The sequence below is a fragment of the Aquimixticola soesokkakensis genome, assembly GCF_900172375.1.
Lineage (GTDB): Bacteria > Pseudomonadota > Alphaproteobacteria > Rhodobacterales > Rhodobacteraceae > Aquimixticola > Aquimixticola soesokkakensis.
Genome location: NZ_FWFS01000011.1, coordinates 1 through 113781 on the forward strand (window position 1 = coordinate 1; position 113781 = coordinate 113781).

Sequence of the window (113781 nt, forward strand, 5' to 3'; positions counted from 1 at the left end):
CACAACCGCGACGTCACCACTCTCAAGTGCGCATCAGCCCATGTGCCACGTTTTTTAACGGGGTCCAGCCCACCAATAAGCCATCGGCAACTGCCCTTCGGCGTCAGTGTAGCACAGGCTGTTTCTACCGCGCACAGGCGGGCGTCGGCCCAGAATGGTTTTTTAGGATGTCGCGCTCCGCCTTCAGCTTTGCGACCTCTCGTCTAAGGCTGCGAACCTCTTCGTCCTCGGGCTTCAGTTGACCTTTGCCGGGGAAGGCATCCTGTCCGCTTGATCCAAACTCTCGGACCCACCGGCGCAGCACTGTCGCATGCTCATCCAAATCCCTTGATGCTTGTGCCACGCTTACACCCCGCGCGACAACAAGCTGTGACGCCTCACGCTTAAACTCAGGACTGTAAACGCTTCTCGCCATTGCTGATCTCCAATCTCATAAACACCTTATCTCGGTGGCCACGAAACAGGCAGCAGCTCAGTTGTCGTCGCCCTCGCCCGAGTTCGGCTGAACCAGCAGCGCGTGGCCGAGATTATGGGCCTCAAAGACACGGGTGATCTGTGCGGCGGTCGCAATTTCCTGCCCGGTCGGGTGAAACGGAGACGCGGGGTTGTAGGCAAATCTTTTCGGATCGAAAATATGGCAGTGGCAATCGATCCTGCGCTCTGCCTGCACGACGCTTTGTGTCATCATCCCGCGATCCTGGCGACCTCGCGCAGCTCATCGGGGGTGGTGGTGGGGAACCCGAAAAATTCCAGATAGGCCGGAATTTGTTCGAACAACATGTCGGTGCCGACCTGAAATGCGCAGCCCTTTTCACGCACCGCTGCAAGAAAGGGGGTGATTTCCTGTTTCATCACCACTTCGCCCACAAAGGTCTCCGGCGCGATACGGCTCACATCCATCGGCAGCGGATCACCCTCTTTCATCCCAAGCGGGGTCGCATTGACCACCACGTCAAAACCCGCAGGATCTTTCGACCCCGTGGTCACGGTCAAATCGGGACAATGCTGTTCCAGACGCATGGCGAGAGCGTTCATCATCGGTTCAAAGCTGTCGAACACTGCCATGCTGGCAACGCCGGCCTTGGCCAGCGAGGCGGCAATCGCCGAGCCCACGCCGCCCGATCCCACGACCAGTACCCGCGCACCCGCCAGGGTTACCCCCTTGCGCAGCGCCCCGCGCACAAAACCCTCGCCGTCGAACTGGTCGCCGACCAACGCCCCGTCCGCACCCAGACGGATCGCGTTGCATGACCCTGCCACGCGCGCGGTCGTCAGGGTTTCATCGAGCAGCGCCATGGTCGTGATCTTGTGCGGCATCGTCACCAGCGCGCCGTGGATGTTCGACAGGCGGAACACCAGCTTTAGAAACTCCGGGTAGTCCTCGGATTTACAGCCCATCGGCATTACCACAGCATCGATGTCGTGCTTGGTGAAATAGGGGTTGTAGATCATCGGCGCCCGAAAGGATTCGGTCGGATAGCCAAGGTGGGCGATCAGTTTTGTCTTGCCAGAAATCATCGAAAGTACCTTTGTCGCAAGTCGTTATCCGTCATAGCCAAACAGACGGGGGAGGAAGAGAACGATGCCGGGGAAAAAGATGAGGGCGAGCAGGGCCGCCACCAGCACAGCGAGAAACGGCAGAACCTCGCGGATGATGTCGCGCAGGGAAATCCCCGTCACCGCGTTGATGACGAACAGTAGAATGCCGTAGGGGGGCGTGATCAGACCGATCATGCAGTTCACCACGATGACCACCCCGAAATGCACCAGATCAATGCCAAGCAGGTTACAGGTCGGAATGAACAGCGGGATGATGACGAGGATGATCGTCGTCGCATCCAGCAAACATCCCAGCACCAGCACCAACAGGTTCACCGCCAGAAAGAAGGTCAGGGGCGAGACATCGACCTCGACCAGATAGGCGGCCAGAAGCGCGGGAATGTTCTCGGAGGCGACGATATAGTTGAGGATCAGCGCGCTGCCGATCACGATCCCGACGGCCGCCGAGGAGCGCGCACTATCGACCAGAATGGTGTAGAGCGTGCGCAGCTTCAACGCGCGGTAAAAGAACACCGACAGGATCAGCGCATAGGCGGCGGCCACGGCGGCGGCTTCGGTCGGCGTGGTGACGCCCCCGTAAATCCCGTAGAGCAGGATCACCGGCATCATCAGCGCCGGAAAGGCCCGCGCCGTTACCTTGGGCAGCTCGCGCAGCGGCACCGCTTCTTCGGTGGCAAACCCGCGCCGATGGGAAATCCAGTAGTTCATGGCCATCAACACCCCGCCCATCAACAGGCCCGGACCGATGCCGCCCAGAAACAGCGCCCCGATCGAGGCGTTGGACACCAGCGCATAAAGCACCATGGGGATCGAGGGGGGAATGATCGGGCCGATGGTGGCCGAGGCGGCAGTGATGGCGGCGGCATAGCCCGGCGGGAACCGGCCGTCCTTGCGCATCATGTCGATGATGATTTTGCCGATACCGGCCGCATCAGCAACCGCAGAGCCGGACATGCCCGAAAAAATCAGCGAAGCCATGACGTTGACGTGGCCAAGCCCGCCCTTGAAACGGCCCACCGTGGCAATACAGAAATTCAGCAACCGGTCGGAAATCGAGCCGGCATTCATGATGTTGGAGGCGACGATAAACAGCGGCACCGCCAGGAGAAGGAAGCTTTGGTAGATCCCGTCGACCAGCGTTTTGCCAACCAGCCCCACGGAGGTGCCGCTCGACATCATATAGACCATGGCGGCCAGAATGATGGCATAGGCAATGGGCATGCCGATCCCGGCAAGCAGGAACAACGACCCGATCATTAGCGTGAGTTCAAAGGTCATCTGTCGGCCTCGTCAGTCGTGAAATCATCATAGGGAAGCACGTGCATCTCGCGGTCGGCCCCGTGGCGCAACAAATCGATGACGCGCCACAGATAGCGGGCGCCCACAACGGCAAGGAACAGGAAATAGATCGAATAGATCGGCAACATCTTGACCGGCAGCGTCGCGGAAGATTTGATCCGCAGCAGCTTCATCTTGGCGTAGGTCGGATCGATCGACCCCCACAGCGCGACGATGATCACCACGGCACCAAAAAGCGCGAACACGGTGCGGGTACGCGGACCGGCAAGGTTGTACACGATGTCAAAGGTGACGTGGTCGCGTTCACGCACGATAAAGGCGTTGCCCCAGAAAATCGTCCAGAGCCAGAGCACCAGAATGAACTCGACCGTCCAGCCGAATTGCGAGGCATTGACCGTCGTGCCGAAAATCGACACGAAAAGCGGCGTGCCCACGGCATAGCGCACAAAAATCTGGAGGATAAAGGTGCAAAAAACCACCGCCATCATGGCTGCGGCCACCCCTTCGGTCAGATGCCTGTATAGCGTTGAAATCGTCTTCATGGGGCCCCCTCCCGAACTGTCAAACAACCGGCTGTACCGGCAAGGGGCGACACGGCAACCGCACCGCCCCCCATCTCGCTCCGTCTCGTTCGGTCTTAGTTGCTGCCAAGCGCGTTGATGGCTTCCAAGGTGCCCTCGGGCCAGTCGGCGGCATAGTCACTGCCCAGATAGGCCGCCTGCACCGTCTCGCGGAACGCCGCTACATCCGGCTCGTACAGCTCCATCCCCTGCTCTTCCAGAAAGGACACAAGCTCGCTTTCTTTGGAAAGCTGCGCCTCGCGCTCGCTATCCCCGGCTGCCACGGCTGCGGCGGTAATCGCTTCCTGCTGCTCGGCGCTCAGACCGTTGAACAGCTCGGAAGAAATCGCGATGAAGTTCCAGTCGACCAGATGGGAGGTCAACGCGATCTGCTTGGTCACCTCGAAGAGCTTGGAATCGACCACCGTAGGCAGCGGGTTGTCCTGACCATCCACAGCGCCGGTTTGCAGCGCGGTATAGACTTCGGCAAAGGCCATCGGCGTCGGGTTTGCCCCCAGCGCACGGCCAAGGAATTGCCAGGCATCCGAGCCGGGCATGCGCAGGTTGATCCCCGACAGATCCGCGGGGGTCTTCACATCAACCTCGGCGCGGGTCTGGCGCAGGTTGACGTGACGGCGACCCAGATACATCGGGGCAAGCAGACGCACCCCCAGCTCGTCCTCGACCTTTTGCTTGAACGGGTCCATCAGCGAATTGTTGAACACGGCAACCTGATGGTCGGCGTCCTGCATCACGTAGCCGGCGGCGAAAATCGACCATTCGGGAAAGAAGGTCGCAAGCTCCTGCGCCGAGGTGATCGACATCTCCAGATCGCCCGTGGCAATCGCTTCCAGTTCACTCCCCTGCGCAAAGAGCGTGGCATTCCAATGCGGCTCGAAAGTCGCAAATTCGGAAACTGCCGGGCCAAAAACCTCCACCATGGCCACAGCGCGCTGATCAGTATCCGAGTTTACGGCCGACAGGCGCAGGTTGATCTTGTCTTGCGCAAAAGCAGCGCCCGAGGTCAGCGCCAAGGCGGCGCTTGCCGCCAAAAGCGTCCGGCGGGTCAAATTCGTCATCATAGTATCATCCTCCCTTTATGACTGACGGCCCTTTTCGTGTGGTCCGCACAAATCGTGATGCCTGTTCTAAGCAACAAAATCCACACCGTCCAGTAAAATCGATTTCTTAACGTTCAATCTATTTTGCTGGTTTACATCGGATCTCAAGATCACCTATGGTTGCGGACATTAGAGGAAGTGAACCAATGGCCGAGCTACATGACATCCCCAAGCCCGAGGGCAAGCCGACCATCGCCGGTCAAACCGAGGCCAAGTTACGCCATGACATTTTGCACGGCACCCTTGCGCCGGGCACCAAACTGAACCTCGACAAGCTTCGCGAAACCATGGGGGTCGGACTGTCGCCCCTGCGCGAGGCGGTGACGCGGCTGGTCTCGGACGGGCTTCTGGAAGTGGCTGCGCAGCGCGGCTATTCGGTGACGCCCGTTTCTGTTGCCAACCTCGACGAGGTCGGTGCGCTGCGGATCGAGTTGGAACCCTACGCCCTGCGCCAAGCCATCGCCAATGGCGGGCTGGAATGGGAAACCGCCGTCATGGGCGCGCTTTACCGCCTCAACAAAACCGACCGTATTGCCGGCAATAGTGACAGCCTTGCCCAATGGGAAGCCGCCAACGAAGCCTTCCACTACACGCTGATTGCGCGCTGCGACATGCCGCTGCTGCTCAAGATGTACCGCTCTCTGGTCAGCCTTAGCGGGCGCTACCGCCATATCTACCTCAAAACCGCCACCGTCCAGCGCGACGTGCAGGCCGAGCATACGGCCATCGCCCAAGCCGCCGTCGAGCGGCGCGCCGACGAGGCCGCGGCCCTGTTGTCACAGCATATCCGCAATTCGACCAGCAACCTGCGCCGCCTGATTGTTGCCGACCTGCCCGCGCAACCACCGCACGCAACATCCGAGACGGCGCCGCAGGACGACATCTGATGCAAAGCCTCGGCCTTGGGCATTTTACCTTTCTCGATCACTCTCCCGTGGAACTGGTCCGCCTTGCCCGCGGGGCGGGGTTTGCCTTCGTCGGTTTGCGGTTCCATCCCGTGGCACGCGACCAGCTCAACTGGCTGCCCGACGCCGCAGGGCTGCGCGAACTGCAAAAGGTGATGCAGGGCGAGGGCGTGACGCTCTACGACATCGAAACCGTGGTGATCGATGCAGCCCTCGATCCCCGCGACCTCCTTGGCGCGCTTGAGGCCGCTGCAACGCTTGGGGCGCGCCGCCTCAACACCTGCGCCGATCTGTTTGACGGGCTGCCCGACACTTTTGCCCGCATTTGCGCTCTGGCCGAAAGCTTTGGCATGGGGGTCGACCTCGAATGTATGGCGTGGCGCGGCCTGAACACTCCGGCGGCCTGCCTAGATCTGATCGAGCGCGCCGGCGCATCGAATGCCGCCTATCTGGTTGATGCGCTGCATCATTTCCGCTGTGGCGGCACCGTGCGCGACCTGCCCGCCGCGCGGATCGCCTCCGCCCAGCTTTGCGATGCGCCGCTGACGCCGCCGCAGGGCACCGATGGCCTTTTGGCCGAGGCGCGGGGCGGGCGGCTTTTGCCCGATGCGGGGGGCTTATCCCTGCGCGAACTTGTGGCCGCCCTGCCCGCCGATACCGTCATCTCGGTCGAATTGCCCAATGCCACCGATCTCCGCCCGCCGCTGGAACGCGCCCGCGCCATCCACGCCGCCACCTTTCCGCTTCTCAACAAGGCAGCGCCATGCCCCTGATTTACGTTCTCAACGGACCAAACCTGAACCTTCTGGGCAAACGCCAGCCTGCCATCTACGGCCATGAAACACTGGCCGATGTCGCCGCCCTGTGCACCGCCGCCTGCGCTGCCGGTTTCGAGACAAAGCTGTTGCAGTCCAATCACGAGGGCGAACTCATCGATTGGGTTCATGAGGCCCGCGACACAGCCGCCGGCATCGTGATCAACCCCGGCGCCCTCACCCATACCTCCATCGCCTTGATGGATGCGCTCAATACCTTCGAGCCGCCGGTGATCGAAGTGCACATCAGCCAGGTCCACAAACGCGAGGCCTTTCGCCACCATTCCTATGTCTCGCTGCGCGCCGATGGCGTGATCGCCGGACTGGGCACCGAAGGATACGCCGCCGCGGTACGCCGCATTTGCCAGCTCGCGCGCGCCTGACGACGGCAGTTTTAGGGAAACAACCATGACACTCATTGCCAGCCAACAAGATGTGACCCCTGCGGTTCTCAAGGTCATGCAACAGACCAACGATCCGCGTCTGCGCGAGATCATGACCAGCCTCATCACCCATCTGCACGCCTTTGTGCGCGATGTGCGTCTGAGCGAAAAAGAGTTCCAGCAGGCCACGCGCATTCTCAACACCATGGGCCAGCAAACCAGCGACACGCACAATGAATTCGTGCTGATGGCCGGATCGCTGGGCGTCTCCTCGCTGGTCTGCCTGCTCAACAACGGCGACAATGGCACCACCGAAACCACCCAGTCCCTGCTCGGCCCGTTCTGGCGCCTGAACCAGCCGCTGACCGAAAACGGCGGCTCGATCCTGCGCTCGGACACGCCCGGCCCGCGGCTCTATGGCACCTTCCATTTTCGCGACCCCGAGGGCGCGCCGATCGAGGGGCTCGAAGTCGATATCTGGCATGCCTCGCCCATCGGCCTGTACGAAAATCAGGACGAAAGTCAGGCCGATTACAACCTGCGCGGCAAGTTCCTCACCGATGCCCAGGGCATTGTCCGGTTCAAATCCGTCAAACCCATCGGCTATCCCATTCCGACGAATACCACTGTCGGCACCCTGCTCGAGGCCCAGAACCGGCATCCCTACCGCCCCGCGCATGTCCATGTTCTGGCCCATAAAGAAGGGTTCAAGACGTTGATAAACCAGACATATGTCGATGAAACCGACTATCTGACCTCGGATGTCCAATTCGGGGTGACCAAGGCGCTGGTGGGCGCGTTGATCCATCACACCGGCCCGCATCCCGAGGACGGCGATGTCGGCGAATGGTTCACGCTGGAACATACCCTGACCCTTGAGCCGGGCGTCTCCACCCTTCCTATTCCTCCGATCAAGTGAGCTGACATGCTAACCGACCAACAACGCCAAGACGCCGCCGACGCCATTCTGGCCGCCGAAAAAAGCCGCATTGTCTGCCCGCAGCTTTCCCAGACCTGGCCCGAGATGACGCTTGAAGACGCCTATGACGTCCAGCGCCGCTGGGCCGACGCGCGCATTGCCGCCGGGGCCAAGATCGTGGGTCGCAAGATCGGTCTGACGAGCCGTGCGATGCAGCAGGCCTCCAAAATGACCGAACCCGACTACGGGGTCATTCTCGATGATGCGCTGTTTTATGACGGTGCGCGGATTTCTGCGGGCACCTTCATCAAACCGCGCCTTGAGGTCGAACTGGCCTTTGTCATGGGCGAGGATCTGTCGGGCGCCGGCTGTCAGGTGCATGACGTGCTGCGCGCCACCGAATTTGTCCAGCCCGCGCTCGAAATCATCGACTACCGCACCAAAGTGCCGCGCCAGATCGTCGATACCATCGCCGATAACGCCGCTTTCGGGGCCATCGTCCTTGGCGGTCGGGTGATCGAACCCTTCGAGGTCGATCTGCGCTGGGTCGGGGCCACCCTGTCGCAAAACGGTGTGATCGAGGAAACCGGTCTTTCGGCAGGCGTGATGGGCCATCCGGCCGCGGGTCTGGCCTGGCTCGTCCGCAAGCTTGCACCCTTGGGCGGCGGGCTGAAAAAGGGCGACATCGTGCTGGGCGGCTCCTTTACCCGCCCCGTCGATATTACCTCGGGCGACGTGATCTTTGCCGATTACGGCCCGCTCGGCGCGATCGGCGTCAGCTTCGAATAACGCGGCACAAAAGGATCTCTCCCATGGATATGCCCAAAAACCTGTTCAAAGCGGCCCTGCGCGCGGGGGACACCCAGATCGGCATCTGGAGTGCGCTTTCGGACCCCACCGTGTCGGAAATTCTGGCGGGCTGCGGCTATGACTGGATGATGATCGACACCGAACATTCGCCCATCGGCGCGCCCGAGGTCATCAGCTTTCTGCGCACCCTCGCCCCCTACCCCGTCAGCCCCGTGGTCCGCCCCGGCTGGAACAACCCGGTCGAGATCAAAAAGCTGCTCGACGCGGGCGCGCAAACCCTGCTGATCCCCTATGTCCAGAACGCCGACGAGGCGCGCGCCGCCGTTGCCGCCGTCACCTATCCGTCCAGCGGCATCCGCGGCGTGTCCGGCATCACCCGCGCCTCGCGCTACGGGGCCGTCAGCGGCTATCCCCTGAAGGCGCGCGACGAAATCTGCCTGCTGGTGCAGGTCGAAACCCGCGAAGCGCTCGACAACCTCGACGAGATCGCACAGGTCCCAGGCGTCGACGGGGTGTTCTTTGGCCCTGCCGATCTGGCGGCCAGTTTCGGCTACCTCGGCCAACCCTCCCACCCGGAGGTCAAAGCGGCCATCCTTGACGGCATCGCAAAGCTCAAATCCCTTGGCGTGCCCGCAGGCATCCTGTCGCTGGACCAGGCGTTCCTGCGCGAGACCAAACAGGCCGGCGCCCAGTTCATCGCGGTGGATGTGGACAGTGGCCTGCTGCGCCGCGCGGCCCTTGCCCGTCGCGCCGATTGGTCCTGAGCATGACCGGCATTGCACCGGCATTGCGCGTCGGCTTCAACCTCAACAACACCGCCCTCGTCCAGAAAACGGCGACCGGCTACACCGGGGTGGCACCGGACCTTGCGCGGCGGATCGCCGAGGCGGCGGGGCGTGCGCTTGTGCCGGTGGACTATCCCAACGCGCGCAGCGCCGTCGAGGCAGTGGGCGATGGCTGGGACATCGCCTTTCTCGCGCTTGACCCCGCGCGGGCGGACCGGATGTGTTTCAGCACGCCCTATCACAGCGTCTCGGCCAGCTTCGCAGTGCCCAACGCCCATCCCGCACAAAGCTGCACCGATGTCCTGCACAGCGCGACCCCGATCGCCAGCCCCAAAGGCGCGGCCTTTCACACAAAACTCGTCGCCCTGACCCCGCAGGGCCCGCTGCATACCGCCCCCACGCCTGCCGAGGCCCGCGCCCTGTTCGAGGCCGATAGCACCACCGCGCTGGCCGGCATCCGCGACACCCTGCTTGCCGCCAATCTGGTCGGCTGCCGCGTGCTGAGCGACGAGTTCGCCCGCATCGAACAAGCCATCGCCCTCCCCAAAGGCGCCGACGCGCTGCTGGCGCTGGTCAACGAGATCGTCGAAAGCTTTCTGCACGCACGGGCCACAGACCCCTAGGGGCGACATCGCCTGCGCGCGCCCTGGTGTCGCGCCGAAGAGAAAAGGGCGGCGCATTCGCACGTGCGACCGCCGCCCTGATGGCAGATCACCCTGGTGACAAGGCCCGCTATCTCGCTTTCAGGAGAGCTTTGAGGTTCAGGGCCGGATCGACCAGAACAGCGGGATCAACCGACATCTCGCGCTCGATCAGTTTTTCGAGAACCCGCAGATCCTTGGCGGTGGCGTTTCCCGGACCAATTCCCGCGGCGGCCGACAAGCGCCCGTCGCGGTCGCATTGGACCACGATACATGTGCCGCTCTGCGTTTCGCGTCGATGGATTGGTCGCGTCAGGTCGAATACGCCTGCCACCTGCAAGGTCAGGTCGTATTGATCCGACCAGAACCACGGCACTTTTGCGTAGGATGCATCGCCGCCCATCAGGACAGCGGCGGCATGTGCGCCCTGATCTTGTGCAATCTTCCAGCTTTCAAACCGCATACGGGTTGCGCGCCAGTCGATATTGCAGCAATCGCCAGCCGCGAAGATGTCGCGGGCAGAGGTGCGTAAACCGGCATCGACAACGATGCCGTTCTCGACATGTAACCCTGCCTCTTGGGCAATCTCGGTATTGGGCACTGCACCGACGCCCGCAATCACGGCGTCGAAGTCAAGTTCTGTGCCGTCCCCGAGGGTAATTTGCGTGGCGTTGGCCTGCACGACATCGGTCGAGGTCAGAAGGCGCACACCCTTTTGCGCGTGCAAACCATGCACCACCGAGGCAATTTCCGCGGGGATGGCGCGGCCCAAAAGACGCGGCGCGGCTTCGATCACGCTCACCTCTGCGCCGGCCGCGCGCGCCGTCGCCGCAAGTTCCAGACCAATGAAGCCGCCACCGATGATCCCGATGCGCGCGCCGGGGATCAGGTGCTGCGCGATCCGCCGCATATCGGCGTCGCTGCGCAGGGTCAGGCAGCCCTCCATACCGGGGAAAAGCCGCGCCCGCGCCCCTGTGGCCAACAGCAGTTGGTCAAAGGAAATCACCGTGCCATCGTCAAGCTGCACCTGATGCGCCACCGCATCCAGGGCCACAACACGTAAACCAAGCCGCAAGTCGATTCCCGCATCGGCGTAATCGCTCAGGCTTCGGATCAGCTTTGGCGGCGCTTGTATGTCCTTGGAAAGAGGAGGCCGTTCATAGGGCAGCACGGTTTCTGCCCCGATCAGCGTGACCGAGCCTTCAAAGCCGGCCTCGCGCAGCGCAAAGGCCGCCCGAACCCCGCATTCTCCTGCACCGACGATAACAATCGACTGCATGGATCAGATCTCGATCAGAACGCGACCGCCCTCGACCTTGGTCGGGTAGGTTGCAAGGTTTTCACAGGCGGGGGGCGTTTCGACCTCGCCATCGGCAAAGTTGAAAATCGACGCATGTTTGGGGCACTCGATGGTGTTCTCGACCACAAGCCCGTCGCACAAATGGATTTCCTCATGGGTGCACAGACCATCGGTGCAGAAATAGGCATCCTCATGATTGCGATAGATCGCAAAAGTGCGACCCTCGTGATCAAAGCGGATCACATCCTCGGCGTCGATATCATCGGTGGAACAAGCGTTTATCCAAGGCATGTCAGTCTCGTTTCGTTGAAGTTTCGCAAACGGCTTTTGCGGGGCAAAGGTGGCCAGAACCGCAAGAGCCGGAATAATTCGGGGAGACAGCACCCGGACAGGGCGCGCTGTGGGAGTCGGTCAGCGTGCAGCCGCCCCCCCGATCCGTCGCTAGAGGGTTGCAGGCGACGGATGCCCGTCAGCGGTGGCAAGGTCGCTGCTGATCTGTGCTTCGAGATCGGCCATGGTTTCGCCCCCCGCCATGAGATCGGTGATCTCTTCGCGTGATTTTTGACCTTTGACAAAATCGGCCGCAACCGCACCGCGGATCAGCACCGCAAAATGGTCCCCCACGGCCATGGCGTGCATCACCTGGTGGGTGATGAAAATCACGGCCAGGCCGCGCCGCTGTGCTTCTTTGACGATGCGCAGAACATGGGCGGCCTGTTTGACCCCGAGGGCGGCTGTCGGTTCGTCAAGGATCAGAACGCGGGCGCCAAAATGCACGGCACGCGCAATGGCAAGCGATTGACGCTCGCCGCCCGACAGCCCGCCAATCAGGCGGTCGCCGTCGTCGACGCGGGTGATGCCGAAATCCTGCACCGCTTTGACGGCGATTTCATTCGCCTTTTTACGGTCGTAAATCTTGAACGGCCCCCAGCCTTTGGTCGGCTCGGCCCCGACGAAAAAGCTGCGCCCGATCGACATCAGCGGAAAGGTGCCGCCAAATTGGTGGACGGTGGCGATCCCCATGTCCTGGGCATCGCGCGGCCGGTCAAAGGAGACCTCCTTGCCATCCATCAGGATCTGGCCACGGGTCGGTTTATGCACGCCTGCGAGGGTTTTGATCAGTGTCGATTTACCGGCACCGTTATCGCCCAGCAGACAAAGCACCTCGCCGGCGCGGACCTTGAGAGAAATCTTGTGCAGCACATCGATCGGACCAAAGGATTTATCGACGCTGCGCAGTTCCAGAACGGGAGTGGTCATGATGTGGCCCTCACTTCTTTTTGGGCGCGTAGTTGAGCGCCATATGCCGGAAGGTGTTGTTCATCAAAACGGCTGCCAAAAGCATCACGCCGATGATGAGGCTGGACCAGTTGCGATCAAAGCCGGTGAAATAGATGCCTTGGTTGACCACGGCAAAGGTGATGGTGCCAAACACGATGCCGACCACCGAACCAAAGCCGCCCGTCAGGACCACACCGCCGACCACCACCGAGATGATGACGTTAAAGATGTAGGACATGCCGGCCGAAACCTGCGCGGAGTTGAACAGGATCGCTTGGCACATGCCGACAAAGGACGCGCTGCAGGCGGACAGGATAAAGAGGGTGATGGTGACGCGGGTGGTCGGGATACCGGCGTTGCGCGCGCTTTCACGGTCGCCGCCAAGGGCAAAAATCCAGTTCCCGTATTTGGTGTAGTGGACGTAAAACACCGACACCACACTCACCGCGACCCACCACAGGATGAGGACCTGATAGGTGCCGCCGATGAACTGGCCAAAGATGGCCTTGTACAGGGCGGGGGCCTTGATCGCGACACTCGTCGTGCCGGTGATGAGCACAGACAGGCCAAGGACCATGCCCGCGACCGCAAACAGCGTGCCAAGGGTGACGATCAACGACGGCACCGCGGTGCGGACGACGAGTAACCCGTTGATGGTGCCGATGATGGCGCCAAATCCAAGCACGGCGAGGATGGAGATCCACATGGGCAGCTCGTAGTGACCCGACAGGATGGCCACGATCATCGAGCCTGCGGGGATCATCGAGCCGATGGAAATATCGAGCTCGCCTGCAATCATCAGCAGGCCAACGGGGATCGCGATGATGCCAATGTTGGCCGCGACGTTGAGCCAGCTCGCGATACCGGCGGGTTTGAGGAAGTTCACCCCCCCGAACACCAGAAAGAAGAGGATAACCGCAAGCATTCCCAGAAATGCGCCAGCTTCCGGGCGGCGCAGGAGGTTGCCAATGGATAGGTTTGTCATAGAATTTTTCCCGATTGCGTCCCGATGCGCGCGCCGTTGTCGCGGCCTGCGCCTCTGGGGAGGGGAAGGCCCGCAGCACGCCGCGGGCCAATCCGGTAATGGCTTAACGGTAGCCTTGTTCGCCGCCCGCAAGGGTCGCGTCGATATTGGTCAGGTCAACGATCCCGGGGCCGGTCAGCAGCGGTGAGGTCGCCATGGCAAGCCCGTAGTTGACATAGCCATCCGCCAGGGTGACCGCGAGGAACCCTTGCAGCCACGGCTGTTGGTCGATGGCAAACAGCTGTTCGCTGTCGCGGATACGCTCAAGCCCGGCGACGTTCATGTCAAAGGACCCCAGCTGCACGCTGTCAAGTTTGCCGGCTTGTTGCATGGCGGTATAGGCACTGTCGGCATCGGCCGAGGAAATCGCGAAAACCCCGTCAATCGTGTCATCGCCCAGCAAGGTGGCTTTGATCGCTTCGGCCACGGCTGTCGGATCGCCAAAGGAGCTGGCGGGCAGCGGCAATTGCTCGGCGGTGACCCCCGCCTCTGCCATACCGTCTGCCAGACCGCGGCAGCGATCCTCGATATTGCCCGAACCGGGCACGGTATTGACGCAGATGACATGTTTCGCGCCGTGCTCGGCAAAATATTTGCCGCCCGCAAACCCTGCGGGATATTCTTCGTTGCCGATGTAGTTGATCGCGCCCAGTTCGGCCGCCTTCTCGCCACCGCCTGCGTTATAGAGGATCACCGCAATGCCTGCGTTCATCGCCGCCTTGATGGCTTCGTCCTGAGTATCGGGCACCCAGTTGGGCACGGCAATGATATCGACATTCTGGCTCATCGCAGTGCGCACAAGGTTGGCCGCATCGCCGCCGATGTTGTCATAGGTTTGCAGCTGCAGGTAGTTCACCGTGCCACCATGCGCTTCGACCACCAGGGTCGCATCGGTGATCCCCTTTGCGATTTTGGCAAAGAAGGCATCATCCGATTTACCGCCAATGATGGCGATGTCTGCGGCAGATGCGGTGGTCACGCAAACTGCGGCGACGGCGGCACCCGCCATGAGGGTTCTGAGTTTAGACATTTAGGTTCCTCCCTGTTTTTGTTTCTCAATAACGATCGGTACACCGGTTTGGGCACCTTCGGATTTGCCCCGCTTTGGCGCTATGTGGCGCGGTGTGATCGCGATCTCTCGCCTGCGCCAAACCGGTCTCCTCAGCTCGGTTTGCGCGCAGTCGATCCCTTTCGCGGGCCTACTCGGCCGGCGTTGTTCCCTTGGCCGCATTTGCCCGGGCCTTCTTGCGGCGAAAGCGCTCCTTCATGATCTGGTCGCCCTCAGGGGTGCCATCGTGCCAAGTGCCCATCCAGCGGTCCAGTGGCATCATCCCGTCTGCGTAGTTCACCTCGAAATATTTGTGGTGCAGGTAATGCGCATAGGCATGTGTGGTCACCGCGCTGTCTTCGCCTGCCTCGAGCTTGTCAAAGCCGACATGCCCCACGACAGCGCCCGTCCCTGACAGCTGCAAATGGTACAGCAGCAACAGCGGATGCGAGGGGACGATGAGGTGGATCAGCGTGCCCGACCAGTAGAGCAGATGCTCGACAGGATGCATCGACAACGAGGACCACGGCGAGGGGTTGATCGAATTGTGGTGAACCGAATGCACCCACTTGTAGAGCAGAGGGGTGTGGATCAGACGGTGGATGCAGTAAAAGTGAAATTCGTGAAAGATCGGCAGGATCAGCCCGACAAAGATCAGCCAGACCGGATGGAGCGAAAACACCGCCCAAGGCCCGACATCATTTGACCACGCCCAGAGCAATAGCACTTCGTAGGCGGTCCAGATCGGCAGACCGGTGCCAAAGGTGCGGATGATGTTATCGATGTTCTGGCTTTTGAACATGAACACATCCGAAGGGTGTTCGGCGGGAAATTTCGCGTTGTATTTGAAACTCGTTCCCTGACGGCGCTTGATATACAGCCGCGTTTCGAGAAAGCCGTAGAACGCGATGACGAGGGCGGCGTTGCGCGCCAGAAGATACAGCGGCCAGCCCCATGTCAGATCCTGCATGGTCTCGCGCGCGGGTGTCATGAAAAACCAGAACACCGCCGCAATGGCGAAAAACAGCGCGTTCCACGGCAGAAAATACCCCGGCAACCAGCGTATGAATTTGCTGATGCTCCACGGCCAGACAAACAGCGGCGCGCTGCCCAAGGCCTCATTGGGACGCCAGTTCCCGCGTTTGTCACGTGTGCCGAATTTCAAGTCATCCATGCGGTCCTCCCAAGACAGGCTCTGCTCCTGTCTTTTTCTTGCCGTCTAAAGTGCTGCTAAAATCCCTGATCGAAAGCCGGATGCCGGTCCCGATTCCTCCGTTAGCCAGTGTGAAAACCTTAACTTCCGCCTGCGGCAATCTCACGCAGACAACTGATTGATTTACATCAGTCGTCGTGCGAAAGTGAAATCAGTTTCCAAAAAGTATAGTGAAAACAATGGCCCCAACCGAAAAGCCGCGCCCTAAACTAAAGGATGTCGCCCGTCTGGCGGGCGTCGGTTCCGCGACAGTGGACCGCGTGCTCAACGAGCGCGGCAATGTGAGCGAGGAGGTGCGGCGCAAGGTGATCGAGGCCGCGCGTGAAATCGGCCTGCGCCGTCAATTGCCGCCCTCCTATATGCCGCTCGTCCGCATCAATCTGGTGCTTGCGCGCCCCGACCTGCCGCTGTTGCAACGCATGGCGACGGAATTTCGCGACCTTGCCAAAACCATAGATCGCCGGGTGCGGCTGCAAATCACCAAGCTGCCCGACGAGGATCCGCACACCATCGGAGAGGCTCTGCGCGCAACACAGTGCAACGCAGTTGTGGTTTATGCGCAGGACAGCGCCGTGATCCGCACGGCGATTGCCGATCTTGAGGCGCGCGGCATCCCGGTCATCACCATCATTTCCGATCTGCCTGCCTCCAAACGGCTGGCCTATGCGGGCACCGATCACCATGCGGCGGGGCGCACCACGGGCTTTTTCTTGTCGCGCATGATTCCTGCGGGCGGGCCGGTCGTCGTACTGTGCAATCAGCTTGGCTTTAGTTCCCACGCCGAACGGGTAGAAGGGCTGCGGGCCTATTTTGCCGAGCGCGCGCCGCATCTGATGATCGAACGGGTGATCGAGGGGCTCGATGACAGGGTCCGCACAAGGGCGCGGCTTGAAACCGCCTTTCACGAATGCCCCGATACCGTGGCCGTGTATAACGTGGGGGCGGCAAACCTTGGGGTGCGCGCGGCGATCGAGGCCGATATCCTGCCGCGCCGGCCGCTATTTGTCGGGCATGAATTGACTGTCCACACAACGCGGATGCTGCGCGAGGGGTTGATGACGCTGACGCTGGATCAAAACCCCCGCCTGCAAGCGCGCTTTACGCTGGATGTGCTACTTGACCACTTCGGATACGAGGGGATGAGCGTCACGCGGCCCTACCAGTCGAACGTGCCGATTGTGCTTTATAGCCCCGAAAACATACCGACCGGCCCGGACGGACTGTTGATCGCGCCCTGACGCAGTCGCCAAATCCCGCGTTTTGCTCGCTTTGATTGTTTCACATCAGTGTCGGGCGTAACCCCCGAGCCGCAGTTTCGATAGCCTGTGCCCAATGAAAACGAACCGCCCTCTTGTCGGGGACGGACAGGGAGGGGCAGCAGATGCAGTATCGCGATTTTGGACGGACCGGATGGAAAGTGTCGGAAATCGGCTTTGGGGGATGGCAGATCGGGGGCGCTTGGGGCGCGGTGGACGATGACGCCTCGGTGCGCACGCTGTTGCATGCCTTCGAGCGCGGGATCAATTTTGTCGATACGGCTGAACTATACGGCGCAGGCCATTCGGAAACGGTCATCGGACGGGCGCTCAAGCAATGGCGCGGTCCCAAAATCTATGTGGCGACCAAGGCCCAGCCCACAGTCTGGCCGAACCCCTCTGACAATGCGCCCGCGTTTCGCGCCAGATTTCCCGCATGGCATCTGCGCGAGAACGTCGAAAACTCGCTTAAACGTCTTGGCGTCGAGCGGCTCGACCTGTTCCAACTTCATACTTGGGGGCCGACAGGGCATCTCGAACTCGACTGGCTGGAAACGCTCAACGCCCTGCGCGCGGAGGGCAAGATCGACCAGATCGGCGTGTCCTTGCGCGACAACCAGGCCGATGAAGGGGTGGATTTGGCCCGGCTCGGACTTGTCGCCTCCGAGCAGGTGATCTTCAACATGTTCGAACAACATCCGCGAGAGCGCCTTTTCCCCGCGGCGCAAAGCACGAATACAGCGATCATCGCGCGGGTTCCCCTCGATAGTGGCGCCTTGGTGGGCCATTGGACGCCCGACAGTTACGCGCACTGGCAAGAGGGCTCTCAGCAGCATCAGATGTTTCGCGGCGAGCGCTTTGGCGAAACCCTGAAGCGGGTCGAAGCGCTCAAAGCCGAAGTCGGCGCGCAGTACGCAACACTCGCCGAAGCAGCGATGCGGTATGTTCTGTCGCATCAGGCTGTGAGCGTCTTGATTCCGGGAATGAAAACGCCCCAGGAGGTCGATATGAACATCGCCTACTCCGATGGAGGCCTGTTGCCCGAGGCCCTCATCGAGCGGCTGAAAAACCACGCATGGACACGGAATTTTTACGTATGACGAGACAGTTGGAACGACTTCGGCCGCATGAAATTCGCGCTGAACTGGCGCAACACTCTCTTATCTGGCTTCCGCTGGGCACGATCGAATGGCACTGCGAACATCTGCCGGTCGGACTGGATGCGCTGACAGCCCACGGCCTTTGCCTGGCGGCGGCCCATCGCGCCGGCGGGTTGGTTATGCCGCCGCTCTACTTTGGAACCGGCGGAGGTCACGGCGCCTATCCCTGGACCATCATGATGCCCGGGCCAGAGCAGATCGACGTGCTTCTGGCCCGCACCGCCGAACGGTTACAAGCGATGAAGGTCGAGCGTCTGGTCATTTTCAGCGGTCATTTCGCAGAGGAACAGCTGCAGATGATTGACCGTTTCTCAGAGGTCTGGAATGCCTCAGGTGCCAAACCCCGCATCACGGCAACAGCCGTCAACCGATGCGCCGCAGCGGGGATGGATCCCGATCACGCGGGGGCGTTCGAGACGGTGCTGATGCATGCCATCGCGCCGGAAACAGTCGATCTGTCTTGCCTTCCGGCGCTGGTTGAGGCCCCTGACACCTACGACCGGCACGATCCCGAAAGCCCCATCTGGGGGGTGATCGGCAAAGATCCCCGCACGGTCGATCTGGCCCAGGGCAGCGCATTGCTGGAGCGCATGACCGACTGGCTGTCGCGCCAATCAACCTGAAAAGGCATCCCCCGGAATCCCGGCGCCAAGGGCGACAACAGCCCGTGCGACGGGGCCGCCTTGTCGCGGCTAATCGATGTCTTTTGACGCCTCTGTGGTTTTGCGGGCCTCTTTGTCGGGGTCAAAGGTCACGAAAAACCGGTAGGCCGCGAAGAAGCCGACCGCGCCAAAGAGGATGGCGAATCCGGGCGACCCTGTCGTCAGTTCGACGATGGCCCAGCCCAGAGACAGGATCACGATCCCCAACCGCAGCCAGAGGGGGCGGTAGAATGGCAGGTCGAAATTGAACATCAGGTTTCCTTTCAGTCATGTCCGGCCTGCCCGTTTGCACGATCACAGGGGTCAGCGGTCAGGCAGCCGTCAGTCCCGTTTCGCGGGCAATCCGTTTGAGGGTATGCAGACCGAGGGTCTGGTACAACAGCGGGTTGCGCGTGTGGGGGTCCTGTTCAGCCTCGATCACGATCCAGCCATCATAGCCTGCCTGCGCAAGAATGGCGAGAAGGGGCGCGAAATCCACCGCGCCCTCCTGATCGCCCGGAACGGTAAAGGCACCGGCCAGTACCCCGTCCAGAAAAGACATATCCGCGCTGCGCACGCGGGCGGTGACATCGGGGCGGATGTTTTTGGCGTGGAAATGCGCCACGCGGTGAACATGTTTGCGCAGCACCGCTTCGGGATCGCCACCACCAAACGTACAATGTCCCGCATCAAACAGCAGATGGGTGTGCGGGCCGCTTGCCGCCATAAAGGCGTCGATTTCAGCGGGGCTTTCGACAACGGTTCCCATGTGGTGGTGATAGGCGAGCCGCACGCCCTCACCCGCCAGATAGGCGGCAAACTGTTCCATTTTCTGCGCAAAAGCGGTCATCTCCGCATCGCTCAGAACGGGGCGGTTGTTGACCGGCGTTGTCGGGTTTCCGTGAACCGTGTTGGAACATTCGCACACGATGCACACCGTGCTGCCGGTGTGTTTCAGCTTGGCCAGATGGGGTTGCACAGCGGCAATTTCATCCTCGAGCGAGCGGGTCAAAAGCTCGGTTGAATACCAGCCGGAGACGAATACAAGCCCGTAATCCGCCAGCAAGGCGCGTAACGCCTCGGGGTCGTCTTGCGGCCAGCGATGGCCGTTTTCGATGCCGTCAAAGCCGATCAAACGGCCTGCCTCCTGCAAAATACGCGCGGTGGGAATATCCGCACCGATACTTTGGTCATCATCATTGGCCCATGCGATGGGATTGGTGCCGAAACGGATCATGCTGTGCTCTACTGTGTTGAAAGAAAACGAAAAGGACCCGCCAACAAAGCAGCCGGTCCAAGCCTGGGCACGGCGCGGGCCTAGAGCTGCGCGCTGATGTAATCCATGCTCTCGCGCAGGGCCGCTTGCGGATCAGAGACCTCGTGAACCTCTGTCGCGAAAGGCTCGAAGCTATAGGCCCCCTCATAGCCAAGCGCCGCCAGTTTGCGGATCTGGGCGATGTTTTCGAGACGGTCCGCGCCGTCCACCAAGACCCGATGCCCATCCAGCATGTCCGCGACTGTGACATCGGGATCCGTGACCCCGGAGATATGCACAAGCCCGGTCCATTCGGGGAAGAATTCGGTCTCGCTGGCCAGATGATGGTGGAACGTGTCGTGCATCAGCTTGTAGGTGCTCTCCCCGCCCGCCGCTTTGATCGCCTCGATCGCCACGGATTTCTTGCGCAGCGAGGAGACAGGAAAGCCCAGCGGTTCGACAAGGCCGGTCAGGCCGCGCGCATCCAGGATCGGTTTCATCGCTTTGAGTGCGGCGACGAGATCCTCGAACGACACCTCTGTGCCGTCGTTGAGCGGGCACATCACGAGGGCCTTCGCACCACAGGCCTGTGCGTAATCCGCCATCGCCTGCGCGCGTGCCGGCAAATCGCCCGACCAGACGTTGAAGGGATAGAGCGCGTTGATCGAAATCAGCGTTATGCCCTGGGCCTCGGCCGCTGCCTTGACCTCGGCCGGTGTCATGCTGCCCAGAATGTCGGGCAGGTCGTTGCGGATTTCGACCTCACTGATGCCCAATTCCTTTGACATGGCAAAGAAATCCTCAAGCGAGAGCTTCGGTGCCGCGATATGGTTCATTGCGTAACGCATGGAGAAACCTCAGGAATAAAGCGCAGGACGCGCGGGGTTGGTGATGGTGACGGCGGCGCCGTCCGCATCTTGCGCGGTGACGCAGGCATCGCAGGTCACGGCCGCCATATAGCCGTCCCATGCCGAAGGCCCCGCAGCGGTGCCAGCCGTCGCAGCCTTGATGAAATCCTGAAGCTCGACATCGTAAGACGCCACAAAGCGCTCTTTCCAATCGGTCATGATGTCGTTTTGCAGCTTGGCCCCCAGACGCATGGTGATTGCCTGCGGCTCGGGCAGGTTCGCGGTGCCCTCCTCGCCCACGACCTGACACTGGATGTCGTAGCCGTATTTGCAGTTCACAAAGATCTCGGTGGTGATGACAACGCCCTTGGCCGTGGTCAGCGTGACGATCTGCGGGTCGCGCAGCGCGGCATGCGAGGCCGAGGTCGCGCGCGGAAAGGTCACCCGTGCGGACACGTAATCATCGTCGAGCAACCAGCGGAACACGTCGATTTCATGCACAAATGTGTCGTGGATCGCCATGGGCGTCACATATTGCTCGGGCACGGCGGGGTTGCGATGCGCGGCGTGAACCATAAGCGGCGCGCCGGTGTGGGTGTCGACCGCCGATTTCAGCGCGACATAGCCCGCATCATAGCGACGCATGAAACCCACCTGCACAAGGCGTTTGCCATGGGCCACTTCGGCGTCAACGATGCGTTTCGCACCATCGGCCGTGGTGGCCAGCGGTTTCTCGCAAAAGCAGGGTTTGCCAGCGGCGATGGCGGCCAGAACATAGGCCTCATGGGTCGCGCCGGTGGAGCAAACCAGCACTGCATCCACGTCGCTGGCCGCGATCAGGTCCTCGCCTTTGTCGTAGATTTTCGCATCCGGTGCCAGATCGGCCCCCACGGCGCGGGCCGCATCGGGGGAATAGTCGCTCAGGGCGACGACCTGCGCGCCAGCAAGCACCTGTTGAAGACGGCGGGTATGATCGCGACCGATCATGCCCGTGCCGATTACGCCTACTCTGAGGGTCATTTTGTCAGTCCTTACTTGAAGTATTTGTCGACGTAGCGCTGGATTTCCGAGCGCATGAAGGTGCCGGAGGCGTCCTTGCGGTCCTCCCAGGCAAAGACGCAGGCGGTCATGATGCCGTCAAAACCGATCTCGGCCAGCGTGCCGAAAAAGTCGTCCCACGGCACTTCGCCCTGACCGATATCAAGGTGCTGGTGAATGCGCGCATTGGTCCCGGGAGGGTTCAGAATATAGCGCAGACCCGAGCTTGCCTTGTGGTTGAACGTGTCGGCCACGTGCACATGCGCGATCACATCCTTGGAGGCGCGCAGCATTTCCTTGGTGTCGTCGCCGAAATAGTAGGTATGGGGCGCGCAGTAGAGGAATTTGACGTTTTTCGAATTCACCGTGCGGATGATATCGAGCGCGGGCTGAAGCGTTTCGCACCAATCCTCGGGATGGGGTTCGATGTGCAGGTTGATGCCTTCGCGCTCGACGAGCGGCACCAGTTCCTCCATCGAGCGCCACCACGCATCTTCGGCGCTTTCGATCTGGCTGCCGGTGTGGCAGCAGTAGCACCCGCCTTTGTCGGGATGGGTGCCGCGACCGAATTCCGAGTTCATCGTGTCCACGCCCAGCTCGACGCAAATCTCGATGGCGCGTTTCCAATGTCTGACGGCGGCTTGGCGCTCGGCCTCGTCGGGCGACGCCCAGCGGTACATCGGCAACAAGGAGGCCACGCCGACATTGGCGTCAGACAGCGCTTTCTTGAAGGACTTCACGCGTTCGGGGAACACGCGCGGCGCTTTGAACCATTCGAGGAAATCCGCGCGCGGGCTGAGTTCGATCCAATCGTAGCCCAGCTCTGCCACTTTGGAGGGCAGGGCTTCGAGCGAAAGATCGCGGTGCATAAACGGGTCGAGAGCGATTTTCATCAGGAAAACTTTCGATGGCAGTGAAATTAAGGGGCGCCCGCGGGGGAGGAGGGGAGACGCGGGCGCCCGGGAAGGAGGCGCCGTGTCAGGCGGCCTCGGGGAACTCCGCGCCGGTTTTGGCACCGGTGATATAGGCCACAACATCTTGCGGGTCCGTCTCGCTCACCTTGAGGTTCGCGCAGATGCGCCCGCGACGGAACACCACGATGCGGTCCATCAAATCAAAGACCTGGCGCATGTTGTGACTGATCAGGATCAGCGGCTCGCCTTGGCCCTTGAGGGTGCGGATGATGTTTTCGACCTGTGCGGTTTCCTGCACGCCAAGGGCGGCAGTTGGCTCGTCCATGATGGTCAGCTTGGAGGCAAAAGCCGCCGTGCGCGCGATGGCCACACATTGGCGCTGGCCGCCGGACATGTTTTCGATCGAGTTCAGGATATTGGGGATTTTCACCCCCGTTTTTTCCAGACCCGCCATCGTGGCCTCACGCATCGCTTTGTTGTCGAGGATCGAAAAGGGGCCGAATTTGAACTTTACCTTTTCGCGCCCCAAAAACAGGTTCGACGGTACATCGAGGTGATCGGCAAGGGCGAGGTTTTGAAACACGGTCTCGATCCCCGCTTCGCGCGCCGCGATGGGCGAGGAAAAATGTGTGGGCTTGCCGTGCAGCAAGACATCGCCGCGCGTGCGCTGTTCAACGGCGGTAATCTGGCGCACAAAGGTGGATTTCCCCGCCCCGTTGTCGCCCATGATGGCAACATGTTCCCCTTGGTGGATGACGAAATTGGCCCCTTCCAGCGCGTGAACACCGCCGTAGTGTTTGGTCAGGTCACGGGTTTCCAGAACAACGTTGGCGTTGGTAAAATCGGTCATTTCATTGCCTCCTTACATCCGCGACGCGGCGCGTTGTTGGCGGAACTGGTCCAGAACGACCGCGCCCACGATGATCACGCCCTTGACCATTTCCTGGTAATAGGCGTCGAGTTTGAGGAAGGTGAACCCGGAGATGATCACCCCGAAAATCAGCGCCCCCAGAACCGTTCCAAGGATCGATCCGCGTCCGCCCGTCAACGACACGCCGCCGATCACGACCATGGCAATGGCGTCGAGTTCATACATGACCCCCATGCCTGCCTGCGCGGTCAGGTTCTTGGACGACAGCACCACGGCAGCAAGGGCGGCGAGCGCACCGGCGATGGTGTAGACAAGCATTTTGTGACGCTCGACCTTGATGCCGGACATGCGGCTTGCCTGCTCGTTCGAGCCAATGGCGTAAGTATGTTTGCCGTAGACCGTGTATTTGAGGATCAGGTGAAACAAGATGGCGAGCAGGATGAAGATCACCACCGGCATCATGCCCTTGCCCAAAGCGGCGTAGCCGTCGGTGGGGAAAGAAATCGGCTGGCCTTTGGACCACCATTTGGCGGCACCGCGCGCCGTGACCATCATGCCAAGCGTGGCGATGAAGGGCGGAATTTTGGTATAGGCGATGAGCGCCCCGTTGACGGCCCCCGCCAGAATGCCCACGCACAGCCCGACAAGAACGGGCAGGATCACGGGCAGGTTGTAGATGCCCTCGAACATCAGTTTGGGATTTGCCATCCCGTTGATTTCACCGACCTGCGCAAAAGACATGGCCACCATGGCGGTGACCCCGACCACCGAGCCAGGCGACAGATCAATGCCACCCAGAATGATGACCTGCGTGGACCCAAGGGCAATAATGCCGATGATCGCGACCTGCAAAATGATGATTTTAAGGCGGGCTTCGTTAAAAATGGTGCCGAACCGGTCGCCGGTATCAAACAAAAGGCTCTGCCCCATCAGGGCCTGTCCCAGCCCCTCGAAGATCACGACGATCAGCAGCAAGGCAAAGAATACGTTCCATTCCGGCGCGCGCGCTTTTTTCTTGCTGTCGAAGGTCAGCCCCCCGATGCCATGTTGGTTTTTCGACATGTAGTGCTCCCAGAATCAGCTCCCCCTGCGGCCCGCAGCCACCGGAGGAAGAAGGGAGCGGCCCCCGATCGGTGCCGCTCCGTCCGTTTCGACGCGCCCAAGACGGCGCATCAAACGTGGATTAGTTTTTGGTGGTGTAATCGGCGAGATTTGCAGGGGTCACCAACTCGAAGGGAATGTAGACTTTCTGGTCCACATCTTCGCCCGCCGCGAGTTTGAGGGCAGCATCAAGCGCCCCTGCCCCTTGGCCTGCCGCATTCTGGAAGACAGTCACGTCCAACTCGCCCGCTGCCATCGCGGCAAGCGCATCCGCCGTTGCATCCACACCGCCGACTTCGACGCTGTCCATGTCAATGCCTGCGGCTTTCATCGCCTGCAGCGCGCCAATGGCCATCTCGTCGTTATTGGCGATCAGCGCATCAAAGGGCTCGCCCGAAGACAGCCAGTTGGTCATCAGGTTCTGGGCTTCGTCGCGCGACCACAGGGCGGTCTGCTGATCAACCACCTCGATAAAGCTGCACATGTCGGTGGCCAGAACATCCTCGATGTCTTTGGTACGCTGCACGGCCGCCTGGTTGGACAGCTCGCCCATCATGATGTAGGCGCGCGCGCCCGCACCTTTGCCCGCTGCACGCAGGTTTTTGCAGATTTCAAAGGTTTCCAGCGTGCCGGATTCGACTTCGTTGGAGGCCACGAACGCCTGATTGTCCGGAAGCGTGTCGACGTTGATCGGCTGGCGGTTCACATAGACCAGCGGCACACCGGCCGCTTCTGCCGCTGCCGTCATCGCTTGGGTTGCGGAGGTGTCAACCGGGTTCACGATGATCGCATCGACACCGGAGGCCACGAAATTGTTGATTTGATCCAGTTGTTTCGCCACGTCGTTCTGCGCGTCTTCAACCTGGATCTCGACACCCTCCATGGCGTCGGCTTTCTCGATCAGGCCGTTGCGCAGCACCGTGAGAAAGTTGTCATCGAACAGCGCCATGGACACACCAACGGTTTGCGCCATTGCGGTGGTGGACAGGAGCGACAAAAGGCCAGCGGCCAGGAAAGTCTTTTTCATTCTGGTATTCCTCCCTTGCCAGCGTCCGGAATGCACTGGCGTATAAAATAGCCGGACAGCCTCCCTCCCGGAGACTGCGATCCCGCGCCACGGGGGTGGCGAAGGGTCAATTTCTTGTCAAAAGACAAAGCGCAGCCGCCCCTCCGCCAATGGCGAAAAGCGTGGAATATGCCGTTCGGCAGTCCCGTGAAACGCTGCGATGTCCTCCCCTCGAAGCGCCGTTCAACCCTGCGCCTCTCGTGGGGTTAATCTGCGCCTTTCGACACATCCGCGTCAATCTTCAGGAAAGATTAAACATCAAAGATGATGTAATATGGCGCCAAATTTTGATGTAATCACATCAAGAAAAGGACTCCGGCAGGTAGATATGCGGCTGAAGAAAATGCTGACCGGGAAGCTCGGAACTTCCGTTTTTCGTAGCATTTACCATCATTTCCACCATGTCGCGGCACAGTTGGCGCAGCGGCGTCGCAATCACCATGGTCACATATCCCTCCAAAAGCGCGCTCTTGGAATCCTCGGTCAGCTCGTTGACGACGAGGGTGACATCGCGTGGGGCGACCGATTCTCGCAGCGCCGAAATCGCGCCCTCCATACCGCCCCCTGCCACGTAGAGGCCTTTCAGATCGGGGTGGCGCGCCAAGAGATCCAAGGTTGCTTCATAGGTCAGCTGACGCGTTTCAAGATTGACCAAAGTATCGAGGACATGAAAATCCGCAGCACTGTCGCGCACATAGCTGCGAAAGCCGGTTTCGCGCAATTCATGGCCGTGCCAGCGGTTGCCCCCGACAAATACCCCCAGCTTGCCAACGCCCTGCGCGGCGGTCGTCACCATCCATGCCGCCAGACGGCCAACTTGCAAGTTATTGAGACCAAGGTAATTTTCCCGAATTCCCTGCCCGAAATCATTGAGGAGCGCAAAGGTCGGGATGCCACGATCCTTGAGGCGCTCGATCTCTTGGGTGATGCTTTGATGATTGACCGCAGAACTCCCGATCGCATCGACCAGCGGAGCGATCGCATCTATTTCCGCCAGAAAATCGTTGGGCGACTGGGACACGGAAAAGCGGATGATGGCCCGCCCGCGAATATCCTGGCGCTCGGCAATCGCACGTTCGATTTCATTGGCAAAATTCTGGTAGAAGGCCTGCTTGCCCTTATGCAGAACAAAGCCGAAGGTCATGGCGGGGCGCTGCGGATCAAGCCGTTGCGCCAGAAGCGCCGAGGCGTGATAGCCGACGCGATACGCCGCCTCGGCCACGCGTCGCACCGTTTCCTCGCGCACCGTGCCGCGCCCGTTAAGAACACGGTCCACCGTGGCGGTTCCCACACCTGCTTCACGCGCCACATCCTGAATCGTCGGTCGGTTTGCCATGACAGATGATGCCCTTTAAATCATTTCATCAAAGGCAATCAGATTGAAGCGACCCTCCGCCCGAGGTCAACAGTTTTCCCGAAAATAGAGATGCAGCGGCGTTTCCGGGGTCGGGGCGTCAACGCGTCGGCCAAAGGCATGGGCAAGCACCTCAAGCGCCACTCTGACTTCCTGCGCGGGGGACTGATCGATCACCGCGTGCAGCGTTCCGCGCACCAGCAGCTCCCGCCGTTCGGGCGTCAACTCATGCGTGACAAACACCACCTCGTTTGCCTGACCGGCGCGTTCGAGGGCCTGCGCCATCGGAACCGCCCCCGAGGAGGCGTTGTAAATCGCCCGCAAGCCGGGGGAGCGCGCCAGGGCCTCTGTCACCAACCTGCCCGCGCGCGCGCTGTCCTCGCCGCTTTCGCGGACCGCGACCACGCGACACAACGGGTAGCGCTCGGCCAGGACATCCTCGCACCCCATGCGCCGTTCGGACTGGCCGGTCATCGACAAAAATCCCGCGACAACCAAAACCTCGCCCCCCGCCGCACCGACCAGCCGACCGATCAGATCCCCCGCAACCCGCCCCGCACGATAGTTGTCAGGCCCCACATAAACCGCCTGCGCCGCACCAATATCGGTGGCCAGGGTCACAACGGGTTTGCCGCGCTCGGCCAGCCCGTCCAGCGCCGCGGCCAGACCCGCACTCTCGGGCAGGCAGACGACGAAGGCATCGTGACTGCTCTCGGCCTGCGCCAGCGCGGCCATGATTTTCGCGGGCTGCCCGGGGTCCAGATGAAAGATCCGGCTTTGCATGTTATACGGGTTGCTGCCGGTGTTATGCGCCATAAAAGCCGCTTGCAGCGCGGCGTGAAACGGATTGCGCCGCGGCTGCAAAAAGACGGCGATGCGCAAGGTGCGCGCAACGCGCAGATCGAGTGCGCGGTCGATTTTCAGATCGCGCGCCGCCACGAGCACACGCCGCTCTTTTTCCGCCGCGACCCCGCCGCGCCCGTTGAGCACGCGGTCCACCGTCGCGGGCGAAACACCGGCCGCGCGGGCAACATCGGCTGCTGTGATCTTGCGTGTCATTCTGTTTTTCCTGCGCCCATCTTCCTGTGAGCGGCCGCGCGCCCAAAGGCAGGCGCACCGCCGCTCACAGGTCCGCTTGATGAAATCTCATCAAACATGCTTTGGGAAAGCGCATCGCGCAACTGTATTCTTTCGGGCAACAGACCAGAGTTAGGGAGGCTCTCATGTTGAAACTCGCGTGCTTCGGGGCGGGACGGATCGGTCAGGTGCATGCCACCAACGCCGCCGCTCATCCTGACGTTGATCTTGTGTATCTTGTTGATCCTGTTGACACATCTACACGCAACGCGCTTGCAACGCAGACCGGCGCGCGGATCGTGACGCCTCAGGAGGTCTTTGATGATCCCCAGATCGACGGCCTTATCATTGCCAGTTCTACCGACAGTCACGCCGATCTGCTGCTCAAAGCCGCGCAGGCGGGCAAAGCCGTGTTTTGCGAAAAACCCATCAGTCTTGATTTTGCACTGACCCGGCGCGTGGTCGCGGCGGTCGAAGCGGCGAATGTGCCCTGCATGATGGGGTTTCAGCGCCGCTATGACACCTCCTTTCGCGCCGTACAAAAACGGATCGCCTCGGGCGCAAGCGGGCCGCTCGAACAGCTCACGATGTCCTCGCGCGACCCCTCCCCGCCCCCGCGCAGCTATGTCGAGACCTCCGGCGGCATGTTTCGCGACAGCACCATCCACGATGTCGACATGGCGCGTTTCCTCTTGAACGAGGACATCGCCACCGTCTACGCGGTCGGGTCCTGCCTGATCAGCGAGGACATCGGCGCGGCGGGCGACATCGACAGCCTGATGGTCACCTTGACCACGCCAAGCGGCCGGATGGCGCAGATCACCGCCTGCCGTCGCGGACCGATGGGCTATGACCAGCGCCTCGAAGCGCTTTGTGCCGCCGAGGTCCTCGCTGTCGAGAACCAGCCCCAGCACCAGATGACCATCGCGCGCCCCGAGGGCAAAACAACTGCCGCGCCGGAAAACTATTTCATCGAACGCTTTCGTCAGGCCTATCGCGACGAGATCCACGCCTTTGTCGATCTGATCCGCGACGGCACGGCCCCGCTTGCGGGGATTCGCGACGGCTATGAGGCGCAGCGCCTGGTCGAGGCGGCGCTGGTGTCCTGTCAAACCGGCGCGCCTGTCGCCTTTGGTGCCGACTGGCAGCCGGCACAGGAGGATGCCCATGGCCCTGCCTGACGCTGTAAAACTGGGCGTCAGCCCCTTGTCGTGGACCAATGACGTGCTTGAGGACCTGGGCGGCGCGATCGCGTTGGAAACCTGCCTCGATCAGGCCGCTGCGGCAGGATTTGGGGGAATTGAACTTGGCCGCAAGTTCCCGCGCGATGTGGACAGCCTGCGCCCGCTTCTGGACAGGCACGCGCTGTCGCTGGTGTCGGGATGGTATTCCGGCGCGCTTGCAAGCGGCGATGTCGCAACGGAAATCGCCGCCGTGGCCCCACATGCGCAACTTTTGCACGATATGGGCTGCGAGGTGATGGTCTACGGCGAAGTGGCGATGATGACCGGCGACACGCCCCTCGATGTCGCCATGTCGACCCGCACGCGGATGCCCGAGGCCGCGCGCGCCGCCTATGGCGCGCGCTTGACCGCTTTTGCCGCCCATCTGCAGGCGCACTACGGGTTGCGGCTGGCCTATCACCACCACCTGATGATGGTTGCCGAAACCCTCGACGAGATTGACGCCATCCTCAGCGCCTGCGGACCCGAAGTGGGTCTGTTGCTGGACACGGGTCATGCGGTGGGGGCGGGGTTCGATTACGGCGCGCTGATTGAGCGCTTTGGCGCGCGCATCGCCCATATTCACCTCAAGGACATCCGCCCCGAGGTGATGGCGAAGGTGCGCACCCGTGATCTCGGGTTCAATCAGGGTGTGCGCGCGGGCATGTTCACCGTCCCGGGCGACGGCTGCATCGATTTCGCGCCGCTCGCGCGGTTCGTGATCGACAGCGGCTATCGCGGCTGGTTGGTGATCGAAGCCGAACAGGATCCTGCCAAAGCCGAACCGCAAGCCGCGGTCCGGCAGGGAAAATCCCATATTCTGTCCGTTTTTGACGGGTTTTGAGGCGAAAAATATGACCAAAACACTGAACATCGGGCTGATCGGCTCGGGCTTTATGGGGCAGGCTCATGCCGATGCCTTCCGGCGCGCCGCGCTGCTCTATCCCGACCTGCCCGCCCGGCCGCATCTCTACATGCTGGCCGACGCGACCGAGACGCTGGCGGCAAGCGCTGCCGCCCGTTTCGGCTTTGAGAAACACACAGGTGACTGGCGCCAGCTGGTCACTGATCCAGAGGTTGATGTGGTCGATATCACCTCCCCCAATTTTCTGCATTTCGATATGGCCATGGCCGCGATTGCCGCGGGCAAGCATGTCTATTGCGAAAAACCGCTGGCGGTCACAACCGAACAGGCTGCGCAAATGACGGCGGCGGCGCAGGCGGCAGGTGTCAAGACGATGGTGGCTTTCAACAACGTGAAAACACCCGCCGCCATGCTGGCAAAACAGCTGATCACGGCAGGCGAGATCGGCCAGCCCATGCGCTTTCGCGGCTGGTTCGATCAGGGGTTCTTCAACGATCCCGACCTGCCGTTTTCCTGGCGCTGCACCCGCGCACAGGCGGGGTCGGGCGCCTTGGGCGATCTGGGCAGCCATGTGATTTCGGTGGCGCAATATCTGATGGGCGATATCGAAAGCACCATCGCCCAGACCCAGACCTATTTCCCCACACGCCCCGAACCGCAAGGGGCGGCGGGCTATAGCGCCAAGGCGACGGCCGATGCGCCCCGCCGCGCGGTCGAAAACGAAGACCAGATCCAGACGATGGTGCGCTTTGCCTCCGGTGCGGGCGGCACGATCGAGGCCAGCCGCGTGTCGGCGGGCAAGGTCTTTGGCATCTATTGGGAAATCTCGGGGACCCAAGGCACGATCCTCATGGACGGGGAGCGGTTCAACGAATTGAAACTCTCGCGCTTTAGCGACCCCAAGCCCGAGCGGGGCTTTACCACCCTGCTGGCGGGCAGCCAGATTCCGCAGTTCAGCGCGTTTTTCCCCTTTGATTTCGCGGGCGGCGGTCTTGGCTATTTTGATGTGAAAGTGATCGAGGTCCGTGATCTTATCGACGGGATTTGTGGCACCGGACCCTGCTATCCCGATTTTGCCTTCGGGCTTGCCAACAACCGGATCATCGACGCGATGGAGCGCTCCTTGATCACGAAAACATGGGAAACTATTCAATGACCGCCTTTCCTGATCGCCTCCCTACCGCGCGCATTCCCGATCCCATGGCCGCACCCGCGCTGAATTGGGGGATTCTGGGCACGGGCTGGATCGCCGAGCAATTCATTGCCTCCACGCGCGCCCATACCCGTCAGGTCATCGCCGCCGTCGGATCGCGCAGCGCCGCGACCGCGCAGAAGTTTGCCGCGAAATGGGATATTCCCACGGCTTACGGCACTTACGAGGCGCTGGTGGCGGACCCTGCGATTGACGTGATCTATGTCGCCACACCGCACAACCTGCATTTTGCCCATGTCAAACTGGCACTCGAAGCGGGCAAAAACGTCCTGGTCGAAAAGCCCATGGCCATGAACCATGCACAGGGCGCCGAACTGGTGGCAATTGCCCGCGCGGGGGGGCTGTTTTTTGCCGAAGCGCTCTGGACCTATTTCCTGCCGAAATTTGATGTCCTCGCGCAGGTCTTTGACAGCGGCATGTTGGGGGAAATCAAGTCGATCCATTCTGAATACGGCGAATTTTTCACCCGAGACCATCGCATCTTCAACCCCGCGCTGGCGGGGGGGCCCTTGCTGGATCTCGGGACCTACCCTTTGTCGCTGATCACCCGGTTGATGGGCGTCCCCCGCGAGGTTGTGGGCGCGGTGCAAATGGACGAAAGCGGCGTTCATGGTCAACTTTCGGCCATTTTGTCCGACCGCTCCGGCAATCAGGCCAGTTTCGCGACCACGCTTTACGGGCTGACGCCGACCAATGCGGCCATTGTCGGCACGAAAGGCACGGTGCGTTTCGACAGTGAATTCAACCTGCCGGGCGGTTTTCAGGTCCTCAGTACCGATGGCAGCAAGGTGCTGCGCTACACCGAGCCTACGGGGCGTCATTTCGAGGGGCTATTTTACGAAGCCGCAGAGGTGGCGCGCTGCATTGCGGCAGGGGCAACGCAAACGCAGTGCCGCCCCCTCGCGGACACGCTCGCGATGCTCGAAGCCCTCGACATGATCGTCGCGCGCCTCGGGATCGACTACGGGCTGTAAATACCCCGCCTCGCAGAGCCGCCCCCGCACGCGGCTTTCACGCGGCTCTGCCGGTATCCCAACAGCCACTTCACGGCGGCGCAATTGCGCCCGATCAACCTGTTTTGCCAGAAAATCGATCCCAACCGCCGCCGACTGCATCCCCCCAAAGGCGATGCAAGGGCGAAGCTTTTGACGTTAAAGGGTTGATTTCAGGAGGCTAAAGTGACAGGAAATAGCCTTGCATGAGTTTTTTTGACGCAGTGCCGATCAAGGTGATATCCCGTCAGATGGCATACAGATTGTGAGCTGATCGTTTTCCACAGAGAGGGTACCATGAGTGACAAGACTATAGCTGAAATAGCAGAAGAGGTGAGCCTTTTGCTCCAGCTTGACCGCACCCGTCACCAGGTTAGCAGCAAGGTGGATATGGCCGTTTTGGCGAATATTCCGGCCCATATCGCCTCGACCTTTGAAAAGGCAAACGCGATTGGCACGGAGTTGTCGCCAAACCAGGCCTATGACCTCATCAACAAGCGCGTGTCCGAAATTCAGGCGCAGGTCTATCTGATGCGCCTTGAGCTGGAAAACCGCGACCCGCATGATCCGGCGAATATCTACGCTGACCCTATGGTGATTTCGGCCTACGGCGAGCGTCTTGAAGGCATGATCGCACAGCCCAAAAGCTTTACGTTCGGGCCCGAAATCCTGGCCGAAGGTTGGTATTCCAGAGAAATGTCGGGGGAAAGCAGCCATCGCTGGATGCGTCCGGCGGACATGTCGCTTGCCTGTGTGCCCCATCTCGGGACGCTCGCGCAAACCCTGGAAATTCAGGGCTATGTTGTGCATGCCGAGCAGCTTGAAGGGCTGAGTATCCGTGCCGCCGGAAAAGAGGCGAAAATCGCGGTGACCCCGAGCGGCAATGCGGCGCAGTTCACGGCGACTTTGACGCTGGATGCAAAAGACGTGAAATCGGCCAATTACCTGCCGGTCGAATTCCGGATGAGCAGCTTTAAAAAGCCCAATGAACAGGACAGCCGCCTGCTGGGGGCCAATATCAACCGCTTTACGTGCAAAAGCCTCCAAGAGGCCGCGGATGCCAGCACCTCATGAAGGTCGCCGCAGTTTGTGATTTCCCGTATTGGGAGGGGCGTATCGGCTCGGCGGTCCGGATGGAAAGCCTGTGCCAGTCCCTGGCGCAGGTCTGTGATCTGAGCGTGATCTGCTCCTTGACCATCTCGAGCCAATATCAGGCAGGCATGGAGGCGGCGCCGTACACTTTGTATGATCGCAAGGCGCTGAAAAACGCCAATGAACTTGATCCGGGGCCGCCGATCGCCGGGGTGCGGCCCAACCGGCAGGTCACGGTCAACGGCGTGAAACGGCTGGTCGAAGCCGGCGGTTATGATGCGGTTTTGATCCCCTATTTCAACCGGTCCTGGATGATCGAACATATTCGCCCCGATATCTTGCGTATTGTGGATACGATCGATTGCCAGTCCCAGCGAGCGCGTTCTTTTGCCGCCCACGGGCTGACGCCGACCTTTCCGATGACAGCGCAAGAAGAAGGCGTTGCAATCGACCGTTTCGATGTCGCTTTGGCCATTTCGGACGAAGATCAGAACGAATTTTCGGCCTTCACCGACACGCCCGTGATTACCGCGCCGTTCCGGCTTGCGCCCAAGCCGATTTATGCAGCGCGCGAAAATGCAAGCGAAGTGTTGTTTATCGCCGCGCAAAGCGATGTGAACAACATGACGCTGGCCTATTTGATGGAAGAGATCCTGCCGTTGGTCCGGCGCCCCCTGACCCTGCATGTCGTGGGAAATGTAACCATTCCTGATAGTTGCCCGGACCATATCACGCTGGTGCGTCACGAGAATGTGTCGGATGTGGGCTGGATTTACCGCTCTGTCGATCTGGCGTTGAACCCGACCTATGCCGGGGGCGGGATCAAGACCAAGACTTTGGAAGCGATGGCCTACGGTGTCCCTGTTTTGACCTCGGACGAGGGCGCGCGCGGCCTGTCCGATCTGCTGCCTGGCGAGCTTGTAATCAATGACAAGGAAACCTTTGCCTACCGGATCGGCACTTTGCTGGATGATCAGGACGGGCGTCGCCGGCTGTCCGAGCAAATCATCGCCAACATGCAGGCTGAGGATAACACAAGCTGGACCTCGACACTGGCCCTTGTTTTGCGGGCCCTGAAGGCGCGCCAAAAAGAGAAAGAGCAGGCATGAGTGAAAGCCCTCCCACCACCCGTGCATCTGTCTGCCAGCCGGTGCAGCCGCGCGCGGCCAAACGGATCGTGTTTACGGGGGACTTCCTGCGCCCCTCGGGCGGGGGAATGCACCCCACGCAGCATGAGAATATCCGCTGGATCTATCAGCTGTTGAAAACCCCGCTGGAAATGGCCACCGGCCTGCCGACGGAAATTGTTCATTGGGACAACGACTGGCGCAATGGCTCGCGCCTGGACCGCGGCACGGTCGAGGCCGTGTATCGAATGATGGGGCTGCGGGCGCAAATCCAGTCCTGGCCTTGGGTCTTTTCGGCAAAAACCCTTCCGGCCTCGGTCGAGGATCTATTTTTGCGGATGTTTTGCGACAGCATCGTCGTCGGTTTTGAACTGCCGCCCTACCTTGTGAACTTTCTGAACCGGCACAAAATCGGCTTTGTCGATTGTTCCCTGTCCCCTGTACGCTTCATGGATGACGTCATGTTCGAAATGAGTTCGAACATAGAGGGCATCACACAGGCTCTGAAAACCTTTGCGGTAGGGGAAGATTATATTCGCCTGCAAGCCGGCATCATGTCCTCGAATGTTGCCAAGGGAAATCCGAACCCGCCAATGCCCAATAGCCTTCTGGTGATTTTGCAAACGCGTTTTGATAAGGTTGTGATCGAAAACAAGCGCTTTGTGACGGTGATGGAGCATCTTGATACGCTCAAATCCGTTGCACAGGATTACGATCATGTTCTGATCAAGGAACATCCGCTGGAAGGCCAGCCACAGACCCTTGAGCGTTTGCAGCGCTATCTGCCCCAGGCTCAGGCCACCAAGGATAATTTCTACCGTCTCGTCTCCCATAAAAATGTGGCAGGGGTTGCGGCCCTGTCGTCCAGCTGTGTGCTGGAAGCGACGTATTTCGGTCGCAAGGGGCATTATTTGTTGCCCGGATTTACCCCGGATACCTTTACGGTTGGCCTTGAGGGTGTCCACATCGACGATGCCATCATTTGCCCGGATTTCTGGCGCGATATCCTCGCCGGCTTTCCCTGCCCGGTGACGCAAAAGGACGGCTTGCGCTTGCCCAGCAAGGCGAACCGGTTCCGCAAGCAATTGCGGACCGCCTGGAGTTTCAACGAGCTTGATACAGATATTGCCGTGCAATGGGCGGCGAGCGCATAACAGCATCCTTCGACACCCTGTCGCCCTAGGTGCTTTATCGACAACGAAAGAACAGGACGATATGACATCTGCGAAGTTGCCGGCCAGCCCAACACGTCATTCGGTCTCGCCAGACCTGCACGGGGCGTTGTCGCATGTGCTCGACGGGGACGCGACGATCGCGCCTTTTCGCGCGCATCCACTGGTGATCGGGCGCATTCCCCAGCTCAAAGCCGCTTATGCGCTGGCGGGCACGGGCCATGCATTGGAATTCGGTGTCTTCAAAGGCGAGTCGATCCGCGCGCTGGCTTTTGCCCATCCCGAGCGCCACTTCGTAGGGTTCGATTCCTTTAGCGGACTGCCCGAAGACTGGGTGCGCAGTGCGGACAGCACGTACCAAGCAGGGCATTTCGCCTTGCGCGCATTGCCCGATGTTCCCAAGAATGTGACGCTTGTGAAAGGGTTTTTCGAGGACACCCTGACGGATTGGCTGGCGCAAAACCCCGGGCCTGTTTCCTTCGTGCATATCGATTGCGACCTCTACGGCGGCTGTCGCTACGCGCTGGACAAGCTCACGCCACGGCTTGTGGACGGGGCTGTGATCGTGTTCGACGAATTATGCGATTGGGCGCAAGGCGGGGTCTATCCCAATTGGGAGGAGCACGAATGGCGCGCCTTGAAAGAATGGTTGCACGAGACCGGGTTTTGCATGCGGATTTTGTCACGCGACGGGCAATTTTCCTGTGCGGTTCAGGTGTTTCGAACCCCGCCTTCGGCCTGGACGGCGAAACAAATCCACGCGTTTCTGTCGCAGGTCCGCTCTGCGGGCGAACGGGCGACAGCTCTGGCGTTCTTTGCGCAGGATTTCGATGCGACGCGCGCGCCGATCATCATCACCCACGCGCTTGCCACATGGCAGCTTGAGGCAGGGGCCCCAAAAGCGGGTCTGGAGGTGTTGGAAACCGCGATTTCGCGATTGGACAAGCGCACGCCTGCCGACGTCCACGAAATGTTCGACCTGTTGAAGATCGCGCTGCTGGTGGGCTGTGATCGCCTTGAGGCCGCAACCGAGATGCTGACCCGCCGGCTGCGCAGCAGTCCCAAGAATGTGGAGGCCTTGGCGCTTGGGGCCAAGCTGGCGCAAAGCCGTCGGGACTATGAAGCGGCCGCAGCGTATTTGCGCAAGGCCCATCACCTCAGCGGCAAGGCTGAATACGACAAACAGGCCCAGGCGATGGCGCAACTGGCGACAATCCGCCCCGAATTTCGCGCATCGGATTTCAGCGGCCTTCTGATCCAGCATCTGGTGGACCGGCGGCGCTTTGAGACGGTTCTGGATGTCGGAAGCGGGGCGGGGGATCAGGCCAGAATGCTGCGTGCGCATGGCAAACGCGTGACCGAACTGGATTACGGCGAAAGCCATTATTTCAAGCAAGCAACGCACCCGAGTGAATCCGATATTTTGCGCGGTGATTTTGTCACGATGCCGATTGCGCAGACATTCGACTGTGTCATCGCCTCTCACGTGCTGGAGCATCAGCCGAATGTGAACCTGTTTTTGCGCAAGGCGCATGCGGTTCTGCGCGAAGGCGGCGTTCTGGGGCTGTCCGTGCCGCCCCTCAAGCATCAGATTGTTGGCGGGCACCTGACGCTTTGGAATGCCGGACTGGTTTTGTACAATCTTGTTCTGGCCGGCTTTGACTGCCGCCAGCCCTGGATCCGCCGCTATGGCTATAATATTTCCGTGGTGATCGAAAAGAAAAGCATCACCCCAGAGGGGCTGGTTTTCGACAACGGCGACATCGACCGGATTTCCCAATACCTCCCCGAAGGCTTTGGTGAAGGATTTGACGGCAATATTACCAGCCACGGCTGAGGCCATGCCTTGAGCCCGGGGCAAACGGGCTTCGAGTCGCGCCCTCCCCAGCCGCGTGGACGCGCGCACCGTGGCGCACCATCACATCCTGACACCCAACCTCGTGGTGCGCGCCAGCAGTTAACGCATATGCGTCAATGTGCCAGAACCGCTCGCTTTCGCAAAAAATTTTCCCCTGCCCGACTTGCAGGCGCAGAGGTTCCCCGTTCAGATAGCCCCGCGCTTGCGAGCGCAAAACGCTCCTCATCCCAACAGAAAGACCGCCCTGATGCGCGCCCTCAAACGCTTCGGCATCGACACCTACATGATCCTGCTCCTCGCGACCGTGGTTGCGGGTGCGGTTCTCCCCGCGCAGGGCGAGGCCGCCAGCCTGTTGCGGCAGGTGACTTTTTGGGCCGTTGCGCTCCTGTTCCTGATCTATGGCGCGAAATTGGACCCCGCCTCCGTGCGCGCGGGATTTTTGAACTGGAAACTACAGAGCCTGACGTTTGGCGCGACCTTCGTGCTGTTTCCCCTGCTCGGCCTCTGTGTCGTGACGCTCTTTGGCCGCTGGCTCGGGCCCGACATGATCACCGGCGTGCTCTTTTTGTCGATCCTGCCCTCGACGGTCCAAAGCTCCATCGCATTCACCTCGATGGCAGGCGGGAATGTGCCCGCCGCGATCTGCTCGGCCTCGGTGTCCAACATCATCGGCGTGGCCCTGACCCCGCTTCTTGCCTCAATCGTATTGCATCAAAATGGTACTGGAATTTCGCTTGGATCAATTGGGAAAATTGGTCAGCAAATCATTTTACCATTCATAATTGGCCAAGTCTTGCGCCCCTATATCGGCGCTTTCATCGCGCGGCACAAACGGCTCACCATGGTGGTGGATCGCGGCTCGATCCTGTTGATCGTCTATGCCGCCTTCAGCGCCGGAACCGTCGCAGGGCTTTGGACCCAAGTCCCCCCCCAACAGCTCGTTGTGCTGATCCTCATCGTCGAGGTATTCCTCGGACTGGCCTTTGGCGTGATGCTTCTGGCGGGCCCGCTGCTGGGCCTTGTGCAGGCCGATCGCATCGTCTTGCTGTTTTGCGGCTCGACCAAAAGCCTCGCCAGCGGCCTGCCCATTGCCACCGCGCTGTTTGCGCCCGACATCCTGGGGGCCATCGTGCTGCCAACGATGATCTTCCACCTCTCGCAACTTCTGCTGTCCTCGGCGCTGGCGCAACGTCTCGCCCCCGAGGCCTAGACAGCGAAACCAAACCCGCGCGCCGCCTAAGGCCCTGTGGCGCAACCAAAAAGCCGGACGGGCCTAAACCCGTCCGGCTCGCTCCCAGCAACGGGCGGCAAATTGGCCCTATGCCCCCGTTGCTGCGAAACCTGCGCCCTCAGGCGACCCTGGCGGCGGCTGCAAGCGCCTGCGCGCGCGCCACGATTGCCTCTTTGGTAAGTCCGAAATGCGCATAGAGCGCCTCGATCGGGCCGGAGGCGCCAAAGCTGTCCATGCCGATCACATCCGCCTCGCTGGCGACATAGCGGGTCCAGCCGAATTTGCCTGCCGCTTCGACGGCCAGACGCGGCGCCACCCCCAAAACCTGCGCGCGGTAGGCGGCCTCTTGCGCCTCGAACAGCTCCCAGCACGGCATGGACACGACAGCCACCGACAGCCCCTGCTCAGACAGCGCGTGCGCCGCCTCGACCGCCAGTGCCACTTCGGTTCCCGTCGCCAAAAGCGTCACATCGCGCCCCTCCCCGAACTGGCGGATCACATAGGCCCCGCGTTCGGACAGGTTTTCGCCCGTCTCGGCCTCTCGCAACTGCGGCACGCCCTGACGCGACAGCGCCATCAACGAAGGCGTCTTGCGCGCGCGCGCCGCAATGTCCCAGCATTCCAGCGTTTCCACCGCATCGGCCGGGCGCATCACATAGAGGTTCGGCATCGCCCGCAACGCTGCCAGATGTTCGACCGGCTGGTGGGTCGGACCGTCTTCGCCCAAGCCGATGCTGTCATGGGTCATCACGTAAATCGTGCCGACTTCCATCAGCGCCGACAGGCGGATCGCGTTGCGCACATAGTCCGAAAACACCATGAACGTCCCGCCGTAGGGCATCAACCCGCCGTGGTTCATCATGCCGTTCATCGCCGCGCCCATGGCAAATTCGCGCACGCCGTAGCCGATGTAGCGCCCTGCCGTGTCGCGGGTGAACTGGCTGTCGACCGCCGGCACACGCGTCAGGTTCGATCCGGTCAAATCCGCCGAGCCCCCGATCATCTCGGGCAAGGCAGGCGCGAGGGCCGCAAGCGCCATCTGGCTGGCCTTGCGGGTTGCGACCTTGGCGGGCGTGGCAAAGAGCGCCGCGCGGGCCTTGGCCACCGCTGCGCCGTACCCCTCGGGCAGGTCATGCGCCATGCGGCGGGTGAATTCGCAGCGCAGCGCAGCGGGTGCCGCCGCAAGCCGTGCCTCCCAAGCCGCGCGCGCATCGCCCCCCTGCGCGCCGATCGCGCGCCATGTTTTCAACGCCGCGTCGTCCAGTTCAAACGGCGTCTGGCTGAGGCCCAACAGGTCTTTGACAACCGCGCATTCCTCCGTCCCCAAAGGCGCTCCGTGCACACCGGCCGTGCCATGTTTCGCCGGAGAGCCAAAGCCGATCACCGTTTTCATCGCTACCAAAGACGGTTTGCCCGTCTCGGCCTTTGCCGCCGCAATCGCCGCATCAAGCGCGCCGGCATCGTGCCCGTCGCAGGACTGCACATGCCAGCTACAGGCCGCAAGCCGCGCGGGAATATCGTCGGAAAACGACACCGAAGTCGGCCCGTCGATGGTGATGGCATTGTCGTCATAAAGCACGATCAACTTGCCCAGACCTAGGTGTCCGGCAAGGGAAATCGCCTCTTGGCCGATGCCCTCTTGCAAGCAACCATCCCCCAAAAACACATAGGTGTGGTGATCGACCAGATCGCCGCCAAACTCCGCCGCCAAGGCCTTTTCCGCCAAGGCCATGCCGACAGCCGCCGCCAGACCCTGCCCGAGCGGGCCGGTGGTGGTTTCGATTCCCTTGGCGTGGCCGAATTCGGGGTGACCGGCGGTTTTTGCGCCGAGCTGGCGAAAGTTCTTCACCTCCTCCAGCGTCATATCCGCATAGCCCGTCACATGCAGCATCGCATAGAGCAGCGCCGAGGCGTGGCCGTTTGACAAAATCACACGGTCACGATCCGCCCAATCGGGATCGCTTGCGTCGAATTTCAGATGGTTTTGCAACAGAACCGTTGCCGCGTCGGCCATGCCCATCGGCGCACCGGGGTGACCGGAATTTGCCGCTTCCACCGCATCAATCGCCAAGCCCCGCAGGCAATTGGCCAGCGCAAAGTGTTGCGGGTCGCGTGCTGCGACCTCTTTGACAAAGGCAATATGCGCCTGTGCGACGCCCTTTGCGACTTCACTCAATTCAGCACTCATGTCGGTCCTCCTGTTGCGCTCTTGCTAGACAGCCACGCCAAAAATAACAATCTAAAATATCAAAATCACAAAAATAATGTTGAAAACAAAATTTCTGCTGTTACAACTCCCCTATCGCAGCGGCTCAGGCTACCCTGTGGCCAGACCACTGTGACAAAGGAGATTCCGGTGAAACGCGACGACAGACGACAGGCCATTATGGACATGCTGGTGCGCGACGGGGCGGTCGAACTCGACGCGCTGGCCGAGCATTTCATCGTGTCGAAAATGACCATCCACCGCGATCTCGACGATCTGGAGGCCGCGGGGGTGCTGCGCAAAATTCGCGGCGGCGCCACCATCGAGGCAGGCACCCAGTTCGAAAGCGATTTCCGCTTTCGCGCGCAGCAAGGTCTGGACGCCAAGACTCGCATGGCCGATGCCGCGCTGGCGCTGGTCGAACCGGGCATGAATGTGATCATCAACGACGGCTCGATGGCCGCCGTTCTGGGCGCGCGTCTGGTCGAAAAACGCCCCCTCACCGTCATCACCAACAATGCGGCCGTGATTGATGCGCTCAAATCCGAAGCAGGCATCACCCTGATCGCCTTGGGCGGCATCTATTCGGCCAAATACAACGCCTATTTCGGCATGGTGACCGAAACCGCCCTGTCCGTGCTGCGCGCCGATATCGCCTTTGTGTCCACCCCTGCCATCAGCGGCACAGAGGTGTTCCACATGGACGAATCCGTGGTGCGGACCAAACGGGCGATGATGGGCGCGGCGGTGACCTCTTGCCTGCTGGCCAACCACGCCCGCTTCGGGCGCACCGCGCTGCATAAACTCGCTGAACTGTCGGATTTCGACACGATCATCACCGACAAAACCCCCGCCGCCCCCGACGAGGCGCCCATCGCGCGCGCGGGGCTCGCGCTGACAATTGCCGCCTGAGCGGCCGGAAAGACAAACTATGACACATCCCGCCTTCTGGATCGGCACAAGCTGGAAAATGAACAAAACGCTGGCGCAGGCGCAAAGCTTTGCCCGCGCTTTGCAGTCCGCCGATGCAGCGCGCGACCCGCGCATCCAGCGCTTTGTGATCCCCCCCTTCACCATGGTGCGCGAGGTAAAACAGATCCTCGCCGACACCTCGGTCAAGGTCGGGGCGCAAAACATGCACTGGGCCGATGCGGGGGCGTGGACGGGCGAAGTGTCCCCCCTCATGCTCACCGATTGCCATCTGGATATTGTCGAACTCGGCCACTCCGAGCGGCGCGAATTTTTCGGGGAAACGGACGAAACCGTTGGCCTGAAAACACAAGCCGCCGTGCGCCACGGTCTGGTGCCGCTGATCTGCATCGGCGAGACGCTGGACCAGCGCAACGCGGGCCGCGCCAGCGCGGTGCTGGAAGCCCAGGTGCGGGCCGCTTTGGGCAAGCTCGACGCCGATCAAAAAGCCGCGCCGATCCTGCTGGCCTATGAACCGGTCTGGGCGATTGGCGAAAACGGCATTCCGGCGACCAGCGATTATGCCGATGCCCGTCACGGTGAAATCATCGCCGTGGCACAGGAGGTTCTGGGGCAAACCCTGCCCTGCCTCTACGGCGGATCGGTCAATCCAGACAATTGCGAAGAACTCATTTCCTGCCCGCATATCAACGGCTTGTTTATCGGCCGCTCGGCATGGAACGTCGAGGGCTACCTCGACATCCTCGCAAAATGCAGCGCCAAAATCTGACCCATTCCTGAGGAGGACACGACCATGAAAATCGCGATTGCCGGTGATAGTGCGGGCGAAGAGCTTGCCAAGATTCTCGCCCAATACCTGTCCAACAGCCATGAGGTCGCGGAAATTTCGCGCACCGAATCCGGCCCTGACGCCTTTTATGCCAACCTCTCGGACCGCGTGGCGACGGCTGTTCTCGATGGCACTTATGAGCGCGCCATTCTGATCTGCGGCACCGGCATCGGCGTCTGTCTGGCGGCCAACAAAGTGCCCGGAATCCGCGCCGCGCAGTGCCACGACACCTATTCCGCCGCCAAAGCCGCCACTTCCAACAACGCCCAGATCATCACGATGGGTGCGCGGGTGATCGGCGCGGAACTTGCCAAAGATATCGCCGACAGCTTTCTCAATGCGGCCTTCGACCCCGCAGGCCGCTCGGCCACCAATGTCGAGGCCATCAACACTGTCGATGCGAAATACCACAGCGCCTAGATCGACAGGCCGCCCCCGTCGGCGTGGCGGTGATCCTATGCCTTCGCGCAGACCTATCCCTCAAGACCGCGCGGCTTGCGAGCCCGCACAGGCCGGACCTTTCCTCCCGAAGGTCCGGCCTTTTTGGTGATTTTTTCATCAAAACAGCACATTGCACCCTCAATCAAAAAACGCACAGCTCCTGTGCCTTTACCCCAAGGCGCCGGCGCGATATTTATCGTCCTGTTCTCAGGGCGGGGTGAAATTCCCCACCGGCGGTGATAGCCCGCGAGCGCGCAAAACCCCGGCAAAAGGGGCACTGCGGTCAGCAGATTTCGGTGGAATTCCGAAGCCGACGGTTACAGTCCGGATGGGAGAGGATGAACACGTGGCACCCCCGTCACCGTGATCCTTATGCTCTGGGATTTAGTCTATGTTGCAAGGAGCAATTCGATGACTCAATCCCTGTCTTTCGCTTTTATTTCCGCCAGTTGGCACGCCGATATCGTCGATCAGGCCCGCAAGGGTTTCGAGGCGCGCATCCGCGAGACCCTCCCCGATGCGGTGATTGATACATTCGCGGTTCCGGGCGCTTTCGAAATGCCGCTGGTCGCCAAGAAACTCGCGCAAACCGGCAAATACAGCGCCATCGCCGCCGGCGCGCTTGTGGTCGATGGTGGCATCTACCGCCATGAATTCGTTGCGCAATCCGTGGTGCAGGGGTTGATGGATGTCGGGCTCGAGACGGGCATTCCGGTGCTCTCGGTCTCCCTCACGCCCCATCATTTCCAGCCCACTGAGGACCATCAGGCGTTCTTCTTTGACCATTTCGAGGGCAAGGGGCGCGAAGCCGCAAACGCTGCGCTGCAACTTGCCGCTTTGGAGGGCCGCCTGACGGCCACGCCGCTGCGCGACACCTCCGCCGCCTGATCAGCGCGCCACGCGTCCCAGCACCAGCCGCACGATCACAGCCGCACCGATCAGCGCCGCGCCCGAGGGGCCGGCGCTGGCCACAATGTCGCGGTCCAGGCCCAATTGGGCGACCAGCAAAAAGCCGATATTGGCATCGATTGCGATGCCTGCCGTGCGCGGGGCGGCGCGCAAAAACGACCCCGCAAGCAGGATCGCGCCCAGCACCCCGCCAAAGAGCAGCGGCCCGGGGGCTGCGTACCAGATCAACGCGCTGAACCCCCAAGCCACCAGAACCCCGATCACCGTCCCCGGCACAACCCCGCGCAGGAAGGGGCCGGGATCATGCATGGAAGCCCCGAGCGCGGTCAAAATCGCCAACCCCATGCCCGCCACCATCACGGGCTGCGAGGGCAAAGCAACCAGAACCAGCGCGCTGCCGGTTGCCGCCGCGAACATCACCGCCCCGCGGACCAGCGCGCCCCGCAGCGGGCGCACGCCAACAACCGCCTGCGTGCCGGGGGCGCTCTGGGTGCTTGGGGGGATCTGCGCCTTGGGGCGATACATCACGACCGAAATGCACAGCACCCCGATCAGCGTGGCGATCACACGATCGACCGCATGGGCCAAGGGGCTTGGCGGACCGGCAAGATAGGGCAGAATGATCACCACCAGCGTGATCGCGCTCACCGTCGCGCCGTAGCTGCGATGCGCGGGCAGGCGCTGCGCCGCGATGACACAGAGCGCGCAAAGCCCCCCCGCGGCAAGGCTGAGCGCCACGGGGTCTTGCACCTGCGATAGCAGCGCAAGCCCGATGCCCGCCCCCACCAGCGTTCCCACGATCCGCATCAGGCTGCGATTCAACAGGTCACTGCCCTGTCGCTGCGCAATCACCCAGATCGGAATGCCCGCCCAATAGGCGTGCTCCAACCCCAAGGTCATCGCCACGCTCAAGGCCACCGCGGCGGCCGCGAAGAGTTTCAGCGCGGTGCGCACCACCTCCTGCGTCATCGCGCAGCGCCCCGCAGCGTCCTAAAGGCAGGGAAGAGAAGGGCAAAAGCACGCATAACGAGGATGGGTCCGGTTCAAAAAGCTCCCCTTCCTTTGCCACAGTTGCGCAGCGCGCCCAAGATGAAACTAGCGAGCGGCGTTCAGCGCCTTGTCCATCAGGGCCTTGATATCGTCGCGCGCCGTGCCCGCAACGATGCGGCCCAACTCGGTGTCGCCCTGCAAGGCCACCAGCGTCGAGCGGCGCGGGATGTTGAGGTCACGCGCGATCGGCGCGCGCCCGTAGTCGTCCCAATCGACCGTGATGAAGGTCACCTTTTGCGCATAGGCCGGATTTTGCGCCTTGAGCGCCGCCATCACCCGATCCTGCGCAGCGCAGGTCGAACACCAGCTTGCCCAGAAATCCAGAAAGACCACCTTGCCCTCGGCCAGCGCTGTTTCCACCACGCCGGGACTGTAGAACACCCGCTCGGGCGCGGGATCAGCCGCAAGGCCCAGCTGCGGCACCGCCACAAGCGTGGCCGCAGAAATCAAAAAAGCACGTCGTTGCATCGTCGCATTCCTTTACAAAATGACAGAGAAATCAATCAGCCATGCGGGCAGATTTTGGATGAGATAGGCGTCAACCAGATGGTTGAGCCGGAAAAACAACGCCAGCCCGACAAGGACGAACACCGCGCCCAGAACGGGTTTGGACCGCGCCGCCAACCGGCGCATCAGCCCCATGTTGCGCGACAGCCACGCGCGCGCACCATAGGCCAGCGCCAGGATCAGCGTGCTCACCCCAAGGGCAAAGGCGACCATGATCGCCCCCGCGCGCCACAGGTCCTGCCCCTGGCTCGCCAGCGCGATCGCCGCGCCCAGCGTCGGCCCGATGCAGGGGCTCCAGACCGCGCCCAACAGGGCACCCCCCGCGGCTTGCCCTGCCAAACCGCGCTTGGCCGTGGCGTCGATCCCCGCATCGGCGCGCGCCGCCAATCCGGCACTGGCGCGGGCGAACAGGCCGCCAAAACTCGGCACCAGCATCACCAGACCAAAGGCCACCATCACCACCGCCGCCCCGCGCGACACCACATCTTCGGTCACCCCAAGCGCGGGGCCAAGGCTCGCAACCCCCAATCCCAGCGCCACAAAGCTGACGCTCATGCCCGCCGCCAAAGCCAGCGGCGCCCGCCGGTCGGCCTGCAAGGACGCGGCGATGACAATCGGCAGCACCGGCAGAACGCAGGGGTTGATCAGGGTCAACAGCCCCGCAAGATATCCAAAAATCAGGTCCAAACGGGCCTCCTTATCACGCGCGCTCACGGTCCCTGACCAATTTTGCGCAGCTCGAAACCATACGGCGCAGCGCGCCCCCCGGATCACAATGCGAGCCCATTGGTCTTAGCGGCCAATACGCGCAGGGTGGAAAAATGTTACACCCCTCACACAGCCGTGAACGCGAAAAAGCCCCGCGCATCGCTGCACGGGGCCAGATCCTGCTTTGAACGCAATGACTTATTCGGACAGAACGAAAGGCGCTGTGTACATGTCCGCATTGTCTTGGGTGATCAAAAGACAGTCGAACAACTGCTTTTCGGTCTCGACCATGGGCGTGCCGTTCTTGATGTAGTGATCGGCCTGACGCACCGCCGCTTCGGAAAACACCGCGACCGGCTGAAGCACCGTATAGGCCAATTCGCCCGCTTTGACCGCATCCACCGCATCGGGCGAGCCGTCGAAACCACCCACGATCACGCCGTCCATTTTGCCCGCTTCCTTGAGCGCCGCAATCGCGCCCAAAGCCATTTCATCGTTGCCCGCGATCACCGCGTCGATGCTGTCATTGGCCTGGATGATCGATTGCATTTTGGTGTAGCCCTGGGTGCGGTCCCAATTGGCCACTTCCTCGGCCACTTGCGTCAACTCGGGGTACTGCGAGATGACGGTTTTATAGCCGTTGGAACGGGTCGCGGCGTTGTTGTCCGACGGGTTGCCAAAGAACTCGACGAAATTGGCCGCCTCGTTTTCCATGAACCGCGGCGAGGTGGTGACAAGGTCAACCCACTGGATCGCGCCCATCGCCGCACCCTGGGCGTTGTTGGACACCAGCTGCGCAATCGCAAGGCCGGATTCGTTGATTTCGGCGTTCACCAGAAACACGGGGATGTCGGCCGCAATCGCCTTTTTCACCGCCCCGATGGAGCCATCGGCATTGGCCGGATCAAGGATGATCGCCGCCGCCTTATTGGTGATCGCCGTGTCGATCAGCGTGCTTTCGGCGTTGGTGTCGCCCTTATGCGCCGACACGCTTGCCTCATAGCCCAGCTCGATCGCGGTGGCTTTGGCCACTTCGCCTTCCGTGAACCAATAGGGGTTGGCAGGGTCGTTGACGATGATCGAAATCAACCCTTCCGCCCAAGCGCCCCCCGCCATCAGCGGCAAGGTGGCAACACCGATCAAAAGCGCGCGTTTGGTCATTTTCAACATGTGGTTCTCTCCCGTTTGAAAAAATCTACCGGATCTCCGGTGGTGGTTTCACGCTGGCGCCTCCTCGCGCCAATCTGTCGTGAAAATTGTCTGTACGGCCGCCCTAGCGCTTGCGGGGCCCGCCGTACTGGATGGAATTGAGCAGAACAGCGAGCACGATCACCGCGCCGGTGAAAACCGTCTGCCAATAGGCCGAGACGCCGATGATCACGAGACCGTCCGACAGGAAGCCGATCACAAAGGCCCCCAGCACCGTGCCCAGCACCGTGCCGCGCCCCCCCGTCAGCGCCGCGCCGCCAATGACCACCGCCGCAATCGCCGTCAATTCGTAGGTGGTGCCCGCAGTCGGCCCCGCCGAGGTCAGTTGCGAACTCAACACCAGCCCCGCGATAGAGGCACAGACCCCCGACAGCACATAGACGATGATCTGCACGCGCTTGACCGGAACGCCGGACAGTTGCGCCGCCCGCTCGTTCCCGCCCGAGGCATAAAGCCAGCGCCCGAAAGCCGAGCGGGTCAACATCACCGCCGTTGCAACCGCCAGCACCGCAAAGATGATCACCCCGATGGGCACATTGGCCAGACGGTTGAACCCGAGCCAGTCAAAGCCCGTGTTGCCAAATGAGGCGTCGCCCGAAAGATTGTTGTAGGTCAGCCCGTTGGTCATCAACAACCCGATGCCGCGCGCCACATAGAGCGAGCCAAGCGTGGCGACAAAGGCGGGCACTTTGAAAAAGGCGACCAGCACGCCGTTCACCAGACCCACGGTCGCGCCCACGCAGAGCGTCAGCACCACAACGGCCCAGACCGGCGGGTATAAAATCACGCCATTCGCGCCCAAACCGCCCAGTTCGACGCCCTGCATCAACCATCCCGCAAAGACGCCCGACAGGCCCAGCACCGAGCCGACCGACAGGTCGATGCCGCCGTTCAGGATCACCAGCAACATGCCGATGGCGAGCAGGCCGAAAATGGCCACGTGGTTGGACATGATCAAAAAGTTGCCCAGCGAGGCATAGTTGGGCGACAGCGACGAAAACGTCACGATGATCGCGATCAGCGCAAAGAACGCCCGCCCTTCCAGAAGGATCTTGATCAGGCTGAACCCGCCGCTGTTCTTGGCCGCGGAGCCGTTGGTGGTCAGTGCCGACATTGTGGCGTCTCCCTGAATTTCTATGCGACCAATTGCTCGCCAGAGGCGGCCATGATGGCTTCTTTTGTGGTGGTGTGGGGGAAGGTGGCGGAAATCTCGCCCCGCCGCATGACGATGATGCGATGGGCAATCGACAGACATTCGCTGACCTCCGAGGTGGTGTAGACCACCGCCAGCCCCGCTTTTGCGCGCTCGGCCAACAGGCGGAACACCTCGGCCTTGGCACCGATATCGATCCCGCGCGACGGCTCGTCCAGCATGATGACCGTGGGGTCGGTGACCAGCATCTTGCCGATGACAACCTTTTGCTGGTTACCCCCCGACAGCGACCCGATGGGCGCATTCGGCCCATCGGTTTTGACCGTCACATCGCGGATACTGTCGCGCACGATCACCTCTTCGTCGCGCCGCGAGGTGAAGATCCCCCGCGTGAAATTCCTGATCGAGGCCAGCGACAGATTGCGCCCGACACTCATCGTCTGCACCAGACCGTCGCGTTGGCGATCTTCGGGCACCAACACCAGCCCGGCGTTGATCCGCTGCGCGATGGACAGGCGCGACACGTCGCGACCGTGCAATTCCACATGGCCTGCCACCGCTTTCAAGCGGCCCGCCGCGCATTCCATCAACTCGGTGCGCCCCGCGCCCATCAGCCCGTAGATGCAGACGATCTCGCCCGCGCGCACCTCAAGGTCCATCGCGTCCACCGCCAGCCCGCCCGCATGAGAGGCCACCGAAAGCCCCTTGATCGCCAGCGCAGGCGCGCCGAAATCATAGCCCTGCGGCGGGCTGCCAAGGTCGAAATTCTCCCCCACCATGTTGCGCACGATCCATTCCAGATCGATCTGCGCGCGCGGCGCATAGGCGGTCATCGCCCCGTCGCGCAGCACCACGGCGTGATCGGTGATGGTCAGCGCCTCTTCGAGGTGGTGGGAAATATAGACAATGGACACGCCCTTGGCCTTGAGGTCGCGGATTACCTTGAACAGCACCTCGACTTCGGCGGCCGACAGGGCAGAGGTGGGTTCGTCCATGATCAGAATGCGCGCATCCACCGACAAGGCCCGCGCGATTTCAACGATCTGCTGCTGGCCGAGGCGCAGGTCCTCGACACGCGCCAGCGGATCGATGTCTTCCTCAAGTTCGGCCATCAGCGCGCGCACCTGCCGCTCCTCCTCGGCGTAATCCACACCAAAGGCACCTTTGATTTCGCGGCCCATGAAAATATTGTCGCGCACACTCAGGTTCGGCGCGAGCGACAGTTCCTGATGGATGATGCAAATGCCGCGGGCCTGCGCCTCGGTCGTCGAGCCCAAGACAACGGGCACACCGTCCAGAATGATCTCCCCCGAGGTCGGTTTCTGCACCCCCGACAGGATCTTCATCAAGGTCGATTTGCCCGCACCGTTTTCGCCAAACAGCGTGGTGACAAGGCCATAATGCACATCGAAATTAACCCCCTTGAGCGCCTGAACAGGCCCAAAGGATTTTGCCACATCGCGCGCGGCCAGCACCACATCACCGGTTTTCACAGCGCTCATGGCTGCACCTCGAAGGCCACCGGCGTGATCATCCAGTTGCGCGGGTTGATCAAGGTGAACGCCCCCGTCAGGGTCACCGTCCGACCGCTCAGGCTGTCGCGCTCCAACCCTTGCAAAACCTCTGCCGCCATCGCGCGGTTCAACCCCGCCCCCGCATCCTGATATTCGATCTGGTTGGTGAACTGGCCAAAGGCGATGTCGCCGGTGATGTCGCGCAAATCGGTGCCGTTGATCGCAGGTCCGGTCTGCACCCGCAGCTTGATGGTGTCGGGCACCCCCGCCACGGTCAGATCGAACACCCCCGAGCGCGCATCGCCCAAAGTACCGGTCAGCGTGACGGGCATCACCGCCCCCATGCCCGCCTTGGTGCCAAAGGCCTCGATCGCGGCGGCCTTGTCGGCGGCAATCGCAGCCGCCAGATCGCCAGCCGGTTGCGCCCGCGCCAAAACCGCGTCGCGGATCCGTGGAAATTCGCTTGTGCCAAAGCTGTCAGGATTAAAGGCCTGCACGCGCAGATCGTCCTGCGACCCCACATGCACCACTTTCGTATCGAGCGCGATGGCCCCCAAAAGCGCGACCGCGCAGAGCGGCAGCACGAACCGCGCCTTGCCGCGCCCTTTGGGCGAAACCCGCGCATCCTGCGATGGTGTGGCGCTTGTGGTCATAACGTTGCTCCCTCAAATGCACGGCGCAGCGCGCTAAACCCGCCCCGCCGCCGACAGCGCCCGCAAGCACCGCCTCTCCTGATCCCGAGAGAAAGACGCCCGCGGCGTCCGTCTCCTCCCCTGTTGCGCCCCTGTGGTCTCCTCCCCAGCGGCGCAGGATGAGGACAGGGCAACCGCCCGACTCCTCACCGCGTCTTGCCCTCACCGTAAGTGAAAAAAATATCTTTGTCTGCAAAAAAATTCACACGGCGGAAATTCTTTGTGCTAGAACCAATCCCAACAGATCGGACCAGCGCTGGAGGAGCGCCGCTTTGATCCGCCCTCATACCGGGGCGCAAAAGGGAGGACACCGCATGGGCAGGCCCTGCGACATCATTATCGGCATTGACGCCGGCACCTCGGTGATCAAGGCCGTCGCCTTTGATCTGCAGGGCACGCAACTGGCCAGCAGCGCCGTGCGCAACCGCTACCAGATGGGCGATGCGGCCAGCGGCACCAACCGTGCCGCCACGCAGAACCTCGCCCAGACATGGGCCGATTGCGCCAGCGCGCTGCGCGGGCTTGGCGACAAGGTAGAAGGGCTGGCCGCGCGCTGCGTGGCCCTGTCGGTGACGGGCCAGGGCGATGGCACCTGGCTGATCGACGCGGCAGGCGAGGCGGTGGGCGATGCCTGGCTCTGGCTGGACGCAAGAGCGGCCCCCACGGTCGAAACCCTCAGCCAAAGCCCGCAGAACCGCGCGCGCTTCGAAGCGACAGGCACCGGATTGAACACCTGCCAGCAAGGCGCGCAGATGGCGCATATGGACCGCCACCACCGCGACCTGCTGGACCGCGCCACCACGGCCTTCCACTGCAAGGACTGGGTGTTTTTCAACCTGACCGGCCTGCGCGCCACCGACCCTTCCGAGGCGTCGTTTACCTTTGGCGACTTTCGCACCCGCCAGTATAGCGACACGGTGATCGAGGCGCTCGGCCTTGCGCATCGCCGCGCGCTTTTGCCCGAAATCATCGACGGATCGCGGCGCACCGTGCCTCTGTGTCCGCGGGCCGCACTGGCCAGCGGGCTGCGCGCGGGCACGCCTGTGTCCCTTGGCTATGTGGATATGGTGATGACCGCCTTGGGCGCGGGCGTCCACACGGGGGATGCGGGCACGGCCTGTTCCACCGTGGGATCAACCGGCGTTCACATGCGGGCGGTTCACGCCGATCAGGTCCACCTGAACGCCGCTGGCACCGGCTATGTCATCTGCCTGCCGGCGCCCGATCTGGTCACCCAGGTTCAAACGAATATGGCCGCGACGCTCAATCTGGATTGGGCGCTGGAACTTGCCGCAACCCTGCTTGCGGAATTCGGCACCCAGGTCACCCACGCGCAAATGGTTGCCAGGATCGACGACTGGATGGCGCGCACCACTCCCGCGCAGCTGGTCTACCACCCCTATATTTCCAAAGCGGGCGAGCGCGGGCCGTTTATCGACGCCGAGGCGCGCGCCAGCCTCATCGGCCTCTCCTCGGATCACGGCTTTGCCGAGCTGATCCGCGCGGTGATCGAGGGACTGGGCATGGCCGCGCGCGATTGCTACAGCGCGATGGGCGCCATGCCGCGCGAGCTGCGGCTCACCGGCGGGGCGGCGCGCTCGAACGCCCTGCGCGGCGTGCTGGCCGCAAGCCTGAACACCCCCGTGCGCGTGTCCCAACGCGCCGAAGCCGGTGCGGCAGGCTGCGCGATGATGGCCGCCGTGGCCATCGGCGCCTACGGCGACATGGACGCCTGCATCGCGCAATGGGTCACCCCCCTTCTGGGCGCGCCCGAAGCGCCCGATCCGACCCTGACCCGGCGCTATTCGCAACTTTTCGACAGCTACACGCGCAGCCGTGACGCTCTTGCCCCCCACTGGGGCGGGCTTGCGCAGCTGCGCGCCAACACCCGTCGCACCCGCGACGTCTTGCAAAAGGACATCCCCCAATGAGCACCCCCCAACAGGTCGATCTTTTTGTGATTGGTGGCGGCATCAACGGCGCCGGATTTACCCGCGACGCCGCCGGCCGCGGACTGTCGGTCGTTCTGTGCGAAAAGGACGACCTCGCCGAAGGCACCTCGTCGCGCTCGGGCAAACTCGTGCACGGCGGATTGCGCTATCTTGAATATTACGAATTCCGGCTGGTGCGCGAGGCGCTGATCGAACGCGAAGTGCTGATGAACGCCGCGCCCCATATCATCTGGCCGCTGCGCTTTGTGCTGCCCCACTCGCCGCAGGACCGCCCCGCGTGGCTGGTACGGCTGGGGCTGTTTCTCTACGACCACCTTGGGGGGCGCAAGAAATTGCCCGGCGCGCGGACGCTCAACCTGCGCCGCGACCCCGAAGGCGCGCCGATCCTCGATCACTACCCGCGCGGCTTTGAATATTCCGACTGCTGGGTCGATGACGCCCGCCTCGTGGTGCTGAACGCCCTGGACGCCGCCGAGCGGGGCGCCACCGTCCTGACCCGCTCCCCCGCCGTGTCCGCGCGCCGCGAAAACGGGATGTGGCACATCACCACCCAGGACAAAACCAGCGGCGAGACCCGCGATTTCACCGCCCGCCTGCTGGTCAATGCCGCAGGCCCCTGGGTCACGGATGTGCTCACCCGTGTGGCGGGGGCCAATTCCGCGCGCAATGTGCGGCTGGTCAAGGGCTCGCATATCATCACCCGCAAATTCTGGGAGGGGCCGCACAGCTACCTCGTGCAAAACACCGACAAGCGGGTGATTTTCATCAATGCCTATGAGGGCGACAAGGCGCTGATCGGCACCACCGATATCGCCTATGAAGGCCGCGCCGAAGATGTGTCCTGCGATCCGGCGGAAATCGACTATCTGCTGGGGGCGGTGAACCGCTATTTCAAGGAAAAGCTGACCCCCGAGGATGTCATCGAAACCTTCTCCGGTGTGCGCCCGCTGTTCGACGACGGGCAGGGCAACCCCTCTGCCGTAACGCGCGACTATGTGTTTGATCTCGACGACACGGGCGGCGCGCCCCTGCTCAACATCTTTGGCGGTAAAATCACCACCTACCGCGAACTGGCCGAACGCGGGATGCATAAAATCGCCCATGTTTTCCCGGCCCTCAAGCCCGACTGGACCGCCACAGCCCCCCTGCCCGGCGGTGACATGGAAAACGCCGACTACGATCTGTTTCGCAACAAGCTGAAAACCGACTACCCGTGGATGCCGCGCGAATTGCGCGAATATTACGGACGCCGCTATGGCACCCGCACCGCGCGGATTGTGGGAGAGGCGCGCACGATCAGCGGCCTTGGCCGGCATTTCGGCGCGCATCTCTACGAGGCCGAAGTGCGCTACCTCGTGGCGCATGAATGGGCCCGGACCGCCCAGGATGTGATCTGGCGGCGCACCAAGAACCGTCTGGATATGTCCGAGGCGCAAATCGCCGCCTTCACCACATGGTTCGACACCAGTTTCGCCAAGGAGGCCTGACATGGCGCTCACCCTTTCGCTCAACACCAATCCGCTGGTCAACCGCTTTGCCGAGCCTGCCGATCTGATCGACACCACCGCGCGCGACCTGCGCATCCGCGATCTGCAACTCACCCATGAATTCATCAACCCCGGCTGGCCCGCGCCGCTGATCCGCCGCCTCACCCGCGACATGGACCGCGCCTGCGCGCGCACCGGCGTGCGGGTGACCTCGGGCATGACGGGCCCCTACGGGCGGCTCAACCATTTCGGTCACCCCGACCCCGATGTGCGGCGCTACTACGTCGACTGGTTCAAAACCTTTGCCGATATCATCGCCGATCTGGGCGGCACTTCGGTGGGCACCCAGTTTGCGATCTTCACCTACCGCGATTTCGATGACGCCGCGCGGCGCGAAGAGCTGATCAAGATCGCGATCGAGTGCTGGGCCGAGGTCGCAGAACACGCCAAAGCCGCCGGCCTGTCCTATGTATTCTGGGAACCCATGTCGGTGGGGCGCGAATTCGGCGAAACGATTCCCGCCGCTCTGGCCCTGCAAAAACGCCTCACGCAGGCGCGGATGGCCGTGCCGATGTGGATGATGGCCGATATCGACCACGGCGATGTGACCTCGCCCGATCCAAATGACACCGACCCCTACGCCTGGGCGCGCGCGGTGCCGCCTGTGTCGCCGATCATCCACATCAAACAATCGATGACGGATAAATCGGGCCACCGCCCCTTCACCGAGGCCTTCAATGCCAAGGGCGCGATCCAGCCCGATCCGCTGCTGGCGGCCTTCGCCAAAGGCGGCGCGCGCGACAATGAAATCTGCCTCGAACTGTCCTTCAAGGAACGCGAGCCCAACGACCGTCAGGTCATCGCCGACATCGCGCAAAGTATCGCCTTTTGGGCGCCCCATATCGACAGCGGTGCGCAGGACCTGCGCATATAAGCCTGCCTCTTGACGCCATCAGACCCAAAGCCGCATAAGGATTAACGCCCGTAAAGGAACCCGCATGGCCCGCGACCGCACCAGCCCCGATAGCGACTACTCCCTCGCCATCCGCGCGGCCTGGCTGCATTATGTCGGCGGGCTGACGCAGGCCAAAGTCGCCAAAAAGCTTGGCGTTCCCTCCCTCAAGGCGCATCGTTTGATCGCGCGCGCAGTGGCAGAGGGCGCGGTCAAAGTATCCATCGACAGCGACATCACCGAGTGTATCGAACTTGAAGACCGCCTCAGCACCGCCTTTGGCCTCGACACCTGCGAAATTGCCCCCGATCTGGGCGAAGAGGGCGTGCCCTTCAAAACCCTCGCCCTCGCGGGGGCCGAGCGGCTGAAACGCTGGCTCGACACGGGCAACCATCCGGTGATCGGCATCGGCCACGGGCGCACGCTCGCAGCCGCCGTGCGCGCCATGCCGCGCCACGAAACCACCGGCCTCAGCTTTGTGTCGCTGCTGGGCGGGCTGACGCGCAATTTCGCCGCCAACCCGCACGACGTGATGCATCTTCTGGCCGAAAAAACCGGCGCGCGCGCCTATGTCATGCCGGTGCCCTTTTTCGCCAATACCACGCAGGACCGCCACGTTCTGCTGTCCCAGAACGGCGTCAAGGATGTGTTCGAGATCGCCCAGAATGCCACCCTCAAAGTGGTCGGCATCGGCACGGTGGACGCCCATACCCAACTGGTGACCAGCGGCATGATCGAGCAATCGGAAATCACCCAGATCAGCGAAGCTGGCGGCGTGGGCGAAATGCTGGGCTATTTTTTCGACGACGCCGGCAACCGCCTCGAAACCCCGCTGACCGAGCGCACGCTGGCCGTGTCGCTGGATGCGGGCAAGACCGAACGCATCGTGGCGCTCGCCGGCGGCCCTGCCAAGGTCCCCGCCCTGCGCGCCGTCCTGAAATCGGGTTGGCTGTCGGGGCTGATCACCGACGAGGCCACGGCACGCGCCCTGCTTGCGGACTGAAACCTTGTGAAGCTGTCGTTCAGACGCCTCAAAGCCCAGCTTCCCAAAGACAGCGGCGCAGGCGCGTGGTATCAGACCCCATGGTCAATGATTTCAACCTCAACGCAATGAACTATTTCGAGGCGGTCGCCCGCCTTGGCGGCGTCACCAAAGCCGCCGAGGAACTGCGCGTCTCGCCCTCCGCCGTCAGCCAGCAGATCCGCCAGCTCGAACAGCAATTCGGGGTGCGCCTGTTTCGCCGTGAAAAACGCCGCCTCTTGCTGACGCTCGATGGCGAGCGCCTGTTCCAGACCACCACGCAGGCGTTCCGCATGATGCGCGATGTGCGCTCGGCCATCCAGCGCCAGCGCGAGAACCGCCATTTCAACATCCGCGTCTCGCCGTCTTTTGCGGTGCGCTGGCTGGGACCGCGGGTCAAAGCCTTTCTCGACCATTGCCCCGACTGGGATCTGCGCATCGACGCCGCGCCGAATTTTTCCGACTTCGAAACCGAGGTTGTCGATCTCGATCTGCGCTATGGCGAGGGGCAGTGGTCCGGCCTTCACACCGAATGCATGGTGCATGATGTGGTGCTGCCGATGTGTTCGCCCGACTATCTTGCCACCCTGCGCGCCGCCTCAAACGATCCCATCGGGCAGTTGCGCGCCGCGCGGCTGATCGATTCCGTCAAAACCCACTACCGCTGGGATTTCTGGCTCGCGCAGCGCGGGGTGATGGGCGAACGCATGATCTATCCGCTGCGCTTTGACCGCTCCTCGATGGCGCTGCAACTGGCGGTGGATGGCGGCGGTGTGGTGCTGGAAAGCTCGACCTTGGCGCTCAATGAACTGGAAAGCGGCGCGCTTGTGCCCCTCTCGACCGCCTTCGAGGCGATCCGCTTTCCCGCCTATTGGATCGCTTGCCCGGCGCGCCACACCAACCGGCGGATCGTGCGGATTTTCTCGGACTGGATGCGCAGCGAAGGCCGCCTGCACGATGCACGCGCCGCCGCGCTGATCACCCGCCTTGGCTGTCGCATCCGCGATGAAACCGGTCCTCAAGTCCCCGGCGCGCAGTTCATCGGCCCTCTGCCCGAATAGACCCTAACCCAGCGGTTAGAGCCACATCGCAAAGCCCCCCGCACAGGATGCAGGGGGCTTTTCGCTTTAGTAGATCGTCAGGAACGGCACGAAGGAGATCAGCAACAACACCGCCACCGCCATGAGGTAAAAGGGCACCAGCGCCTTGACCACCGCGCCTATTCGCGCCTCGGCAATCGCCGCCGAGATGAACAGCGTTGTGCCAACAGGTGGCGTGTAAAGCCCCACGGCCAGGTTCACGACCATCATCAGCCCGAGCTGCACAAGGTCCAGACCGATCGCCTGCGCGATGGTGACAAACAGCGGCCCCAGCAGCAGCACCGCTGCGGGAAGGTCCAGAAATGTGCCCACGATCAACATGATCACATTCATCGCCAGAATGACCATCCACGGCTCGCTGAACACGCCCGTCACCCACATCGCCATCATCTGCGGCGTGCGCTCGGCGGTCAGCATCCACTGGATGGCCGAGGAGGCCATGATGATCAACATCACCGCGCCGGTCATCGTGCCGGTTTCCACCATGGCTTTCCAGATCGTCTTGCGGTCCAGATCCCGGTAGATCACCCCCGACACCAGCAAGGCATAGGCCACCGCCATGACCGAGACTTCGGTCGGGGTCGCGATGCCAAAGCGCAGCGTGCCGATGACGAAAATCGGCATGACCAGCGCGGGCAGCGCATGGACCAGTTCTTTGCGATAGGCGCGAAACCCACCGGGCATCGGCGCCGTCGGCAAGCCGAGGCGTTTGGCGACGAACCACACGCAGCTGAACATGCCAAGGCCGAGCATCACACCGGGCAAAATCCCCGCCACGAAGAGGTCGATGATCGAGGTATTGGACACCAACCCGTATAAAATCAGCGGGATCGAGGGCGGGATCAGCACCGACACGGTCGAGGAGGAGGCATTGACCGCCGCCGCAAAGCCGCGCGGATAGCCCTCTTTGACCTGCACGGGGATCAGCGCGTTGCCAAGTGCGGAGGCATCGGCAACCGCCGAACCGGACACGCCGCCAAACATCACCGACCCGATGATCGACACCTGCGCCAGCCCGCCTTTGAAGCGGCCCACAAACAGCTTGGCGATATTGACCAGATGTTTACCGAAAGTGCCCGACATCATCAGACTGCCGGCCAGAATGAAAAACGGGATCGCGAGCATGGGAAAGCTTTGGGTGGGCGAATAGAGCCGCTGGGCAATCACCGCCATCGGCTTGTCGTTTGCCCAAAGGGCAACACCCGTGGCCCCGATCATCGCCTGCCCCACGGGCACCGAGATCACGAGGAAAACGGGGAACAACCAGATAAGAAGTTTGACCATCTGTGCGCTCCTAGCTGAAACTGGTTTGGGTCGGATCGACCATGGGATCTTCGTAGGCAAACGCACCGCGCAGCGCGGCCAACCCTGCGTTCAGCGCCATCGCGCCAAAGGTGTAGTACAGGCTGAGGTAGCCCCAATATTGCGTCACGGGAATGCCCGACAGCCGCTGGAATTTCGCGGCGTTGATGATCGGCCCGCTGGTGCGCAGCACACCAATCGCAATGGCGCAGATCAGCACACAGACCAGCACCCAAAGCGCGCGGCGCAGGCTGGGCGGCAGGATGTCGACCAGCACCGTCACGCTGATATGGCGCGATTTGACCGAGGCCACGACAACGCCGCCTGCGACCAGCCACGGGAACAGGATCGCGTGGATTTCATAGGCCCAGGCCATGCCCTCGCCAAACACATAGCGCAGCACGACATTGGCCAAAAGCGCGGCAAAGGCCGCCGTCAGGGTCACGCCGATGATCAGCGCGCCGGAGGTTTCCAGCACACGGTCCACCGCGCCGCTGACGCGCAAAAGAAGGCGGCCAAAGCCGCCTCCTTCGCTCATGGATGGCTTGGCCGTCACTGCGTGGCCTCACGCAGGGTGGCGATCAGATCCCCGAACTGGCCTTCGTATTTTTCATAAACCGGTGCGGTGGCGTCGATAAAGGCCTGACGATCCTCGACTTCGGCAAAAATCGCGCCCTCGGCCGCCATGGTTTCGCGCAGCGCAGCGCCCTGCATCAACGACTGGCCGCGCTGATACCAACCCGCGGACTTGGCCGCACCCTGGATACAGTCCTGCGTGGCCTCATCCAGACCCGACCACCACACCATCGACGCCAGAACCGGCGTCGATTCATATTTGTGGCCGGTGAGCGTGATGTAGGGGGTGATTTCATGCAGTTTGGCCGAATAGATATTGGTCAGCGGATTTTCCTGACCGGCAAACACACCCGATTGCAAAGCGGTGGGCAGTTCGGACCATGCCAGCGGCGCAGGCGAGGCCCCCAGAGCTTCGAAAGTGGCAATCGTCACCTCGTCGGACGGCGTGCGGATCTGCATGCCTTCCAGATCGGCAGGGGTCGGCACGTTCTTGTCGACGTGGCTGACGTGGCGGATGCCGTTGTCCCAGAACGTCAGCACCTTCAGGCCCGCCATCTGCGCCTTTTCGTCGATCATGTCGCCGACTTCGCCGTCAACCACCGACCACACCGCGGGCAGATCGGCAAAGAGGAACGGCAGGCCAAGCATCCCGACTTCGGGCACGATTTGCGCCAGCGGCCCCTGGCTGTTGGCGGTGATCTGGATCACGCCCGCCGAGGTCGAGGTCAGCATTTCAACGTCATTGCCCAGCGTCGCGGAGGCGGCCACGTTCACGGTCGTCTCGCCAGCGGTGCAGGCCGGCACAAGGGCCGCAAACATCTGCGCGGCGTCATAGCGCGGATTGCCCGGGTTCGCGCCATGGGCAAAAATGATTTCATCGGCAAAGGCGGGGGTGGCCGTGGCCAAAAGCGTCGCGCCCAACAGAACAGATTTGATCGGATTTTTCATTGTCTTCTCCCTAAATGAAAGCGGTCTCCTCGCCGCTTTTGCCGGATTGGTCCGACGGGTGCTGCCCCCGTATCTAAACGGGAAGAGCAGCGCGGGCCAGCCGCCGCACAGGCGAAAGCCAGCCAAAAACTTATGGCTTAGTGAATAAGCGATCCGCCGTTCACATCGACTTCGGTGCCGGTGCAATAGGCCGACAGATCGGAGGCAAGGAACAGCGCGCAGCCCGCCACATCAAGGGCGGTGCCTGCCCGGCCCATCGGGATGCCCTCAAGCACGGAAGCGCGCTGCGCATCGGTGAGTTTACCGGCGGTGATGTCGGTGGCGATAAACCCGGGGCACAGCGCGTTCAAGCGGATGCCATCGGGCGCAAGTTCGCGCGCCATCGCCTTGGTCAGGCCCAGAATGCCCGCCTTGGCCGCCGAATAATGCGGCCCGCCAAAGATGCCGCCGCCGCGCTGTGCGGACACGGAGGACAGGTTGACGACCGACCCGGATTTGCGCGAGCGGAAATGCGGGATCAGCGCCTGCGTCATGTACAAAGTGCCGCGCAGGTTCACATCCAGCACGTCCTCGTAGTTCTTGGGGCCGATCTCCATGATCTTGAGCGGCTGGGTGATGCCGGCGTTATTCACCAGAATATCCACCGCGCCCCATTTGGCGACCAGCGCATCCGCCGCCGCCTGACAGGCGGCCAGATCGGTGACGTTGCAGGCCAGACCCACATGCCCCGCGCCCGGCAGATCGGCCGCAGCCGCTTCGGCCTGCGCCAGATCGAGGTCCAGAATGGCCACCGTCGCGCCATGTTCGGCAAACAGCTTTGCCGTTGCCTTGCCCAAACCGCGCGGGCTGGCCGCCCCCGTCACCACGGCGAATTTTCCGTCCAAAAGTCCCATTGTCTTCTCCCTTTTCGTGCGGCTGTCACAGCCAGCTTTTGATCTGGTCCGCCACTTTTTCAGTGCTCAAACCGTACATGTCGTGCAGCGTGGGCAGCGCCCCCGCTTCCAGAAACTGATCGGGCAAACCGATCTGGCGGAACGTCGGCGTGACACCGGCGCGCAGCAATGTGCCCGCCACGGCTTCGCCCAGACCGCCCACCACCGTGTGGTTTTCCGCCGTCACCAGCAGACGCCCCTTGCCCGCTTCGCGCAGGATCGTTTCGCTATCGAGCGGCTTGATCGTGGGGCAATGCAGCACCGCCACATCCACCCCGTCTTTGGCAAGCCGTTCGGCGGCATCCAGCGCGCGCATGGTCATGATGCCGCTCGACACCACCAACACATCACCGCCCTCGCGGATCATCTGCGCGCGCCCCAGTTCGAACCGGTAGTCCGGCTTGTAGCGCGGGATGACATTGGCCACCTTGCCGCGCAGCAGGCGGGCATAGACCGGACCGTCATGGGCAATCATCGCAGGCACCATCTGGGTCACATCCGCCGCGTCGCAGGGGTCGATGATCGTGAGGTTCGGCAGGCCGCGAAAGATCGCCAGATCCTCGCTCGCCTGATGGCTCGGACCATAGCCCGTGGTCAGCCCCGGCAGGCCGCACACGATTTTGACCGGCAGGTTTTCCTCGGCAATCGCCATGCAAATGAAATCATAGGCGCGGCGCGAGGCAAAAACCGAATAGGTCGTGGCAAAGGGAATGAACCCCTCATGCGCCAGCCCCGCCGCCGCCGACATCAACAGCTGTTCGGCCATGCCCATCTGGTAAAACCGGTCGGGATTTTCCTGCGCGAAGATGTGCAGATCGGTGTATTTCGCCAGATCGGCACTCAGCCCCACGATCCGCGGATCGTCCTTGGCCGCCGCATTCAGCGCATGGCCAAAGGGGGCAGAAACCGTGTCATAGCCTTCGGCGGCAAGCGAGGCGATCATCGCAGAGGTCGCAACTTTCACCTCTGGCACTTTGCGCGGTTCATATTTACGCGCGCGGGCAAGAGCGGTCATGCGGGGACTCCCTGATCCAGAATTTCAAGGGCTTTCGTCCATTCATCCGCCTCGACGCGCACAAAATGGTTGCTTTCGCGCGCCTCCAGAAACGGCACGCCCTTGCACATCAACGTGTTGCAAATGATCACGCGCGGCCCTTTGCCCGCATGGCTGCGCGCCGCGTCAAAGGCCGCGACCAGCGCGTCGATGTCGTTGCCATCCACCTCTTGGGCGAACCAGCCGAAGGCCTCCCATTTGGGCGCCTCTGCCCCGACCGCCAAAGCCGCGCGCGTCGGCCCGTCGGCCTGCTGGTTGTTGAAATCGACGAGGCAAATCAGGTTGTCGAGCTGCCACTGGGTCGCGGACATCACCGCCTCCCATGTCGACCCCTCGCCCAACTCGCCATCCGACATCAGGTTGTAGACGAATTGGTCGCCGCCCTTGCGTTTGAGGCCCAAAGCCATGCCCACCGCAATGCCCAGCCCATGGCCCAGCGACCCGCCGGTGATTTCCATTCCCGGCGTGTAAGAGGCCATGCCCGACATCGGCATCCGGCTGTCATCCATGCCATAGGTGGCGATCTCGTTTTCGGGCAACACATCGGCCTCGATCAACGCGGCATAGAGCGCGATGGCGTAATGGCCGATGGACAGCAAGAACCGGTCGCGCCCCTCCCATTCGGGATCGCGCGCCCGCAGCGTCAGCGCATGGAAATAGGACACCGCCAAAACATCCGCCACGCCAAGCGCCTGACCGACATAGCCCTGCCCCTGCACTTCGCCCATCTGCAAAGCCTTGCGCCGAATTCCCCAGGCGCGGCGTGCCAGTGACACGTTCAAGCGCGGGTTTGACGACGGCAAAGCCGCTGTTTCCTGTGACATGATCCCTCCCCCGATGCGCCTCCAACGCCGCATCTGTTGCCCTGACCATGCCCTCGGGGCGGTCGAAATTAAAAGAAAGAATCCTTACAGACATGTGAAGAATTTCTAAACAACTTGATGTCGGGTTTCGTTTCCCTCCCCTGCCCGCTTGCGCTTAGGTCAAGAGCAGGAGGAGCGCGCCCGAGACGACGGACGCGCCACAAGGGAAATACTGGAGGATCACATGAAGCTCGGACTGGGCAGCTACACCTATCGCTGGTCGATCGGTCTCAAGGACCGCATCCCCGCGACCCCGCTCACCGCATTCGACCTGCTTGAGCGCGCGCAGGCGCTTGGCCTGTCTGTGGTGCAATATGCCGACAACATGCCGCTCGACCGCCTGTCACAAGCCGACCACCACCGCCTCTACGAGGCCGCGCAGGCCAAAGGACTGGCGCTGGAACTGGGCACACAATGCTTTGATGCCGACGAGGTGGACCGCTACCTCGACATCGGCGAACGCCTGCACGCCAGGATCATGCGCGTCGCCCTCGACGAGGCCGACGGCCACCTCAGCGTGCCCGATCTGGCCGAACAACTGCGCCCGCGCATCGACAAAGCCCGCGCCAAGGGCATGAAAATCGCCATCGAAAACCACTTCAACTACCCCAGCGCGCGCATGGTCGAGCTGCTGGAAACGGTGGATGACGACCACCTCGGCGTCTGTCTGGATGTGGCCAATTCCATCTGCGCCAACGAGTGGCCCGAAGAAACCATCGCCCTGCTCGCGCCCTATACGATCAACCTGCACCTCAAGGATTATGAAATCACACCAGACCCTTACGGGGTGGGCTTTCGCATCCACGGCGTGCCTTTGGGACAGGGCCGCGCCCCGATCGACTGGACGCTGGATCAACTCAAACACTGCCCCGCCGATATGAGCGTCATCCTCGAACACTGGCTGATGCCCGAAAACGGCGACATTTCCGACGCGATTGCGCGCGAACAGCCGTGGATCGAACAGACCGTCGCGGCGGCCAAAGACTTTGTGAAAGGACGCTGACATGAGCGACGATATCCGCACCAAGAAACTGATCAACGCCCCCGAAGATATCATGGAACAGGCCATCGCCGGGATGCTCAGCGCCCATCCCGACATGCTCTGCGTCGAAGGCGCTACGGGCCGCGCCATCGTTGCCAAAGACGGCCCGCGCGACGGCAAGGTCGGCGTGGTGATCGGCGGCGGCTCGGGCCATGAACCGGCCTTTGCGGGCTACGTCGGGCGCGGCCTTGCGGATGCGGCCGCCATCGGCAACGTCTTTGCCTCCCCCTCCCCCGAACAGATCCTCGATGCGGCGCGCGCCGCCGACGGGGGCGCGGGCGTGCTGCTGCTCTATGGCAATTACACCGGCGATGTGATGAACTTCGACATGGCCGCCGAGGGCTGCGCCCCCCTTGGTATCCCCGCCAGATCCATCGCCGTGAGCGACGATGTGGCCTCCGCCCCCAAGGGCCGCGAAAACGAGCGGCGCGGCATCGCGGGCGATTTCTTTGTGTTCAAGATCGCCGGCGCCGCTGCCGAATCGGGCCGCGACCTTGCCGCCTGTCACGCCGCCGCCAGCCGCGCGAATGCGCGCACCCGCTCGATGGGCGTGGCGCTCTCGGCCTGCTCGCTGCCCCAAACCGGAAAACCCAATTTCGACCTTGGCGCGCGCGACATGGAAATCGGCATGGGCATTCACGGCGAACCGGGGATGCGGCGCGGCGCGCTTGACACCGCCGACAGCGTCACCGACGAACTGATGGACGCCATCCTTGCCGACATGCCGCTGGGCAAGGGTGATGAGGTCGCGGTTCTGGTCAACGGTCTGGGCGCGACCAGCCCGCTCGAACTCTACATCCTGCACAACCGCGTGGCGCAGATTCTGGCGATGCGCGACATCAAGATCCATCACTCCTGGGTGGGGGAATATTGCACCTCGCTCGAAATGGCCGGGGCCTCCATTACGCTCCTGCACCTCGATGATGACCTCAAAACGCTGCTGGATGCGCCCTGTCGCACCCCCGCGCTCACGGTTGCCGGTGCGCTGGCGGCTGCGGGCCCGCGCAGCCAGCGCACCCACGCCCAAGCCGCCGCCACCGCGCAGGCCGATCTGGCCAGCCTTGCCACTTCGGGCGACATCACGCCGCAAAAATTTCGCGACCTGATGCTGGGCGTCGCCGATGTGATCCACGCGAATCGCGACTGGCTGTCGGAACTGGACGGGGTGATCGGCGACGGGGACCATGGCGTGACGATGGACATCGGCTGGACCGCCGTGCGCCGCGCCCTCACCGAAACCGACGACCCCACGATCACCGCCATATCCGCCCGCATGGGCAAGGCGTTTCTCGATGCGGTCGGGGCCTCTTCGGGCCCGCTCTACGGCTCGGCCTTTCGCCAAGCGGGCGACAATGTTGCCGACCGCCTGAACCTGGACGCGGGCGCGATGGTCGCCTGGATCGAAGGCCTGTGCACCGGCATCCAGTCCCGCGGGGGCGCGCAGGTGGGCGACAAGACCATGATCGACGCCTGGGTACCTGCGGTCGCGAAGGCGCGCGAGGCGCTGCAATCGAATGCTGCGCTCAAGGACTGTGTGGCGGCGGCGATGCAGGGCGCGCAAAACGGCCGCGACTATACCGCTGAAATCGAAAGCCGCCGGGGGCGCTCGGCCAAGCTTGGCGCGCGGTCTCTGGGCCATGTCGATCCCGGAGCGGCCTCGGCCCACCTGATCCTGCAAGCCATCCACACAGGTCTCTAACCGCCCGGTTAGAGACGAAATCAGCGGCCCGCGCCCCCAAAGGACGCGGGCTTTTTTTCCATCGAATCTTTGTTAATCTGGCCGCTCCAGAAGGCGCGAGATCTCCGCCATCACCAGATCGACCAATTCGCGGTCCACCCGCTTGCCCTTGAGGCGAATGGTCCAGCCCTGCGCCTCCTCGACGCTGCTCAACGTCACCCCGCTTTGCAACGAAACCTCTTGCGCCACGCGCGCCGCCGCCCGCGGGCGCCCTCCCCGCTTGGGATCCACCGCCGCAGGGGCCAAGGTTGCCAAAGCCGCCTCGATCATCCCCGCTTCCTGCGCTGGCGTTTCGGGCACGCCACTGGCCAGCGCCTCGCGCAGCCGCGCCTCATGCCCCTCGCGCAGGGCCGCCGCCAGTTTCAACCCCTCGCGTTCCTTGATCAGATCGGGAAAGGTCAACATATCCCCCAACTCCTCGAAGATCAGCGCAAAGGATCGGATTTTCGACCGCTTGGCTTTCGAGGCCATGGGAAACAGGCCGTTCACCGCCGCTTCGGTGTTCACAAACGCCCCCTGCTGGCTGGCGATCACCGCGATGCGGCCACGCTCGAAATGGCTCAAAGCCGCACGGATCTCGTTTTCCTCGATCATCGCCGCAAAAGTGCCGCCCATGGCTTGCGGATCGCGCACAAGGGCCTTGATCGTGGCATAGCGCCCGCCCTTCAGCGTGTTCAGCGCCTGCGTCGCGCGCAGCCGCCGATAGCCCGACAAGAGCCCGTATTTGAAGCCCTTGGGATCATCCGTCAGCGCGAAAACCTCGATCGGCAACCGCAGCCCGTTGGCCGCAATCGACATCTGCAATTCGTTCATCTCGTCGGCATCCAGAACGACGCGGTCGCGCACCAGCGCATCCGCATCGATCTCTTCAAGCGCGATTTCCGCGATGACGAGACCTTTTTCCTCAACCGCCCGCATCCGCGCCGCATCGGATTTGTCGCGCGCCGCCTCTGCGCGCGCCTCTGCGGGGCGGGGGTCATAGGCCCCTGCGGTCTCGGCGGCGACCTGCGCGATGGGCGCGGACATCGGGCCGCGCGGCGCGGTTTCGCGGCGAAACTCCTCTTCGAACCGGCTGATATCGTCTGCCGAGGGCGCTTCAAGTTTTCTACGTTTGGCCATGCGCTTAGCCCTCCCCGTTTTCAGTCTTCATCATCTGCAAATCGCGCCACCAGGTGCCCAGGATCACCTGCTTGACCTCCGCCCATGTGCGATCGAACGTCTCGCGCCCGCGCACATAGGTGTCGCGATTGAAGTCGCGATAATCGGTTTCGTAAATGCCCGACACCTGTTCGCCCGCCTGCCCGACCATCGCCGTCACCTCCTGACGATAGGTGGTCATGAAGTCCCCGAAATAGGCCTGCACAACATTCGCCAGATCGGTCTGCTGCGCCGCATCGAACCGCGTGATCAGCGCACGCACGGCGTCCCATTCAAACCGCATTTCCGGCAAACCATCGGCGCGCCGGACCCGGTTTTCCCCCTCTTCGATGGAGGCAAAGGTGGAATAGATCATGTCGAAAAACCGACCCGTCGAATCGAATTCCAGAAAGCTCGCGCCAAGGGGCACCAGCAAAATATCCGCCGCCGCCAAAGCGTTGATCGTCAGATAGCCAAGCGCGGGCGGCGTGTCGAGGAACACCATGTCGTAGTCATCCAGCAAACCGCCCTCCGACAGGGCGTTGGACAGCGAATCCCATAGCGCCCAGGACTTGAGCTGCATCCGCCAGACGGGCACCTGAAACTCCGCCCAATAGAGGTTCAACTGTGCGCCGATCAGGTCGATATTGGGCCAATGGGTTTTTTGCACAAGGTTTCGCGGCGAAACCATTAAGGCCTCGTTCAGGGTTTCGTCGAACACAAAGGGCGCCTGCCCCGAAGCTTCGCGCACCTTGTTTTCCGCCTGCAACGCCAGAGCATAGTCGCGCGCCATCAAGGGGAAAACCGTCTCCCATTCATCCGCAACCGTCCCGCCCAGGATGGAGGTCATCGACCCCTGACTGTCGAGGTCGATCACCAGAACCTTGTAGCCATCCAGCGCCGCCGACATCGCCAGATGCGCCGCCGTGGAGGTCTTGCCGACACCGCCTTTGAAATTGGCAACCGCGACAACTTTGGCGGCAAGCCCCTCGGGACGCCACGCGCGATACTCGCGATCCTTCGCGCCTTCGGCAGCAAAATGGTCGCGCAGCTTCAGGATTTCTTCGAGGGTGAACCATTTCGATCCCCCCTCGCCCTCGCCCTGGGGCAAATCAGGATGGGCCTTGAGAACACGGCGCAGATGCGCGGCGTTCACCGGCAGCAAATATTTGCACACCTCCCAGGTCGAAAACTTGCGCAGCCGTTTTTTGCCATCCGGCGCGTAGCCGCGTTTGGCCAGATCATCGCGCCCGCGCGCCGCAAAAGCAGCCGCTTTCGCAAAGCGCGCGGTGTCGATAGGATCAGACAGGGATTTCGCCGCCTGCTCGGGGTCGATGTTGAAATAAGGGGGAAGATCTGCCTTGCCCGAAGGGCCGGATTTACCTGTCATGTTGCCTCTGCATGTCCGCTGTTTCGCGTGATATGCTTGGAAGTATCGCACATGCCGAAGGATCTGTGAAATGATCCCTTACCCTTTTTACCTGAAAAGACAAAGCCAGCCATCTGTTTAGGTTTTTTTAAGAATATTTAGACTCTTTAGGTCCAGAATATTTTATTCCATTCAATGGATTAGCAGGATCTGGGTTGCCGTTTACAGGCGCAAGGGCACCGATTTACGGGGGCAAAGGTACCCGAATTCAGGACGAAGGGTCGCGATTCTCGGGGAGGCGCGACCTTTCAAGCGCATGCAGGGGCCTCTTCTTATGCGCTAGACCCTATTTGCGGTGAATTAGGGTCTATGCGAAACGAATCAGATTGGGCGACAGAATCAGCGGCGTCTCGCAATCCCGTATTTGGGTCCCTTAAGACGCCGCGCTTTTCCTTAGGTGCCTGTTTACGGGAGCGCGCTAAAACCTGCGCTGGCCCTGCCATCAGGTGCCAAATGAAACGTTGATCGCGGATACCTTATCATCAATACTTGCCGCAACCGGTCGCGGACCCGAGTCGTGACGATTGGAGGCAGCGCAAAGCGCTTAACAGCAGGAAACAGGATCACAGCGATGGACGAAATTGCGCGCGATCAACTGAGCGGCTCATTGCGGCGCGGTGCGGTCAAAAAGAACGTTGCAGCGATCCATGTGTCGGGCAAGCTCACGCTTTTGCAGCGCAAGCTGTCCAATGTCTTGTTGCTCAACGCCTATGACACGCTCATCAGCCAGCCGGTGCATCACATCGATGCACGCACCCTGACGATGATGATCGGGTATAATTCCAACGATATGGAGACCCTGAAACAGTCGCTGCGCGGCCTTGCGGAAACCGTCGCCGAGTGGGACATGCTCGATGCTGACGGGCAACAGGAATGGGGCGTGTCGTCGCTGTTGAGCTATGCCAAGCTCAAGAGCGGCATCTGCGAATATGCCTATTCTCCGGCGCTGGCAGAAAAGTTGAACGACCCCAAGGTTTTCGCCCTCATCAACCTCAATATCCAGCGCCGCTTTACCAGCGGTCACGCTTTGGCGCTGTATGAAAACTGCTACCGTTTCGTGCGGACCGGATCGACGGGGTGGTGGTCGCTGGATCTGTTCCGCCGTCTCATGGGGGTCGCCGATAGCCCCTATTACGAGGTCTTCAAACATCTTAACGCCAAAGTCATCAAACCGGCGGTGGCCGAGGTGAACAAGACCTCCAACATCGTGGTGACGCCGGAGACGCGCAAAATGGGGCGCTCGGTTACCGATATCCGCTTCAAGATTGCCGAAAACCCCCAGCTTTCGATTCTCGATCTTGATGACGGGGAAGGCCTGCGGGCCTCGCCGGTCTATGGGCGGCTGGTGGCTCTGGGCGTGAGCGACCGTTTGGCGCGCCAGTGGGTCAAGGAACATGGCGAAGACTATGTGCGCGGCAAGTTGGACTATGTCGCCGGACAGGGCGGGGTGAAAAACGCGGTGGGCTATCTCAAGGCGGCGCTGACCGAGGATTTCGGCAGCACGGTTTCGCCGCGAAACCCCGGCGTCCCGCAAGCGCCCGTCAGTGATCGCGGCAAGCGTTTGGCGCGGGTGCGCGACCTTGCCGCCGCGCGCACGCCGACCCAGCGCGATGCGGACAAGCGGTTGTTCGGCTCAAAGCTTGAGGGGGCTGCGCGCGATGATTTCGAGCGGCACGGCTGGATGTCGGCGCTGAATGCCCGCGCGATTGAGGCTTTTTGGGAAGACCTCGTTCCCGGAGCGTTCGAGTGACAGGGCCGCGCTTTGTCTGGGACCCGCGCGCGCAGCTGAGCGTGCCCGCAGGGGGGGAGCACTGCGCGCGCGCCGTGATCGCCGCAATACAGGCGGGGGCGGATTTCGCGATGAGCCCGCAGGGGGTGACGCGCCTGCCCTCCGCGCGGGGGGTGTTTCACAGCCGCAGCGGCGGCACGACGGGGGCGCCCAAAACCATCGCCCGCAGCCACGCCTCGTGGATCGCGAGTTTCGAAATGTCGCGCGCGGCTTTGGCGGTCGCGGCGCGCGATGTCTATGCGGTTTTGAGCGGGCCGGAGCATTCACTGGGTCTTTACGCTTTGGTGGAAGCGGGACATCTGGGCGCTGATCTTCACGTGCTGGCGGGGCTGCGACCACGCACGCAGCGCGCCGCTTTGGCGCAGGCGCAGGTGAGTGTGCTCTATGCCACGCCAACGCAGTTGCGGCTGCTCTGCGATGCGGGGGAGGGGGCGATTGCTGCGGTGCGGCATGTGCTGTGCGGCGGCGGGAAATTGCCCGCCGGCCTGCGCGACGCGGTGGCACGGCTGTTTCCCAACGCGCGCCTGCGCGAATTTTACGGTACCTCGGAAACCAGTTTTATCGCGTGGGACGCGGGGGGCGACGTGCCCGAGGGCGCTGTCGGCACAGCCTATCCGCAGGTCGAGATCGACATCCGCCGCTTTGATGGCACCAGCGGCGAGATCTGGGTGCGCAGCCCCTATCTGTTCGAGGGCTACGCCGCAGGCGACAGTGCCGACACCCGATGGGAGGGCGGATTCCTGAGTGTCGGGGAACGCGGAACGCTGGATGCGCAGGGGCATCTGTTCGTGGCCGGACGGCAGAACCGGATGGTGACCATCGCCGATCAAAACGTGTTTCCCGAGGACATCGAAGCCTTGGTGATGGGGGCGGGCGGTGTGGCGCTTTGTGCGGCGATGCCGGTGACGGATACGCGGCGGGGCACGCGGCTGGTGCTGGTTGTCGGCGGCGACGCTGTCGATGACGCGGCGCTTTTGGCGCTGTGTCGGGCGCGGCTTCATCCGTTGGCGGTGCCACGGCGGGTGATCCGTCTGAGCGACTTCCCGCAGCTTGCCTCGGGCAAGCCGGACCTGCGGGCGATTGCGGAGCGGATCGCATGAGCGGTGTGTGGATCACCGGGGCGGCGCGCACGCCGGTGGTGCCGCGTGGCGGGGCCCTGGCGCGCCTCGAGCTGCCCGATCTTGGCGCACCGGTGGTGCGCGCGGCGCTGGCGCAGGCCGGTCTGGACGCGGGTCAGGTGGGGGAGGTGATCCTGTCCAACGCCCTGGGCGGGGGCGGTAATCCGGCGCGGCTGGTGGCGCTGGCGGCCGGATTGCCCGAGCGGGTCGCGGGTCTGAGCATTGACCGGCAATGCGCGGGGGGGCTGGATGCGCTGGTTTTGGGGGCGGCGCTGATCCGCGCGGGACAGGCCGAGGTGGTCGTTGCGGGCGGGGTCGAAAGCTATTCGCGCCGCCCGTTGCGCCTGCGCACCGATCCCGACGGCGGCGCACCCGTGGCCTTCGAGCGTCCGCCCTTTACGCCCTGGCCCGCGCGCGACCCCGAGATGGTCGATGCCGCGCAGGCGCAGGCGCAGCGGTTGGGAATCAGCCGCGCGGCGCAGGACGACTGGGCCATCGAGAGCCATCGCAAGGCGCGGGCGGCGCGGTTTGGCGCGGGCGAGATCGTGCCGCTGGCGGGGGCAACGCGCGATGCGTTTACGCGCAATTTATCGCCCCGCCTTTGTGCCCGCGCGCCGATGGTGAGCGCGACGATCAGCGCGGCGACCGCGGCGGTGGCCGCGGATGGGGCGGCGTTCTGCGTGCTGGTGTCGGATCGCGTGGCGCAGCAATCGGGCGCAATGCAGGCGGTGGAATATCTGGACGGTGTCACGCTTGGGGGCGATCCCGAATGTCCGGGCGTGGCCCCCGTGGCGGCGATCAAAGCGGTGCTGTCAGGGCAGGGGATGGGCGCGCGCGATCTGGCGGTTGCCGAAATCATGGAAGCCTACAGCGTGCAGGCGATGGCCTGCGTCGAGCTTGCCGCTCTGGCGCACGGCATCGTCAATCGCGGCGGCGGCGCCTTGGCGCGGGGTCATCCCATCGGGGCCTCGGGGACGATCAACGCGGTGCGTCTGGTGCATGAACTCTGTGCGCAGCCCTGTGGGGCCGTGGGCGTGGCGGCGATTGCGGCGGCGGGCGGATTGGGGACGGCGGTGCTTATGCGTCGAAGCCGCTGAGGGTTGCAAAGGCCTCCAGCGGCGCGCGTTCGGTGCGCAGGGTGTTGACGGCGGCCTGCGGATCGGCGCGGCCCAAGGCAAGGCCGCAGACCACCATTTCGTCCTCGGGCAGGGCGAGATGGGCATGGGCAAGATCGGCGTAATTGGCCAATGCGCCGATGCCGCAGGTCGCAAAGCCGCGCGCCTGGGCGGCCATCATCAGCGCCATCAGCGCAAGGCCGAGGTCCATGAAACAGCCTTTGCCCATGGCGGGGTCGATGGTCACGACCACCCCCACGGGGGCGTCGAAGAAGCGGTAGTTGGCGGCAAATTGCGCACGCCGCCCCGCAAGGTCGCGCCGTTCGATGCCGAGGGTTTGGTAGAGGCCGAACCCCGCAGCGCGCTGGCGCGCTTTCAGAACGCCCGGCATGGGGTCGGGAAAGTAGGAATATTGCGAGACGGGCGCGCGGTTTTGCGCGGCGGCCTCGGTGAGGCATGCGCACAGCTGGGCCAGCGGGGCACCTGTGAGGGCGTGGAATTTCCCCGGTTGCAGGTTGGCGCCCGAGGGCGCGCTGCGCGCGGTTTCCAGAATGGCGACCACATCGGCGCGCGGCACCGGATCGCGCAGGAAGCCGCGCACGGAGTGGCGCTGCCGCAAGAGGGTTTCTATCGCAGCAGCGCTTTGGGTCATGCGCGCGAAAGCAGGCTGTCGGGGCGCGCTTTGGCAAGGCCGGAGGTGATGCCGCCGGCCAGCACGGCCTTGATGATATCGCCGGGGATAAAGGCGGTGACGAGCAGCGCGGCTTCGGGGAAGGTTTTGCCCAGCATCAGCGCAAGGCCCATCGCGCCAAAGACATAGAGCACGACCACACCGCCGATGATCGATGCCACGGAGGCGACGAGGGGGAGGGGGCCTTTCCAGCGCTCGACGATCAGGCCGGTGGTGAAGGCGGCGATGGGAAAGCCGACGAGAAAGCCGACGGTGGGCGAGGCAAAGACGCCCAGACCGCCGCGTCCCCCCGCCAGAAGCGGCAGGCCGAGTGCGACGAGCGCGAGGAAGAGCAGCACCGCCAGCGCGCCGCGTTTGGCGCCCAGAACCGTGCCGCAGAGCATCACGGCGAGGGATTGTGCGGTGATCGGCACGCCAAAGCCGAGGGTAACGGCGGGAAGAAATCCGAGGGCGGCGATAAGTGCTGCAAAAAGGGCGATACGGGCGATGTTGCGTTCCATGAAATGTCCTATTTCGGGAATGACGATGGGTTGGGTGGTGATGTTGGGGGAGGTTCTAAGCCGCCGCGGGCGCGCAAGGCAAGCGCGACGTGATCGGCGTCGTCGAGGGCAAGGGCTGCCATCGGGGTGATGATTTTCCAGCTGGGGCGGCGGCGGGCACGGGCGCGCCAGGCCTCGGCGAGGCGTTCGCCTTTGTGGGTGAGGGCAGGGGTAAAGCGGATCACCAGCGCGATGGACAGTTCGATCGCGCGCGTGGAAAGCCCCAGTTTGCGCAGTGGCGTGAGCAGCCACGACAGCACGGCGATCATGTCGCTGAGCGGCGTGGTCATGGTGACGAAATTGGCCAGAGCCACGGCATTGATGAGGCGCAGGCTGATGGTCAGGCCGGCGGCGATTTCGCCGCTGATCCCGTGCCACAGGGCAATCACGAGGAGGAAGGGCCACAGGGGGCGCAGGCTGGTGATCCCGGCGCGGGCAAAAAGCGGGCCTGCGCTGAGGTAGAGCGCGGCGGTGGCGACGCAGGCGAGGCCGAGGGGCGCGGGGGCACTGACGGCGAAGAGGGCGAGAGTTGTCAGCGGCAGCGCCGCGAGTTTGACGCCCGCGGGGAGGCGGTGCGCCCAGATTTTAGTCGGGGAGGTCAGCGAGATCATCGAGCGCCCCCCAGTCGTGCATCTGCGCCACGAAGGGGGGCAGGACGGTCGCGGGCGGGCCATCGGCGCGGATTTTGCCCCCGTCAACCCAGATCACGCGGTCGAAATCCGCGAGCGCGTCGGGGTCGTGGGTGATCAGCACGACGGTGGTGTCGATCCGCGCGACATAGCGTTGCAGTTGCAGGCGGGTGGCGATGTCGAGGCCCGAATAGGGTTCGTCGAGCAGCACGGTTTTGGGGGCCATCGCCAGAACGGCCATCAGGCAGACCAGTTGTTTCTGCCCCTGCGAGAGGGTGTGGGTCGCGGCATCTTCCCAGTGGGATTTATTGAATTTCGACAGGATGTCAGTGACTTGCGTGGCGACTTGGGATTTGGAGCGGCCCAGTTGCAACAGGCCGAAGGCCAGTTCTTCGCGCACGGTGGGAAAGATGATCTGATGGTCGGGGTTTTGAAACAGGATGCCGATGTTGCGCAGCGCTGCCTTGCGGTCGTGCATCATGTCGGCGCCGTTCAGGGTCGCGGTGCCGCTTGTGGGGGGGATCAACCCTGCGAGCACCCGCGCGAGGGTGGTTTTGCCCGAACCGTTGCGCCCGATGATGCCGATGCGCCGCTCGTTGGCCGTCAAGGTGATGCCGTCCAGCAGGGTGCGCCCCGACAGGCGCAGCGTCAGGTCGCGCAGGTCGAACTGCGGGGCGGGAGTGGATGTGGCACGCAAGAGCTTTTGCTCCAAAGAGGGATCAACGGGGTGTAACGCATCTGTGCAAAGCAGAAATCCCGACAAAGGTCGAGGCGGCGCGGCGATTTTGCGCGACCGAAGGGGGCAGGGGCGCGTTGATTGCGCGACCGAAGGGGCAGGGGCGCGTTGATTGCGCGCCTGAAGGGGGCAGAGGGGGGGTGCATAGAAATCCGGCACTTGGGCCAAAAGCGGATTTTGGCGGGTGTCGGCGCGGTTTTCGGGACGCTTTCAGGTGACAGGGCCGTGGACTGACCCTAACGTAAAGGGGTGTTGGACCCAAGGGCTTGCGGCGCGATGGCGTGGCAGAACCCCGCAGAACCCCTTGGAAACGGACGGGTTTTGCCCCTAAACTGGACTGGAAACATTATGAGTGCGATTGCCGAAGCTCCCCCCAAAACATTCATTCACGTCGCCGAGGTCTGGGTGCCGATGGATGGCGTCTTGCAGCAGAAATCCGGCCTTTATTCGACCAAACCCGAGTTTGCCAAAGCGTCGGTCAAGGAATCCTTTGCCAAGGGGGAGGGTCTTCCGGGCAAGGCATGGGCAGAGGCGCGGCCGGTTGTTTTGAAGGAATTCGACGGCTCCTATTTCAAACGCAGCGAGGCGGCAAAAGCGGCCGGTCTGACCAGTGCCGTGGCGATTCCGGTCTTTGCCGGCGAGACGCTGAAAGCGGTGCTGGTGGTTCTTTGCGGCGATGATGCGGCCCATGCGGGCGCGATCGAACTTTGGGGGCAGACGGGTGACTGTCTGGCGCTGGAGGATGGCTATTACGGTACGGCGGCGGCGTTTGCGGGCCTGTCCAAAGAGGTGACTTTTCCGCGCGGTCGCGGGCTTGTTGGCGGGGTTTGGGCCGCGCATACGCCGGTGTTGATGCGCGATCTGGGCGCATCCTACGGGTTTTTGCGGGCGCAGGGCGCGCGCGAGGCCGGTTTGACGACGGGCATCGGCCTGCCTGTCGAGGTTCCGGGCGCGCGCGACTATGTGCTGACGCTTTTGTCGTCGCAAGACACCCCCATCGCGCGGCGGTTCGAGATTTGGGATGCGCGCCCCGAGCTTGTGGGGACGACGCAAAAAGCGCTGCGCATGGACGGGATCTGCGCCATCGAGGGTCTGCTGTGCCCGCGCGAAAACCCCCCAACGGATGCGGTGAGTATCGGCGCCTGGCAAGGGCCGGTCGGGCAGGTGCTTGGGTCTGGATTGCCCTATGTGCAGGGCACAAGCACGGGCTTGCCCGAGGGCTACGGGTCGATGATGGCGCTGCCGATCTATCGCGACGGCGCGCTGACCCATATCGTGGCGTGGTATTTGTAACACCCATCCCATCGGCGGGGGCGGCGGCGCGCGTCGCATCCCCCGATCCGGTGCCAGAGGCGCAGTTCCCCGCAAGCGTCGATCCATAGCGCAATATCAAATTCTTATAGACGCAGGCTAACGCTTGATCCTTTTGTCGAGACTGCATTGTGTGAGGCAGCGACAAAAATGGAGAATACAATGAGCGATAGCATCGAATGGAGCCGTCAAGAAGACGTTGAACGGATTTGGCTGAAAGAGGGTATCGAATTTACCCATCGTTTGATTACCAAAGACAATCAAGGGTCGTCCTTTTCGTTCCACATTACCACGTTCAAACCCGATTTCGAACATACGGCCATCGGCGACGGGGTGCATGAAAGTGTGCTGTTCTGCTTGCATGGCGGGTCGACGCAGACGCTGCCCGACGGGCGCGTCCACGCGTTCCGCCCGGGGGATGCCATGTATCTGCCCAAGGAATTCACCTATGAACATAAGGTCGGCAGTGGCGGGCTTGTGATGGCGGTTGCGTGTAACCCCTCGCGGTAAAGACGGCCGGGCCTCACGACAGGGCGCTCAAAGACAGGCGGGCGGCAGCGTTTGATGACGCTGCCGCCCGGTTTGCGTGATCACATCCGCAGGTCGTTTTGAAAATATTTAATCTAATCAAATTTCTACTAGCCATAGCCATCCATTATGGCCCTATGCAGAGTGCTTTGTAGCGCGAAAAAAATTCCACTCCTACGCTGAATTCCAATCTGGAGGGCCGTTTTAGACATCCCGACGGATTGCAAAAAAATAATCAACGGGGAAACGAATATATCATGCGACATCCATTTATAAATCGCTTTGCCGCACAATCGGCCTCCACGCTGACATCGCACATTCGCAAGCGCGCCAAAGCCGCGGGCAAGACACTTTTGATGTCCAGCGCGGCAGCGGTCATGGCGCTGCAAGCCGCCGCCCAGGACGTGACGGTCGTCATCGATCCCATCGCCTCCGAGAGCAATCTCTACTGGGAAACCGAGGGGGCGTTTATGTTGCCCTCGCTGCAGGGTCTGGTGGGCAATAATCCCGAAACCGGAAAATACGATACCAGCGGGTTGGCCGAAAGCTGGAAGGCAAATGAGGATCTGACCTCCTGGACCTTCACGCTGAAACCGCAGGCCGAGTTCCACGATGGGTGGGGCCCTGTCACCGCCGAGGATGTGGTGCACAGCTTTAACCTGCATATCGGCGATGACAGCCGTTTGAGCGGCATTGGCAACCTGCGCGACGCGACCGTTACCGCCGTCGATGCCCAGACGGTTCGCTTTGACCTGCCTGCGCCGCAAGCCGATTTCCTGTTCATGCTGGCCGGGCGCGGGGTGCTGGCGATCTACAGCAAGGCACAGTTCGACGCCGAGGGGCTTGAGGGCTACAAAACAAAGCCCGCCGGCACCAGTCCGCTGGTCTATGAGTCCAGCGAGCTTGGCCAGGGGATGACGTTCTCGACCGCTCAAGACCACTGGAGCGGCGTGGATGCCGATTATGACACCCTGTCGATCCGCTTTGTCGGGGAGGCGGCAACCAAGCTGGCGATGTTGCTGTCACATGAGGCCGATATCGTGAGCCTGTCGCGCGAGTTGCAGCCACAGGCGCTGGACGCCGGGTTTGAAATCCTTGCCTCGACACAGGGGGCGTCGCAAACGTCGATGGTCTTTGGCGCGCTTTACACCGATCCCGAGGGGGGCGAATTGCCCACCGGTTTGCCCTGGGCGGATGTGCGGGTACGCGAGGCGATGAACCGCGCGCTGGACCGCTCGCAATTGCTTGAGGTGCTCTACGATGGCCGCGCCGAAGCCCTGCCGGTGTTCACCATGGACGCGCAATACGAGGGTTACACCCCCGCCCTTGCCGATCGTTTCGACGCAGATTACGGCTATGACCCCGAACGGGCGATGGCGTTGTTGGCCGAGGCCGGTTACCCCGATGCCTTTGGCGATCCGGTGATCCCGATCATCGTCACCTCCCTGCCGGGCAACCCGGAATTTCCGCTGATTTCCGAATTGGCGCAGGCCTATTTCGAGGCCGTCGGCTTGCAAACAGAAATGCGTGAAATGGACGGGGCATCCATCCTGTCGGCCCGTCGTGATCGCAATGCGCCCTGGATCATGCCGGTGCGCAATGCGCCGATCCGGCCCGCACAGGTCGGGCTTCAGGTTTATTTCAGCAAGGTAAACCGCCCGACCGCCTATGTGGATGACGCGCAAATCAACAGCGTGTTTGACGAACTTGCGGCCTCGACCGACATGGCCGAGCGCGATGCGCTTGCCTCGCAGATTTTCACCAAGCTCTATGATGATTACACCCACATGCCGCTCGCGAAAATCTTTGCCGAGGTCACGGTCGATCCCGACACGATCACGGGTTGGACCTTTCCCGGGTCGACGTCGAGCGGGTTGAGCCATTTCGAGCTGATCAAGACCGCTGAGTAAATGCATCTCGGGATGGCCTGCGGGCCGTCCCGACCAAAGGGATCGGTCATGAAACGCTATATTCTCATTCGGCTGCTCGAAAGCCTTGCGGCGATCTTTGTGATCACCGTTCTGGTGTTCGCCTTGACGCATATGTCGGGCAGCCCCGTGGATGCCTTGTTGCCGCAAGACGCCACTCAAGAACAAATCGACGCGCTCGTCAGCGCCTGGGGCCTCGATCAGTCCTTGCCCCGCCAGTACCTCTCGTTTCTGGGCAATGCCCTTCAGGGGGATTTCGGGGACTCGCTGAAATGGCGCGGGTATTCGGCGATGGGGGTTGTTGCCGACCGCCTGCCGCAGACGCTTTATCTGGGGGGGATTGCGGTCGCGATTTCCGTCGTTGTCGCCCTGCCGCTGGGGGTGATGGCCGCGATGAGAAAGGGTGGCAAGCTTGATAAAGCGGCGCAATTGTTCAGCCTTTTTGGCCAGTCCATCCCGCAATTCTGGTTCGCGATCCTGCTGATCTGGTTCTTTGCGGTGGCGCTTCAGCTCTTGCCGACCTCCGGTTCGGGAAGCTGGCAGCACGTCATCCTGCCCGCCATCGCGATGGCGTGGTTCCAGATTGCCGCGCTGAGCCGCCTGACGCGCTCTGCCATGCTCGAAGTGCTCGACGCCGAATATGTCAAACTGGCGCGGGTCAAGGGGGTGTCGGAAACCCGGGTGGTCTGGGTCCATGCCCTGCGCAATGCCGCCGTGGTGCCGCTGACCTATTTCGGCGTGCTTGCCGGTTCGGTTTTGACCGGTTCTGTGACCATCGAAACCGTCTTTTCCTGGCCGGGTCTGGGCTGGGTCGCCATCGAGGCCATCCGCGCGCGGGATTTTCCCGTGGTGCAGGCCGTCGTGGTGATTTTCGCCCTCATCTACATCGTTTGCAACTTTTTGGTGGATATTCTGAATGCTTACATCGACCCGCGCGTCCGCGCCTGAGCGGTCACCAAAGCGGCGCCGGATAGTGTCCGCCAGCCTTTGGACCCTGCCTTACTTTCCCATTGCCATCCTCCTGTGTGTGCTGATCATCCCGGGCTTGTTTGCCGATTTCATTGCCCCTCATGGAGCGCAGGAGATGAACATGCAGGCCCGTCTGCAGCCGCCGGTATTTTTCGGCGGCACCTGGGAGTATATCCTCGGGACCGACCGGCTGGGCCGCTGTATCCTGAGCCGGACCATGCATGGCGCCTGGTATGCCATGTCAATCTCGGCCACGGGGATCATCGTGGGGGTCACCATCGGCACCACGCTTGGCCTGCTTGCGGGATATGCGCGCGGCTGGGTGGATACCCTGGTGATGCGCCTTGTCGATATCACGCTGGCCCTGCCGGCCATTTTGCTGGCGCTGGCACTGGCGGCGATGTACGGGCCGAGTTTCAAATCGGTGATCACGGTGGTCGCCTTCGTGCTCTGGGCCTATTTCGCGCGGCAGGTCCGGGCCGAGGTACTGGTGCTGCGCGAGCGTGATTTTGTTGCCCGTGCCAAGGTCGCCGGCGTGTCGCATGTCAAAATCCTCCTGCGCCATATCCTGCCCAATGTGCTCAACACCATTGTCGTGCTGGCGACGCTTCAGGTTGGCATCGTGATTTCGCTTGAGGCTTCGTTGAGCTTTCTGGGGATCGGTATTCCGCGCCCGACCCCTACCTGGGGCATTCTGGTCGCGGACGGGCGTCAATTGATTGTCTCGGCGTGGTGGATTTCGTTTTTCCCCGGCCTTGCGATCCTGCTTACCGTTCTTTCTATCAACCTGTTGGGCGATTGGCTGCGTGATCGACTTGACCCTAAAACGAGGCCGATGTGATGCCACTTGATCCACAATCGGAGGTCGTGCTCGAGGTCCGCAACCTGACCACGACGATTTCCATTCGAACCGATGAATTCGCCGCGGTCGATAACGTCAGCCTTTCGCTCAAACGCGGGGAGACGCTGGGGCTGGTGGGGGAGTCGGGTAGCGGCAAATCCCTGACCGGTCTGTCGCTGCTGAATCTGGTGCCAAAACATGCCGCCCGGGTCGCGGGCGGTGCGGTGATGCTGGACGGGGTCGATCTGTTGCAGCTGTCCGAGCGCGAGATGCGGCGTGTGCGCGGCAAGAAGATCTCGATGATCCTGCAAGATCCGCAAACCTCGCTCAACCCGTCCTTTAGCGTGGGTAGCCAGATCGGCGAAGCCCTGTCGCTGCACACGGATGTGCCCAAAAAGGGCCTGAAGGCGGCGGCGGTCGAGATGCTGCGCCGCGTGCGGGTTGCTGCCCCCGAACACCGCGTCGACGCCTATCCGCACCAGATGAGCGGGGGCATGCGCCAGCGCGTTGTCGGGGCCATCGCGATTTCCTGCGCCCCCGATGTCATCATCGCGGATGAACCGACGACCTCGCTCGATGTCACGGTACAGGCGCAATACATCCGTCTGTTGCAGGAATTGCAGGCCGAGACGGGCATGGGGATTATCTTTATCACCCATGATTTCGGGATCGTGGCCAAGGTCTGTCATCGTTTGGCGGTGATGTACGCCGGGCAGATCGTCGAAACCGGCCCCGTCGAGCGGATTTTCGATGCGCCCGGGCATCCCTATACCCAAGCGCTGCTTGGTTCTGTGCCCAAGCTGCACGGCCAACAGGGGCGGCTGCCGTCGATCAGCGGCAATCCACCGGCGCTGTGGAATAAACCCAAGGGCTGTAAATTCGCCCCCCGCTGTCCGCTTGCCGATACCCGCTGCCACACCGAGGAGCCACCGGTTTATGACACGCCCGATCAAGACGGGCGTGAACATTGGGCCCGCTGCTGGAGACTGGAAACGCAATGACCCCCCCATCCTAGAAGTGCGGGATCTGACCCGCGTGTTCAACGTCTCGGGCGGCCGGCAAGTGCGCGCCGTCGAAGGCATCAATTTCAAAATCAATGCAGGCCGGACCTTGGCATTGGTCGGTGAATCGGGCTGTGGCAAGACCACCCTGACCAAGATGCTTTTGCGTCTGGATACCCCCACCGCCGGACAGGTTCTGGTCGATGGTGTGGACATTGCAGGGCTGCGCGGGGCGCCGCTCAAGGCCTTTCGCGCCAAGGTTCAAGCGGTTTTCCAGGACCCTTGGGCTTCGCTTAGTCCCCGGATGCGGGTGCGCGACATCGTGGCCGAGCCGTTGCAGGCAACAAGCACCCTGTCGGCAAAGGAAATTGACCTTCGGGTGCATGAGGTGCTGGAATCCGTGGGGCTTCGGGCGGATCAGGCGCGCAATTTCCCGCATGAGTTCTCGGGCGGGCAGCGCCAACGTATCGCGATTGCCAGCGCTTTGGTGTCGCGGCCGCAACTGATCGTGCTTGACGAGCCGGTATCGGCGCTGGATGTGTCGATCCGCTCGCAGATTATGAACCTGTTCAAAGATATCCAGGAGAGCACGGGGGTGAGCTTTCTTCTGGTTGCCCACGACCTTGCGACGACCCGCTATCTCGCGGATGACGTGGCGGTGATGTATCTGGGGCGGATTGTGGAATTCGGCCCCGCTGAACAGCTCTTTACCGCGCCCCAACACCCGTACACAAAGGCACTTTTTTCAGCAGCATTGCCAAGCCATCCCAAGGCACCGCAACAGGAAATCGTGCTGGAGGGCGAAATGCCATCGCCGTTGGACCCGCCAACAGGCTGCGCTTTTCACCCGCGTTGCCACCTGCGGCTGGGGGATATCTGCGTCACGCAGCGCCCCGTGATGCAGGGGCCGCAGCAGGATGTTACCCTTGCCTGTCACCGCGGGTTCGAAAGTGTAGAGGTTTGATTTGAAGTCATAAATTTTAAGGATCGTTTCTTTCGATCCTTTTGCATCCGATCCTCAGGGGCCGTATCGTTCTGGCAAACGATGCGGTCTTTGATGTTGTGACAGGGCCGGAATGCGCCGCCCCGCACCATTGGCGCGGGGTCTGTTTTGTGGGGCGGCGCGCGCTGTCGCCATAGGAAATGTTTATACCCATAGTTTCAGATAAATGGCGCGTTTTGCTTTGCCGCGTTGCTAGGCTTGTCTCCAATCGGCCCGACACAACCGCCTGACCTGCGGTGCGGGGCCCGCAACCCCTCAGGAGACCCCCATGAGCACGTTTCACCCTGCCAGCCGCGTAAGCAACATCAGCATTTCACCCACGACCGTTGCCGCCCAAAAGGCGCGTGATCTCAAAGCCGCGGGGCATGATATTCTCAACCTGACCGTCGGCGAGCCGGATTTCGACACGCCCGAGCTGATCAAGCAGGAGGCCATTCGCGCCATCAATGCGGGCGAGACAAAATACACGCCGGTCAATGGCACGCCCGAGCTGCGCCGCGCGATCCAGCAGGATTTCGCCACCCGGCTCGGGATTGAAACCACGCTGGATGCGATCTGCGTCGGCGGTGGCGCCAAGCAAATCCTGTTTCTCGCGCTCATGGCTTCGGTCGAGAAGGGGAGCGAAGTGATCATCCCCGCGCCCTATTGGGTGTCCTATCCCGATATGGTTGTGGCCAATGGCGGTACGCCTGTCATCGTCGCTTGCCCCGAGGACACAGGATTCAAATTGACGCCGGAAGCTCTGGAGGGCGCCATCACGCCCAACACGCGGTGGTTGATCCTGAACTCGCCCTCCAATCCCACGGGCGTCGCCTATACCGCGCAGGAGCTGAAAGCACTGGGTGCGGTTCTGGCCAGACATCCCCATGTCTGGGTGCTGTGCGATGAAATCTACGACCGCATCTGGTTTGCCAGTTTCGAGGCGACCAGCATCGTGGGAGCCTGCCCCGCGCTTGCCGATCGTGCTCTGGTCGTCAACGGGGTGTCCAAGTCCCATGCGATGACCGGCTGGCGGATCGGCTATGGCGTGGGCCCGCTGCCGCTGATCAACGCGATCAACAAGCTGCAATCGCAGATGTCGTCCTGCCCGTCGTCGATCAGTCAGGCGGCGGCTGCGGTGGCCCTGACCGGCGATCAGTCGGGCGTGCAAGCCCAGGTTGCCGTCTACCGCGAGCGGCGCGACCGTGCGTTGGAGCGCCTCAATGCGATCGAGGGGCTGAGCTGCATCGAACCCGATGGCGCGTTTTACCTTTATGCCAATTGCCAAGGGGTGATCGGCAAGTCCACTCCCGAGGGCCAAGTGATTGCGAACGATCAGGATTTCGTACTGTACCTGTTGGAAAAAGCGGGTGTTGCGGCGGTGCATGGCGCAGCCTACGGGTTGGAGCCCTACTTTCGGATTTCGACCGCGACCTCGTTGGAGGTGATTGACGCGGCCTGCGACCGGATCGAGGCGGCGTGCCGCGCTTTGCGCTAGGCGCGGTTTTCAGGCCGCGGGGCGCAAGGAGGTCTGACCGGTGAGGTGGGACTGGCGTTGGACAAGGCCGCGCGCTGTCCCACCTGAACTTTTAGCCAGCTTATCGCCGGACGCACTTGAGGTAGGTTGGGCACGGGAGGGTATAAGGTAACGTGATAGCTTCGGCGGAATGTCGAGGCCAAAGGAGACGCGATATGTCCGTTGATTTTCGAAAACTGCAAAGCTTCGTCAAGATCATTGATGCTGGCAGCATCTCGCGGGCGGCGGGGCTTTTGAATACGGTCCAGCCAGCGCTCAGCCAGCAGATTGCAGCCCTCGAACAGCATTTCGGGCAAAAGCTTTTGATCCGCTCCAATAGCGGTGTGACGCCGACCGAGGCCGGTCTTGTGCTTTATCGCCACGCGCAGCTCATGCTCAAATATCTCGAACAGGCGTCGCTTGATATCAGCCGTGCGTCGCAGGCGCTGGCAGGACATGTGTCGATTGGGCTTGCGACCTATTCCTCATCTTCCACGCTGTCGTTGCCGATTATCCAGGAGGTGCGGCGCATCCATTCCGGGATTACGGTGCATATCAACGACAGCTTCGGCCAGATCCTGAGCGAGCTGGTGATGAGCGGTCGCATGGACATGGCGATCATCTATGCAAGTCAACCGATCAAGGGCACTAAGCTGACGCCGCTGTTTTCCGAAGAGCTGTTTCTGGTCGCCAACGCCGAGACGGACATGGGCGGATCGCAGGACGCCTCGCTGGATTTGAAGACGCTGGAAAACCTGCCGCTGGTTCTGCCCGGCCGTGGCCATTTCCTGCGCAAACTCATCGACGAGGCTTTTGCGCGGGTGCGTATCGACCCCGTGGTGGTCGCCGAAATCGATTCGGTGCCGTCGCTTGCGGCCGCGGTGAAATCGGGGATCGGTGCATCGATCCTGCCGCTGTCGGTGGTGCGCGGCACACCGGGCCTAGAAAATGCGCATGTGCGCAAACTGGTCAAGCCGGCCATCCGTGCCGACGTCTCGCTCTGCACCCCCGATCCGGCACCCATGAGCGAACCGGCCCTGGCTGTAAAAGCCGTTCTTTTAAAGGTGGTCGCCGAGTTAATCGAAAAACCCCAAGCCGGTTTGATGCTGGTCTGACAGGCCCCGCAGACGGGCGCTGCGCACTCCGCCATAAGATTTTGCAATAAACATAGAGCGGCATTGTTTTGGCGATTTCGCCGCGTCTGGGTCAGCGTTTGAATATGGCAGTTTGATGACACAACGTCGCGGACCGCCGGACAATCGCTCAGAAAAAATAAGCAATAGGGATAATTAAAATGACAAAATCTTCGTTCCGTACCGTCCTGAGTGCCAGCACCATGGCCCTTTGTGCCGCGATGGCTTTGCCCGCTTTGGCGCAGGATGCGGACATCAAGATCGGTCTGGTGTCGCCCAATTCCGGTGCCAACGCGCGCTACGGATCCTTTGCCCAACGCGGTGCGGCCCTTGCGGCCAAAGAGATCAACGAAGCCGGTGGTATCGATGGCCGCATGATTGAAATCTTTCCCGCCGATAGCGTGTGTACCCCTGTTGAGGGCGTGTCCGCGACCCAGCGTCTGATCAACCAGAACGAAGTCGATTTCATCATCGGCGATATCTGTTCCTCCGTGACCCTGGCGATGCAGCCGCTGGTCGAGGATGCCAAGGTCGTGCTGGTCAATGCGGCCTCCTCGAACCCGCAGATCACCTATCAGGCTGGTGTGGGCGGCTATAAATATTCCTTCCGCAACTACCCCACCGACGAAGTGCGCGCGCTGTCGATTGCGAAATATGCGGCCGAAAAGGGGCTGACCAAGCTTGCCGTGCTGTCGGTCGATAGTGACTACGGACGCGGTGCCATCGATTTCACCAAGAAATATATCGATGATCTGGGCGTCACGCTGGTGTCGGAGGACTACTACAAGGAGGGCGAGGTCGATTTCCGATCGGTCCTGACCAAAGTGCGCAAATCCGACGCCCAGGCGATCCTGATGTATGGTCTGGCCGATACCACCCCCATCATCGCGCGCCAGATGATCGAAGCAGGCCTTGCCGGCAAGTTGCCCCTGTTGGGCAATGGTGAATTCTCCGCCGCCGCCACCATCGAGGCCGCGCCCAAAGCCATGGACGGCGCGATCGAGGCAGCGGCCTGGTTGCCCGCCTACGATAGCGAAGGCTCCAAAGCTTTCGTCGCTGCTTACGAGGCGGCATATGACGGCGAAGAGCCCAACAACCACGCCTATGGTCATTGGGAAACCCTGCATCTGCTTGCGCAGGCCATCGACGATGCGGATTCGATTGATGCCGATGCGGTTGTGGCAGCGCTTGAGGCCATTTCGTTCGAAAGCCCGATGGGCACCATCACCTTCGACGACCACCATCAGGCAATCCGCCCGCTTTTGCTGCTGGAAATCGAAGACAACGCGCCTGTCGTGACCGGTTCCGTGACCGGGGCCGTCACCTACGCAGACAACTAAGATCCACAGGGTAAGGCACAAGCCGCTATGTACTTTTTACTAGAACAGATCCTCAATGGCGTCTCGAGCGGGGCGGTCTATGCGATCGTCGCGGTCGGGATGACCATGATCTTCGGTGTCATGCGCGCCATCAACTTTGCGCATGGCGAATATTACATGATCGGGACCTTTGGGGGCTGGTATGCCACGAGCGCCCTTGGCCTGCCTTACCCTGCGGCGATCCTCTTTGGCGTGGCGGTGACAATTGTCATCGCCTACGTCATCGGCAAATTCGTCATGCAGCGGATGATCGGTGCGCCGGTCGAGGCCAGTGTGGTCGCGACGCTCGGCGTGTCGCTCGTGCTGCAGAATACTGCCATCCTGATTTTTGGCGGCAGCTATAAATTCTTTTCCGCAGGCTACATCGAGCCGGTGTTTTTCGGAGACGTCGGCATCGCCCAGCAGCGTTTGTTGATCATCCTTGTGTGTATTCTTGTGTTCCTCGGGCTGGAACTGATGGTGGGATTTACCCGCATGGGCAAAACCATCCGCGCGGTGTCGCAAAACATCGAGGCCTGCGAAGTTGTCGGGATCGACGTCAAGAAGGTCGTGATGACCACCTTTATCCTCGGGACTGCGCTTGCGGGGTTCTCGGGCATTCTGACAGCACCCGTCAACGTGTCGGTCTATGGCGGTATGGGCGAGATCATCACCTTTAAAACCTTGCCGATCATTGTGATGGGCGGGCTTGGCAACGTGCGCGGCACGCTGGCGGCTGCGATGATTTTGGGCATCGCAGAGTCCCTCGTGGCCGGTCACTTCGGCCTGCAGTACCGCGACTCTGTCGGCTTTATCACCCTGATCCTCATGCTGTTGTGGCGTCCGCACGGCCTCTTTTCCTCTCGTGCCCGTTTCTAATGCGGCCCCCCCGTCAAAAGAGAAATATGATGAATAATACTCCTCTCTCGACCACAGCCAGTGATCCCAAACGGCGCAATTTGCGCGCGCCGATCGTGATTGCGCTGGCGGTGGTGGCCTTGGGTGCGCCGATGGTTCTGGGAACCTATGCGGTCCACGCCATGGTCATCGCGTTGATTTTCCTGTTGCCTGCCCATGGGCTGAACCTGCTTGTCGGGTATACCGGCATGCTGTCACTGGCCCAGGCGGCGTTCTTTGGCCTTGGAGCCTATGCCTCGGCGCTGATGTCGATCCACCTCGGGACATCGTTTCCGGTCAATATGCTGGCGGCCATCGCGCTGGCCTGTGTAATCGCTGTACCTTTGGGTATTCCCGCGCTGCGGCTGCGCGATACCTCTTTCGTGATGTGTACCCTCGGGTTTGTCATCATCGGTCAGGCCATTTCCAAAAACTGGATCAGTGTGACCCGCGGTGACATGGGGTTGAACAACATCGACAAGCCGACGGTCGGTCTGGCCGGCTATAGCTGGACCGCAAGCAATCCGGTGGAAGCCTACTACCTGGCGCTGGTGTTGGCCGCTTTTGCGACCTGGGTGTTCTGGCTGGTTGTCCGCTCGCCCGCAGGTCGTAACCTGGTCGCGATCCGTGAAAACGAAACGCTGGCGGAATCGCTTGGCATTCCGACCTGGAACTACCGGCTTGCGGCCTTTGTGATTGCGGCGGGTTTCGGCGGGGCGGGCGGTAGCCTTTATGTCCACTATATTTCCGTGGCCAGCCCCCTGATGTTCCAGACACTCTACACAACCACCATGCTGATTATCGTGCTTGGCGGCGGGGCGGGGTCGATCACCGGCGTCATCTTTGGCTCCTTCCTGTTCGTGGCCCTGTCGGAGGGACTGCGCATCGCACCAGAGCTGCGGATGATTGCCTATGGTCTGTCGTTGTTGATCCTCGTGTTTCGTTTCCCCCAAGGCTTTGCGCCCTTCCTGATGCGTATCTGGGACTGGGCAGGCGGTGTCGATAAAAAGGAGGGAAGCGCATGACTTCGGGCAAAGTTTCAGTTCTCGACATCAAGGGGCTGACCAAAACCTACGGGGCCGTGACGGCGGTCGATAATGTCGATCTGCACATTGATCATGGTGAAATTCTGGGCCTGATCGGGCCGAACGGCTCGGGCAAATCGACCTTTTTCGACTGTTCGACCGGCCTTGCCACCCCTGACAGCGGCAGCGTGTCGCTGGAGGGCAGCGACATTACCAACTGGTCGCTCAACCGCATCGCCCGCGAGGGCCGCATGTTGCGCAGTTTCCAGAAAACGGTGGTTTTCAAGAAACTCGATGTCGAGGAAAATCTGGTCATTGCCGGGCAGATGTTCACCTTTCCCAGCGTTCTGTCGACGTTTTCGGTGGGCAAGCGGTCGCGGATGCGGATCGAGGGCTTGCGCAAACATGCGCGCGAACTGATCGAGCTGACGGGGCTTGGGCCGGTGGCGCATATGGCCGCGGGCAACCTGTCGGGCGGGCAGCAAAAGCTGATCCAGTTTGCCTCGATGTTGATGCCCGACCCCAGGCTGATCATGCTCGACGAGCCGATGGCCGGGATCAATCCCAAACTTGTCGAACGGGTGATCGACACCATCCGCTACGCCAACCGCGAGATGGGCGTCAGCTTTCTTATCATCGAACATAATATCGACGTGGTGACGAGCCTGTGTTCGCGGGCGATCGTTCTGGATCAGGGCCGCAAGCTGTGCGAAGGCACGCCGGCCGAGGTCATTGCAAACAAGCAAGTGCGGGAGGCTTATCTCGGTGGCTGACAATATCACCTTATCGCTGCGCGATGTCCGCTCGGGCTACGCGGCCCTCGACATCATCAACGGGGTGTCACTTGATATTCCGCAGGGCGAATTTGTCGCCCTGATGGGGCCCAATGGGGCGGGAAAATCGACCCTGCTCAAGACCATTTTCGGCATGACCACCTTCAAGGGCGGTGAAATCAACTGGCAGGGGCGCCAGATCGGCGGACTTGCCACCCGCGCCGTGCTGGGCAGCGGAATTTCCTATGTCCCGCAAGGGCGGTGCAATTTTCCGCTGATGACGGTGCAGGAAAACCTTGAAATGGCGGCCTATACGATCCGCGATCCACAGGTCAAAGCGGACCGCGATTACATCTACGAGCTGTTTCCCTCGCTGCTCAAACGGCGCGCGACATTGGCGGGGAATATGTCCGGGGGCGAGCAGCAATTGCTCGAAGTGGCGATGGCCGTGTTGCAGCGCCCCAAAATGCTGTTGGTCGACGAACCCTCTGTGGGGCTGTCGCCGGCGGCGGTGGGGATCGTGTTCGACGAGCTGCTGCGGCTGCGCGATACCGGCCTCACGATCCTGCTGGTCGAGCAGAACACGCGAAAGGCGATGGAGGTCGCGGACCGCGCGGTCATCTTGCGGCTGGGCGAAGTGATCTGGGACGGTAAACCTGCGGATATTACCCATGATGAATTGGGCGAATTGTTCCTCACCGGCAAAATGCGCGCTGAGCTCGCCCATAATGAAAAGCTATCGCAGTAGTTCATAGTGATGTTGGCCTCACGCGGTCCCGACGATCTAAGATGATCTTATAGACCGACACAGGCCCATCTTTTTTCCAACTTTACGGCGGAACCGACCTGCGGAAATTTCCGCAGCAGGGCTGCTGTGTGCAAACGATACTTAGGATACCACAATGGCAAAACTCGCATTTGATACCGGCGGCACATTTACAGATTTTGCGCTGCTCGATGATGCCGGCGATCTGCATCTTCACAAGGTTCTTTCAACCCCGCTCAATCCTGCCGATGCCGTGGTGCAAGGGGTCAGTGAACTTCTTGAACGCTACGAGAGCTCGGTGGACCGCGAGACGTTGCAGATCCTCGGGGCCACGACGGTGGTCACCAATTCGGTACTGGAACGGCGCGGCGCACAGACCGCGCTTGTCACCACCGAGGGTTTTCAAGACATCCTGCGCATTCGCAACGAAGGGCGCTATGACCTCTACGATCTGAAAATCCAATACCCTGAGCCGCTGGTCAGCCGCGCGGAAACCTATGGGGCGCCCGAGCGGATCACCGCAGAGGGCGTGGTGATGAAGGCGCTCGACGAGGAGGCCATTCGCGATCTGGGCCGCACCCTCAACGAGACGGGCATCAAATCGGTCGCGGTCAGTTTGTTGCACGCCTACAAATACCCCGACCATGAGCGTCGGGTGCGCGATCTGCTGAGCGAAACCGCGCCGGATGTCTATGTCACGATTTCCTCGGATGTCTGCCCTGAAGTGCGCGAATTTGATCGCACCTCGACGACAGTCGCCAATGCCTACACCCGCCCCTTGATGGAAAAACACGTGGATGAGTTGGCACATGCCTTTTGCGAGCGGGGCATCGAACGCGATATGTTGTGGATGACCTCGTCCGGAGGCCTCGTTCCTAGTCCGCGTGCGGCCAAACTGCCGGTGCGCCTGATTGAATCGGGTCCTGCGGCAGGGGCTGTGGCGGCGGCGGAATTCGGCCGCATCGCGGGCGAGACCAGTGTATTGTCCTTTGATATGGGCGGCACCACCGCCAAGCTGTGCCTCATCCCCAATGGCGAGCCGACCATCGCCTCGGAACTTGAGGTCGCGCATTACCATCGCTTTCGCAAAGGCTCGGGTTTCCCGCTCAAGATCCAGTCGATCCATATGATCGAAATCGGTGCCGGCGGTGGTTCGATTGCGGCGAAAAACCCGCTTGGGCTGCTCAATGTCGGCCCGCGCTCGGCGGGCGCTTTGCCCGGACCTGCGGCCTACGGGCGCGGCGGCACAGAGCCAACGGTCACCGATGCGGATATCGTTTTGGGCTATATGGGCACAGGCAACTTCGTGGGCGGCAGTTTCAAAGTGTCCAAAGACGCGGCCATCGCGGCGATCGACAAGCTGGCGGCAGAACTGGGCGTGACGCGGGAACGCTGTGCCTGGGGCATCCATGATCTGGTGAACGAGGCCATGGCCAAAGCGGCCGCGATGCATGCGACCGATCTTGGCGTCGATCCGCGCGCGCTGCCGATGGTCGCCTTTGGCGGCGCCGGGCCGGTCCATGCCTACGGCATCGCCCGCAAACTCGGGATCAACCGGATCATCTGCCCGACCGGGGCCGGGGTTACCTCTGCGCTTGGCCTGATGATTGCGCCAGTGGCAGTCGATGTATCGGCGTCGCGTCCCATGCGCCTTGACGCTTGGGACAGTGCCACGGTCAAACCCATTCTGGACGACCTCGCAGCACAGGGCAGGGATGTGGTTGCGGCCGCCGGTGTTGCGTCTCAGTCCATTGAATATCGCTATACCGTCGATATGCGCCATGTCGGTCAGGGGCATGAAATCAGTGTCACCTTGCCCGCTCTTGATCTGCCGCAGGCCGAATTCCTCGCCGAGGTCGAACGCCGGTTCTACGCGCATTACATCGAGTTGTTCGGTCGCAAGGTCGAAAATTCCAGCATTGAAATCATCACCTGGCGCATGCGTGCAAGCGGCACCAAATCCGAGGCGCAGCGCCCCGTGACCGAAGTTGTCGGACCCAAGGCCCTCAAAGGGCATCGCACGATCTATTTCGACAGCCTCGGGGCGTCGGTCGAGACCCCGATCTACGATCACTACGCGCTTGCGGTGGATGCGCCGATTGCCGGTCCTGCCATCATCGAACAGCGCGAGTCGAGCATTGTCATGGGCCCTGAGGGCACTGCGCATGTCGACGCCAAAGGAAACCTCATCATCGATATCGAGGAGTAAGCACCATGGCTAAACTTACCGCCGACCTTACCGACCCTATTACCCTTCAGGTGATGTGGAACCGGCTGATTTTTATCGCCGACCAAGCCGACAACGTGTTGGGGCGCACTGCCTTTTCGCCCATCGTGCGCGAAAACCATGACTATGTGACCGTTCTGCTGGACAGCCGCGGGCAGGCCCTGGCGCAATGCACCTGGTCGATCCCGGTGTTCATCTCGTCGCTGCCTGCCGCCGCACAGAACCACTTTTTGAAAAAGTTCACGCCGGACATGCTGGAAGAAGGCGACGTTCTGGCGACCAATGACCCCGAGATCGGCACCGGCCACTTGCCCGATGTCACCATGATCACACCGATCTACAAGAATGGCAAAATCATCGCCTATGCCGGATCGATCGCGCATTTGCCCGACATTGGCGGGCGGCCGTTGCACTCGGAGGCCAATGATATTTTCGAGGAAGGCATCCGCTTTCCCATCGTAAAGCTGCATAAAAAGGGCGTGCCCAATCAGGATGTGCTCGATGTGATCGCCGCGTCGGTGCGTTTGCCCATCGAGGTGCAGGGCGATCTGGACTCGATGGTGGCCGCGAATAACGTGATGGGGCGCGAGCTGCTGCGTTTTCTCGATGAATACGACCTCGACGAAGTCGACAGCCTTGCCGATGTGATCCACGGCATGTCCGAGCGCCAGACACGCTCGGCCATCGCGAAATGGCCAAACGGCACCTATACTTCCGAGGTCACGCTTGACGGGTATTCGCCGCTGATCGTGCTCAAGGCGGCTGTGACGGTCGAGGACGACAAAATCCATGTCGATTACGCAGGCTCGTCCGATCAGGTGCTCAATTCGATCAACTGCCGCACCAACTACCGCTACGCTCACACGGCCTATGCGCTCAAATGTCTGCTTGATCCCGACACGCCCAACAACGAGGGCTGCATCACGCCCTTTACCGATGAGGCGCCCTTTGGATCAATCCTGAACCCGCAGCCGTGGACGGCAGGCAATTCGCGCAACCTGATCGGGCATGTCATTCCTTCGATGATCTTCAAAGCGCTCGAAAATGTCGCGCCCAACGAGGTGATCGGGGATAGTGGTGGCGCGCCGATCTGGGCGGCGAACTGTGTTGGTCAGCGTCCCGATGGCACGCAATACGGCTCGGTGCAGAACTTTCATGGCGGTCAGGGGGGCCGGTCGGATTCCGATGGGCTCGACACGCTCAGTTTTCCGTCGAACTGCAAGGTGACGGCCGTCGAGATGTTCGAACTTGTGGTGCCGGTGCTGACCGAGTGCAAGGAACTGATCCCTGACAGCGGCGGTGCGGGCAAATACCGCGGCGGCCTTGGGCAACGTGCGGTTCTGCGCAATCTGGGCGACAGTCCGATGTCGATCTATCTGGCGTCCGAGCGCACCCAGATCCCCTGTTTCGGGGTGACGGGCGGCAAGGATGGGCGCATCGGAAAAGTCCTGAAAAACGACGAGCCGCATTTCCCCAAAGGCAAGATCAGCCTTGCGAAGGGTGACTATCTGACGCTGGAAACACCCGGTGGTGGCGGCTGGGGCAATCCCGTCGAGCGTCCGCGCGATCTGATTGCCGAGGATCTGCGTTTGGGCTTGATCACACCGCAGGCCGCGGTGGACCTATATGGAATGGAAGAGGAGAAGGCATGATGACCAGGCCCCTGGATGGAAAAATCGCGGTCGTGACGGGCGCAGGCTCGGGAATGGGGCGCGAAATCGCGCTGTCCCTGGCCAAAGAAGGCGCAAAGGTCATTTTGTGTGGCCGTCGCGCCGAACCGCTTGAGGCAATCAAGGCCCAGATCACCAGCGCCGGTGGCAGCGCCTATGTCGAGCCGCTCGACATCACAGATCGTGCGGCGATTTTTGCCTTTGTCGCGCGGGCTAAAAAGTTCATCGGCCCGATCGATTTGCTGGTGAACAACGCGGGCAGTGCGAGCAAGGTGCTCAATGCGCGCTGGCTGTCGGAGGAGGAATTCGTCTCTACCGTCGAGGTGAACCTCACCGCCGTGTTCAACTTTTCCCAAGCGGTGCTGCCCGACATGCTGGAAAAAGGCGAGGGGACGATCATCACCGTGTCGTCGCTTGCCGCTTTGACACCCAACCTGCTGGGGGGGGCGGCCTATGGCGCGGCCAAGGCGGGGGTGCGCAACTTCATGGGGTTCATGCACACCACCTATCGCCATCAGGGCATCCGTTCGGTCTGTGTTCTGCCCGGAGAGGCCGATACGCCGATCCTTGACAACCGCGCGCGTCCGCCGTCGGAGGCCGAGCGCGCACGCATGCTCGCGCCCGAGGATGTCGCCGCAGCCGTGTCGATGGTGGCCTGCCTTCCGGCGCGCGCCACTGTGCCCGAGCTGCACATCTGTCCGACGTTCCAGCGCGATATCAGCGTCGATCTGGATATTGCCCGCTGGCAAGGGGCACCGGCGGATTTGCCGGACCTGCCCGAGCACCTCAAACAGGAGGACAAGGCATGAATGGCGCAAAGCTTCGCGCGCGGCTCAAGGCCGGTGAGGTGTTGAGCATGGTCAACACCCACCATGTGTCCTCGGGTCTGGCACAACGCATGATCGAGGCGGGGGCGGATTCCGTGTTTCTGGATTGTGAGCACGGGATGTGGAGCCATGAGGATATCCGCAGCCATGCCCAGGCCGTGCGCTCGGTCGGCGGGGCAGGCATCGTGCGCCCGCATTCGCATGAACGCCCGGTGATGATCCGCTACCTCAATGCCGGGGCAGACGGGCTGATGGTGCCCATGGTCAACACCGCCGAACAGACGGCAGATATTGTCGAGGCTGTGCGCTATGCGATGCCCTCCTCCTATCAGGACCGGCTGGTGATCTGCATGATCGAAACGCCCGAGGCCATCGACAATCTCGACGAGATGCTCAAGGTCGAAGGCGTTGACGTGTTTTTTGTCGGCCCCTCCGATCTGTCGCAAAACATGGGCTATTCGCCCGGCCTGCCCGCCAGCGAGCCGCGGCCCAAAGAGGTCGTTGACGCAATCGAGGACGTGTTTGCGCGGGTGCGCGATGCAGGGTTGGCCACGGGTACGCTGGTGCGCGAGGTCGATATCACCCATTGGACGCAAAAGGGCGGTCAGTTCCTCTACATCCACTCCGATCCTTTTCTGGTGTCTGGCATGTCACGGATGAAATCGCTGGTCGCGTGACCCGTTGAGACCGGCGGGGCCATTGGCCCTGGATTTTGCCGCCGGTTGAAGCGTCGGTTCCCGTCCCAACTTAGCCGACGCTTTTGGCGCTGTCCGGTCCCTGCCGAACAGCGCCTTTTTGCACGCCCTACACCCCGTCATCATTGGGATAGAAACTGGCCGGATCGGCGCGGTTCCAGCGTGACAGGTAGCCGTCGCCCTCGTCATGGCCGGCGATGAGGAACCCGTGGGGAAGCTCTTTGTACACCTGGTTGCCCACCACCATGTTGCGGTCCTTTTCGCGCAGCATGATGTGATGCGGGCGAAAATCATTGGGGTGCACCAGCCCCGCCGCCCCGGTAATTTCAGCCAGCGCTGCAAGCGTATTGGCGTGAAAATTTGCCACCCGTTGGGCTTTGTCGGGCACATTGAGGGCGCGGGCACGCAGTGTATCCTGGGTCGCGATGCCCACAGGGCACCGGTTGGTATGGCACGATTGCGACTGGATACAGCCAAGCGCGAACATGTAGCCGCGCGCAGAATTTGCCCAATCCGCGCCCAATGCCATGGCTTTGGCAATATCAAACGCGGAGGTCAATTTGCCGCTCGCCCCGATGCGGATGTCGTCGCGAATACCCGCGCCGCGCAGGGTATTGTGAACGAAGGTCAGCCCCTCCACCAAGGGCATGCCCATGTGATTGGCAAATTCCAACGGAGCGGCCCCGGTGCCGCCTTCCTTGCCGTCGACAACGATAAAATCGGGGTAGAAATTTGTCGCCAGCATCGCTTTGACAAGGCACATGAATTCACGCCTGTGGCCGATGCATAGTTTGAAACCGACAGGCTTGCCGCCGGAAAGATCGCGCAACTGCCCAAGGAATTCCATCAGTTCAAGCGGCGTTGAAAAGGCCGAATGCGAGGGCGGGGAAATACAGTCCACGCCCATCGGCACGCCGCGCGCGCGTGCAATTTCGGCAGTGATTTTGGCAGCGGGCAGCACGCCCCCCAAACCGGGTTTTGCCCCTTGGCTCAATTTCACCTCGATCATCTTGATCTGGGGATTGCGTGCGGTTTGGGCGAAAGCGTCGGCATCAAACCTGCCATTTTCGGTGCGGCAGCCAAAATAACCCGAGCCGATTTCCCAGATCAGATCGCCGCCCTGATGATGAAAGGCGGACACGCCGCCCTCGCCGGTGTCATGGGCGAAGCCACCGGCCTTGGCCCCGCGATTGAGCGCGACGATGGCATTGCCCGACAGCGCGCCGTAACTCATGGCCGAAATGTTGTAGACCGAGGCCGCATAGGGCTGTTTGCAGGCGGGGCCGCCGATGGTGACGCGAAAATCCTTGTCCGCGATGTGGCGCGGTCGAATGGAATGGGTCAGCCATTCGTAGCCCGCATCATAGACCCGCTTTTTCGTGCCAAAGGGTTTGGAGGATTCAAGATCCTTGGCACGTTGGTAAATCAGCGTGCGCGCGTCACGCGAAAACGGCTCTTCGTCCTCGTCATTCTCGAAAAAATACTGTCGCAATTCAGGGCGGATGCTTTCCAGCAGATAGCGCATGTGCCCAATCACAGGATAGTTGCGCAGGACGGCATGTTTGCGCTGGATCAGGTCATAAACCCCGAGCGCACAGAGGCAGGTTCCAAGGGCCAGAATGATCCGCGCTTCGAGAGAGTGAGGAGAGAGGGCGAGTGCGGCGCCGGTCAGCAATCCGATAAGAGCGAATGCGCTGAACCTGTGGATGGTGTGAAACACGGGGAAAGGGGCTCCGGTTGGAGATGTCAGGGCGGGGGAAGGCCCCCCTTGGCGTGGCCATGCCAAGGGGAAATCGGCTAAAATTTGGTATCGATAACTATAATATCAGTCAAAAATGATTTGTGCTTTGATGGCCGAGTTGCGATCGGAAGCGCAGAGGAAGGCGCGCTCTGCATCGTCAAGGGCGACCTGATGGGTGATCAGCGGGGTGACGTCGATCCGCTTTTGCTGCATCGCCTGCACGCCCAATGCGAATTCCTCGTGGAACCGGAAAGAGCCGCGCAGATCGAGTTCCTTGGCCGTGATTTTCATCATCGGCAGCGGCATTTCTCCGCCGAGCCCGAGCTGGACGATGGTGCCGCGCGGGCGCATCGCCTCAAGAGCGGGAACGAGGGCCGCGGCCACGCCGGTACATTCGAACAGCGTGTCAAAGGTCCCTTTCCCGCTTGTGTAGGGGGCCAGCCCGTCTGGCTCTGTGCCGGTATTCAGCGCGACATCGGCCCCGAGGGTGCGCGCCATGGCGAGGGTGAAATCGGACAGGTCGGTGGCGACAATTTCAGCGGCACCGGCGAGGCGCGCGGAGAGGATCGTGAGCAGACCGATGGGCCCGCATCCCGTCACCAGCACCCGTTTTCCGAGCAGCGCGCCCGCGCGTCGCACCGCATGAAGCGTCACCGCCAACGGTTCGGCCATCGCCGCTTCGCCGGCGGTGAGGCCATTGGCGACAACACATTGCGCCGCATCGGCGATCAGTTCCTGACGAAACGCCCCCTGGATGTGGGGAAAGGGCATCGCGGAGCCATAAAAGCGCATATTCTCGCAGTGATTGGGCAGGCCCTGATGACAGAATGAGCAGGCCCCACAGGGGCGCGAGGGCGAGACGGCCACCAGATCGCCGAGGGCAAGGCCGCTCACCGCCCCACCGATTTCGGTCACATGGCCCGCGACCTCATGCCCCAGAACCATGGGTTCGCGCAGGCGCACCGTCCCGAAGCCACCATGGTGATAGTAATGCAGATCGGAGCCGCAAACGCCGCCCGCCTTGATCGCAATGCGGACCTCATGCGGGGCCAGTTTCGGGTTTCGCGGCTCTTCATAGGGTTCGACCCGAAGATCCTTTGGACCGTGAATGACGATTGATTTCATGGGATTTTCCTAAATTACAGCGGTCGGAAGCGGTGTGCCTGCGAAATGCGCCGCAAGGTTCGCGCGCAGCAGGTCGCCCATCGCCTTGCGGGTTTCAACGGTGCCCGAGGCCTGATGCGGCTGCAAAAGAATGTTTGGAAGGGTGGTAAACCGCGGATCAAGCTGCGGCTCGTTTTCAAACACGTCGAGGGCGGCCGACCCAAGGGTGCCATCGCGCAGCGCGCTGATCAGCGCCTCTTCATCGACGTTGGAGGCGCGCGAGACATTGATCAACATGCCCTCGGGGCCAAGCGCCTCGATCACCGGCCGGTTGACGATATGGCGGGTGGCGCTCGACGCGGCCGCCGCGACGAAAAGGAAGTCAGACTGGCGCGCGAGGTCTTCGGGGGTCGCGATAAATTGCCAGTCAGGGGCGTAATCCTTGGGGGCAACATCGCTATAGCTGATCTGCATGCCAAACCCCGAAAGGCGCTTGGCAATTTCAAAGCCGATACGCCCGAGGCCCAGAATGCCCGCCCGTCTGCCCCAGGCACGCCGTTGCAGCGGCAGGTTGCCGGTTTGCGCCCAGGCACCGCCGCGCACCCAGGCATCGCCCGCGACCACGCCACGGGTTTGCGCCAGCATCATCGTGACGGCGAAATCCGCGACATCGCCGGAGAGAACATCGGGTGTATTGGTCACGCGGATGCCACGCGCCCGGCAGACATCCAGATCGACCGCGTCATAGCCCACGCCATAGACAGACACGATTTCCAGATTGGGGCAGGCATCGAGCAGCGTATGATTCGCCCCCAATTCGCCACGCGTCGCAATCGCGCGGACCTGGGGTCCGTGTTCGGCTAGAAACGTCGCCTTATCGTCGGCCTCAAAATAGCGACGGACGTCGTAGGCTTGGTTCAAAGGGGTCTCGTCCCATGCGGGGTAGGCCCCGATTTGTAGAATGGCCGGTTTGCTCATGTCGTTCTCCGCGTCGTTGATCAGGGTCTCGAACAGGAAATGGGAATCTCTGTGCTTGACGTGAAATAGTTATCGATAACATATGGAGGCCAGAGACGGTTGTCGACAAAATAAACGGAGGGTCGCATGGACCATCATACCGAGTTCTTAAATCGCAGCTTTGGATTGACGGGACGTTGCGCGCTTGTCACCGGCTCCTCGCAGGGGATTGGCTATGCGCTGGCGCTTGGTCTGGCACAGGCGGGAGCGCGCGTCGTGCTCAACGGGCGCGATCGCACCAAACTTGCGGCCGCCGAGGCAAGTTTGCGCAAGCAATGCCCTGCCGCCGAAGTGTCGCTTTTGGCGTTTGATGTCACCGATCACGGGGCTGTGCGCAGCGCCATCGATGCGTTCGAGGCAAACGACGGACCTATCGACATCCTGGTCAATAACGCGGGGATGCAGTTTCGTGCGCCCCTTGCCGAGTTTCCCGCCGATCGTTTCGACCAATTGTTGCAGACGAATGTAGGCTCGGTGTTCAACGTCGGCCAAGCCGTTGCGCGTCATATGATCACGCGGGGGCAAGGCAAAATCGTCAATATCTGTTCGGTTCAAACCGCGCTCGCGCGGCCCGGGATTGCCCCCTACACCGCCACCAAGGGCGCGGTCGGCAACCTGACAAAAGGCATGGCAACCGATTGGGCGCAACACGGGCTGCAATGCAACGCCATCGCGCCGGGATATTTTGACACGCCGCTCAATGCGGCTCTGGTCGCTGACCCCGAGTTTAGTGCATGGCTGGCCAAACGCACCCCTGCCGCGCGCTGGGGCAAGGTCGAGGAACTTGTCGGGGCCTGCGTGTTCTTGTCGTCGGAGGCGTCGAGCTTTGTGAACGGCCATGTGCTCTATGTGGATGGAGCCATCAGTGTCTCGCTTTGAGCAAAACCATGTCGTGATCATGGGCGTCTCGGGCTGCGGCAAATCCACGGTGGGGGCCGAGCTGTCGCGCCTGTCGCGCATCCCCTATCTCGATGGCGACGACCTGCATCCTCTTGCCAATGTTGAAAAAATGCGCGCCGGAGTGGCACTTGGTGACGCGGACCGTTTGCCGTGGCTTGAGGCGTGCGGGCGGCATCTGGCCGGCGCGCGGTACGGGTTGATTTTGGGGTGTTCGGCGCTCAAATCCGACTACCGCGATCTGATCCGCAAATGTGCGTTTCCGGTGCAGCCGGTCTTTGTCTATCTGGAAGGTGACAAAGAGCTGTTGCAGGCGCGGCTGCACGCGCGCGCAGGCCACTATATGCCCGCGTCGCTGCTTGATAGCCAGCTTGCAACCCTCGAGCCGCCAGGCCCCTCCGAACGCGCCATTACCGTCAATATCGCCCGCCCGGCCAAGGAGCTTGCAGAGGAACTTTTCAATCAGCTCGGCTGGCGCGCCCAATGTGTTGCCCAGCGTCGATAGCTCGGATAGCGTGCGCCGATGTTCCTCAAACCGAGCCGCCGATGAGCCCTGCCAAGCGTCACGCGAAAGTCAAAATGACCGATATCGCGCAGGCGGTAGGGGTTTCGGCGATGACGGTATCGCGGGCCTTCAAAGGCGACACGGGCGTCAAGCCCGCCACCCGCGCCGCAGTCCTGAGCAAGGCAGAGGAACTTGGCTACGTCTTTGATGCCACGGCCGCAAACCTGCGCCAAAGCCGCACAGGGTTTGTCGCGGTCGTCGTTCCGTCTCTCGAAAACGCCAATTTTTCGGCGACGGTGCGGGCATTGTCCAAAGCGTTGAGTCAGAAGAATATTCAAATCCTGCTCGCCAATACCGAGTATGATGTCGAGGAAGAAGAACGGCTGATCCCGCAGCTGCTGCGCCGCAATCCCGAAGCGATTGTTCTGATCGGCACGCAGCACAGCAAACGCACAAGGGCCCTGTTGAAAAAGGCGCCAGTGCCGGTCATCGAGATCTGGGATCTGCCACGGGAGGCCATTGGCCATGTGGTCGGGTTTTCCAACTTCGATGCCGTGCAGCTTTTGGTCGCGCATCTGGTGAAGTCGGGGCGCCGGCGGTTGGGGTTTCTGGGGGGCGAGGCAGGGAATGATCCGCGCGGACAACAACGGCGCGCGGGTTTTGTGGCGGCCCTTGCGCAGTTGGCGCTGCCTGCGCACCGGTTGGTGCCCTTGGGAACGGCGCCCGTGGGGATGACCGAAGGGGCCGCAGGGCTTGATCGGTTGCTGTCGCAATTTCCCGATACGGACGGAATTATCTGTGTGTCCGATCTTGTTGGCTTTGGCGCAGTGGCACAATGTGCACGGCGCGGCATCGCGGTGCCGGAGACGTTGGCGATTGCGGGGTTTGGCAATTACGAAATCGGTCGGGTGTGCGAGCCGGCCCTGACCACGGTCGATGTGGGGGCTGAACAGATCGGGCAACGCACCGCAGAACTGGTTTTCGATCTGCTTGCGCCCGGCAACACGCGCCAGGGACCGCGGCGCTTTGACATACACCCCGACCTGATCGTGCGGCGCTCGACCCCCTAGCTCAGTTTTCAGAGTCCTCATCCTGCCCGCTGCCCTGCGAGGCTGCCAGTTGCGCCGCGCGCCAATGGGACGGCGCCTGAGCCATCGCGCGCTGGAATTGCTCGGAGAAATGGAACGGGGAACTATAGCCCAAAAGCCCTGCGATTTCTTTGACCGAGCGATCCGAATACTGCAGCAATTCACAGGCGCGGCGCATTCTGACCTCTGTTTGATACTGTTTGAGCGATATCCCCATATGCTCGCGAAACTGCCGTCGCAGGGTGGAATAGCTGACGCCCAGATCCCGCGCCATGTCGCCCAGCCCTTGTTGGGGGCCGCTTACCTCGCTGAGTTTACGCCGCGCGCGATCGACCAGACGTGCACGCTCGTTGTCGCCCGGCCTGCGCGATTGCACGAATTGCGCCAGCAGCGCCAATCCCGCGGCAGAGAGAGCGGGCTGATTGCCAAGCGCATCCTCGCGCGACAGCTGATGGATATTCTGGAAGATGTCGACCGCATTGCGCGCGCCAACCCACAGCGGGGCTTGGGGGGAAAACAATCCCATCGCCCGCATGTGGTCAAAAGCCGCGCCGCGACATTCGATCCAGCTTTCCGTCCAGCCGGTGTCTTGCTCTGGCGAAAAGCGGTGCCACACACCGGGGAATAGCAAAATGACATCGCCCGCGTTGACCTCATGCACGACCTCGGATTTCGGTGCTGCCTGCAACCTGCCGCGCCCCTCGGTGATGAAGGCGAATTGATAGGCCTGAAGCGTTCGCCCGCGTTCCCAGATCAGGTGGTGATCATCGGGGTGGCGCACCGGCGGATATTCCGACCCCGGCAGGATGCGCGTAAATCCCGTCGATAAAGCCGTACAGCCCAAAGCCGCACACAGCCGGTTTTCGGGCAGGTAGACAAAGTAGTCCTCTGGCTCGGTCGTGATCATTTTTCATATGCTTTCGATCAATATGCCCAAAACATAACGTAACCACGCGGCATATTCGAGTGTTACGGTATCAGGGAGGGTCATTTTTAGCATGACTCGGAAATATGCTGCAGTCGGCGGGGAGGTCGCGCAGCATCGGGAGGATCGTATGAAAGACTTTGAACGGCCCCTGCGGGTCGGTCTGTTCGGCATCGGGCTGGACACCTACTGGCCGCAATTTGCCGGATTGGAACAACGGCTCATCGGCTATGTCGATGTGGTGGCGGATAAAATTGCGCGCGATGGCGTTGAGGTGGTCAACCTCGGGCTGATCGACACGCCGCAAAAAGCGGTGGAGGCGGGGCATCAGTTTCGCGCAGGCGATGTCGATCTCATCTTTCTCTATGTCACCACCTATGCGCTGTCCTCGACCGTGCTGCCGGTGATCCGCCGCGCCGGTGTGCCGGTGGTGATCCTCAATCTTCAACCTGAAAGAGCGATCGATTACACGGCCTTTGCCAAACTCGAAAACCGTCGGACCATGACTGGCGAATGGCTGGCCCATTGTGCCGCCTGTCCGGTGCCCGAGATCACCAACGTCCTGCAACGCAGCGGTATTTCCTCCCATCAAGTGACCGGCGTGTTGCAGGGCGACGCGCATGTAGACCGCGAAATCGACGATTGGATCGAGGCCGCGCGCGTGGCGCATATCATGGCGCATACGCGGCTTGGTTTGATGGGGCATTACTACAACGGGATGCTGGACATCTATTCCGACCTGACCGCGCAATGTGCGGCCTTTGGCACCACGGTCGAGATTCTGGAGATCGACGAGCTTGCGGCGATCCGGGACCAGCTTCAGAGTGGCAGCATCGCGGCGATCCGGGACCGCATCACATCCGAGTTCGACATCGCACCCGATTGCGCAAGCGCCGAACTGGACCGGGCGGCGTCCACGGCAGCGGCCCTGATCGAACTGGTGGCGCGCCATGATATTGGCGCACTGGCCTATTACTATGAAAGCGTCCCCGATCACCCGCATGAGGATGTGATTTCCTCGGTCATTCTAGGGTGTTCGATGCTCACGGGGCAGGGGGTGCCCTGTGCCGGAGAGTATGAAGTCAAAAATGCCCAAGCCATGAAAATCATGGACAGTTTTGGCGCAGGTGGCTCGTTCACCGAGTATTACGCGATGGATTTCGACGCAGATGTGGTCCTTATGGGCCACGACGGTCCGGGGCATCCGGCAGTGGCGCAGGGCAAGACCAAAGTGCGCCCGCTCGAGGTCTATCACGGCAAGGTCGGGCGGGGCCTGAGCGTCGAGATGTCGGTCAAACACGGACCCGTCACCCTGCTTTCTGTGATTGAACGGGCGGGCAAGGTCGAGCTGGTGTTTGCCGAAGGTCACTCTGTTGCGGGACCGATCCTCGAGATCGGCAATACCAACAGTCGATATCAATTCGACATTGGCGCGCGCGCTTTCGTCGAGAACTGGAATGCCGCTGGCCCTGCGCATCATTGTGCGGTGGGCGTCGGGCATCTGGCAGGTCGGTTGAAAAAGCTGGCCTTGCTGCTGGGGATTGTCAGCGTCCAGATTTGCTGACGACACACAAACTATCAGTTTATGGGAGGAGACCAAATGACTGACCTGACCCTGACACGCCGCGTGGGCCTTGTGCTGCGCGGGGCTGTGATCGGTGGCACTGTCGTGATGACAGCCGTCGCTGCGAGCGCGCAAGAGACACCGACCCCCCCCGAGGCCGTGGCGCAATTCGCCCCTATCGAGGCCGGCAGCGGCGCTGGCGTTACCATCGGCTTTACGCAGTTGGTGCAGGGCGTGCCCTTCACGGAGGCACTGCAAAAAGGCATGGAGGAAGCCGCACAGATTTCCGGTGCCGAGCTGATCACCTGTGACAGCAAACTGGATGCCGCCGAGGCGCTCAACTGTGCGCGTCAGTTCCGGACCCGCGCGGTGGACGGGCTTGTGACCTTTCAGGCGGATGCGGCAGCGGCGGCCAATATTTGTGCTGAGGGGCCGCAAGTCCCCGTGATTGCCATCGACATCGAACAGCAGCCTTGCCAGACGGCCTTTGTCGGGGCCGCCAACGCCTATGCGGGCGAAATCGTCGGAAGCGAACTGGGCCGCTATTTCAAGGAAAATTTCGACTGCGCGCACGACGCTTGGGTGTCGCTGGAATCGCTGGCGGTGGGGGTCGTCAACGATCTGCGCATGGACGGGATGCGGGCCGGGTTCGAAGCGGTTTGTGGCCCGGTGAACAACGAGCGGATCATCGACACCGGCGCGGGAGGGCAAACCGATGTTGCCCAACGCCAGATGACCGATACGCTCACCGCCTTGCCCGGTGCCAAACGGGTGATCGTCGTGGGCATCAACGAAGATGTGGTCACCGGCGCGCTGGCCGCCGCGCGCAGCCAGAACCGCACCGATGACCTTTACCTCGGGGTGCAGAACTTTGATCCGGGCAATTGCCAGATCTGGACCGCACCGCATTTCATCGCCTCGGCTGCCTATTTTCCCGAAAAATACGCGCAGTTGATTTTCCCCGCCCTGATCAAGGCCATCAAGGGCGACAGCTTGCCGCCACAGATCCTTGTGCCGCATGAGGTGATTACCCCCGCCAACATGCACAGCTTTTATCCAGAGACCTCGTGCTAGGCGGCACAGCTTTCCTGTCGGTCCGAGGGATTCGCAAATCCTTCGGGCCGGTCAAGGTCCTGCACGGTGTGGATCTTGACCTCGCGCCCGGAAGTGTCACTGCACTTTTGGGCGAGAACGGGGCGGGAAAATCGACTTTCGTGCGCATTCTGGCCGGCGACCATTCCCCGGACGAGGGCGAAATCACCTTGGACGGGACCGAGGTCACCCTGCGCTCTGTGGGACAGGCGCGTGCGGCGGGCATCCGTCTGATCGCACAGGAAATTGCCGATGCACCGCCCCTGTCGGTGGCGGAGAATATCACCTTGGGGGCACCGCCGGCGCGCTGGGGTTTTGTGCGCCGCGCCGCGCTTGAGGCGACGGCCGCGCGCGCGCTTGAGGCCTTGGGCGCACAGATCCCGCTTGGGGCCAGAGTGTCCAGTCTGCGTCTTGGCGAACGGCAGATTATCGAGATTGCCCGCGCCACCATCGGCAGGTCGCGCTGTGTGATTTTTGACGAACCCACTGCCGCGCTGTCGGATGCCGAAACCCGCAGGCTGTTCGATCTCATCGCCAGGATGCGCGCCGATGGCAAAGCCATTCTCTACATCACCCACCGTCTTGACGAAGTGTTCGAGATTGCCGACCGGGTCTGTGTGTTGCGCGACGGGCGGGTGTCGCTCAACCGCGACGTGGCCGAGGTCACGCAGGATCAAGTGGTCACCGCCATGGTCGGCCGCGCGCTTGTCAGCGCGCCGGGAGGCAGCGACGACATGCCGGCCGCGGGGGCCGAGATGTTGCAGGTCAAGGAATTGAGCGGCGACGGCTTTGACGGAATCAACCTGGATGTCCGTGCCGGCGAAATCGTGGGACTATACGGAAAAATCGGTTCTGGCGTGCCGGAACTTGCCGCGACCCTCTTTGGTTCGGTGCCGCGAACGGCAGGCAGCTTGCGGCTGAGTGGCAAGGAAGTCCGGTTTTCCCACCCGGCGGATGCCGTGGCCCAGGGGATCGGCTTTTTGCCCGCCGATCGTGCTCATGAGGGATTGCTGGGTGTGCGGTCGGTGGCCGAAAACCTGTCGGCGCCCAGTTGGCGCAGGATGGCACGCGGGCCGTTGATCCGGCGCGCGCAGGAACGCAGCGCTTTTGCCAAATGGCACCGCGCGATGAACATCCGCTCAGGGATCGAGGGCCGCGAGAAAATTACCCAGCTTTCGGGCGGAAACCAGCAAAAAGTCCTGCTTGGGCGTTGGTTGGAAAAAGGGTCGAAGCTTTTGTTGCTGGTCGAGCCGACGCGCGGCGTCGATGTGGGCGCCCGCGAGGAAATCTACGACATTCTGCGCGGTCTTGCCCGCGATGGCCATGGCATCCTGATCGCAAGTTCCGACTACGAAGATATCACCCATGCGGCAACGCGGGCCGAGGTCATGGTGCGCGGTCGCATCGTCGCCCGCCTGAGCCGCCGCGACATTTCAGTGGCGAGCCTGACCGAGGCCGCCGGAGGAGCAACCCATGTCTGACACCAAAACCCTTGGCACGGCAGTGCCTGCGCGCCGTCGCCCGCTTGCGGCCCCGGACTCCGCCGCGCTGATCCTGTTCTTGCTGATCGAAGTGATCTTTTTCAGCCTCAACTCGCCTTATTTTCTGAATTGGGCCAATTGGGTCAATATTTTCACCGCCCTGTCGATCACCGGTATTCTGGCCGCCGGCGGCACGATCCTGTTGATTTCGGGGCAATTCGATCTGTCCGTCGGCAGCGGCACGGCCTTTGTCGCCTTGGTGTTCGCGCTGGCGGCCGCGCAGTTCGGCATCGCGCCTGCGGTCGGGATCGCCGTGCTCGTGGGCTGCGGCATCGGGATGCTGAACGGCTTTCTTGTCAATGTCATCGGGGTCAATGCGCTCATCACCACGCTGGGGACGCTGGCAATTTTTCGCGGGCTCACCCTCTCCATCGGCGGTGCGTCAAGCGTTCGCGTTTCGGGGTTCGACTGGGCCATCATCCGCCCGGCCTTTGACATCCCGCTGTCCACGGGACTGTTTGTGCTGGTCGCGCTTATCGCGGGCGTGCTTTTGACGCGCACGGTGTTCGGGCGCACGATCTATGCCATCGGCGCCAATGAAACCGCCGCCCGGCTTGTGGGCATTCGCACCAAACGCACGTTGTTCATCGCCTTTGTCGGGTCCGGGCTGTGCATGGCGCTGGCTGGGTTGGTCAGCGTGTCGCAGCTTGGTTCGACCTCCGGCACCACGGGGCTGGGGCTGGAACTTGCGGTGGTGACGGCGATCATTCTGGGGGGCACGACGTTGAAGGGTGGCGTCGGCTCGATGTTTGGGACGGTGTTGGGACTGTTGATCGTCGGCGTGCTCAACAACGGCATGACCTTGATGAACATCAACTCGACCTGGCAACAGGTGGCGGCAGGCGTGCTGTTGATCCTTGCGGTCTCCTTTGATCAGATCCGCCAGCGCTACTTTCATCCCTAGGTGCGAAGATGAGCCAATGTTTCACCCTGCTGGACGCGGTCGAGGTGCCGATGCGCGACGGTGTCACCCTTGTCACTGACATCTGGTTGCCCGAGGGCGCGGGACCCTGGCCTGTGGTACTGCAACGCACGCCCTACCGTCGCGACGATCCGGTCGGCGCGCAACATATCGCGGCGCTGGAATTCCAGAGCGCGATGCGGCGCGGCTACGTGGTCGTGGTGCAGGACACGCGCGGGCGCTTTGCCTCGGGCGGGGATTTCGATCCCTTCACCCATGAGGGCCACGATGGCGCTGACACGATTGCCTGGCTACGGGCGCAGAGCTTTTGTGACGGCCGCGTGGCCATGTTCGGCGCCTCCTATGTCGGCGCGACACAGGTGCTGGCGGCGGGCCAACAGCCGGAGGGGCTGGTGGCTCTCGCCCCGCATCTGACCAGCTTGAGCCATGGCGACGGCTGGATGTACCGGGGCGCGGCGACCGAGCTGGGCTTTTTGATGCTGTGGATCATCGAGGCGCTCGCCCCACCGGATTTGGCCCGCCGGATCGACGCCCTCGACCCCGCCACGGCGGATCATCTTCGGGGGTTTCTGTCGCAGGCAACAAGCGACCCCGCCGCCGCCTTTGCCCGGCTTCCGGTGCTGGGGGCTGACCTTGTGGCGCTTGCGCCCTATGCGCAAGGCTGGTTCGATGCGACGCGCGCCCGCAGCTCCGGCGAGGATGCAATCGCGGCCACGTCCAATGTGGATGCGGCTCCGCCGATGTTGGTCAGCGGCGGCTGGAACGACATTTTTGTCGAGGGCAGCATCGCGCTTTTCGAACGGGCGCGGGCGCGATACGCACGGGCCGAAGATGTCCCCGACCGCCTGATCCTCGGCCCGTGGTCCCATGGCAATCCGGGTGACTGGCAGGGTGATCTCTGGCTTGGCCCGACGGCTTCTACGGTCGATCTGGCGGCGCAACAGATTGATTTCTTTGACGCGGTTTTGGCGGGGCGCCCTGCGGATCTGCCGCTCGTGCGCTACTTTCGCAGCGGTTCGAACAGCTGGCATTGCGCGGCGGACTGGCCCTTGCCGCAAACCCAAGAGCAGGTGTTGCACCTCGAGGGCAGCCGGTTGTCGCGCCAAAAACCGGCGCAGGACTGGCACCGCAGCTATCTGTCCGACCCACTTGATCCGGTGCCCACCACGGGCGGGGCAACGTTTTTACCGGGGCTGCGGCAAGGGCGTAATTCGGGGCCGAAGGATCAATCACGTGTCGAGGCGCGCGAGGATGTGTTGGTCTTTACCAGCGCACCCCTTGAGGCGGATCTCGACATTACCGGCCTCGTGCGCGTCCGCCTGAAGGTCCAAAGCGACGCGCCGACCTGCGATTGGACGGCGCGCCTGTGCAAGGTGGACGATGCGGGCACAAGCGTTGGGTTGGTCGATGGCATCTACCGCTGGGACAACATCAAAGGAGCGCAGGTGGCTCAGGACGTCACGGTCCGGCTGGGGCACATCAGCCATCTGGTCGCGGCGGGGCATCGGCTCCGCCTGCAAGTTGCTTCGTCGAATTTTCCCCGTTTCGATCGCAACCCGCAATCGACGATACCCGCTCCACAGGCAACCGCCGGTGACTGTCGCACGGCCCGTCAAACCGTGCTCGGCGGCCCATTTGCGGGATCTGTCCTGATCCTGCCGGTGATCGAGAACGCAGGATGATCCTGTCGCACCCTGCGTCGCGCCGGATCAGCCGTCGTGCCGGATGTCGTCGCCCTGGCGGAAGATGGCGACCACCCCGTCCCCGATCGAGGGGGCATGGGCGCCCGTGGTGCGATGGACCTCGACCCGCAGCGTGACGTTTTCGTGTTGGCCGAAGAAAAATTCCGAGGTGCCGCTTTTCATCACCCGCTGCGCGGCGGTGGGGAGGTCGCAAAAGGTCATCCGCGGCCCGATCACCGACACTTTGCGGTTCACATCGTGGCGTTCGAGGCCGAACCAGTTGCCGATCAGCATCGAGAACCGCGTGATTTGCATGTCGTTGTCGATGAAAATCGTGCCGATGCGCAGAATTTCCATCACGCTTTCGGTTTGACGGTTGAGCACCGAGAGCAGTTCGATCTTGCGCTCGTGTTCGGCGCTTACGGTGATGAGCTCTTCGTTGACGGCGTGCAGTTCCTCGTTCGAACTTTGGAGTTCCTCGTTGGAAGCCTGGAGTTCTTCGTTGGAGGCCTGCAATTCCTCGTTGGAGGCCTGAAGCTCTTCGCTGCTGGCCTCAAGCCGTTCGGTGATGTGCTGTAGGGTTTCCTCGGTAAATTTGAGGTCGCGTTCCAGTTCGCGCACGCGTTTGGACAGGATTTGCGCGTCATTGCCGCTGACTTCGGGGTCAATCCGGCGCGCGGTGAGGGCGGCCTCGACCTCGGGAAGATCGTTGAGAGTGACGCGCACGAGGATCAGGATCGGATGCTCGTTGAGGTCGAGCGGTTCGATGAAGACCGTGCACTGTTCGACCCGCCCCTCCCCAAGGTCGATTTGCACGGCGCGTGTGAGGGGAATGGTTTCGCCCGTGCGCAATTTTTCCACGCCGACGTTGATCACCGTGTGCAGATCGGGGTGCACAATTTCATCCACCGTCCAATCGGCAAGATTGTTTTTGGTGTCGATGAAGGCGGCGGCCGAGCCGAACCAGCTCAGGACTTCGCCATTCGCGGTGATCAGAATGGAGGAGGGGGCGTGGCGTTTGAGCAGGCTGTTGTAGCCTTTGATCAGCGCATCGCGGTTGCGCAAAACGGCGCTGGTGCTGCTGGTGGCGAGGCTGATGGTATGGGGGTGCTGGGGCTCTTGGGGTTGGTTCAAACGATTGGCAAGGCCCATCCGGTCCGACACAAAGCTGGCGCTAAAGGGCCGGTTTGCGGTGACTTTGCGAAAGATTCGCCAGCGCCCGTCGAGCACTTCGAAATCTTCCGACAGTTTCCCCAATGTTTCCGAGGGCCCAAGCATAAGAACGCCATTCTGGCGCAGGCCGAAGAGAAACATGGAAATGACGCGTTTTTGCGCGTCCTGACGCAAATAGATTAACAGGTTGCGACAGGAAATCAGATCGATATTCAACAATGGCGGATCGCTGAGAACGTCATTCACGGAAAAGATGATTTTTTGGCGCAGCCGTTGTTCGACGTAATAGGTGTCGCCCTCGCGGCGGAAATAGCGATCGGTTAATTCGGGATCGACTTTGTCGAACGCGCTGACGGGATAGGCGCCGGCGGAGGCGATATCGATCGAGCGGCGGTGAATATCGGTGGCAATAATGCGAAAGTCCGGGGACTGTCCCGCGGCGCGCAGCGATTCCGAGACCTCGATGGCGATCGTATAGGCTTCTTCGCCGCTCGAACATCCGGGCACCCAGATCCGCAAGGGGCGGTCGGCGGCAGAGCGTGCCACCAGCGGGTCGATCACCTCTTTGCGCAGGGCTTTGATGCTTTCGGGGTCGCGGTAGAACTCGGTCACGCCGATCAGCAGGTCGTGGTATAATTCGTCCAGCAGCTGGGGGTCGCTTTCGAGCTTTTTGACATAGGTTTCAAGCGATTGTTCGCCGCGCAGACTCATGCGCCGATGAATCCGGCGATTGACCGAAATGGATTTATACGAGGCAATGTCGAGGTGATGCTGGCGTTCCAGCAGCGTCATGATCGTGCGCGAGGCATCGCCGCTCATGCGCGGGCCATCGCCGTCGGGCGGAGCGTTGAGCGCCCCTGCGATCAGCTCGGGCATATCGCCCGCCAGGGACACGTGATCGGCAACGCCCAGAGCCATCAGCGCGCGCGGCATCGAGGTAAAGGCCGCTTCGGAGGGCGTCTGCGCGATCACCGTGGCCCCGGCCGCGTGCAACAGCTGGCCGCCGATGCTGCCATCGCCCCCCGAGCCGGACAGAACAACCGCGACCGTGTTCTGCGGGCTGCGCGAAACCAGCGAGCGAAACAGCGCATCAATCGGCAGATGCGGCAGTTTGGCGTCCGAGCGATAGGGGGTGGTTTTGAAAATACCGTGTTTGGTCACCACCGAGGTGGTGTTGGGTTTGTTGAGAAAAATGGTATTGGGAGCCAGCGCAAGCCCGTCCTCGATGTGACAGATGTTCATCGAGGAGCGGCGCGACAACAGCGAATCCATCATCGAGCGGTAGTCGGGCGACAGGTGCTGGACGACGATATAGCACCAGCCATTTTCCACCGGTGCGTTCTGGAAAAACGCTTCGAGCGGTTCAAGCGCCCCGGCCGAGCCGCCGATGGCGATGACGGGGATCGTTGCAGGGTCGCTCATGTCAGGCATTCCGCCGGGGGTTTGTCTGGCGTTCATTCGCACCCTCCTCCAAGATACTGGTAATAAATGGGTGCAAAACACAGATATACCCACTTAGACTTGAGCAGAGCTTACGGTAGGAATTCTGGAATGGCGACAATTTTGATTGCGGATGACGATCCCGCCTATCTTCAAGCGTTTGAAGCGGGAATGACGGCGATGGGACATCATGTCGTTACAGCATCGGGGGGGAAGTCTGTCGGACAGATTATTACCCGAAACCTGCCTCCGATTGATATTGTCTTTCTCGATTTTATTATGCCCGGCGGCGGCGGGGTCAGTAGTTTGCATGTAATCAAACAGTTGCGCCCGACCCTGCCCGTTATCATCATTTCCGGCCATGTAGCGGCGCTTGACTCTCCGATTTTTCTGGAAGGCATGGCCCTTGCGGATGACAAGCTGGCCAAGACCGCACCTTTGGCATTTTTGCACGCCATCGTGCAGCAATTTACCTCCGGTTCCGAGAGGTGAGCCGCTTATTTTCGCTCGATCAGCTGCCGCTTCCAAAGGCAGGCCAGACCAACCGATGGGTGGTTGTGGGGCTTTTGGTGGCGGTTCAGCTGATTTCATGGGCGGTTCTCGTGCTGGGCTACGGCGCGAATCTTGAGGTGTTTGTGCGCCTCGACCGCGATTTTCCCTCAACGGTGCCGCTTACGGCGGTGTCCTTGTTGGTGCTGGGCGTGGCATCGGCGCTTCCGGCGCGTATCGCAGACGGGCAAAGCGGCTATCGCTGGCTCACCCGCACACAGCAGCGCGCGGGGCAGGGGCTGCGCAGCCTACTGGCCTGCGGGGTGGGGCTTTTTGCGGGGCACAAACTGGTCGTCGCGCTGTTGTGGATTGCCCAGATCGACCTGACGCGCGACCGGATTGCCATTGGCACCTCGCTATGTCTGGTGCTGACCAGCATGGGGATTTTGCTGGGCCAGAGCGTGCGCATCTGGGCGGTGACGGCGCGCATGGCGCTGTGTTCGCTGGCCTTCGGGCTGGGTCTGTTTGCGCTTGTTTTGCTTGTGTTTCGCTATGATCCGCTTTGGCAGGATGCGATCCTGTCGGGCATGGCGTTTTACACGGCGCTTTGCATTACCCTGCTCAATCTGGTGCAGCTTCTGGACGGCACGCAGCTGCGCCGTGCGGCGGCGGCGCAGCTGCGGTTTCCCGTGGGTTTGATCGTGCTGCCGTTGGGGATGGTCGTGCCGCTGGGTCTGTTTGCGACGCTGGCGTCCCATTCGCAGGCGATGAATTCCAACACGTTCCAGACGGTGAGCTACCTTGCGTTTTCGCTGTCTTTGGGGGTGGTGGTCATCAA

At 61.8% G+C, this 113781-nt stretch carries 107 protein-coding genes, 1 pseudogene and 1 riboswitch (1 of these 109 only partly in view); of the genes and pseudogenes, 61 read left to right on the top strand and 47 right to left on the bottom strand.

Annotated elements, in window-relative coordinates; translation table 11 throughout:
• Positions 1-160: 160 nt before the first annotated feature.
• From AQS8620_RS13855 to dctP, 6 genes and pseudogenes are all read right to left on the bottom strand, one after another.
• A pseudogene (locus tag AQS8620_RS13855) lies at positions 161-415 on the bottom strand (transposase); the annotation flags it as partial.
• Positions 416-472: 57 nt separating this feature from the next.
• The gene (locus tag AQS8620_RS13860; protein WP_085837618.1) at positions 473-688 is read right to left on the bottom strand and encodes a hypothetical protein; all 216 of its coding nucleotides are present in this window, start codon (positions 686-688) and stop codon (positions 473-475) included.
• A complete protein-coding gene (locus AQS8620_RS13865; protein WP_085837619.1) occupies positions 685-1518 on the bottom strand; it encodes a shikimate dehydrogenase family protein in 834 nt (277 codons plus the stop codon). Before AQS8620_RS13865 ends, AQS8620_RS13860 begins: the two co-directional genes overlap by 4 nt.
• Before the next feature lie 24 nt (positions 1519-1542).
• Positions 1543-2838, bottom strand: a complete 1296-nt coding sequence (locus AQS8620_RS13870) for a TRAP transporter large permease (protein WP_085837620.1) — start codon at positions 2836-2838, stop codon at positions 1543-1545.
• The gene (locus AQS8620_RS13875) at positions 2835-3401 is read right to left on the bottom strand and encodes a TRAP transporter small permease (protein ID WP_085837621.1); all 567 of its coding nucleotides are present in this window, start codon (positions 3399-3401) and stop codon (positions 2835-2837) included. The genes AQS8620_RS13870 and AQS8620_RS13875 overlap by 4 nt, the downstream gene beginning before the upstream one ends.
• Positions 3402-3496: 95 nt before the next feature.
• Positions 3497-4501, bottom strand: a complete 1005-nt coding sequence (gene dctP / locus AQS8620_RS13880) for a TRAP transporter substrate-binding protein DctP (protein WP_085837622.1) — start codon at positions 4499-4501, stop codon at positions 3497-3499.
• A gap of 185 nt (positions 4502-4686) precedes the next feature.
• Here dctP and AQS8620_RS13885 point away from each other — a divergent pair, with 185 nt between their 5' ends.
• Genes AQS8620_RS13885 through AQS8620_RS13915 form a run of 7 tightly spaced genes read left to right on the top strand, consistent with a single transcriptional unit; the run spans position 4687 to position 9780 of the window.
• Positions 4687-5427, top strand: coding sequence for a GntR family transcriptional regulator (locus AQS8620_RS13885; protein ID WP_159453254.1), 741 nt, complete (start codon positions 4687-4689; stop codon positions 5425-5427).
• Positions 5427-6218, top strand: a complete 792-nt coding sequence (locus AQS8620_RS13890; protein WP_085837624.1) for a sugar phosphate isomerase/epimerase family protein — start codon at positions 5427-5429, stop codon at positions 6216-6218. The genes AQS8620_RS13885 and AQS8620_RS13890 overlap by 1 nt, the downstream gene beginning before the upstream one ends.
• A complete protein-coding gene (gene aroQ / locus AQS8620_RS13895) occupies positions 6209-6643 on the top strand; it encodes a type II 3-dehydroquinate dehydratase (RefSeq protein ID WP_085837625.1) in 435 nt (144 codons plus the stop codon). The genes AQS8620_RS13890 and aroQ overlap by 10 nt, the downstream gene beginning before the upstream one ends.
• Before the next feature lie 25 nt (positions 6644-6668).
• Entirely contained in the window at positions 6669-7562 is an 894-nt protein-coding gene (locus AQS8620_RS13900; RefSeq protein WP_085837626.1) for a dioxygenase family protein, read from the top strand.
• Positions 7563-7568: 6 nt separating this feature from the next.
• Positions 7569-8351, top strand: coding sequence for a 2-oxo-hept-4-ene-1,7-dioate hydratase (hpaH, locus tag AQS8620_RS13905; protein ID WP_085837627.1), 783 nt, complete (start codon positions 7569-7571; stop codon positions 8349-8351).
• A gap of 23 nt (positions 8352-8374) precedes the next feature.
• Positions 8375-9136 carry an HpcH/HpaI aldolase family protein gene (locus AQS8620_RS13910; protein WP_085837628.1) on the top strand — a complete coding sequence of 254 codons (762 nt, stop codon included), beginning with the start codon at positions 8375-8377 and terminating at the stop codon, positions 9134-9136.
• Between the two features lie 2 nt (positions 9137-9138).
• On the top strand, positions 9139-9780 hold the full coding sequence (locus tag AQS8620_RS13915; protein WP_085837629.1) for a transporter substrate-binding domain-containing protein: 642 nt from the start codon (positions 9139-9141) through the stop codon (positions 9778-9780).
• 109 nt (positions 9781-9889) lie between these two features.
• On the opposite strand, the gene AQS8620_RS13920 is transcribed toward AQS8620_RS13915, so the two are convergent.
• The 6 genes from AQS8620_RS13920 to AQS8620_RS13945 form a co-directional block, all read right to left on the bottom strand.
• Positions 9890-11077 (bottom strand): NAD(P)/FAD-dependent oxidoreductase, encoded by a 1188-nt coding sequence (locus AQS8620_RS13920; RefSeq protein WP_085837630.1) that lies wholly within the window; start codon positions 11075-11077, stop codon positions 9890-9892.
• 3 nt (positions 11078-11080) lie between these two features.
• The gene (locus AQS8620_RS13925; RefSeq protein ID WP_085837631.1) at positions 11081-11389 is read right to left on the bottom strand and encodes a MocE family 2Fe-2S type ferredoxin; all 309 of its coding nucleotides are present in this window, start codon (positions 11387-11389) and stop codon (positions 11081-11083) included.
• Between the two features lie 150 nt (positions 11390-11539).
• Positions 11540-12358 carry an ATP-binding cassette domain-containing protein gene (locus tag AQS8620_RS13930; RefSeq protein WP_085837632.1) on the bottom strand — a complete coding sequence of 273 codons (819 nt, stop codon included), beginning with the start codon at positions 12356-12358 and terminating at the stop codon, positions 11540-11542.
• Between the two features lie 10 nt (positions 12359-12368).
• The gene (locus AQS8620_RS13935) at positions 12369-13364 is read right to left on the bottom strand and encodes an ABC transporter permease (RefSeq protein WP_085837633.1); all 996 of its coding nucleotides are present in this window, start codon (positions 13362-13364) and stop codon (positions 12369-12371) included.
• A gap of 103 nt (positions 13365-13467) precedes the next feature.
• The gene (locus AQS8620_RS13940) at positions 13468-14433 is read right to left on the bottom strand and encodes a substrate-binding domain-containing protein (RefSeq protein ID WP_085837634.1); all 966 of its coding nucleotides are present in this window, start codon (positions 14431-14433) and stop codon (positions 13468-13470) included.
• A gap of 169 nt (positions 14434-14602) precedes the next feature.
• Complete coding sequence (locus tag AQS8620_RS13945; protein WP_085837635.1) at positions 14603-15625, bottom strand: sterol desaturase family protein; 1023 nt, start codon at positions 15623-15625, stop codon at positions 14603-14605.
• A 218-nt stretch (positions 15626-15843) separates the two neighbouring features.
• Here AQS8620_RS13945 and AQS8620_RS13950 point away from each other — a divergent pair, with 218 nt between their 5' ends.
• From AQS8620_RS13950 to AQS8620_RS13960, 3 genes are all read left to right on the top strand, one after another.
• Positions 15844-16902: a LacI family DNA-binding transcriptional regulator gene (locus tag AQS8620_RS13950; protein WP_085837636.1), complete on the top strand. Its 1059-nt coding sequence runs from the start codon at positions 15844-15846 to the stop codon at positions 16900-16902.
• A gap of 143 nt (positions 16903-17045) precedes the next feature.
• Entirely contained in the window at positions 17046-18020 is a 975-nt protein-coding gene (locus tag AQS8620_RS13955) for an aldo/keto reductase (RefSeq protein ID WP_085837637.1), read from the top strand.
• The gene (locus tag AQS8620_RS13960) at positions 17996-18703 is read left to right on the top strand and encodes a creatininase family protein (RefSeq protein ID WP_085837638.1); all 708 of its coding nucleotides are present in this window, start codon (positions 17996-17998) and stop codon (positions 18701-18703) included. The genes AQS8620_RS13955 and AQS8620_RS13960 overlap by 25 nt, the downstream gene beginning before the upstream one ends.
• 69 nt (positions 18704-18772) lie before the next feature.
• Here the strand turns inward: AQS8620_RS13960 and AQS8620_RS13965 are convergent, their stop codons facing one another.
• From AQS8620_RS13965 to AQS8620_RS14010, 10 genes are all read right to left on the bottom strand, one after another.
• Positions 18773-18994 carry a hypothetical protein gene (locus AQS8620_RS13965; RefSeq protein ID WP_085837639.1) on the bottom strand — a complete coding sequence of 74 codons (222 nt, stop codon included), beginning with the start codon at positions 18992-18994 and terminating at the stop codon, positions 18773-18775.
• Between the two features lie 58 nt (positions 18995-19052).
• Complete coding sequence (gene iolE / locus AQS8620_RS13970) at positions 19053-19958, bottom strand: myo-inosose-2 dehydratase (protein WP_085837640.1); 906 nt, start codon at positions 19956-19958, stop codon at positions 19053-19055.
• A gap of 80 nt (positions 19959-20038) precedes the next feature.
• A complete protein-coding gene (locus AQS8620_RS13975; protein WP_085837641.1) occupies positions 20039-20824 on the bottom strand; it encodes a TIM barrel protein in 786 nt (261 codons plus the stop codon).
• 9 nt (positions 20825-20833) lie between these two features.
• A complete protein-coding gene (locus AQS8620_RS13980; protein ID WP_085837642.1) occupies positions 20834-21844 on the bottom strand; it encodes a Gfo/Idh/MocA family protein in 1011 nt (336 codons plus the stop codon).
• Between the two features lie 11 nt (positions 21845-21855).
• Positions 21856-22755 carry a sugar phosphate isomerase/epimerase family protein gene (locus AQS8620_RS13985; protein ID WP_085837643.1) on the bottom strand — a complete coding sequence of 300 codons (900 nt, stop codon included), beginning with the start codon at positions 22753-22755 and terminating at the stop codon, positions 21856-21858.
• A gap of 85 nt (positions 22756-22840) precedes the next feature.
• Positions 22841-23626: an ATP-binding cassette domain-containing protein gene (locus AQS8620_RS13990; RefSeq protein WP_085837644.1), complete on the bottom strand. Its 786-nt coding sequence runs from the start codon at positions 23624-23626 to the stop codon at positions 22841-22843.
• A 12-nt stretch (positions 23627-23638) separates the two neighbouring features.
• Positions 23639-24709, bottom strand: coding sequence for an ABC transporter permease (locus AQS8620_RS13995; RefSeq protein ID WP_085837645.1), 1071 nt, complete (start codon positions 24707-24709; stop codon positions 23639-23641).
• A gap of 121 nt (positions 24710-24830) precedes the next feature.
• The gene (locus tag AQS8620_RS14000; protein ID WP_085837646.1) at positions 24831-25775 is read right to left on the bottom strand and encodes a substrate-binding domain-containing protein; all 945 of its coding nucleotides are present in this window, start codon (positions 25773-25775) and stop codon (positions 24831-24833) included.
• Positions 25776-26115: 340 nt separating this feature from the next.
• A complete protein-coding gene (locus AQS8620_RS14005) occupies positions 26116-27150 on the bottom strand; it encodes a LacI family DNA-binding transcriptional regulator (RefSeq protein WP_085837647.1) in 1035 nt (344 codons plus the stop codon).
• Between the two features lie 66 nt (positions 27151-27216).
• Positions 27217-28227 (bottom strand): LacI family DNA-binding transcriptional regulator, encoded by a 1011-nt coding sequence (locus tag AQS8620_RS14010; protein WP_085837648.1) that lies wholly within the window; start codon positions 28225-28227, stop codon positions 27217-27219.
• A 164-nt stretch (positions 28228-28391) separates the two neighbouring features.
• Between AQS8620_RS14010 and iolG the strand changes: the two genes are divergently transcribed.
• From iolG to AQS8620_RS14060, 9 genes are all read left to right on the top strand, one after another.
• Positions 28392-29426: an inositol 2-dehydrogenase gene (iolG, locus tag AQS8620_RS14015; RefSeq protein WP_200809633.1), complete on the top strand. Its 1035-nt coding sequence runs from the start codon at positions 28392-28394 to the stop codon at positions 29424-29426.
• A complete protein-coding gene (iolE, locus tag AQS8620_RS14020; protein WP_200809634.1) occupies positions 29413-30312 on the top strand; it encodes a myo-inosose-2 dehydratase in 900 nt (299 codons plus the stop codon). The genes iolG and iolE (AQS8620_RS14020) overlap by 14 nt, the downstream gene beginning before the upstream one ends.
• Before the next feature lie 10 nt (positions 30313-30322).
• A complete protein-coding gene (locus tag AQS8620_RS14025; RefSeq protein WP_085837650.1) occupies positions 30323-31489 on the top strand; it encodes a Gfo/Idh/MocA family protein in 1167 nt (388 codons plus the stop codon).
• Positions 31486-32520 carry a Gfo/Idh/MocA family protein gene (locus tag AQS8620_RS14030; protein WP_085837651.1) on the top strand — a complete coding sequence of 345 codons (1035 nt, stop codon included), beginning with the start codon at positions 31486-31488 and terminating at the stop codon, positions 32518-32520. Before AQS8620_RS14025 ends, AQS8620_RS14030 begins: the two co-directional genes overlap by 4 nt.
• 315 nt (positions 32521-32835) lie before the next feature.
• The gene (locus AQS8620_RS14035) at positions 32836-33612 is read left to right on the top strand and encodes a hypothetical protein (RefSeq protein ID WP_143267536.1); all 777 of its coding nucleotides are present in this window, start codon (positions 32836-32838) and stop codon (positions 33610-33612) included.
• Positions 33609-34739: a glycosyltransferase gene (locus AQS8620_RS14040; protein WP_085837653.1), complete on the top strand. Its 1131-nt coding sequence runs from the start codon at positions 33609-33611 to the stop codon at positions 34737-34739. Before AQS8620_RS14035 ends, AQS8620_RS14040 begins: the two co-directional genes overlap by 4 nt.
• On the top strand, positions 34736-35911 hold the full coding sequence (locus AQS8620_RS14045) for a hypothetical protein (protein ID WP_143267537.1): 1176 nt from the start codon (positions 34736-34738) through the stop codon (positions 35909-35911). The genes AQS8620_RS14040 and AQS8620_RS14045 overlap by 4 nt, the downstream gene beginning before the upstream one ends.
• A 61-nt stretch (positions 35912-35972) precedes the next feature.
• The gene (locus AQS8620_RS14050; RefSeq protein ID WP_085837655.1) at positions 35973-37766 is read left to right on the top strand and encodes a methyltransferase domain-containing protein; all 1794 of its coding nucleotides are present in this window, start codon (positions 35973-35975) and stop codon (positions 37764-37766) included.
• Positions 37767-38034: 268 nt separating this feature from the next.
• Positions 38035-38997 (top strand): bile acid:sodium symporter family protein, encoded by a 963-nt coding sequence (locus tag AQS8620_RS14060; RefSeq protein WP_085837657.1) that lies wholly within the window; start codon positions 38035-38037, stop codon positions 38995-38997.
• Between the two features lie 139 nt (positions 38998-39136).
• Here the strand turns inward: AQS8620_RS14060 and tkt are convergent, their stop codons facing one another.
• Positions 39137-41206 (bottom strand): transketolase, encoded by a 2070-nt coding sequence (gene tkt / locus AQS8620_RS14065; RefSeq protein ID WP_085837658.1) that lies wholly within the window; start codon positions 41204-41206, stop codon positions 39137-39139.
• A 168-nt stretch (positions 41207-41374) separates the two neighbouring features.
• On the opposite strand from tkt, the gene AQS8620_RS14070 reads away from it, so the two are divergent.
• The 4 genes from AQS8620_RS14070 (at position 41375) to AQS8620_RS14085 (ending at position 44312) form a co-directional block, all read left to right on the top strand.
• Complete coding sequence (locus AQS8620_RS14070; RefSeq protein WP_085837659.1) at positions 41375-42136, top strand: DeoR/GlpR family DNA-binding transcription regulator; 762 nt, start codon at positions 41375-41377, stop codon at positions 42134-42136.
• A 19-nt stretch (positions 42137-42155) separates the two neighbouring features.
• On the top strand, positions 42156-42923 hold the full coding sequence (locus tag AQS8620_RS14075) for a triose-phosphate isomerase (protein WP_085837660.1): 768 nt from the start codon (positions 42156-42158) through the stop codon (positions 42921-42923).
• A gap of 24 nt (positions 42924-42947) precedes the next feature.
• Positions 42948-43403, top strand: a complete 456-nt coding sequence (gene derI, locus AQS8620_RS14080; RefSeq protein ID WP_085837661.1) for a D-erythrulose-4-phosphate isomerase — start codon at positions 42948-42950, stop codon at positions 43401-43403.
• Between the two features lie 220 nt (positions 43404-43623).
• A riboswitch (FMN riboswitch) is annotated at positions 43624-43768 on the top strand.
• A gap of 67 nt (positions 43769-43835) precedes the next feature.
• Positions 43836-44312 (top strand): 6,7-dimethyl-8-ribityllumazine synthase, encoded by a 477-nt coding sequence (locus tag AQS8620_RS14085; RefSeq protein ID WP_085837662.1) that lies wholly within the window; start codon positions 43836-43838, stop codon positions 44310-44312.
• On the opposite strand, the gene AQS8620_RS14090 is transcribed toward AQS8620_RS14085, so the two are convergent.
• The 7 genes from AQS8620_RS14090 to AQS8620_RS14120 form a co-directional block, all read right to left on the bottom strand.
• Positions 44313-45302, bottom strand: a complete 990-nt coding sequence (locus tag AQS8620_RS14090; protein ID WP_085837663.1) for an FUSC family protein — start codon at positions 45300-45302, stop codon at positions 44313-44315. It lies immediately after the preceding gene.
• A 126-nt stretch (positions 45303-45428) separates the two neighbouring features.
• Positions 45429-45851: a thioredoxin family protein gene (locus tag AQS8620_RS14095; protein ID WP_085837664.1), complete on the bottom strand. Its 423-nt coding sequence runs from the start codon at positions 45849-45851 to the stop codon at positions 45429-45431.
• 12 nt (positions 45852-45863) lie between these two features.
• Complete coding sequence (locus AQS8620_RS14100; protein WP_085837759.1) at positions 45864-46577, bottom strand: cytochrome c biogenesis CcdA family protein; 714 nt, start codon at positions 46575-46577, stop codon at positions 45864-45866.
• 219 nt (positions 46578-46796) lie between these two features.
• Positions 46797-47768, bottom strand: a complete 972-nt coding sequence (locus tag AQS8620_RS14105; protein WP_085837665.1) for a D-ribose ABC transporter substrate-binding protein — start codon at positions 47766-47768, stop codon at positions 46797-46799.
• Positions 47769-47871: 103 nt separating this feature from the next.
• Positions 47872-48921, bottom strand: a complete 1050-nt coding sequence (locus AQS8620_RS14110) for an ABC transporter permease (protein ID WP_085837666.1) — start codon at positions 48919-48921, stop codon at positions 47872-47874.
• A gap of 20 nt (positions 48922-48941) precedes the next feature.
• Entirely contained in the window at positions 48942-50462 is a 1521-nt protein-coding gene (locus AQS8620_RS14115) for a sugar ABC transporter ATP-binding protein (protein ID WP_085837667.1), read from the bottom strand.
• Complete coding sequence (locus tag AQS8620_RS14120) at positions 50459-51127, bottom strand: DUF2291 family protein (protein WP_085837668.1); 669 nt, start codon at positions 51125-51127, stop codon at positions 50459-50461. Before AQS8620_RS14120 ends, AQS8620_RS14115 begins: the two co-directional genes overlap by 4 nt.
• 353 nt (positions 51128-51480) lie before the next feature.
• Between AQS8620_RS14120 and AQS8620_RS14125 the strand changes: the two genes are divergently transcribed.
• The 5 genes from AQS8620_RS14125 to AQS8620_RS14145 all read left to right on the top strand — a co-directional run bounded on the left by AQS8620_RS14125 (position 51481) and on the right by AQS8620_RS14145 (position 57639).
• Entirely contained in the window at positions 51481-53097 is a 1617-nt protein-coding gene (locus tag AQS8620_RS14125; RefSeq protein WP_085837669.1) for an FGGY-family carbohydrate kinase, read from the top strand.
• Positions 53094-54605: a glycerol-3-phosphate dehydrogenase gene (locus AQS8620_RS14130; protein ID WP_085837670.1), complete on the top strand. Its 1512-nt coding sequence runs from the start codon at positions 53094-53096 to the stop codon at positions 54603-54605. The genes AQS8620_RS14125 and AQS8620_RS14130 overlap by 4 nt, the downstream gene beginning before the upstream one ends.
• Before the next feature lies 1 nt (position 54606).
• Positions 54607-55539 (top strand): sugar phosphate isomerase/epimerase family protein, encoded by a 933-nt coding sequence (locus tag AQS8620_RS14135; protein WP_085837671.1) that lies wholly within the window; start codon positions 54607-54609, stop codon positions 55537-55539.
• 64 nt (positions 55540-55603) lie between these two features.
• On the top strand, positions 55604-56560 hold the full coding sequence (locus AQS8620_RS14140; protein WP_085837672.1) for a sugar-binding transcriptional regulator: 957 nt from the start codon (positions 55604-55606) through the stop codon (positions 56558-56560).
• 65 nt (positions 56561-56625) lie between these two features.
• The gene (locus tag AQS8620_RS14145; RefSeq protein WP_234990499.1) at positions 56626-57639 is read left to right on the top strand and encodes a LysR family transcriptional regulator; all 1014 of its coding nucleotides are present in this window, start codon (positions 56626-56628) and stop codon (positions 57637-57639) included.
• A 66-nt stretch (positions 57640-57705) separates the two neighbouring features.
• Here AQS8620_RS14145 and AQS8620_RS14150 read toward each other — a convergent pair whose 3' ends face one another.
• The 6 genes from AQS8620_RS14150 to AQS8620_RS14175 all read right to left on the bottom strand — a co-directional run bounded on the left by AQS8620_RS14150 (position 57706) and on the right by AQS8620_RS14175 (position 63314).
• Complete coding sequence (locus AQS8620_RS14150; RefSeq protein ID WP_085837674.1) at positions 57706-58962, bottom strand: TRAP transporter large permease; 1257 nt, start codon at positions 58960-58962, stop codon at positions 57706-57708.
• 10 nt (positions 58963-58972) lie between these two features.
• Positions 58973-59518 carry a TRAP transporter small permease gene (locus tag AQS8620_RS14155; protein WP_085837675.1) on the bottom strand — a complete coding sequence of 182 codons (546 nt, stop codon included), beginning with the start codon at positions 59516-59518 and terminating at the stop codon, positions 58973-58975.
• 14 nt (positions 59519-59532) lie between these two features.
• Complete coding sequence (locus tag AQS8620_RS14160; protein WP_085837676.1) at positions 59533-60504, bottom strand: TRAP transporter substrate-binding protein; 972 nt, start codon at positions 60502-60504, stop codon at positions 59533-59535.
• A gap of 137 nt (positions 60505-60641) precedes the next feature.
• On the bottom strand, positions 60642-61397 hold the full coding sequence (locus AQS8620_RS14165; protein ID WP_085837677.1) for an SDR family NAD(P)-dependent oxidoreductase: 756 nt from the start codon (positions 61395-61397) through the stop codon (positions 60642-60644).
• Positions 61398-61422: 25 nt separating this feature from the next.
• Positions 61423-62451 (bottom strand): transketolase family protein, encoded by a 1029-nt coding sequence (locus AQS8620_RS14170; RefSeq protein ID WP_085837678.1) that lies wholly within the window; start codon positions 62449-62451, stop codon positions 61423-61425.
• Positions 62448-63314 carry a transketolase gene (locus AQS8620_RS14175; RefSeq protein WP_085837679.1) on the bottom strand — a complete coding sequence of 289 codons (867 nt, stop codon included), beginning with the start codon at positions 63312-63314 and terminating at the stop codon, positions 62448-62450. Before AQS8620_RS14175 ends, AQS8620_RS14170 begins: the two co-directional genes overlap by 4 nt.
• Before the next feature lie 223 nt (positions 63315-63537).
• Between AQS8620_RS14175 and AQS8620_RS14180 the strand changes: the two genes are divergently transcribed.
• Both AQS8620_RS14180 and dhaL read left to right on the top strand, forming a co-directional pair.
• Entirely contained in the window at positions 63538-64356 is an 819-nt protein-coding gene (locus AQS8620_RS14180) for a sugar phosphate isomerase/epimerase family protein (RefSeq protein WP_085837680.1), read from the top strand.
• Position 64357: 1 nt separating this feature from the next.
• Positions 64358-66094 carry a dihydroxyacetone kinase subunit DhaL gene (dhaL, locus tag AQS8620_RS14185; RefSeq protein ID WP_085837681.1) on the top strand — a complete coding sequence of 579 codons (1737 nt, stop codon included), beginning with the start codon at positions 64358-64360 and terminating at the stop codon, positions 66092-66094.
• 72 nt (positions 66095-66166) lie between these two features.
• On the opposite strand, the gene AQS8620_RS14190 is transcribed toward dhaL, so the two are convergent.
• Both AQS8620_RS14190 and AQS8620_RS14195 read right to left on the bottom strand, forming a co-directional pair.
• The gene (locus tag AQS8620_RS14190; RefSeq protein ID WP_085837682.1) at positions 66167-67252 is read right to left on the bottom strand and encodes a ParB/RepB/Spo0J family partition protein; all 1086 of its coding nucleotides are present in this window, start codon (positions 67250-67252) and stop codon (positions 66167-66169) included.
• Positions 67253-67256: 4 nt separating this feature from the next.
• Positions 67257-68660, bottom strand: a complete 1404-nt coding sequence (locus tag AQS8620_RS14195) for an AAA family ATPase (RefSeq protein ID WP_085837683.1) — start codon at positions 68658-68660, stop codon at positions 67257-67259.
• 610 nt (positions 68661-69270) lie between these two features.
• Here AQS8620_RS14195 and AQS8620_RS14200 point away from each other — a divergent pair.
• The 3 genes from AQS8620_RS14200 to AQS8620_RS14210 are packed head-to-tail and all read left to right on the top strand — an operon-like array spanning position 69271 to position 72703.
• The gene (locus AQS8620_RS14200) at positions 69271-70449 is read left to right on the top strand and encodes a replication initiation protein (RefSeq protein ID WP_085837684.1); all 1179 of its coding nucleotides are present in this window, start codon (positions 69271-69273) and stop codon (positions 70447-70449) included.
• Entirely contained in the window at positions 70446-71588 is a 1143-nt protein-coding gene (locus tag AQS8620_RS14205) for an AMP-binding protein (RefSeq protein ID WP_085837685.1), read from the top strand. The genes AQS8620_RS14200 and AQS8620_RS14205 overlap by 4 nt, the downstream gene beginning before the upstream one ends.
• Positions 71585-72703, top strand: a complete 1119-nt coding sequence (locus tag AQS8620_RS14210) for a thiolase family protein (RefSeq protein ID WP_085837686.1) — start codon at positions 71585-71587, stop codon at positions 72701-72703. Before AQS8620_RS14205 ends, AQS8620_RS14210 begins: the two co-directional genes overlap by 4 nt.
• On the opposite strand, the gene AQS8620_RS14215 is transcribed toward AQS8620_RS14210, so the two are convergent.
• Genes AQS8620_RS14215 through AQS8620_RS14230 form a run of 4 tightly spaced genes read right to left on the bottom strand, consistent with a single transcriptional unit; the run spans position 72684 to position 75277 of the window.
• Entirely contained in the window at positions 72684-73340 is a 657-nt protein-coding gene (locus AQS8620_RS14215) for a nitroreductase (RefSeq protein ID WP_234990500.1), read from the bottom strand. The genes AQS8620_RS14210 and AQS8620_RS14215 overlap by 20 nt on opposite strands.
• 29 nt (positions 73341-73369) lie before the next feature.
• A complete protein-coding gene (locus AQS8620_RS14220) occupies positions 73370-73912 on the bottom strand; it encodes a biotin transporter BioY (protein ID WP_085837688.1) in 543 nt (180 codons plus the stop codon).
• 8 nt (positions 73913-73920) lie between these two features.
• Positions 73921-74562, bottom strand: a complete 642-nt coding sequence (locus AQS8620_RS14225) for a CbiQ family ECF transporter T component (protein WP_085837689.1) — start codon at positions 74560-74562, stop codon at positions 73921-73923.
• A complete protein-coding gene (locus tag AQS8620_RS14230) occupies positions 74537-75277 on the bottom strand; it encodes an energy-coupling factor ABC transporter ATP-binding protein (RefSeq protein ID WP_085837760.1) in 741 nt (246 codons plus the stop codon). Before AQS8620_RS14230 ends, AQS8620_RS14225 begins: the two co-directional genes overlap by 26 nt.
• Positions 75278-75664: 387 nt before the next feature.
• On the opposite strand from AQS8620_RS14230, the gene AQS8620_RS14235 reads away from it, so the two are divergent.
• The 18 genes from AQS8620_RS14235 to AQS8620_RS14320 all read left to right on the top strand — a co-directional run bounded on the left by AQS8620_RS14235 (position 75665) and on the right by AQS8620_RS14320 (position 95745).
• On the top strand, positions 75665-76609 hold the full coding sequence (locus AQS8620_RS14235) for a GAF domain-containing protein (RefSeq protein WP_085837690.1): 945 nt from the start codon (positions 75665-75667) through the stop codon (positions 76607-76609).
• A gap of 180 nt (positions 76610-76789) precedes the next feature.
• The gene (locus AQS8620_RS14240; RefSeq protein WP_234990501.1) at positions 76790-77137 is read left to right on the top strand and encodes a cupin domain-containing protein; all 348 of its coding nucleotides are present in this window, start codon (positions 76790-76792) and stop codon (positions 77135-77137) included.
• Positions 77138-77412: 275 nt separating this feature from the next.
• The gene (locus tag AQS8620_RS14245) at positions 77413-79065 is read left to right on the top strand and encodes an ABC transporter substrate-binding protein (RefSeq protein ID WP_085837692.1); all 1653 of its coding nucleotides are present in this window, start codon (positions 77413-77415) and stop codon (positions 79063-79065) included.
• A 48-nt stretch (positions 79066-79113) separates the two neighbouring features.
• On the top strand, positions 79114-80031 hold the full coding sequence (locus AQS8620_RS14250) for an ABC transporter permease (protein ID WP_085837693.1): 918 nt from the start codon (positions 79114-79116) through the stop codon (positions 80029-80031).
• A 142-nt stretch (positions 80032-80173) separates the two neighbouring features.
• Positions 80174-80893, top strand: coding sequence for an ABC transporter permease (locus AQS8620_RS14255; RefSeq protein WP_234990502.1), 720 nt, complete (start codon positions 80174-80176; stop codon positions 80891-80893).
• Positions 80893-81894, top strand: coding sequence for an ABC transporter ATP-binding protein (locus AQS8620_RS14260; protein ID WP_085837695.1), 1002 nt, complete (start codon positions 80893-80895; stop codon positions 81892-81894). The genes AQS8620_RS14255 and AQS8620_RS14260 overlap by 1 nt, the downstream gene beginning before the upstream one ends.
• Entirely contained in the window at positions 81830-82858 is a 1029-nt protein-coding gene (locus tag AQS8620_RS14265; protein WP_085837696.1) for an ABC transporter ATP-binding protein, read from the top strand. Before AQS8620_RS14260 ends, AQS8620_RS14265 begins: the two co-directional genes overlap by 65 nt.
• 307 nt (positions 82859-83165) lie before the next feature.
• Positions 83166-84374: an aspartate transaminase gene (locus AQS8620_RS14270; protein ID WP_085837697.1), complete on the top strand. Its 1209-nt coding sequence runs from the start codon at positions 83166-83168 to the stop codon at positions 84372-84374.
• Positions 84375-84568: 194 nt separating this feature from the next.
• Positions 84569-85507 carry a LysR substrate-binding domain-containing protein gene (locus AQS8620_RS14275; protein WP_085837698.1) on the top strand — a complete coding sequence of 313 codons (939 nt, stop codon included), beginning with the start codon at positions 84569-84571 and terminating at the stop codon, positions 85505-85507.
• 179 nt (positions 85508-85686) lie between these two features.
• Positions 85687-86865 carry an ABC transporter substrate-binding protein gene (locus AQS8620_RS14280; RefSeq protein ID WP_085837699.1) on the top strand — a complete coding sequence of 393 codons (1179 nt, stop codon included), beginning with the start codon at positions 85687-85689 and terminating at the stop codon, positions 86863-86865.
• A 27-nt stretch (positions 86866-86892) separates the two neighbouring features.
• A complete protein-coding gene (locus AQS8620_RS14285) occupies positions 86893-87762 on the top strand; it encodes a branched-chain amino acid ABC transporter permease (protein WP_085837700.1) in 870 nt (289 codons plus the stop codon).
• 29 nt (positions 87763-87791) lie between these two features.
• On the top strand, positions 87792-88805 hold the full coding sequence (locus AQS8620_RS14290) for a branched-chain amino acid ABC transporter permease (protein WP_085837761.1): 1014 nt from the start codon (positions 87792-87794) through the stop codon (positions 88803-88805).
• A complete protein-coding gene (locus AQS8620_RS14295; RefSeq protein WP_085837701.1) occupies positions 88802-89578 on the top strand; it encodes an ABC transporter ATP-binding protein in 777 nt (258 codons plus the stop codon). The genes AQS8620_RS14290 and AQS8620_RS14295 overlap by 4 nt, the downstream gene beginning before the upstream one ends.
• Positions 89571-90326, top strand: a complete 756-nt coding sequence (locus AQS8620_RS14300; RefSeq protein WP_085837702.1) for a branched-chain amino acid ABC transporter ATP-binding protein — start codon at positions 89571-89573, stop codon at positions 90324-90326. The genes AQS8620_RS14295 and AQS8620_RS14300 overlap by 8 nt, the downstream gene beginning before the upstream one ends.
• Before the next feature lie 154 nt (positions 90327-90480).
• A complete protein-coding gene (locus tag AQS8620_RS14305; RefSeq protein ID WP_085837703.1) occupies positions 90481-92553 on the top strand; it encodes a hydantoinase/oxoprolinase family protein in 2073 nt (690 codons plus the stop codon).
• Between the two features lie 5 nt (positions 92554-92558).
• Positions 92559-94223 carry a hydantoinase B/oxoprolinase family protein gene (locus tag AQS8620_RS14310; RefSeq protein WP_085837704.1) on the top strand — a complete coding sequence of 555 codons (1665 nt, stop codon included), beginning with the start codon at positions 92559-92561 and terminating at the stop codon, positions 94221-94223.
• A complete protein-coding gene (locus AQS8620_RS14315) occupies positions 94220-95050 on the top strand; it encodes an SDR family oxidoreductase (RefSeq protein ID WP_200809635.1) in 831 nt (276 codons plus the stop codon). The genes AQS8620_RS14310 and AQS8620_RS14315 overlap by 4 nt, the downstream gene beginning before the upstream one ends.
• Positions 95047-95745 carry an HpcH/HpaI aldolase family protein gene (locus tag AQS8620_RS14320; RefSeq protein WP_085837705.1) on the top strand — a complete coding sequence of 233 codons (699 nt, stop codon included), beginning with the start codon at positions 95047-95049 and terminating at the stop codon, positions 95743-95745. The genes AQS8620_RS14315 and AQS8620_RS14320 overlap by 4 nt, the downstream gene beginning before the upstream one ends.
• Positions 95746-95872: 127 nt before the next feature.
• Here the strand turns inward: AQS8620_RS14320 and AQS8620_RS14325 are convergent, their stop codons facing one another.
• The 3 genes from AQS8620_RS14325 to AQS8620_RS14335 form a co-directional block, all read right to left on the bottom strand.
• Entirely contained in the window at positions 95873-97483 is a 1611-nt protein-coding gene (locus AQS8620_RS14325) for an FMN-binding glutamate synthase family protein (protein WP_234990503.1), read from the bottom strand.
• Positions 97484-97588: 105 nt separating this feature from the next.
• Positions 97589-98629: an L-idonate 5-dehydrogenase gene (locus AQS8620_RS14330; protein ID WP_085837706.1), complete on the bottom strand. Its 1041-nt coding sequence runs from the start codon at positions 98627-98629 to the stop codon at positions 97589-97591.
• A gap of 9 nt (positions 98630-98638) precedes the next feature.
• A complete protein-coding gene (locus AQS8620_RS14335; protein ID WP_085837707.1) occupies positions 98639-99586 on the bottom strand; it encodes a 2-hydroxyacid dehydrogenase in 948 nt (315 codons plus the stop codon).
• Between the two features lie 126 nt (positions 99587-99712).
• Between AQS8620_RS14335 and AQS8620_RS14340 the strand changes: the two genes are divergently transcribed.
• The 3 genes from AQS8620_RS14340 to AQS8620_RS14350 are packed head-to-tail and all read left to right on the top strand — an operon-like array spanning position 99713 to position 102097.
• The gene (locus tag AQS8620_RS14340; protein ID WP_085837708.1) at positions 99713-100504 is read left to right on the top strand and encodes an SDR family oxidoreductase; all 792 of its coding nucleotides are present in this window, start codon (positions 99713-99715) and stop codon (positions 100502-100504) included.
• On the top strand, positions 100491-101027 hold the full coding sequence (locus AQS8620_RS14345; RefSeq protein WP_234990504.1) for a gluconokinase: 537 nt from the start codon (positions 100491-100493) through the stop codon (positions 101025-101027). Before AQS8620_RS14340 ends, AQS8620_RS14345 begins: the two co-directional genes overlap by 14 nt.
• A 41-nt stretch (positions 101028-101068) precedes the next feature.
• Complete coding sequence (locus AQS8620_RS14350; RefSeq protein ID WP_234990505.1) at positions 101069-102097, top strand: LacI family DNA-binding transcriptional regulator; 1029 nt, start codon at positions 101069-101071, stop codon at positions 102095-102097.
• A gap of 1 nt (position 102098) precedes the next feature.
• Here the strand turns inward: AQS8620_RS14350 and AQS8620_RS14355 are convergent, their stop codons facing one another.
• On the bottom strand, positions 102099-103022 hold the full coding sequence (locus tag AQS8620_RS14355; RefSeq protein ID WP_085837710.1) for a helix-turn-helix domain-containing protein: 924 nt from the start codon (positions 103020-103022) through the stop codon (positions 102099-102101).
• A 148-nt stretch (positions 103023-103170) separates the two neighbouring features.
• On the opposite strand from AQS8620_RS14355, the gene AQS8620_RS14360 reads away from it, so the two are divergent.
• The 5 genes from AQS8620_RS14360 (at position 103171) to AQS8620_RS14380 (ending at position 109841) form a co-directional block, all read left to right on the top strand.
• Positions 103171-104604 carry an arabinose isomerase gene (locus tag AQS8620_RS14360; protein ID WP_085837711.1) on the top strand — a complete coding sequence of 478 codons (1434 nt, stop codon included), beginning with the start codon at positions 103171-103173 and terminating at the stop codon, positions 104602-104604.
• Positions 104605-104868: 264 nt separating this feature from the next.
• Complete coding sequence (locus AQS8620_RS14365) at positions 104869-105678, top strand: sugar ABC transporter substrate-binding protein (protein WP_370737894.1); 810 nt, start codon at positions 104869-104871, stop codon at positions 105676-105678.
• Positions 105672-107177, top strand: a complete 1506-nt coding sequence (locus AQS8620_RS14370; protein ID WP_085837713.1) for a sugar ABC transporter ATP-binding protein — start codon at positions 105672-105674, stop codon at positions 107175-107177. The genes AQS8620_RS14365 and AQS8620_RS14370 overlap by 7 nt, the downstream gene beginning before the upstream one ends.
• Positions 107170-108141: an ABC transporter permease gene (locus AQS8620_RS14375; protein ID WP_085837714.1), complete on the top strand. Its 972-nt coding sequence runs from the start codon at positions 107170-107172 to the stop codon at positions 108139-108141. The genes AQS8620_RS14370 and AQS8620_RS14375 overlap by 8 nt, the downstream gene beginning before the upstream one ends.
• 8 nt (positions 108142-108149) lie before the next feature.
• Positions 108150-109841, top strand: a complete 1692-nt coding sequence (locus AQS8620_RS14380) for a CocE/NonD family hydrolase (RefSeq protein ID WP_085837715.1) — start codon at positions 108150-108152, stop codon at positions 109839-109841.
• Positions 109842-109868: 27 nt separating this feature from the next.
• Here the strand turns inward: AQS8620_RS14380 and AQS8620_RS14385 are convergent, their stop codons facing one another.
• Positions 109869-112472, bottom strand: a complete 2604-nt coding sequence (locus AQS8620_RS14385; protein ID WP_234990506.1) for a CheR family methyltransferase — start codon at positions 112470-112472, stop codon at positions 109869-109871.
• A gap of 93 nt (positions 112473-112565) precedes the next feature.
• On the opposite strand from AQS8620_RS14385, the gene AQS8620_RS14390 reads away from it, so the two are divergent.
• Complete coding sequence (locus AQS8620_RS14390) at positions 112566-112946, top strand: response regulator (protein WP_159453255.1); 381 nt, start codon at positions 112566-112568, stop codon at positions 112944-112946.
• Positions 112943-113781, top strand: partial view of a two-component system sensor histidine kinase NtrB gene (locus AQS8620_RS14395; protein ID WP_085837717.1) — the start only. Its footprint extends 1627 nt past the window's final position; only the first 839 of its 2466 coding nucleotides appear in the window; it begins with the start codon at positions 112943-112945; its stop codon lies off the right edge, out of view. The genes AQS8620_RS14390 and AQS8620_RS14395 overlap by 4 nt, the downstream gene beginning before the upstream one ends.

What these genes read in the sequence shown, in the direction of transcription:
- AQS8620_RS13860 (WP_085837618.1), bottom strand. Translation starts at nt 688, where the DNA reads ATGATGACACAAAGCGTCGTGCAGGCAGAGCGCAGGATCGATTGCCAC.
- AQS8620_RS13865 (WP_085837619.1), bottom strand. Translation starts at nt 1,518, where the DNA reads ATGATTTCTGGCAAGACAAAACTGATCGCCCACCTTGGCTATCCGACC.
- AQS8620_RS13870 (WP_085837620.1), bottom strand. Translation starts at nt 2,838, where the DNA reads ATGACCTTTGAACTCACGCTAATGATCGGGTCGTTGTTCCTGCTTGCC.
- AQS8620_RS13875 (WP_085837621.1), bottom strand. Translation starts at nt 3,401, where the DNA reads ATGAAGACGATTTCAACGCTATACAGGCATCTGACCGAAGGGGTGGCC.
- dctP (WP_085837622.1), bottom strand. Translation starts at nt 4,501, where the DNA reads ATGATGACGAATTTGACCCGCCGGACGCTTTTGGCGGCAAGCGCCGCC.
- AQS8620_RS13885 (WP_159453254.1), top strand. Translation starts at nt 4,687, where the DNA reads ATGGCCGAGCTACATGACATCCCCAAGCCCGAGGGCAAGCCGACCATC.
- AQS8620_RS13890 (WP_085837624.1), top strand. Translation starts at nt 5,427, where the DNA reads ATGCAAAGCCTCGGCCTTGGGCATTTTACCTTTCTCGATCACTCTCCC.
- aroQ (WP_085837625.1), top strand. Translation starts at nt 6,209, where the DNA reads ATGCCCCTGATTTACGTTCTCAACGGACCAAACCTGAACCTTCTGGGC.
- AQS8620_RS13900 (WP_085837626.1), top strand. Translation starts at nt 6,669, where the DNA reads ATGACACTCATTGCCAGCCAACAAGATGTGACCCCTGCGGTTCTCAAG.
- hpaH (WP_085837627.1), top strand. Translation starts at nt 7,569, where the DNA reads ATGCTAACCGACCAACAACGCCAAGACGCCGCCGACGCCATTCTGGCC.
- AQS8620_RS13910 (WP_085837628.1), top strand. Translation starts at nt 8,375, where the DNA reads ATGGATATGCCCAAAAACCTGTTCAAAGCGGCCCTGCGCGCGGGGGAC.
- AQS8620_RS13915 (WP_085837629.1), top strand. Translation starts at nt 9,139, where the DNA reads ATGACCGGCATTGCACCGGCATTGCGCGTCGGCTTCAACCTCAACAAC.
- AQS8620_RS13920 (WP_085837630.1), bottom strand. Translation starts at nt 11,077, where the DNA reads ATGCAGTCGATTGTTATCGTCGGTGCAGGAGAATGCGGGGTTCGGGCG.
- AQS8620_RS13925 (WP_085837631.1), bottom strand. Translation starts at nt 11,389, where the DNA reads ATGCCTTGGATAAACGCTTGTTCCACCGATGATATCGACGCCGAGGAT.
- AQS8620_RS13930 (WP_085837632.1), bottom strand. Translation starts at nt 12,358, where the DNA reads ATGACCACTCCCGTTCTGGAACTGCGCAGCGTCGATAAATCCTTTGGT.
- AQS8620_RS13935 (WP_085837633.1), bottom strand. Translation starts at nt 13,364, where the DNA reads ATGACAAACCTATCCATTGGCAACCTCCTGCGCCGCCCGGAAGCTGGC.
- AQS8620_RS13940 (WP_085837634.1), bottom strand. Translation starts at nt 14,433, where the DNA reads ATGTCTAAACTCAGAACCCTCATGGCGGGTGCCGCCGTCGCCGCAGTT.
- AQS8620_RS13945 (WP_085837635.1), bottom strand. Translation starts at nt 15,625, where the DNA reads ATGGATGACTTGAAATTCGGCACACGTGACAAACGCGGGAACTGGCGT.
- AQS8620_RS13950 (WP_085837636.1), top strand. Translation starts at nt 15,844, where the DNA reads ATGGCCCCAACCGAAAAGCCGCGCCCTAAACTAAAGGATGTCGCCCGT.
- AQS8620_RS13955 (WP_085837637.1), top strand. Translation starts at nt 17,046, where the DNA reads ATGCAGTATCGCGATTTTGGACGGACCGGATGGAAAGTGTCGGAAATC.
- AQS8620_RS13960 (WP_085837638.1), top strand. Translation starts at nt 17,996, where the DNA reads ATGGACACGGAATTTTTACGTATGACGAGACAGTTGGAACGACTTCGG.
- AQS8620_RS13965 (WP_085837639.1), bottom strand. Translation starts at nt 18,994, where the DNA reads ATGTTCAATTTCGACCTGCCATTCTACCGCCCCCTCTGGCTGCGGTTG.
- iolE (WP_085837640.1), bottom strand. Translation starts at nt 19,958, where the DNA reads ATGATCCGTTTCGGCACCAATCCCATCGCATGGGCCAATGATGATGAC.
- AQS8620_RS13975 (WP_085837641.1), bottom strand. Translation starts at nt 20,824, where the DNA reads ATGCGTTACGCAATGAACCATATCGCGGCACCGAAGCTCTCGCTTGAG.
- AQS8620_RS13980 (WP_085837642.1), bottom strand. Translation starts at nt 21,844, where the DNA reads ATGACCCTCAGAGTAGGCGTAATCGGCACGGGCATGATCGGTCGCGAT.
- AQS8620_RS13985 (WP_085837643.1), bottom strand. Translation starts at nt 22,755, where the DNA reads ATGAAAATCGCTCTCGACCCGTTTATGCACCGCGATCTTTCGCTCGAA.
- AQS8620_RS13990 (WP_085837644.1), bottom strand. Translation starts at nt 23,626, where the DNA reads ATGACCGATTTTACCAACGCCAACGTTGTTCTGGAAACCCGTGACCTG.
- AQS8620_RS13995 (WP_085837645.1), bottom strand. Translation starts at nt 24,709, where the DNA reads ATGTCGAAAAACCAACATGGCATCGGGGGGCTGACCTTCGACAGCAAG.
- AQS8620_RS14000 (WP_085837646.1), bottom strand. Translation starts at nt 25,775, where the DNA reads ATGAAAAAGACTTTCCTGGCCGCTGGCCTTTTGTCGCTCCTGTCCACC.
- AQS8620_RS14005 (WP_085837647.1), bottom strand. Translation starts at nt 27,150, where the DNA reads ATGGCAAACCGACCGACGATTCAGGATGTGGCGCGTGAAGCAGGTGTG.
- AQS8620_RS14010 (WP_085837648.1), bottom strand. Translation starts at nt 28,227, where the DNA reads ATGACACGCAAGATCACAGCAGCCGATGTTGCCCGCGCGGCCGGTGTT.
- iolG (WP_200809633.1), top strand. Translation starts at nt 28,392, where the DNA reads ATGTTGAAACTCGCGTGCTTCGGGGCGGGACGGATCGGTCAGGTGCAT.
- iolE (WP_200809634.1), top strand. Translation starts at nt 29,413, where the DNA reads ATGGCCCTGCCTGACGCTGTAAAACTGGGCGTCAGCCCCTTGTCGTGG.
- AQS8620_RS14025 (WP_085837650.1), top strand. Translation starts at nt 30,323, where the DNA reads ATGACCAAAACACTGAACATCGGGCTGATCGGCTCGGGCTTTATGGGG.
- AQS8620_RS14030 (WP_085837651.1), top strand. Translation starts at nt 31,486, where the DNA reads ATGACCGCCTTTCCTGATCGCCTCCCTACCGCGCGCATTCCCGATCCC.
- AQS8620_RS14035 (WP_143267536.1), top strand. Translation starts at nt 32,836, where the DNA reads ATGAGTGACAAGACTATAGCTGAAATAGCAGAAGAGGTGAGCCTTTTG.
- AQS8620_RS14040 (WP_085837653.1), top strand. Translation starts at nt 33,609, where the DNA reads ATGAAGGTCGCCGCAGTTTGTGATTTCCCGTATTGGGAGGGGCGTATC.
- AQS8620_RS14045 (WP_143267537.1), top strand. Translation starts at nt 34,736, where the DNA reads ATGAGTGAAAGCCCTCCCACCACCCGTGCATCTGTCTGCCAGCCGGTG.
- AQS8620_RS14050 (WP_085837655.1), top strand. Translation starts at nt 35,973, where the DNA reads ATGACATCTGCGAAGTTGCCGGCCAGCCCAACACGTCATTCGGTCTCG.
- AQS8620_RS14060 (WP_085837657.1), top strand. Translation starts at nt 38,035, where the DNA reads ATGCGCGCCCTCAAACGCTTCGGCATCGACACCTACATGATCCTGCTC.
- tkt (WP_085837658.1), bottom strand. Translation starts at nt 41,206, where the DNA reads ATGAGTGCTGAATTGAGTGAAGTCGCAAAGGGCGTCGCACAGGCGCAT.
- AQS8620_RS14075 (WP_085837660.1), top strand. Translation starts at nt 42,156, where the DNA reads ATGACACATCCCGCCTTCTGGATCGGCACAAGCTGGAAAATGAACAAA.
- derI (WP_085837661.1), top strand. Translation starts at nt 42,948, where the DNA reads ATGAAAATCGCGATTGCCGGTGATAGTGCGGGCGAAGAGCTTGCCAAG.
- AQS8620_RS14085 (WP_085837662.1), top strand. Translation starts at nt 43,836, where the DNA reads ATGACTCAATCCCTGTCTTTCGCTTTTATTTCCGCCAGTTGGCACGCC.
- AQS8620_RS14090 (WP_085837663.1), bottom strand. Translation starts at nt 45,302, where the DNA reads ATGACGCAGGAGGTGGTGCGCACCGCGCTGAAACTCTTCGCGGCCGCC.
- AQS8620_RS14095 (WP_085837664.1), bottom strand. Translation starts at nt 45,851, where the DNA reads ATGCAACGACGTGCTTTTTTGATTTCTGCGGCCACGCTTGTGGCGGTG.
- AQS8620_RS14105 (WP_085837665.1), bottom strand. Translation starts at nt 47,768, where the DNA reads ATGTTGAAAATGACCAAACGCGCGCTTTTGATCGGTGTTGCCACCTTG.
- AQS8620_RS14110 (WP_085837666.1), bottom strand. Translation starts at nt 48,921, where the DNA reads ATGTCGGCACTGACCACCAACGGCTCCGCGGCCAAGAACAGCGGCGGG.
- AQS8620_RS14115 (WP_085837667.1), bottom strand. Translation starts at nt 50,462, where the DNA reads ATGAGCGCTGTGAAAACCGGTGATGTGGTGCTGGCCGCGCGCGATGTG.
- AQS8620_RS14120 (WP_085837668.1), bottom strand. Translation starts at nt 51,127, where the DNA reads ATGACCACAAGCGCCACACCATCGCAGGATGCGCGGGTTTCGCCCAAA.
- AQS8620_RS14125 (WP_085837669.1), top strand. Translation starts at nt 51,481, where the DNA reads ATGGGCAGGCCCTGCGACATCATTATCGGCATTGACGCCGGCACCTCG.
- AQS8620_RS14130 (WP_085837670.1), top strand. Translation starts at nt 53,094, where the DNA reads ATGAGCACCCCCCAACAGGTCGATCTTTTTGTGATTGGTGGCGGCATC.
- AQS8620_RS14135 (WP_085837671.1), top strand. Translation starts at nt 54,607, where the DNA reads ATGGCGCTCACCCTTTCGCTCAACACCAATCCGCTGGTCAACCGCTTT.
- AQS8620_RS14140 (WP_085837672.1), top strand. Translation starts at nt 55,604, where the DNA reads ATGGCCCGCGACCGCACCAGCCCCGATAGCGACTACTCCCTCGCCATC.
- AQS8620_RS14150 (WP_085837674.1), bottom strand. Translation starts at nt 58,962, where the DNA reads ATGGTCAAACTTCTTATCTGGTTGTTCCCCGTTTTCCTCGTGATCTCG.
- AQS8620_RS14155 (WP_085837675.1), bottom strand. Translation starts at nt 59,518, where the DNA reads ATGAGCGAAGGAGGCGGCTTTGGCCGCCTTCTTTTGCGCGTCAGCGGC.
- AQS8620_RS14160 (WP_085837676.1), bottom strand. Translation starts at nt 60,504, where the DNA reads ATGAAAAATCCGATCAAATCTGTTCTGTTGGGCGCGACGCTTTTGGCC.
- AQS8620_RS14165 (WP_085837677.1), bottom strand. Translation starts at nt 61,397, where the DNA reads ATGGGACTTTTGGACGGAAAATTCGCCGTGGTGACGGGGGCGGCCAGC.
- AQS8620_RS14170 (WP_085837678.1), bottom strand. Translation starts at nt 62,451, where the DNA reads ATGACCGCTCTTGCCCGCGCGCGTAAATATGAACCGCGCAAAGTGCCA.
- AQS8620_RS14175 (WP_085837679.1), bottom strand. Translation starts at nt 63,314, where the DNA reads ATGTCACAGGAAACAGCGGCTTTGCCGTCGTCAAACCCGCGCTTGAAC.
- AQS8620_RS14180 (WP_085837680.1), top strand. Translation starts at nt 63,538, where the DNA reads ATGAAGCTCGGACTGGGCAGCTACACCTATCGCTGGTCGATCGGTCTC.
- dhaL (WP_085837681.1), top strand. Translation starts at nt 64,358, where the DNA reads ATGAGCGACGATATCCGCACCAAGAAACTGATCAACGCCCCCGAAGAT.
- AQS8620_RS14190 (WP_085837682.1), bottom strand. Translation starts at nt 67,252, where the DNA reads ATGGCCAAACGTAGAAAACTTGAAGCGCCCTCGGCAGACGATATCAGC.
- AQS8620_RS14195 (WP_085837683.1), bottom strand. Translation starts at nt 68,660, where the DNA reads ATGACAGGTAAATCCGGCCCTTCGGGCAAGGCAGATCTTCCCCCTTAT.
- AQS8620_RS14200 (WP_085837684.1), top strand. Translation starts at nt 69,271, where the DNA reads ATGGACGAAATTGCGCGCGATCAACTGAGCGGCTCATTGCGGCGCGGT.
- AQS8620_RS14210 (WP_085837686.1), top strand. Translation starts at nt 71,585, where the DNA reads ATGAGCGGTGTGTGGATCACCGGGGCGGCGCGCACGCCGGTGGTGCCG.
- AQS8620_RS14220 (WP_085837688.1), bottom strand. Translation starts at nt 73,912, where the DNA reads ATGGAACGCAACATCGCCCGTATCGCCCTTTTTGCAGCACTTATCGCC.
- AQS8620_RS14225 (WP_085837689.1), bottom strand. Translation starts at nt 74,562, where the DNA reads ATGATCTCGCTGACCTCCCCGACTAAAATCTGGGCGCACCGCCTCCCC.
- AQS8620_RS14235 (WP_085837690.1), top strand. Translation starts at nt 75,665, where the DNA reads ATGAGTGCGATTGCCGAAGCTCCCCCCAAAACATTCATTCACGTCGCC.
- AQS8620_RS14240 (WP_234990501.1), top strand. Translation starts at nt 76,790, where the DNA reads ATGAGCGATAGCATCGAATGGAGCCGTCAAGAAGACGTTGAACGGATT.
- AQS8620_RS14245 (WP_085837692.1), top strand. Translation starts at nt 77,413, where the DNA reads ATGCGACATCCATTTATAAATCGCTTTGCCGCACAATCGGCCTCCACG.
- AQS8620_RS14250 (WP_085837693.1), top strand. Translation starts at nt 79,114, where the DNA reads ATGAAACGCTATATTCTCATTCGGCTGCTCGAAAGCCTTGCGGCGATC.
- AQS8620_RS14255 (WP_234990502.1), top strand. Translation starts at nt 80,174, where the DNA reads ATGCAGGCCCGTCTGCAGCCGCCGGTATTTTTCGGCGGCACCTGGGAG.
- AQS8620_RS14260 (WP_085837695.1), top strand. Translation starts at nt 80,893, where the DNA reads ATGCCACTTGATCCACAATCGGAGGTCGTGCTCGAGGTCCGCAACCTG.
- AQS8620_RS14265 (WP_085837696.1), top strand. Translation starts at nt 81,830, where the DNA reads ATGACACGCCCGATCAAGACGGGCGTGAACATTGGGCCCGCTGCTGGA.
- AQS8620_RS14270 (WP_085837697.1), top strand. Translation starts at nt 83,166, where the DNA reads ATGAGCACGTTTCACCCTGCCAGCCGCGTAAGCAACATCAGCATTTCA.
- AQS8620_RS14275 (WP_085837698.1), top strand. Translation starts at nt 84,569, where the DNA reads ATGTCCGTTGATTTTCGAAAACTGCAAAGCTTCGTCAAGATCATTGAT.
- AQS8620_RS14280 (WP_085837699.1), top strand. Translation starts at nt 85,687, where the DNA reads ATGACAAAATCTTCGTTCCGTACCGTCCTGAGTGCCAGCACCATGGCC.
- AQS8620_RS14285 (WP_085837700.1), top strand. Translation starts at nt 86,893, where the DNA reads ATGTACTTTTTACTAGAACAGATCCTCAATGGCGTCTCGAGCGGGGCG.
- AQS8620_RS14290 (WP_085837761.1), top strand. Translation starts at nt 87,792, where the DNA reads ATGAATAATACTCCTCTCTCGACCACAGCCAGTGATCCCAAACGGCGC.
- AQS8620_RS14295 (WP_085837701.1), top strand. Translation starts at nt 88,802, where the DNA reads ATGACTTCGGGCAAAGTTTCAGTTCTCGACATCAAGGGGCTGACCAAA.
- AQS8620_RS14305 (WP_085837703.1), top strand. Translation starts at nt 90,481, where the DNA reads ATGGCAAAACTCGCATTTGATACCGGCGGCACATTTACAGATTTTGCG.
- AQS8620_RS14310 (WP_085837704.1), top strand. Translation starts at nt 92,559, where the DNA reads ATGGCTAAACTTACCGCCGACCTTACCGACCCTATTACCCTTCAGGTG.
- AQS8620_RS14315 (WP_200809635.1), top strand. Translation starts at nt 94,220, where the DNA reads ATGATGACCAGGCCCCTGGATGGAAAAATCGCGGTCGTGACGGGCGCA.
- AQS8620_RS14320 (WP_085837705.1), top strand. Translation starts at nt 95,047, where the DNA reads ATGAATGGCGCAAAGCTTCGCGCGCGGCTCAAGGCCGGTGAGGTGTTG.
- AQS8620_RS14330 (WP_085837706.1), bottom strand. Translation starts at nt 98,629, where the DNA reads ATGAAATCAATCGTCATTCACGGTCCAAAGGATCTTCGGGTCGAACCC.
- AQS8620_RS14335 (WP_085837707.1), bottom strand. Translation starts at nt 99,586, where the DNA reads ATGAGCAAACCGGCCATTCTACAAATCGGGGCCTACCCCGCATGGGAC.
- AQS8620_RS14340 (WP_085837708.1), top strand. Translation starts at nt 99,713, where the DNA reads ATGGACCATCATACCGAGTTCTTAAATCGCAGCTTTGGATTGACGGGA.
- AQS8620_RS14350 (WP_234990505.1), top strand. Translation starts at nt 101,069, where the DNA reads ATGAGCCCTGCCAAGCGTCACGCGAAAGTCAAAATGACCGATATCGCG.
- AQS8620_RS14355 (WP_085837710.1), bottom strand. Translation starts at nt 103,022, where the DNA reads ATGATCACGACCGAGCCAGAGGACTACTTTGTCTACCTGCCCGAAAAC.
- AQS8620_RS14360 (WP_085837711.1), top strand. Translation starts at nt 103,171, where the DNA reads ATGAAAGACTTTGAACGGCCCCTGCGGGTCGGTCTGTTCGGCATCGGG.
- AQS8620_RS14365 (WP_370737894.1), top strand. Translation starts at nt 104,869, where the DNA reads ATGGAGGAAGCCGCACAGATTTCCGGTGCCGAGCTGATCACCTGTGAC.
- AQS8620_RS14375 (WP_085837714.1), top strand. Translation starts at nt 107,170, where the DNA reads ATGTCTGACACCAAAACCCTTGGCACGGCAGTGCCTGCGCGCCGTCGC.
- AQS8620_RS14380 (WP_085837715.1), top strand. Translation starts at nt 108,150, where the DNA reads ATGAGCCAATGTTTCACCCTGCTGGACGCGGTCGAGGTGCCGATGCGC.
- AQS8620_RS14385 (WP_234990506.1), bottom strand. Translation starts at nt 112,472, where the DNA reads ATGAACGCCAGACAAACCCCCGGCGGAATGCCTGACATGAGCGACCCT.
- AQS8620_RS14390 (WP_159453255.1), top strand. Translation starts at nt 112,566, where the DNA reads ATGGCGACAATTTTGATTGCGGATGACGATCCCGCCTATCTTCAAGCG.